The sequence below is a fragment of the Caballeronia eucalypticola genome (assembly GCF_047608185.1).
Lineage (GTDB): Bacteria > Pseudomonadota > Gammaproteobacteria > Burkholderiales > Burkholderiaceae > Caballeronia.
The window spans coordinates 1-115,343 of the sequence record NZ_JBLKRU010000009.1; the positions used below are offsets into that span (position 1 = coordinate 1).

The window sequence follows — 115,343 nt, forward strand, 5'->3', positions numbered from 1 at the left end:
TTGTTGCTCATGCTTTTGACTCGTCTGCTTAATGCCTGCCACCATTTCCCTGGCTTCGTCTACGGTACCGCGCGCTTGTGCATGCATAGCAATACTATCGAGATCGATGTGCGCCCGCGCAAAGGCTCCAGAGCGTGCTGCTCAGGATGCCATCAACCCGCCAGGGGCTACGACCAACTGCCCCAACGCCGCTTCGAGTTCATCCCGATCTGGGGCTTTGCGGTGTTTTTACTGTACAGCATGAGGCGCGTGGAATGCAGGCGATGTGGGGTCAAGGTAGAGGAGGTGCCCTGGGCAATGGGCAAGCACCAGTTGACCAGGGCGTACATGCTGTACTTGGCGCACTGGGCGCGCAAGCTTTCATGGAAGGACACGGCACAGTCCTTCCACACCAGTTGGGAGAAGGTCCAACAGGCCGTGGCCTATGTCGTGCAATGGGGTCTGGAGCATCGCGAGCTGGGGCATATCCGGGCCATCGGCGTGGACGAAATCGCCTACGGTCGTGGTCATGAGTATCTGACACTGGTCTACCAGATCGAGGCGGGCTGCACGCGCCTGCTCTGGGTGGGCGAGAAGCGCACCAAAGAAGCGTTCCAGAAGTTCTTCGATATGATCGGCACGGAACTGGCGCAGGGCATCGAGTTTGTGTGTTCGGACATGTGGAAACCCTATCTGGACATGATCAAACTGCATTGCACAGGGGCGCTGAACATTCTGGACCGCTTTCACATCGTCGCTAAACTCAATCTTGCCATCGACGAGGTCCGTGCGGGCGAAGCACGCCAACTGGTCAAGGACGGCTACGAGCCGGTGCTTAAGAAGTCGCGCTGGTGTCTGCTCAAGCGCCCGGGGAACCTGACCGACTCCCAGCGCATCAAGCTGCGTGAGGTGCTGCGCTATAACCTCAAGAGCGTACGGGCCTACCTCTTCAAAGAATACTTCCAGCAATTCTGGGACTACGAGTCACCCGCATGGGCAGGCAAATTCCTGGATCAGTGGTGCAGCGAGGTCATGCGCTCGCGCATCGACCCGCTCAAGAAATTCGCTCGCACAGTACGCACCCATCGAGAGCTGTTGCTCAACTATTTCCGGGCGCGAAAGGCGTTCTCCAGTGGCATCGTTGAGGGACTGAACAACAAAGCCAAAGTCACTATGAGAAAAGCCTATGGATATCGCACCTTCAAAATGACGGAACTCTCGCTATATCACGTACTTGGCAAACTTCCTGAGCCAGAACTCGCCCATAGATTTTACTGACGGACCCGATTTTTTATGCGCCTTCAACGTTCGATCGAGAATCGGCCAGGGCAAGAACACGCGGCATCTGTGTCGTGTTGATCTGATAACCGAAGCGGCTGACGGTTTCAAGACGCGCACCGAAGGTGTGCAACTCAAGCTTGCGGCGCAGCCGTGAGACCACCAGATTCACGCTCGACGGGTCTACGACGTCCTTGTCAGGCCACGCATATCGGATCAACTGGTCGCGCGCAACGGGGGCATCGGGCTGGCGCAGCAGCGACTCAATCAACAGGAACTCGCGCTTGGTCAGGGGGAAACGCTTGTCTCCTTCCACCAGCTCCCGCGTAAGCGGATCAAGCCTCAGCGAAAGGTCGAGTGTGGAGTCGCCCAAGCCTTGCACGGATGATCGATACAACGCCAGCATGCGTTCCTGCATTTCAATAAACGAATACGGCTGCACGAAGCATGCGTCCGCACCGGCGCGCAGCATGCGCGCTCTTTCTACAGGTGTCGCGCGTCCGAGGACGACCAGGATCGCGGGTGATCCCGGCAAACGTGCGAACTCGGATAAGAGCACAGCCAGGTTGCAGATGGACTCAGTATCGACAGCCACGATCAGGACCGCGTCAAAGGTATCTTGCGATGCAAGATGAAGCCCGTCGCGTAAGTCGTCGGTCATTTGCAGGCTGTGCGCGCTTTCACGTAAAGCCTTATGCAGATAAGCGCCCTCGGTGCAGACGGTGGAAATGAGCAGAACTCGCATAGGGGTGGCTCTTACTCGGTAATCAATTAATCGGTTAATCAGTTGATCAGGAATACTTGGCAATCAGAAAATGCATTATTGAAGCGCGTGGGGCCAGCACTCAACCGTCATCGTCGTACCGGGCGTGGTACCGGTGCCATTAGCGCCCACGCGAAGCGCGAAATCGTGCAGCCGCATCACGGCCGACACAATGCTGAGACCGAGTCCCGAGCCTGCCAGATGACGCGTCTGATCGGCTCTGTAGAAGCGTTGCAAAACTGCTTCCCGCTCCCGCTCCGGAATGCCTGGACCATTATCAGAAATGACCAGCAGCGCGCCCTGCGGATGATCCGTCAGCTCGATGCGCACGGCGCCGTTATCCGGCGCGAACTTGATGGCGTTATCGAGCAAGTTACTGAACGCTTCGAAGAGCAACGCCCGATCGCCATGCACCGCGGCAACCTGTTCGACCACCACCGCCCAGCTAATTCCCCGATCCTCGGCAAGCGGTTCATACAGTTCGCTTAATTCATGAACCAGCGTTGTGAGATCCACCGATGAAAAACCGCCGCGCCGCTTCAATGCGCCAATCTCCGAAATGCGGAGCATCGCGCCAAAACGATCCAGCAACATGTCGGCTTCCACGCGCGCACGGTCGAGCATTTGAGCGACGCCGTCGTCCTGGATCACGTGCATGCGTTCGGCCACATTGGCGAGCAAGGTGCGGATATGCGCGGCTGGCGTGCGCAGGTCATGCGCTATTCCGTCGCACGCACTCTTGACCTCCGTCATCAGCCGTTCAATTTCCTCGAGCATGTGATTCACCAGATGCGCAAGCATATCCAGCTCGTCGCGTCCGCCGATCGGTAAGCGGCGGTTCAGGTCACCCTCGGCTATCCGCAACGTTACGTTGCGAATATCACGGACTCGCCGCATTTGCCGAAGGTTGAGCAACAAGCCACTGGCTATGCTCACCAGCAGGCAGAACAAGCCGCCGCCAACCAACGCGTTGATCATCGTTTCGCGAATGTGCAGTACGTGCGTGAGATCGCGGGCGACCACGATCTGTTCGCCGCTGCGCCGCCGTACACCCATGGCTCGCACAACTGGCGACTTTGCCTGGTTGGCGACGATCAGGCTGTCGTTGAGTGTATGACCTTGACGGTCGAGCGGCAGGTTCGACGGCAGCACGCGGATATCGCCGGCGAGATGCGTGCCGTCGGCTGCGAACAACCCGAAGTAATTGGTATTCAGATGTTCGCCTTCCGTGCGCCTATAAATAGTCGCGGGAAGTTGCGGGTCATCAATGGACCCGAAATAGAAGAGCTGCCAATGCAGCACTGAGTCTGCGTCGAACTCCATGCGCGTGGTTGCCGACCAGCCAATAAATCCGATCAGCACCATGACCGACAGCGCAAAGATCACGGCGTAAACCGAAAGCCACCGGAAGGTCGTGTTGTGCCAGCGGCGCCCCATTTCTAAGGGATGCGTTCGATTCGTTGAGTCAGCCAAGGTGTTCTTATAGGAGATGGATCACGTCAGGATGTAACCCGAACCGCGCACGGTCTGAATAATTGCGGTAGCACCGGGGGGATCGATCTTCTTGCGCAAGCGGCCCATGTGAACGTCGATCAGGTTGGTGCCGGGATCGAAGTGATAACCCCACACCGCTTCGAACAGCATGGTGCGCGTGATGGTCTGCCCCGCGTGCCGCATCATGAACTCCAGAATCCGGTACTCGGTTGGCAGCAGCGGCACTTCAATGCCGTCGCGCGTCACCTTGCGCGAAATCAGGTCGATGAGAAGCGGCCCTGCGTTCAGCGTTGTTTCATTACGTGCGGGAGCCTCGCGCCGGCGTCGCAGCAATACTTCGAGACGTGCTGTGAGTTCGTCCGAATTAAACGGCTTGGTCAGGTAGTCGTCACCGCCCGCACGCAGGCCGCGAATGCGCTCGTCTACATCGCCAAGCGCACTTAGCATTAACACTGGCGCCTGCACGCCTACCGTTCTCAAGGTGGTGAGGATAGTCAGGCCGTCGAGTCCCGGAAGCATGCGGTCGAGCATGATCGCGTCATACTCGCCGCTCATTGCACGGGCGAGACCGTCGGGCCCGTTATCTACCCAATCCACTTCGAACCCACATTTTTCAAGCTCTGCCACGATCTCATTCGCTGCTAGCGGATCGTCCTCTACCGTAAGCACTCGTGTCGTCATTGTTCCCAATCCCAAGTCGGTATCGGCAGAAAACCGCGTACCGTCTGTACTTCCAGAGGGTAAATGATGCCACAACCGACCCGATGAGATCGGCGAATGAAGTTGACGGACAGGCATCAGAAAGCTACCTGAGCTTAGCGGGCACCGCGATAAACGACTGTATCGAGATAATTAAGCTGACCGTCTTTTTCAGCACGAACGAGCGAGCGCTCAACCTGCGCGCGGGTGAGCGTGGAGACGGGAGGTTTCCACGATTGGTCTTGCGCAGGTTTCGCTGGTGCCTGAGCAAATGCTGAAGAACATGCCGCGCATGAGAGAAGGCCTGCTGCGAAAAAAAGTTTTTTCATGTCGCTACTCCTGGAGAACCTGTGAATTAAGCGCCGCGGTCCGCGAATGGTTTTGGCACGGTGTTGACGGTGCTAAGACTACGCCGTGAGCCTTAACGGTCCGTCATCTGCTTCATGAAAAGATATTTACTGAAATGTGCTTAGGGCAAAGCCTCTAAGGGAGCATCGAAAATTTTGTGAACCATTATTTGGCACGTCGTGTCGAATTGACGGTTTGCTTCGTCCGCGGTTTTTTTCAGCCGCGGTCATCCGCGGCAATGCTCAGGGCTTAGTTCGCCGATGAACTGGCCGGGTTGCCTGCGACCTGCGCCTGCACGCAGTCACGACGGTATTCCTGATGCAGCTTGGATTCGGCGGTTTGCAGTTGGTCCGGATATTCGTTGTCGTCGGAAGTCGGCTGATACCCGACCGCTTCCAGTTCGCTTAACTCCTGCATCAGTTGTTTATGCGTGACGGTGTGCTTGAGCGGCGTGAACGGATAGTCGTGGCATTCGGCCTGCGTGAGACTCGGAGCGGCCAGGGCCGACGCGCTTGTAAGGGCGAGTGAAAGCGTAATCAATGCAGCGGAAAGTCGTTTCATGGATGTTCTCCGTAAAGACAGCGGTGTTGAGTAGTCGCCTGCGCCTACTGGTTTTGTTTATCGACGGGTGACGAGATTCAGGATAGCGAACTGATTGCAACGGAAAGTCCGCTGTAACATGAAGAGTAATTTAAGGTTCACTGAAGTAAGCGCCGAGTAAGCACTGTGGCTCCGACGCAAGGTCGAGGCGGCTGTATTTTTACGTCGTCCATTTTTTCTGCGCTTATGCGGATTCCGCGCAGCGTTCAAGCAAAGTCCCAATACATCAATTCACATTGTTTGGAAGTTGCGTGTATCTGATTCACGACACGCATCGTTCTTGCCCCTCTCTTCCGAAAGCCTCAAGCGTTGCGCCCTTGCCTAGCCAGTAAGCCGCTAAGGGCTTTAGCGCGTGCTCTTCCATCGTCTGAAAGTCAGAATTTCAGTTAGTCGCCGCAGCTATGAATAACGGCTCATTAACCTTCGTGGGCGCTTTCATGAAGTCTTAATTTCGTCGGCAAGTTCGCGCGGCAGGAAGCGAAATCAAGCGACGTCAAGCGACACACGCGCGTCTGAATCTACACATTGGGATTGGAAAACATGAAGAAAACCTTGCTAGCCGCCGCGATTCCGGCAATTTTCCTAAGCACCGTCGCGCACGCGCAAAGCAGCGTCACGCTCTATGGTTTGATCGACGAGGGATTTGACTTTACGAGCAACGGTCAAGGTCATCGCGGGTACGAAATGGTCAGCGGTGACACCGTAGGCAGCCGCTGGGGCTTGAAAGGCAGTGAGGACCTGGGCAACGGGTTGAAGGGAATTTTCCTCCTGGAAAATGGCTTCAACACGAACAACGGGCAACTCGGTCAAGGCGGCCTTGAATTTGGCCGCCAAGCTTACGTTGGCTTGTCGTCAGCCCAGTACGGCACGTTCACCATGGGTCGCCAGTACGATCCCACCGTCGACATGTGGAGCGGGTTCACCGCAGCGGGCAACACCATTGGCGATCTCGCGGCGCACCCATTCGACAACGACAACGCCGACTGGGATTATCGTATCCAGAACTCGGTCAAGTATGTGTCGCCGACGGTTAGCGGCTTTACTGGCGAAACCATGTACGGCTTCAGCAATCAGGCGGGAGGGTTCGCAACGAACCGCATGTACAGCGCCGCAGGCACCTACAAGATGGGGGGTTTTGCCGCAGCGCTCGCGTACATGAAAACCAATAGCGGCGGAGCCAACGCTTCGGGCGCGGTATCGAATGATACAACCGTCTTTACGGCCGACTCGCAGCAGAACATTGACGCGGGCGTCTCGTACACGTTCGCGAACAAGGCAATGTTAGCGTTCGCGTATTCGCATGTGGATGTCTACAATCCGACGAGCAACTTGTACTTTACGGATCAGCCGGTGGCCGGTACGCAGAACTCGTGGAAGTTTGACAACTTCGAAGTCAATGGGCAGTACTTCTTCAAGCCTGATTTCTGGATGGCGGCGTCTTACACTTATACGTTCGCGCACATTTCCGCTACCACTGGACGGTCGATGCCCAAGTACAATCAATTCGCCTTGATGCTTGACTACGACCTTAGCACGCGTACGTCGGTCTATATCCAGGGCGCTTATCAACACGTGAATGGCAACACGGGTACCCAATTCGACAATGCCGATATTCCAGGTTCGTCGGGCATCTCCTCAACCGGCAATCAGTTGATGGCCCGGTTGGCGATGACACACAGGTTCTGATTCTTTCGCATTGGAAGGACGACGCTCATCGTTTTTCCGCGTGCAGCGTGTTGTGCAAAGATCCAAACAACAAGCTGCACGCATTTTTTTATTGCCTCCTTTGCATCGCCAAGACCGATCAGAACTCCTGCGCAGTCGGACGCAGCACGATCTCGTTGATATCGACATCGCTTGGTTGCTCGATCGCGTAGGCAATGGCGCGAGCGACCGAGTCCGCAGGAATCGCCTGCTGGTAAAACTGCCCCACTACCTTCGCGCTCTCTTCATGGGAGCTGCCGAGCTTCAGTTCGGAGTCGACCGCGCCAGGCAGGATGATCGTCGTGCGGATCGAGGCGCCTACTTCGTGGCGCAAGCCTTCGGAAATCGCGCGCACGGCAAACTTCGTACCGCTATAGACCGTGCCGCCGGGACTAAAAACCTTGATGCCCGCCACCGACGAAATGTTGATGAAGTGGCCGCTGTCCTGCTTCTGGAATACCGGTAACGCGGCGGCGATGCCGTACAACACGCCCTTGATATTGATGTCGATCATGCGTTCCCATTCGTCGACCTTGAGTTCCGACACGGGCGCGATCGCCATGAACCCCGCGTTATTGACCACGACGTCCACGCGTCCGTAAGCGCTCACGGCCCGATCGACCAGCGCCTGGACATCGGCGCGGCGGGTGACATCGGCGGCCAGTACTTCGACCTTGCCGCCCGCTTCGCGCAACTCGGCGGCGATGCTCTCAAGCCGGTCCAGACGACGCGCGCCCAATACAAGCGAGGCCCCTTTCGCCGATAAATGACGCGCCGTGGCTTCACCCAGCCCGCTGCTCGCGCCAGTGATGACAACGACTTTGCCTTCGATTCCATTGCTGATAGTGCTGCTCATTGTTGACAGGCTCCTGTGTTCCTGAGAAGGCGAAGGCCCCCTCGACAGAAGACAGTATGGGAATCGCAAGTCAACCATTCAATGGAAATGATACGATTTCATAATTCCATTTTATGGAACAAAATATGAGAGCCCGTCATGCAAAATCGCCTTGAAATGTTGCGCATCTATTGTGCCGCCGTTGAAGCACAAAGCTTCAAGGAAGCCGCTACCCGGCTAGGCACTTCGCCTCAGGCAATCACGCGAGCCGTTCAGGAAGCAGAAGCGTTGGTGGGCGAAATCCTCTTCCACCGCAACACCCGGCGCGTGCGCGCCACGCAAGCAGGAGAAGCGTTTGCGCAGCGCGCACGTGAACTCGTGCAGCAGATGGACGATCTCTTGAGACCGAAAGACAGCGAGATCGACGCCGAGATTGCGGGCCTGGTCCGGTTGACCACGCCGAAGTCCATCGGCGAACGTTTTCTGATGCCCGCGCTTGTGCGTCTCGCCGAGAAGCATCCGCGAATCACCCTTGACCTGCGTCTGTCCGATGCAATCAGCGACCCGATTGCCGAGCAGATCGATATTGGCGTACGGATCGGCTTCATGCGAGACAGTCGTTTCGTGGTACGCCCTGCATCGCACGTGGGCTTCTCCGTCATTGCGAGTCCTAAGTTGATAGCACGCGTGGGCCGTCCTTCAGACCTCGCTGAACTTGCGCTGCTACCGGCAACTGGTTTTATCGACAGGAACACCGGGCGAGCGTGGCCCTGGCAGTTTTCCAACGGGCAGCAAATGACGCCGACCAACCTTGCGTTTCAGACCGACGATGGCGAGTGCGAGTGCCGCGCCGTGGTGGCGGGGCTGGGGTTTGGGCAGGTCGTGAGTTATCTCGCACTGCCCCTGCTGCGCGCGGGCAAGGTGATCAGCGTACTCGACGACATTGCGCCAGAGCCGTGGCCGGTCTACGTCTACAGGCCGCAGCGAGGACCGGTGCCCGCCCGCGTACGGCTTGTGTTCGACGCCGTGCTGGCCGCGCTGGAGAAATCGGAGCTGCAACATGGGCCTTATGTGTCGGGCTGATTTCATACCCGGGGCGATTATCTGCGGAGGCCAAAAAAAAGGCGTCGTGCGAACACGACGCCTGAAATTCTAGCTCCGAGGGGAGGGCTAGAACTGAGAGCCAGCTTACATCTCAACCTCCCCGGCGCATGTGCCGCTGAAGGTTCTACAAACTTGTCGCGACCACCGTTTTCGGCAGCGCGAGATGAACATTATGTTCAGTGCATCACACCGAAAAAAGCATGGACGGCATCGTCTGGCGTCAGGCCTACATCGAAGTAACCTTGAAGACGATCTGCTGTGGTTTCATCAAGAATGAACGGTGGGCTGATAAACCGCGCGGCGACCGCCTGGTCGTACCAGACGCTGATCCAGCCGGTAAGTTCACGCACATCCTCCTGCACCTGCAGCCCGAGTTCGCTGTCCATGGGATCTCCGCAAAAACACACCAGGGTCGACACGCTGCCACCCGGCCACGCTTTATCAAAGCCGTCCCAAACGACCGTTTACTTGCCAAGAGCCATTCAGATGAAAGAACACTAGAGAAGCCGGACCGCAAGCGAAAGATAGTGCCTAAGCATAATGGCAGTCGCTTCAACCCGCCTTGAAAACACCTTACAAACAGACTGGCGCTTGAACCGCGGCGGTCTCTGGCGACCACTATGATCCCTAGCGAAAGACTTGGGGTTTTGCCGGTGCCGGCGGATTCATCGAACGCTCCTCGCACCCTTTCGCATAACACCATGCTATCTGGTTCCGTTTCATTTTCCAGTCGGTACAAGCGGAATTTGATCTAGGGAAATCCTGCAACGACTATAAGGATTTCCTGACACGCAACCTGCTCAGTGTCGGGGGCCGCGTCGAGACTCAAATGTGCATTGAATCCTTCATTTTCTTACTTTCATGCGCTCACTCAGTCACCAGCCCGTGCCGGACCGCATAACGAATCACTTCAGAGTTGTTAGTGAGCCCGAGTTTCTGCATGAGCCGCATCTTGTGCGTGCTAATCGTCTTTGCACTGAGCGACAACACCTCGGCAATATCATTGATGCTGTTTCCGGCCGCCAGCATTTGCAGCACCTGGAACTCTCGGTCAGAGAGAATCTCATGCGGCGGGCCGTCGCTGGAAGGCGAATCGAAAACGATTGCATCGACCAGCTTCGGGTCAATGAAGCGCCCTCCCGCCGCCAGCTTGCGGATTGCGGCGAGCAGGACCTCAAGGTCGCTGTCCTTGGTCACATAGCCCGTTGCACCCGCGCGTAACGCCCGCGAGACCACTTGCCCCTCGTTGTGAATGCTCAGCACGAGGATCGGCAATGCGGGTTGCTCAGCCCGCACGCGCCGAATTAAATCCACACCGCTAATGCCGGGCATGGTCATATCGAGCAACAGCAGGTCCACGCGGCAAGCACGCAACTTGTCCACCACTTCAGACCCATGCGCGGCTTCCCCTACTACGGCAATATCAGTCGTCGTGGCTACGATCTGCTTCAGGCCGCTTCTCACGATTGCGTGGTCATCTGCTATAAAAATACTGATCATCTTTCCCGTCCGCTATCCAGCGGCAAATTGATTGAAACCATCGTTCCAGCACCTGGCGCACTGTCGACCTGAAGCGTCCCGCCTATCAGCCGCGCCCGCTCGCTCATGCCCAGCAAGCCATACGAATAGCCGCCTTGCGCGGAGTCCGGGTCAAAGCCCTGACCGTCGTCGCTGACTCGAAGATCGAGCGCCCGGTTCGTGCTGACGAGCGTCACCGCCACACGCGACGCGCCGGCATGCCGCGATACATTCGTGAGCGACTCCTGGACAATACGGAATACGGCGGTTGCATGGGCGTCCACAAGGCTCGGTTCACCGCCTCGCACGACCAGTTGACAAGGCATGCCATTGCGCCGGCTAAAGTCTTCAGAAAGCCACTCCAAGGCCGACACAATACCGAAGTTGAGCGCCGCCGGTCGCAAATGGCTCGCCACGTTGCGCACCATCCAGATGGTTTTTTCTACCAGCTCGCGGATATCGTCTATCTTCCGGGTCGCTTCAGCGTCCGCGACTACGCGCATCTTGAGCAGCGCAACATCCATTTTCAGCGCGGTGAGCAACTGACCCAGTTCGTCGTGAATCTCCAATGCTATACGGCGCCGCTCCTCTTCCCGGATTGCCTCCAGATACGCCGATAACTCACGCAATTGCTCGCGCGACGCCAGCAATTCCTCTTCTGTACGCTTGCGCTCGGTGATGTCTTGAACAGTGCCGACAATCCCCCACGACTGCCCCTCCCGGGTATCCACGCGTTCTGCCTGAAGCCGGACAATACGTGTGGTCCCATCGGGACTCGTGATGCGATGATCGATGCCAAAGGACTGTCCCTTGGCAAGCAGACCGCGCGCCACGCGCCTGACCATGGCCTGGTCGTCGGGATGAACCATCGAGAGATAAGCGCTATAACACGGCTTCGCGACCAGGCTCTCCAGTCCGAGGATGCGGTAGAGCCCGGTCGACCAGTGCGTGATCCCGCTATCGCGATCCCATGACCAGTCGCCGAGCCGAGCCAGGCGCTGGGCGTTGGCGAGACTCGCTTCGCTCGCGCGCAGTTTCTCGTCGGCATTCCTGCGCGCCGTGATGTCGTAAAGCCCTACATAAATGGCCGGAACGTCGCCATAAGTCGCGACCCGCGCATTGGCGACGGCCCAGAACGAAGTTCCGTCGGGTCGCCTGAAACTTAGCTCGGCATTACGCAGACATCCTTCGTCGCGAAGATGGCAGACCAGTTCGCCGCGCTCCTTGGGCAATGCATATAAGTCGATAATATTGCCAAGCGCCGCTTGCGTCGTATCGAGCCCGAAGAGTTCGCGCATCGGCTGGTTCATGTACAGGATGTCGCCTTGCGGCATGGACGTAATACACAGCGGCACCGGACTCGTCTCCACAATCGCGCGAAACCGCGCCTCGCTTTCCTTTAGCCGCGCCTCTACGTACCGGCGTTCGACAATCTCCAGGTTGAGGCTGCGGTTGGCCCGCGCCAGTTCTTCAGTGCGTTGCGCTACCCGCGCTTCGAGTTCGTCGCGGGCATCGCTTAGCGCTTTCTGCGTCTTTTCGCGTGCGGCAATTTCGTGCTGCAACTGCATGTTCCGCGTCACGAGTTGCTGCTGCAGCGTGCGCAATGCCAGATGCGTGCCAATACGCGCCACGACTTCGTCAACGCGGATTGGCTTGGTCACATAGTCCACGCCGCCCGCTGCCAGCCCTTCGATCACGTCCGCGCTCGCGGACATCGACGTCATGAAGATCACGGGGATGTCGCTGGTTTCACTATTCAATTTAAGCCGCCGGCAGGTCTCGTAGCCGTCTATGCCGGGCATCTTGACATCAAGCAGGATGAGATCCGGTTGCGAGAACGCCGCGCGCTCGAGCGCTTCCAGCCCATCCAGTGCGACCAGCACCCGAAAGCCCTGCCCTTCGAGACTCTCCACGACCACACTCAGGTTAGCGGGCATGTCGTCGACGATCAGGACTGAAGGCGGTTCCAACTCCGGGGGTGCAAGGTCGATAGCCGCATTATTCATGACGCTTGTCCCCCTTCAAGATGGCGCTCGACGAATTGCACGATCGCCTTGGTCCGATAGTTCTTCGCAAGCGAGCGCAACTCCGCAGCGAACGCGCTGTAACGCTCGTCGAGGGACGCGATGCGTTCGGCCCACAACACAATCTCGCGCATGTTGCCCTGGCGTGCAAGCCGGTGCAGGTCCTGCATTTCATGCGAGGGCACGGCCGGGCACGGCATCATTGCCGCGGGTTGGGGCAGCGGCTCGCCAAGTGGCGCATAAGTCCAGGAGAGCGCAAGCAGCGCGGCAATCTTTGCGAGCAGCGTGTCGAGATGAATGGGTTTCGCGACAAACGCGTCAGCGCCCGCGCTCAGGCTGCGCTTTTCGTCGCCGCCTGTCGGGCTTGCGGAGATCGCGATGACCGGCACGCCGGTAAAGTCCGGCAGCAGCCGCAAGCGGCGCATGGTTTCGAGTCCGTCCATTTCGCTCATCACGATATCGGTCAGGACTATTGATGGACGCTTCACCTGAGCTTTCTCCAGCGCTTCCTGACCGCTGGCTGCTTCAATCATGTCGAAGCCGATCTGTTCCAGCATGTCGACCACCACCGCGCGGTTAGTGGCCACGTCGTCGATAACCAGCACGCTCCTGCGCGCTCCCGTGTAGCCGGTGACCACCCATGCTGGATTGGTGGCGGCTGACGAGGATGGTGCAGGAACCGCTTCGAGGTCGAACCAGAAGGTGCTGCCCTCGCCTTTGCGGCTCTCGACCAGGATCTCGCTTCCCATCGAACGCACGAGTTGCCGGCTGATGCCAAGGCCAAGCCCGGCTCCTCCACGATGCCGTTGTTCATCGCCGGTTTGCTCGAAGGGTTCGAAGATCAGCTCGCGCTGCATGTCGCCAATGCCGATTCCGGTATCTTCCACCGCGAAGCGGACCCGGCCATTCTGCAAGAGCGCCACTCGCAAACTTACGTAGCCGCTGTCGGTGAATTTCACCGCGTTTGCCAGCAGGTTGAGCAGTACCTGGCGCAACCGGCGTTCATCGGCACGCACGGCGTTGGGGACGTCGCGCGCGGCTTCGCATATGAAGAAAAGCTGCTTTTGCTCAGCCTTCACGCGAATGATTTCCGCGACGTCTCCAAGCAACCCGGGGAGTGGCACGGCAACAATATCGAACGGCATTTTGCCGGCCTCTATCTTCGCGATATCGAGAATGTCGTTGATCAGCGCAAGCAAGTGTTCGCCGCTCCTTTGAATCACGCCGAGCCCGTCGCGCTGGCGCTCGCTGAGCGTCCGGTCCCGGCCAAGGACTTGCGCGTACCCGAGGATGCCGTTCAGCGGCGTGCGCAGTTCATGGCTCATGTTGGCGAGGAATTCGGATTTCGCGCGATTGGCCGCCTCGGCGGTGCGCCTCGCTTCACGGCCTTCGGCTGCTTCGCGTTCGTCTTTATACGCGCGGTGGAGGCGCGCGCACATGGAGTCGAACGCGGCCACTACCCGTTCGAGTTCATCTGGACGGCGCGGCCGGCGGCGCTGCAGCGTGAAGGCTTGCGGCGCCTGCCGGAAGTCGTAGCTTTCGACGCGCCGCGCCACCGTGGCGAGATGGCGCGTGACGAGCCGCGAGAAGATATAGATGGTGAATAGCGACACCAGAAAAGTATTGGCGCCCTGGCTCAGCAAGATCACCAATGCGGTCTTAAGCAGTTCGTTGTACAGGTTGTCGAGCGTTGCTTCCACACGCAGCGTGCCGATCGATTCCTCGTGACCCTGGATGCGATACACAATCGGAAAACTGCGCACCATGACCGGGCCGCGCGAACGAGTTCCGGCGGCAACCACCATGGAGCTGTCGCTGGCGATCACCTCGGTGACTTCGGCCAGCCGGATGTCCGGCAGATGGAGAATGCCGTCAAGTTGGAGTTCGAGTTGCGGACGGTCGAGCCGCCAGAGCGCTTCGCCCAGGCTACCGCGATAACTGCTATCGATTTCCGCAAGGCGGCTTTCGATGAGCGTGACCCCACGGTGATAATCGCGATAAAGCTGAAGCGCCGTAAGCGTTAGCGTGACCGTGCAACTGAACAGGAACACGGTAGCGAGCAGCCGCATCACGACACTGCTGCGATGACGGCCGACCAGGTCGCATAGTCCGCCGAATGTGTTGATCGCCATAGATTTCCTTGGGGCCGGCCTTGGTTCTTGACCCGCCTATTTTGCGCGCTCTGGCGGCGGTCTAACGATGGCATAACACGACAAATTCAAAGAAATGCAGGCGAATTTGCCTGCATTCATCGTTTAGGAGACGACCGTGCGCATTGTCATCATGGCACGACGAACTGCGCTTACGATGACCTGCGATGTATGCGCTCGGGACGGGCTGAATGGGCTGAAACCCCTAAAGTCGGAGGATTTCCCGGTCCGCTGCGCCCACGCGTTTGAACTGCTCACTGAAAAGTGCTGCGACGAACCATGTCGCAATGCAGGCCTTACGTCGAGCGGGTTTGTACGGACGACATCTCCGTTGCGCGCTCGCATCTGGAAGCGGCAAGGGGGCGGCGGATCAATGTCATGATCCGCGACGTGGGTCATAAAGAACCGGATGAACGCTCAAGAACCGTTCTTGCCCCGTGGGCAATTCATGGCCTCGAAGAGTTATTGTTGGATCCTGCAAAGCCGCAATCATGGCAGGGCTGGTCATTACCCCACGTTATGGGTACTCAAACAATTGCGGCATTGCCTCCTCAAAAATGGCCCCCTATATTTTTCCCATGTCAGCCGTGCGCGCCTTGCCTTGCATTGCAACAGGGGTCGCTTGAGCGTGTGAGTCCGGCTGAACCGCAAGGCAAGATGCAGACATTACATTGATCGCTTGGCAGACGTTGTATCAACAGGCAAGTCGCATGCGACTTCGCATGTTGATTCCTGCGCACGTTGCTTGGCGCGTTTCTTCGTTACCCGCAGCCGAACCACTCAACCATCAGGACCGCCGTCGATGAGAAACCTGTCGCTCCGCCCCATCGCACTGTCGCTGCTTATTGGTCTTGTTTCGACCGGACCCGTTTTCGCCGCGGGACAGATCACTTTCGTGTCACAAGGCGGCAGTTATCAGGAGGCCCAGGACCAAGGCCATTCTCGATCCCGCCGCGAAGCTGCTTGGGATTACGGTCAACCAGGACAGCATCCCTGACGCATGGCCGGCGATCAAGGCGCAAGGCGCGACCGGCAAACCGATATGGGATGTAGTGGATACCCCAACGTCGAATTGTTTGCGCGGCGGCCGCGAAGGCCTGCTGGAGAAGCTGGACTTTTGCAAACTGCCGAATGCGGCTGCCATGCCGGAGCAGTATCGAACGCCTTATTCGGTTGCCTACGAGTTCTATTCGACGGTGATTGGCTACAACAAGAAGGCGCTCAAGAAGGTCCCGCAGAGCTGGGCGGATTTTTGGAACATGAAGGCGTTTCCTGGCACTCGAGCGCTTCGCAATGATCCGCAAACGGTACTCGAAGCCGCGTTGCTCGCGGACGGCGTGCCGCGTGACAAGCTTTATCCGCTCGATGTAGACCGGACCTTCAAGAAGCTTCAGCAGATCAAGCCCGACATTACTGTGTGGTGGACGTCGGGCGACCAGTCGGCGCAATTGCTGCATGACGGCGAGGTAGACATGGAGATGATCTGGAATGGCCGCGCGAGTGCGGTGCAGAAGGACAATCCGGACGTGGCTTTTACTTACAACGATGGCATTTTGCGAAACACGCAGTTGTGCATATTGAAGAATGCGCCGAATCTGCCGACGGCGATCCAGTTTGTGAATGTGGCGGTGTCGCCGGAATTGCAGGCTAACCTGCCGCTTTATATTGACTATGGTCCGGGTAGTCCGGCTGCGTTCAAGACTGGCAAGATTACGGCTAAGCGGGCAAGCGAATTACCGAGTTCGCCGGAGAATGCGGCTAAGCAGGCGTTGATGTCGGAGGAATGGTGGGCATCGGAGCCTGGTGTTCAGGCCAAAGCGCGGTGGCTGAAGGTTATGCAATGACGGGGGGGTGTTCGTTCGCACTTGGGGTTGGGGGGGAGCGAGGTTGGTCGGTGAGGTTAGTGCCAGTTGCGAGGGTCTGGGGTTAGCGGTCTGGTTCAATGCCGGGTTGCACGGGTTCTGCGTTAGCGGTCGGGGGCTATGCCGGGTTGCTGCTTTCCAGGTCTTTGCGCGTTTTATGTTGGCTGATTTCTTTATCACTATTAGCCACTGCGCGTGGCGGCGCGTCATTTCTTTGTCCTTAGCGACAAAGAAACGAAGCAAAGAAAACGCTTTCAACTCTCTAAAAATTAAGTGTCCACAGCGTGCAGTTCCATTTCATGGGTACCCGAAAAGCACGGTGCTCGCAAGAGCTACGGATGTTTGAAACCCTCCTTCTCGCGAATCCTGACATTAACACGCTTCGCCCCGTACGCTCTCGGGCTAGCACCAGTGACTGAACCCGCCCAAGGAGCGCCCCGCGCTATCCGCGGAAAACCAACCTCAAAATTTGTATGCATACCGCACCATCTTTACAACCCATCGAGAAACGATGCTGCAAAATGTGTAAGGCCTAACCCCCGAAATAACAACGCGAACCGACCAGCTAACTCGCGAAGCACCACACCCATAAAAGTACGTGAGGCCGTGCGGGCCCGTGGGGCACTGGTGCTTGCCCGAGAGCGTACGGGGCGAAGCGTGTTAATGTCAGGATTCGCGAGAAGGAGGGTTTCACACCTCGGTGGTTCTGGCGAGCACCGTGCTCTTCGGGTACCCATGAATCAAAACTGCACGCTGTGGACACTTAATTTTTAGAGCGGTTAAAGCGCTTTCTTTGCTTCGTTTCTTTGTCGCTAAGGACCAGGAAATAACGCGCCGCCACGCGCAGTGGCTAATAGTGATAAAGAAAACAGCCAACACTAAACGCGCGAAGCCCTGGAAAGCACCAACCCGGCACTAACCCTGACCACTAACATCCCCCGAGCACGAACGATCAACTCCTGACCCATGAGATCAGCCGCTCCCCGCACGCAACGATTAACGGCGTTGGCCGTGGCAGTGTGCACGGCGCTCAGCAATATCAAAACGGCTAACCTTCACGGCTTGTCGCCGACACAGGCCACACCGACGACTGGCGAAGTTCATAGTCGTCGGACCCGTCCGCAGGCCACGCGAAAGGCTGCTTCAGCAATTGCTCCAACTCGAGTGGCGTCACCGGCTTGCTGTAGTGATAACCCTGAATTTCATGACAATCGTTGTCGCGCAGGAAATTGAGTTGCTTCTCAGTCTCGACGCCTTCGGCAATGACCTTGAGATTCAATTGGCGCCCAAGCGAAATAACGGCCCGCGCAATCGCGCGGTTATCCTCGCCGTCAGGTAACTCGCGCACAAACGACTGATCTATTTTCAGTCGCACGATCGGGAAATGTTTCAACGCACTCAAGCTGGAATAGCCAGTCCCAAAGTCATCGATAGACAGCCGCACGCCCATGCCCTGCAATTGGGTCATGATCACAATGGCGCCATCGAGATCCTGCATGATGAGACTTTCGGTGAGCTCAAGCTCGAGATACTGCGCATCGAGCCCGCTCACCGCCAGCGCATGCGCCACACGCGCCACCCAATCCTTCTGCAAAAATTGCCGCGCCGAGACGTTGACCGAAATGGTCATGGGCGCCATGCCCGCATCCTGCCAAGTCTTATTCTGGTGACAAGCCGTATGCAGCACCCAGTCACCTATAGGCACAATCAGCCCCGTTTCCTCTGCAAGCGGAATGAACGTGGTTGGAGAGACCAAGCCTTCTGTCGGGTGATCCCAACGTAACAGCGCTTCCACACCAAAGATCTTCTCGGTTCGCAAATCGACCTGGGGCTGATACACCAAACGAAATTCCTCGTTCGCAAGCGCGTGCCGCAACTGCTCCTGAAGCCGCAGTTTCTCGTGCACCTTGATGTTTATCTCGGACGTGTACAACTGGTAGTTGTTGCGGCCCATCTCTTTCGCGCGATACATCGCAGCGTCGGCGTTCATCAGCAGCGTATCAGCATCAAGGCCATCGTTAGGATAGCTAGCGAGTCCCATGCTGCACGTCACCTGGAAATTCTGATCGTTCAGCTTGACCGGCTCACGGATCGCATCGCGAATCTTTTCGATGGTCACCGTAATATCCGCTCCCTGCGGTGCCTGGTCAAAAAGAACAACCACAAACTCGTCACCGCCGAGCCGCACTACCGTGTCCGTGCGCCGCACGCACCGCACCATGCGGTCAGCCACGATTTTCAACAGGCCGTCGCCGGCGCGATGCCCGAGGCTGTCGTTGATCAACTTGAAATTATCGAGGTCGATGAACACCACGGTCACGCCACGCTGATAACGTTGTGCATGAAGCAAGACCTGATTAAGCCGGTCAGACAGCGCGGTACGGTTGGGAAGACCCGTTAGAGCATCGTGATTCGCCATGTGACGGATGCGTTGCTCTGCCTGACTGCGTTCGATCGCAATGCCGGCAATGCGCGTCGCCATGGCAATAGCCTGTCCCTCGCTCTCTTTCGGTTCATGTGGAAACCGAACGAATAGCGTAAGGACGCCAAGGGCGCTGCCGTCGTGGGACAGAATGGGCTGCGCCCAGCATGCGCCGTAGCCAAGCACGCCGCAGCTTTCCATCTGGTCAACCAGATGCGGATCCTGCCTGACGTCCGGGACGTACACCGCATGGCGATAGTGCACCGCTCGACCGCTTGGTCCCGCATCCTGGCCAATCAGCGAGCCGCGTACCTGCTTGCCATAACGCTCGGGCAAGCTGGGCGCAGCGCCTAATTTCAAGTGCCGGCCATCGTCGTCACACAGCAAGGCGGCACATACCGACCCTGCAATTTGTGACTCAAGCAGCTTGATCATGGAGGACAGAACGTCTGCGAGCGGTGTGCTGGTGGCGATCATTTCCAGCACGCGATTCTGCTCCGCGCGCCGGACCTCAGCGTGTTTCCGGGAACTGATGTCGCGCATCATTACGACTACGCCGTCTTCCACGCGTACGACTTGCCGATGCAACCACGTCGACGATGCGTCGGGCCGCTCGTGCAGCCACTCCCGCTCCTCGACCACGCCCGTCCTCGCGACGATCGCAAATTCGTCAAGCATGCCGTCGTGGCGAGATCGAGGAAACGCGACGTCGAGTGCCCGGCCGATCAAGCGGTCGCGCGGTAATCCAGATACGTCAGCGCCGCGCCGGTTGGTATCTTGCACCCTGAAGCCAACAATCTTGCCGTTCGTGTCGAGTTCGCTGCGAAGGACAAAAAATGCGTCGAGACTCGCTTCCGAGGCAGCGTAGTAAGTCTGTTGTGCCCGCCGTGCTCGCCGCCGGCTTGCCGCGAGCAGCCAGCTCGAGCGGCTAAGTGCACCTGCCAGCAGGATCAGCGCCACACTGCCGAAGCTCGCCCACAGCAGGTAAGCGCGCCGATGATTCCGGAACTGCGCGAGTTGTTCTTCCTGACCGAGACCGACTATGGCGGTCAGCGGGAAACCCTGCAACTGACGCAAGTTTGTATAGCGGCGCACACCGTGATCCCACGGCTGCACGGCAAGTAAATCGGAAGGCATTTCGGCGGCGTCCATAGCCATCTTCGGGAGAACCGCACCCCACAACGACTGCTTCCCTACCTGCTCGGCACGCATCACGCCATCGGTGCCGAGCAGCGCCATGACACCGTCGTTGCCCATGCGCGAGCGGTCGTAACTGCTCGTGAAATAGCTGGGGTTAACAGAAAGCATGACGATGCCACCAAATTCTCCGGCTGCATTCTTCAGCCGCCGGCTGAAGATAATTTCCGGGGTACCCGTGATCGCGTTGCGAGTCACCTGGCTGACAAACGGCGCCGGACTGTCATTCTTGCGATCGCGCTGCACGGTGAAATACGGCTCGTCCATGACGGTAGCAGGCGCTTGCACGCGGGTTGCGTCGCGCAGATGGCCGTCACTACCGACGATCGCTACCTTGAACCCGATCACGAATGGCAGCAGCCCCTGGTCCTGCAGCTCCGACAAGCGCACGCCGCCTCTCGTTTCGTACACGTACTTGACCGTCTTGAGCACCTGGTCTATGGCAACGAGATCACGCACCAACTGCGCTTCATAGGTATCGGCGAGTTCGTGGCTCAACTCTACAGCTGCGTCCCGTGCAACCGCGTGTTCAACCTTCACCAGATGAATGACGGCCGTCCACGCGAGCACGAGCAGCATTGCTGCAAATAGCGGGAACAGTACGTAGGCTTCGAGCAGACGCCGAAGCGCAGGGGGTACGTTCGCACCCAGCCGGCGCAGCCGAATAATCTGAGCAGTCACTACACCCGAAGCCATCAATGCGATGCCACTGTCCGCGCTATCCAGATTTCGTGAATTGAGACGCATGATGCCTGCTCCGGTTCTGCTTGGCTGTCGTTCTTTACTGTTCAAGTCGCTAGCGCGCGGGTCGTCGGAATCTTTCAACGCACGCGCCCCACTAGTGAACTCAGCATGACTTCGACGCTTTCAGCCGCCCCAAACTTCGTTGATATAGCCGGTTGAATCGAGCATTGAGTCGGGCGCGCTCTTCACTGCGACGAGTTCAGCACGTCGCGCGGCGCGGTGCCGCATCTCGTGAAAAACCGGTCCCGACTTGAACTCATTCAACCGGCGACGCTTATCCGCGTCTGTGTTTTGAAAATAAGTGCGACCCGCTGCATCGTCTTGAAGGGCGAGCACTCACGCGCTACCGCGACCGTGTCCGCTAGTTACGTGTCGACCAAGATGACGTTCGCGAACGGGTTTCTTTCAGCATTGAAAGCGGATTGCCGAGGCTACGATGACGTACTCGGTGATCGCCGCCCTGAGGCCAAACGCGTTGTGTAAAGTGCCAGTCGCACTAGACCCGATAGTGATCCCCACTCTAATAACGGCCTTTGCGGGGAAAAGTTTAATAACAGTGAAAAAATCCGGTCGTGGCAGGAAAGTTCGTAGTAGAAACAAACGATGCAAAAGGTCTCATTTGGCCTGCGGTAAACCCTCTGCAAAGCTAAGTATGGAATTCGCGGTAAAAAAATGCCGAATCTCCGCCATTCGATCGCATTTTTTAGCGCTCCGTACTATCCGCGGCGCCTAGCCTGCGCCTCGTGTTTCGATAGCCAGGAAAAACCGGTATTCGTAGGATGAAATACCTACTTCGTTTTCCCACAAGCCGCTCCAATAAACGGCAAATGTGAATCAGCACGGGACTTAGAGGGGTGCGAGCTATTTGTAAAGAGGAGGGGCTATAAATCGAATAGTCATTCTCAAGTCTTGCAAGACGAGCCCGCTGAGCACGGCTAACGGTCGATGCAGCGACGTTCGCGGTATCGACTCTCTAACAAAAATGCCGGTGATTTATCGGTCACTTCGTGACCGTCTTGAGGGTCCAGCTACAAGGGAGAGGGAAATGAAACATCTAAAGACTGTGACCCTCGCCGCATTTTCTTTAATTGCTTTCGCGCATGCTCAGAGCCCTGACGACTACGAAGAGGGGGTCGCGGCAGGACAGCTGGGCACGGCGTTGTATAACCTGGCGAACCCCAACAAACCGCTGCCGATGCCCGCTGCCGACGCATCGCAAGATTCCAAAGACGTGCAACGAGCAGCTTCAACGCCCAGTTCAAGCGCGTCCGTGATCAAGCCTGTCGCAAACACTGATCGTAAAAAGACCAAGCCCTACGCACAATAATTTCCGAATAAGTACTACAAGGCACACCGGCGAAAGCTTAAGCGCTGCGGTTGGGCAGCCCTTCCGCCGGCGATTCCAAGCGGGCAAATTCGTCCGCGACCGGTCGGCTTCAGTGGCTTCCCACTCCCACCCTGAAAACGCCCACCGCTTCGCGCAAGCTCCTGGCTTGATCGGCCATTGCCTGCGCTGCCGCCGTTGCTTGTTCGACCAACGCAGCGTTTTGTTGCGTCACCTCGTCCATCTGCCCGACAGCAACGCTGACCTGTTCAATGCCCGTGCTTTGCTCTGACGACGCCGCTGAGATTTCGCCCATGATGTCGGTCACCTGTTTAACCGAGCTCAACAATTCGCCCATGCTTTTGCCTGCCTCGGCTACCAGGCCCGAACCCGTATCGACGTGGTCGAGCGACTCACCAATCTGATCCTTCACTTGCTTGGCCGCGCTGGCACAGCGTTGGGCCAGCGTCCGCACTTCGCCTGCCACGACAGCGAAACCGCGCCCCTGCTCACCGGCGCGTGCCGCCTCAACAGCCGCGTTCAGCGCAAGGATATTGGTTTGAAATGCAATGCTCTCGATCAGGTTGATGATCTCTCCCACCTTCGACGAGCTAGCGGATATATCCCGCATCTTCGTCACCACGCGTTCAACCACCTGCCCACCTGCGGTGGCTGCGTCGGACGCAGTTTGGGCAAGCATGTTCGCCTGTTTTGCATTGTCGGTATTCTGCTTTACCGTAGACGTCAGCTCTTCCATGCTCGCCGCCGTCTGTTCAAGCGAAGCCGCTTGTTCCTCGGTGCGTTGCGATAAGTCGACATTACCCTGCGCCATTTCATTCGCCGCGACCGCGATCGAATCGGCCGATGTCTTGATCCCCGAGACTATGCTGCTCAATTGCGCGCGCATTGCCTCAAGCGATGCCATCAAACTCCCACTTGCACCCGGCGCAACTACTACGCGTACCGCAAGGTTTCCGTCCGCAATTTCGCTAGCAACGCGTTGCGCTTCGCCAGGCTCCGCGCCGAGTTGATTCAGGATGCTGCGCGTGATCAGTAACGCGGCTATCACGCCGACGATCAACGCGGCAAGCGCTGCGCTGATGGTGACGATTCTAAGCTGCGCGTAGCTGCTTTCGGCGCGGTTTGCCTTGTCGTGCATCGTCGTTTTCTCAAGCTCGATCAACGATCGAAGCGTGGTTCGCCATTGAGTTTGTTTTGGAACGACGTCTTGCAATAAGGCCTTTCCCGCCGACGCTTTGTCGTTGGAAACGATGAGCTGGGCGACGTTGGCCATGAGCGGCCGCGTGGAGGCTTCATCCGTTACCAGCCTGGCGAGCAGTGTTTGCTCTGTGTCGGTTATTAATCCGCTCGACACGAAGATGTCATTCAAGGCTCGCGACGCGTCCGCATAGATCCCCTCTTCGTGCTTTATTTTTTCCACGATGGCCTTCGTGTCGGCCTCGTTATCGACCAGCATCATGTCGCGGATCGCGATAGAACGTTGATCGAGAGACGAGCGCATTGTTTGGGCAAGCGTCATCTCTTCCGTGCTGCGGTCGACAATACTCGTCAGCGCCGCGTTAATCTTTGACATGCCGATCAAACCGACGACAGACACCACGCCGAGAAGAACAAGTAAGGCACCAAAAGCAGCCGAGAGGCGGGTCACAACTTTGAACTGGCTCATCAAAATGACCTTGTAGATTGGAATTTAAAACACACGTATTTCTGCTTTAGCGAGCCATTCGGCGATATGACTTTCTTTCAACTTACTGTCTTTCAAATTCCTTAAGCCGGTGCCGGGCAGACATGCGTGGCCTTGCCTCTGGCGTCATATCGTCGATCTTTAGAAGTCTTGCGTTGCAGTGGAAATGCGTTCGTGTGCGGATTGTGGATTGCAGTGCGGATTGGGGATGGGCAGCCGGGCTGTCCTTGACGGTTGGCGGAAAAAAGCAAACGTCACCAATTTATCGGCGGTTGGCGGGCAATCTTTAGCGGTTCTCACGAATCACCGCCTCTCACTTGCGCAAGGACGCAATCAAGACCGCGACCGGAATACTCAAAAAGACCTGCCGGGTAGTCGCCATACCGGTATAGGTAGCGGACTGGCTGCACCGCGACTCACGCCGTAAGATCCGGGTTGAAGCCGCTCGCTTGCTTGCTTTGCGCGAAGCGGTTGCTCCGGCCCTCAAGAGGTCGCAGGGCAAATGCAACTCCACGCCGACCTGGACAGAACGATGGACAAACAAACGGCAAGCGCACCTCAGGGCAGTCATGACACGCCTCCGGAGACGGAAGAGTTCACCCACTGGCGGCGCAATCTCATCGTCTGCGTATTTGGATCGTTCACGACCATCGTGGCCATGACGCTCATGCTGCCGTTCTTGCCGCTTTACGTGGAGCAGTTAGGCGTCAAGGACCACGCCGCGATCGTCCAGTGGTCGGGCGTCGCTTATGGGGCGACATTTTTTACCGCGGCATTGACCGCGCCGCTTTGGGGAAAGCTTGCCGATCTCTACGGCCGCAAGCCGATGCTGATCCGCGCCAGCCTCGGCATGGCCATCATCATGTCCCTGATGGGGATGGCGCATAACGTCTGGCAACTCGTCGGTCTCAGGCTGCTCGCGGGTTTGCTTGGCGGTTTTGCATCGGGTTCTACCGTGCTGGTCGCCACGCAGACACCGAAAGAGCGATGCGGCTGGGCGCTCGGGGTCCTGTCTTCCGGCATCATGGCCGGCAATCTGGTCGGCCCCCTTATTGGTGGATCGTTGCCGCCGCTGATCGGCATACGGTCGACCTTTCTCGCGTCCGGTGCACTTATTTTTATTACGTTCCTCGCGACCGTATTCTTCGTCAAGAACGAGCGTCATCCGGGCTTGAACAAGAAGGGGAAACAGCGCGGCAGTTGGGCCCAGATCGCAGACAAGCGGCCGACCGTTGCCATGCTGGTGACCGGCATGCTCCTGATGCTGGCAAACATGTCGATCGAGCCGATCATCACGGTCTACGTGGCGCAAGTAGTCGATGTCCGCCAGGTCACGTTTGTCGCGGGACTGGTGATGTCGGAGGCAGCATTGGGCAGCATTCTCTCGGCCTCGTACCTGGGTAAGCTCGCCGATCGCCTGGGGCATTGGACCGTCATTATCGGTTGCCTGGCGGTATCAGGCATTCTGCTGATCCCGCAAGCGTTTGTCACGCAAGGCTGGCAATTAGTGGGGCTGCGATTCCTGATGGGTCTGGCACTCGGCGGACTGTTGCCTTGCGTTGCCAGCGTGATCCGGCATAACGTGCCGGCGTCCGTTGCGGGCAATATGCTCGGTTATTCGACGTCCGCGCAATATACCGGGCAGGTTGTCGGACCGCTTGCCGGCGGTTTCGTCGGAGGACATTTCGGCATGCGCGAAGTGTTTTTTGGCACCTCGGCACTGATGATCGGGGGCGCAATTTACAACTGGATTCTCAGGACCAACATGGTCGATAGAGCGCCGGCCCCATCGCCCGGCGGTGCGGTTGAACAAGCCGCCAAGGATCGCTGATTGCATCGTTGATCAGGCTACTCGCTCAAAGCGCGCCCTGCGCCTCGAACGTGTCGATAATACCGTTGGGTCATTAACCGTCTGAGGTCTGCATGGAGCTGCGACAACCCCGCTATTTCATCGCGGTAGCCGAAGAAATGAAGCCGAAGAAATGAACATCACGCGCGCGGCCAGTCGTCTCCACATGACGCAGCCGCCGCTTAGCAGGCAGATACAGCAGATAGAAGAAATTGTCGGATTGGCGCTGTTCGAACATGGTTCGCGGCCTTTGCGTTTGACCGAAGCGGGCCGAGTTTTCTATACACAGGCAAAGCGCCTTGTCGATGAAAGCGACGAGCTCGTGCCGCTCACCTGCAGGCTCGCACAACAGGCGGAACGCATTGTGATCGGCTTCGTGCCGTCATTCTTTATGGCGCGCTGCCACAGGTCATCCGCGCATTTCGCGAGGCCGCTTCGCAGATCGAATTGTCGCTGATCGAGATGTTCACGCTTGAACAACTCGGTGCATTAAAGGGCGGACGAATCGATGTCGGCTTTGGACGACTGCGCTTTGACGACGTGCAACTGACGCGCGAAGTACTCGTCGAGGAACGGATGATTGCCGCGCTGCCGGAAGATTATCCGTTAGCCGATGCTTCGGTCGAGTTGACGCTGGAGGCGTTGGCACGCGAGACGCTGATTGTTTATCCGAGTTCACCGCGCCCGAGTTATGCGAACCAGCAGTTATCGGCACTGCGCGATCATGCGCTTGAACCGGCCTCCGTACACGAAGTGCGAGAGTTGCAGACAGCGCTTGGACTCGTTGCGGCGCGAGTGGGTGTGTCGCTTGTCCCTGAGAGTGTCGATGGTTTAAGGGTACATGGGGTGGTCTATCGGCACCTTCCAGAACCTGGTCCCACGTCGCCCATCATCATGAGCCGACGCCTTCAGGATGAAGGGCAGACCACGGCTCTTTTCTATTCCATCGCGCGACCTGTTCCGTGGTGGCGAGGAAGGACCCGCACGTTAAAAAAAGTCCCACCCAGGCGGGATGGGACTCAAGCACGACGAGGAGGAACTTCGTCGCGGGACACACCCTCAGAAGGGTGATCCCAGTGTCTCCGCATTCGCGCCGAAATGGAATATTTCAGGGGCCGATCTAACAACATTTAACGATCTGCACATCGGGAACGCGCGCACCGCCTGACGTGTCCTCCGTCGCATGACGTTACTCGGCGCGCGGTGCGTTGCCGGTCAACCCCTGCCGCCGGCCAGTGCGCCCGCGCTGTTAGCCCCGCCGAACAACGCAGTCAGATAGCTCGCATTGCTAGCCATATGCGCCATCAGCGTATTGAGCGCGGTGAACTGCGCGTTGTAGCTATTCGTCAGTTGCGTGGCGAATGCATCCAGCTTCGTGCCCTGGACCTTGATGTTGTCGAGGTCCTTGTTGAGCGCGTTTGTCCTGTTATCGATCAGGCCATCTTTCTTCAGAAAAGTCGTGAGGGTCTTGTTCATCTCCGCGCCGATGCCGGAGCCCGCGCTGAACAATGCGTTGATCGTGCCGGGCTTGGTGGTCAACGCTGCGTTCAACACGGTTTCGTCAATCTTCAACGTGCTGTCCTTTTGCAGCGTGATGCCGATTGACCCCAGGTTCGCCATTCCCTTGACGCCGCCCGCAGAAGTCGGGACGCCCTTGCTGATCACGGTGGCAAGCGCGTTCCTGACCGTGTTCATCATCGAGTCGCCGAGCAACGGGCCACCTTGCGAACCCTTGGGTTGCGACGCATCGAAGGAAGTCAGCGACGCAGCCATGCTGATGAAATTGTTATACGCCGTGACGAAAGCCTTGAGCGAGGTCTGCTGGGCGGTTGTGTCGGCGCTGATGCTCAGCGTCTGGGTCGTGCCGACGGACTCGGAAGTCAGGTTGATCGACAAGCCCACAATAGCCGATGTCACGCTGTTGGTCGGGCTGCTGACCTCGGTGCCGGCCACCGTCAGCAACGCGTCCCTGCCGGCCGCGGTTTGCTTCCAGTTCGCCGATGTCTCAATGGTCGTGTACGGCGCCACGGTCTTGGCCGGGTCCGTTGGGTCGACGGTCGATATGGACGAGCTGACGTTGAGCTTCGATAACCCCGTGTTGTCGCCCGAGCCGGTTGGCGTGACCTCCACCGAGATACCGCTTGCCTTGCCCGTCGTCGATGAGTGCAGCACGAGATGGGCGCCGTCCGTACCGGTGATCACCGTTGCGCTTACGCCCGGATTGCCGGAAGCCGAATTGATCGCGGCTGCAATGCCGCTGAGCGTGTTGTTCGACGAATCGATGTTGATCGAAACGTCCGAGCCGCCCACCGAGAGTTTCAGCGTGCCGGTTCCGAGCGTTTCCTTCGCGCCGAACGCACCCGAGGTAATACTTTGCGATGTCGCTATGTTAGTGACCTGGATCGCGTAGCTGCCCGTGGTCGCGCCCTTGCCTGCAGTGGCCGTCAGACCCTTGCCGTCGGCCTTGGCGATGACAGCGGACAACGCGCTGCCATCGGACAGGGACGCCAGCGAGCTTTGCAACAGCGACATGACCGATTTCAACGAACCCACGGCGGTCAGTTGCGAGGTACTGGTCTTCTGTTTTGCCACGTTAGCCGCGTTCAATCCGGCGACCCGCGCATTGACGATAGCCGCGACAAGCGCGGGGACGTCAGTGTTTTTGCCGGTCGAGCCGTTGATCAGAGATTGTCCCGCAGACTTGATTGCGTCAGACATAGAAACTGGAACTCCCTTGGTTAGCTCGTTGGGGTGATCGACACGCAGGCTTCACTCAGTTAAGTACCTGCGCCAATGTTGCGATCAATCACCTTAATATTACGGTAAGCCAACACAATACTTTAGTTAAGTTTTCATGTTATTTGCTAATAGATTACAAACTGGGGCACCCGGAGCAGTGCCAAGCCCGTTTACTCAACCCGAGTAGAAAACAAAAATTAGGCGACGGATTTTTCTGAAGCGCGCGTTTAAGCACTCGACAGACATCTGCATCGAGCGTCTTTTCAATCTCAGGGAACCGTTATGAAAGCACTAAAAGATCGGGCTTCATCCACGTTTGCAGTCAAGACCGCCTTGGCTCTCCTCACTGCCGTGGCCGCGCTGACCAGCGTGCCGGCATTCGCGCAAGCGGTCATCATTGCCCCGTCGGCGCCGCCGCCAATGCGCACGGAAGTCGTGCCCGTCGCGCGTCCCGGATATGTGTGGGACGGCGGCCACTGGCGGTGGGCCGGCCGCGGCTACGAATGGGTGCCGGGCCACTGGCGGCCGGTGCGGATCGGCGCACGCTGGGTGCCGGGTCACTGGGTGCAGCGCGGACCTAACTGGCGATGGATCGAAGGTCACTGGGCCCGCTAATCAGCGCTCAGCTACGGTCACCTACGTTCACCGTAGCTCCATCACCTTCCGAGCCAGGACAGACATCATGTTTAAAACGCTGGTCGTTATTGTGTTTGCCGCCGCGGCACTTTCCGCGTGTGTCGTTTATCCCGCGCGGCCGGCTTATTATCGGCCGGCGGTCGTCGTGTACTGAGCAGTCCTCGCGCCGGCGCACCGGGTCGCAATCCTTCCCGGCGCAGGCTGTTGAACATGTACTGCGAGACAAAAAACATTGAAAGAAGAAGATCCGGACGCGGAGTTGTTAGCGCGTATCGATGGCAGGGAACCCGGAGCGGTTCGCGAGATGGTCGCGCGCAAACTGCCGCGGCTGCTCGCGCTCGCGACCCGGATGCTGGGAGACCGTGACGAGGCAAGCGACGTGGCACAGGAAGCGTTCGTACGGATCTGGAGGCAGGCGTCGCGCTGGCAGCGCGGCCAGGCTCGCTTCGACACCTGGCTGCACCGCGTGGCGCTCAACCTGTGTTATGACCGCTTGCGTCGCCGTCAGGATGTCGTCGCGGAAGACGACGCGCCCGAACCCGTCGACCAGGCGCCGCTGCCGGAAGATCAACTCGACGAGACCGCGCGCAGCGAGCGCATTGCCGCCGCGCTCGCCGCGCTGCCGGCACGCCAGCGCGAGGCACTGGTATTGCAGTATTACCAGGAACTATCGAACGTCGAGGCTGCGGCTTTGATGGGCATCAGCGTGGAAGCGCTGGAAAGCCTGCTCTCGCGCGCACGCCGCACGTTGCGCAGCCGTCTTGCCGGCGAACGCGGCGAGCATGTCTTTGGAAAGGAACGCCGATGACCCCCGAACGTTTTCGCCGCCTCACCCAGGCTTATGGCGCCACGCCGGAACATTGGCCGGCCGCCGAACGCGCAGAAGCCGAAGCGCTGCTCGCTCAACGTGACCCTGCCGCTCTGGCCGCTCTGGCCGACGCCCAGGCGCTCGACCTTGTGCTCTCGAGGCACAGCGTTGCCGCGCCCGAATCCGAACTGGTCCGGCGCATCCTGGCGTCCGCACCGCCTGTACAGATCAAGCCGCCCCGTCAGCAAGCCGCGTGGAAACGGCCGCACTGGTGGATCTCGGGCGCGGGTCTCGTGGGCGCGGGGGTGGCCGGAATCGCTGCGGGCGTGCTGGCCATTTCGTTGACCGGGTCTATCTACAACACGCCGGCGAACCCGCCGAGCCTCTTCGATCAAACCGGTGAAAGCACCGTATTTAGCAGCGCAACGGCCGACTGGAGCGACCAATGACCATGGCGATAACCCGGCTCAAGACACTGCTGATCGTGTCACTGGTGCTCAACATTTTCCTGCTCGGCGCAATCGCGGGCGGGACGTATCGATGGGTGGCGAAGCAAAAGGCAGAGGTGCTGGCGCAGCAACGCGGCTTGCGTTTCGCCGCGGCTGAGCTCCCCCCGGAACGTCAGGACCAGTTGCGTGAAGCGCTGCGGCAGACGCGCCGTGAGAGCGTGCCCCTGATCATTAGCGCGCGCTCGGGCAGGTTAGATGTCGTGCAAGCGCTTGTTGCGCCGCAATTCGATCGCGCCGCGCTTGACACAGCGCTCGCCCGCACGCGTGAAGCGGACGTTGCGGTGCGTGCGCGGGTCGAGGCGACGGTGGCTGAATTCGCCAGCACACTGACGCCCGATGAACGGCTCAAACTCGTCGATGCGCTGGAGCGCCACGGCCCGCTGCATGTCGGACCGCCGCCTAAAAAATAAACTTGGGGCGCAGCGACGGATTCACGCAGCCCCACCGTTCAAGCACCATACCAACTTGATTCGTGGGAACAGCCATGGCTGATGTAACCCCTGCTGTAACCCCTGCTGCGATCGCGCTGAATCGCTTCGGACTCGGTGCCCGCGCGGGCGCCATCGCTCCGTCCGATCCAAAGGGCTGGCTCAAGAGCCAGCTCTCCGGCGCAAGCTATCAAGTAACGCCGCCAGCGTTAGGAGACCAACCATCAAGCAGCGCGCTCGCAGCCGAATTTGCCGAGCGCCAGAGCGCCATCCGCAACGCCGGCGCCGACAACAACCAGGCCGTGCGCAAGGCCTATAACGAAAAACTCCGCGATATCTACCGTTCAGCGGTCAACGCGCGATTCCTAAGCGCGCTGCAAACGTCCACGCCGTTTGTCGAGCGGCTGGTGGTTTTCTGGTCGAACCATTTTGCGGTATCGGTGGAAAAGCCACCCGTGGCCATGCTTGCCGGCTCGTTCGAAACTGAAGCTATCCGTCCGCATGTACTGGGCCGATTCGAAGACATGCTAGTCGCGGCCGAACGTCATCCGGCGATGCAGATCTTCCTCGATCAGGCGCGCTCAGTCGGCCCCGATAGCCCCGCGGCCGAGCGTGCCGCCATGAAGCATCCTGACCGCAAGCCCGGACTGAACGAGAACCTGGCCCGCGAGATCATGGAGTTGCATACGCTTGGCGTGCGCAGCGGCTACGACCAGAACGACGTGACCGAATTCGCCCGTGCGCTGACGGGCTGGAGCATCGGCGCAATGAGCGTGGGGACCCAGCGTAAGGACGCCGCCTCGCCCGGGCAATTCGTGTTTCGTGAGCCGCTGCATGAACCGGGAACACGGACCATCATGAACCGGCAATACGATCAGCCTGGCGAGCAGCAAGCGCTTGCGGTACTGCACGATCTGGCTGCCTCACCCGCGACCGCGCAGCACATTGCGGTCAAGCTCGCCCGGCATTTTGTCGCCGATACCCCGCCGCCCGCGCTAGTCGATCGCCTGGCCGGCGTGTTCAGCGCGACGAATGGCGACCTGTCCAGCGTGTACCAGGTGTTGATCGATTCGCCTGAAGCGTGGTCGCCGGTCGATGCCAAGTTCAAGACGCCTTGGGACTGGACGGTGTCGTCGCTACGAGGGCTGGGGCTCAACGATCTAGGCATCCTGCAGATTGCGCCTTTGCTGACCCAGCTCGGCCAGCCAGTGTGGCGGCCGGGGTCGCCTGCAGGCTACGACGACATAGCCGCAAGCTGGGCCGCCCCCGACGCGCTCGTGCGCCGGGTGGAACTGGCGCAGCGTTTTGCATCACGCGTTGGCGATACCCTCGATGCACGCACACTCGGCAACCAGTTGCTTGCCGGTTCATTAAGCGATGCTACGGCATCCGAACTATCTCGTGCGGAGAGTGCACCGACGGCACTTGCGTTGCTGCTTGTTTCGCCTGATTTCCAACGGAGATAACACGATGACCACGCGTCGGAATTTCTTGTGGTGCGCGGGTGCTGGCGCCGGCGCCATGCTGATTGGGTCGCGCATGGCATTCGCTTCGGTGGAGTCGGACCGGCGCTTTGTGTTCGTGATCCAGCGCGGCGCCGCCGATGGTCTCAACATCGTCGTGCCTTATGCCGATCCCGCATATGCACGTTTGCGCGGAGCGCTTGCGATTGATCCGTCGACCGCAACGAAGCTCGATGGCACGTTCGCGCTGCACCCTTCGCTTGTCGAGACGGCGAAGATGTACGCCGCGCAGCAAGCGCTGTTCGTGCATGCGATTGCATCGCCGTATCGCGACCGTTCGCACTTCGATGGTCAGAACGTACTCGAAACCGGTGGCACGTCGCCCTACCAGATAAAGGACGGCTGGCTGAACCGGCTGGTATCCATGCTGCCCGCTTCCAGAGCCAATGCAATCGCGCTCGCGCCTACCGTGCCGCTGGCGTTGCGCGGGCGTGCCGAGGTGACGTCGTACGCGCCGTCCGCGCTGCCGCAGGCGCCCGACGACCTGCTCGTGCGCGTCTCGCAACTCTATTCGGGCGACCCGCAGCTTCACGCGCTCTGGAGCTCGGCGATGGACGCTCGCGGGCTCGCCGCCGATGCCGGCGCGCGTCAGGACCCGGCGAGCCTTGGCAAGCTTGCCGCGAGTTTCCTCGGCCGTAGCGACGGCCCGCGCATTGCGATGATCGAAACCGGCGGATGGGATACGCACAGCGCGCAGAACCCGCGGCTGGGCGCGCAACTGAAGGCGCTCGACACCATGATGGCGTCCATCCGCGACGGCCTCGGCGAGCACTGGTCGAACACGACCGTCCTGGTTGCGACCGAGTTCGGACGCATGGCAACGGCGAATGGCACGGGCGGTACGGATCACGGCACGGCATCAGCCGCGATGTTGCTGGGCGGCGCCGTGCAAGGCGGCCGCATTCTGGCGGACTGGCCGGGGCTCGCACCGTCGGCGCTGTATCAGGGGCGGGATCTGCGCCCCACGCTCGGGCTCGACAGCCTGATTGCGGCGGCGGCAGGAGAAACCTTCGGTCTCGATCCGGCTCACGTCAGGGCGACTCTGTTCGCGCAGAAGACCGCTAGCCCGATGTCCGGCAGGTTGCTGCGGACTTAACGGTGCAACACGCGGGCGAGCAATCACGTTTTTAATTTCATCGAGGAAGGAATAATAATGAAACAGGGTTTAATCGTTGTACTCCTTAGCATTTTTCTGACAGCCTGCGTAGTGGAACCCGCCCGGCCGCCGCGTCCTGAGCCGGTTGTCGAAGTTGTCCCGGCGCAACCTGCGCCGGGTTATCGATGGGTGAAGGGACACTATAAATGGGAAGCCAATCAGTGGGTGTGGGTCCGCGGACATTGGGCGGCGTACTGATTTAGCTGGGGACGCCCCGGTGTGCTCGCGTAATGCACACCGCCGTCCCTGATCGGCGACTTAGCCGGCGAATTAACCGGCGAATCGCGGCTCGGGCAAGCCTTTTACGCCGAGCCCGGTGATTGCAAACAACCCGCCCTTGTCGCGCTCTTTCTGCGGAATGCCCCACATGGGCCGCCCCATCGTGGTGACGAACAGGATGTCCAGATTCGGACCGCCGAACATCACGCTCGTCAGGTTACGCACGGGGAACTCCACCACGCGATCAAGCTTGCCATCCGGCGCAAATCGCAAGATCCGTCCACCAAAAACGAGCGCCGACCAGATGTAACCCTCGGCATCGACTGTTGCGCCGTCGAACGTACCGGCCATGTCTTGCGCCGATGCAAACACCCGCCGGTTCACGACCGCTCCGGTCTCGATGTCGTAGTCGTATGCGAACATCTTTTTGCCGTAGCTATCGGCGAAATAGAGCGTGCGATTGTCCGGGCTCCAGCACGGCCCATTCGAACAACTGATGCCACCGTCCAGCCGCGTCACGGAGCCATCCGTGTCAAGCCTGTACAGCGCGCCGCTTCGGCTCGAGGGCCGGCCGCGATCTGCGTCATAACGGTCGAAGTCATAGGCCATCGTGCCCGCGATAAACCGCCCTCGCCGATCCACCTTGCCGTCGTTGAAACGCGTCTCGGGATCATCGCTTTCCGGGTCGGCAATGAGCTTGACCGTCTGCGCGTCGAAGTCATAGAAATGCAGGCCGTTCGCAAGCGCAACCACCGCACCGCCACGCTCGCGCAACGCCATCGAACCAATGTGGCGCGGGACGAAATAACGCCGGATGTCGCTGCCGTCGGCGCGGCAACTGCTGATCTCGGCAGCGGTGCTGTCAATCCAGTAAAGACGCTGTTCCTTCACGTCCCACAACGGTCCTTCACCAAGATGATTGTTGGCATCGACGATCAGACGGGTTTCGATCATTGCTGTCTCCGGTTATCAACTGTTGTCATCATCGGACTTCGATGTGGCGCGGCGATGTGCAAGCAACGCCATCAGGCGCCGGTCGCGCCAGCTGCTGCGGCTTTCTATTTCATCGAGCGGCAAGACATCGCGGCGCTCGGCATCGAGTCTTGCAATGCTGTCGGGCGACCAGTCGAATGGCACGCTGTCCTTAGCAAACGAGCGGTACATTGCGCCATAACGCGCGGCGTAATCGGTCACACCGCCGGGCGCATTCAGGTCGATAGTTTCAAACGGCCCCATGAACGACCAGCGCAATCCGAGGCCGTCGCGCATCACGGTGTCGAGATCGGCGGCGCTTGCGTAGCCGCGTGCGTATAGGCTCAATGCTTCGTCAAGCAGGACGCCTTGCAGGCGGTTCAGTAGAAAGCCCGGGATCTCGCGTGCAACGGTGACAGGCTGCTGGCCCGCCTCTTCGTACAACGCACGCGCACGGGTCAGCGTGTCCGGCGAGGTCCACGGCGCGCCGCATAGCTCGACCAGCGGCACCAGCGAAGGCGGATTCACCGGATGCGCGACCAAGCACCGGGCGCGGCCCTCCAGCGCCTCGGTGAACGTGGACGCGGGCAGGCCTGACGTTGAACTGGCCAGCAGCGTGTCGGGGCGCGTCAGCTTGTCCAGTTCGGCAAACAAGGTACGCTTGACCTCCACGATTTCCGCAATATTCTCCTGCACCAAGTCGACATCGCTCACCGCGTCCGCGAGTGTTTCACATGCCGTGACACGCGACACGATCCGCTCCTCCGGCTCGTCGGTCAGCCCGTACCCCGCCAGATCCGACACACTGCCGCGAATGGACGGAATCGCGCCGTCGAGCATCGTGCGATCCGCGTCATGAAGCCTGACCTCGAAACCCGCGCGCGCAAATACGATCGCCCACGCGCGGCCTATGCGTCCCGATCCAATCACTGCAATACGTTTGCTCAGTTTGCTCATCGTGCGGCTCCATGGGCAATCACGCTTTTTTATCGCGCAACGTGATCACGGCAGCCAGTACAACGAGGCCGTTGATGATGTCGCGCACGGCAGGCGGCACGGTCGTGCCGGCGAGTAGCGTGCCCAGCGCGGTCAATAGCAACGCGCCGCCGAATACACCAAGATAATGACCACGGCCGCCGGTGATCAACGCACCGCCCACGACCACCACGGCAATGGAAGGCAGCAGGTAGGGGTCGCCCATGCCGAGGAAAGCCTGGCTGCTGAAGCCGGCAAGCAACAGGCCCACCACGGCCGAACACAAACCTGAAAGACAATACACCGCGATCAAGGTTGCGCCCACACGCACGCCCGACAACTTCGCCGCCACCGGCGAATTGCCGACCGCATAAACGCGTCGCCCAAAGGCCGTGCGATGCAGCAACAGCAATGCCAAGACGAGGAACACCGGTACGCACCACGCAGCAAGCGACAAGGGACCCACGCGCCCGTTTGTGAAATTGCTGATCGCGGAAGGCGCCCACCCCTGCGGCGAGCCGTTGCAATAGATCAGCGTGATGCCCTGCAGCAAGCCGTTAGCGGCCAGCGTGACCACGATCGGCGGCAAGCCCAGCACGACGACCCCGACACCGTTGAACACGCCTACCAGCAAGCCGGCGCATAACACCAGCGGCACGGCCCACGCCGCCGCTTCGTTGACGCCATGCGTGAGTCCGGTGAGCAACACGCCCGACAGCGTGATAAGCCAGGGCACGGAAAGATCAAGTCCGCCGGTCAGGATCACGGCGCCTTGCCCGAGGCCCAACACGGCCAGGAACAAGGTCAGCGTCAGCAAGCTCGTATAGAAGTTGGCGCTTGCAAGAACACCCGGGCCATAGACCACGCCGGTGATCGCGATCACCGCGAAGAACAGCAGATACGCCGGCACGATGTACTTGACCCACTCACGATTGCGTTCGATCCAGTCGCCCAGAACACGCCCCTTGAGCTCCGTGTTTTCTATCGGACGGAAGTTTTCCACTTCGAACTTCACGCGCCGCGCGCCCGGGTCATTGCGCGCGCGTGTTCCGGTACGCCACGCCGTGAACCATCGTCCGGCGTAGCGCGCGCAATGATGCGCCGCCGACTGCTTGCCGACCGACGATCCGAGCACGGCCAGGATCAGGATCACGGCCTCCGCGATGGTCGTAAAGAACGCGGATACGTTGAGCACCAGCAGGATATTGACCGTGATCATCAGGGTCATTGCGGCGAAGACCGTGCCCACGCAACCGCCTCGTCCACCACCTAGCCACGTGCCGCCCAGCACGACAGCCGTGAACATGGAGAGCAGCAACGGCCGGCCCACCAGCGGGTCGGCGGAGCCGGTTTGAGCCGACACATACAATCCCGCCGCCGCGTAGAACATGCCGGCGAGTGCATAGGTCGCTATCCGATAACCCCTGACCGGCATGCCGTTCGCGTAAGCGCCGTCGGGATCGCTGCCAAGCGCATACAGGCCTACGCCGAAGCGCGTGCGTTTAACAAAGGTCCACACCAGCAGCGCAACGACCAGCACGGCCGCAGACATGGGGACTTTATCGGGCACGAGATCAGAGGTGATGAAAGCGCCAAACTGATCGCCAATGCTTCCACCCGGTTTGTTCTGGATCAACAGCGTCAAGCCCTGCACCATGAACATGGTGGCAAGCGTGACCACGATCGACTGCAACCGGAACCATGCGATCAACGCACCGTTGATCAGTCCAATGCCTCCGCCTATTGCCAGAATCAATGCAACGCCACCCCATTGTTCGATCGGCGTGCCCTGGACGAAGCGCACGGCAAGTACGTTGGACAGCGACACCACCGCGGAGGCCGACAGATCGAAACCGCCGCTCAGCACGACGATGGTCTGCCCGATCGCCGCCAGCGCGAGCGTCGCGCTGCTGGAGATCACCGAGCCGACGTCGTACAGCCCGACCGGCGTGGCGGACAACGACACCCACGCGATCATCATCGCGAGCAGCGCGCCGATCGCAATGATCAAGCCACGATAGTGATCCACTCGCGCCCGTAATCCGACGTGCGCGCCGGGTCGCACGACCTCGCTTTCCGGCGACGCTATTGCAATTTTCATAGTCGACCTCTGATTGCCTGAACTAGCTTCATACCGAGCTTCATACGCCCATCAACTTGAAAGCATCTTGCGCATCACGTTCTCTTCGGTGAGCGCGTCGCCGGCCAGTTCCGCAACATTGCGCCCGCGATAGACCACCGACACGCGATCGCACACGTTGACCAGTTCCGGCACGTCGGTGGAATAGAACAGCACGGCACCGCCGGCCGCCGCGAACGCGCGCATCAGCACGAAGATCTGGTGCTTGGTTCCCACGTCGATACCCCGCGTAGGGTCGAACATCAGCCACACGCGGCTTTGCGTCAGCAGCCATTTCGCCATGGCGATCTTCTGCTGATTGCCGCCCGAGAAAGACAGGCACGGCTTGTACAGCGCACGCGGATTGACTTCCATTTGCGCGAGCGCACGCTTGATCGCGGCCTGCTCGCGTTTCCTGTCGATCAGGCCAAAGCGCGAGAAGCGCTTGATGACCGGCAACGAGACGTTCTCGCCGCCGGGCAAACGCACGAACAAACCCTCGGTCTTGCGATCCTCCGGCAGGAAACTCGTCGATACCCCCGCCTTCAGCGAATCGGCGGTCGAGGTCAGCGTGACCTGCTTGCCATCGATCAGGATCTCGCCCGCATCAATAAACTCAGCGCCGAACAGTGCCTCGAAAATTTCGCGTTGCCCCATGCCTTGCAGCGCGGCAATGCCGTGCACTTCGCCTGCCTTGAGCGTGAGGTCGAAGTCGTTGACCACAGCATCCACCTTGATGCCGCGCCCCTCCATCGCGGGTGTTTGAAGCGTTGACGGCGTAGCAATCTTCGGCGGATATTTGGCGTCCATCGAACGGCCGATCACGAGGCGAATGACTTCGTCGTCCGAGATCGAATCGGTATCGAAGGCGCCTACATCACGGCCGTTTCTATACACCGTGAGGCTGTCACAGAACTCACGCACTTCCTGCATCCGGTGCGTGATGAACACAAAGGTCACGCCACGCGCCTTCAATTCATCAATTCGTCGCGACAACCACGCAACGTCACGTCCTGAGAGCGCGGACGTAGGTTCATCGAGCAGCAGCACTTCGGGCTGGCGGACCAGCGCCTTCGCAATCTCGATCTTCTGGCGCACCGGCAGCGCGAGATCGCGAATATAAGCACCCGGGCGGATATCGCCCAGTTCGAGCCGTTCGAGCCATTGCGCCGCTTGCTTCTGTGATTCGCGTTGCCGGATACGGCCGAACCAGCCAGTCGGTTCGTACGACATCAGCAGGTTCTGCGCGACCGTCAGGTCTCCTACCAGCGTCATCTCCTGGAATGCCGTCTGCACACCCGCACGATGCGCGTCCCTCGGACTTCGCATGTTGACGTCGCGACCCATGATCGAGATGCTGCCCGCATCCGGTTGCATGAGACCGGACAACAGCTTGACGGTCGTCGACTTGCCGGCGCCGTTCTCGCCGAGCAGCGCATGAACGGCGCCGCGCCGAACGCGGAACGACGCGTTGTCGAGCGCGACAGTGGCGCCGAACCGCTTGGTGACCTTCGAGAGATCGAGCGCCCACTCGTTGCTGCTTGTCTCCATAGTCATGGACTCTGCCCCTGCACTCGACATGGCGTACTCCTCTAGTCTTTAGTCCGGCTTGCCGGTCAGCGCCGCGTTGAAACCAACTTCAGTGGTCTCCGGCGAATAGATGTCCGCAAACCAGCCCGGCGGAACTTTGTCCGGCATGAACGCGGTGCAGCCAGCCTTCAGTTCATCGATAGAACCGGTCGTGCACAGTTTCGATTGCGACGTCTCCACCAGCGGCAATTTGAGCGTCACGTGCGCCGGAAAGTCCTTACCGTCAAGCTTGTCCACGGCCATCTTCAACGCCAGCGCGCCAGAGTAAGGCGGCGAGCCATACGAGATGGACCGGTAGCCAATCGAACGATAACTGCCGTCGCCCTTCACCGTGCCGGGCGGCAACATCTGCACGCGATGACCGTTGGACGATTCACCCGCGCACGGCTTGACCTTGTCGTCCGCTATGCCGGCTTCGAGCTGCATCGATGCCGCCGTGAAGCAGCCCACCTGCATCCACAGGCCGTCGATCTTGTCCCAGCTATTAGTGGCGAGGATCTTCGACAACTCCGTCTTGGCGGTTGCCTGGCTCCACATACCGGTGCCTTCCGCGACGATCTTGATCCCCGGATACTTCGCGAACACGGCCTTCGCCGCCTCAGTACGCGCACGATCCACGGAGGTACCCGGTACGCCGTTGATCAGCACGATATTGCCCTTGCCATTGATGGTCTTCGCGAGCCATTCAGCGGTGACGGTGCCCGCCTGCTTCTGGTCGATCGTCACGTTATGGGCGCACGGCTCGGTCACTTCGCCGTCATACGCTGCCACTACGACGCCCTTCGAACAGGCGTTCTTGATGGCACGATTCAACGCGGTCGGAGAAATTGGATAGATCACGATGGCCTTTGCGCCGGCCTGGACCATCGAGTTGATTTGCTGGATCTGCTTCTGTGCGTCGGTGCCGGCGACCTGCACTTCCAGGTCGACCTTGTCCTTGAGTCCCGGCGTGACGGCCATGGCCTTGACCATGTTCGCGGCTTCCGTTTGCCAGTCATTGCCGACATAACTCATCGACAGGAAAATCTTGTATTTACCCGCTGCCGAGGCTTGCCCCGAGACGGCCAGCGTCGCGAGAAGCGCGGCGCTCAGCGCGAAGCGCGTCCCTTGACGGATGATGTTCGTCAATGCGTTCATGTCTTCCTCCGATCCTTCGTATGGTTATGTTTTGGTACTTTTCAACGCCTCTTTAAAAACCAGCACTACTAATCTTCAACGTGCTTCAGACGCGCGCTGGCAGGCAGCTGAATGCCCGCCGATCCGGCCACCACATTCGGGTCGTGACCAGGAATAACGAAGTCAGCGAGCTGGCGAATACGCTTAAGCGATGCCAGTTCGGCCGCGGTCTCATGAACAATGCCCACCGGCACCAGATCCACGATGTTTTCCATGCAGCTTGCGCAATCGCCGGCAATCAGGACCACGCCATCGGCAGTATCCACCGCCACCGACTGGTGCCCCGGCGTATGTCCCGGAGTGGGCACAACGCGTACACCGGGTGCGATATCGGCTACACCGTGCACGAATTGCCAGCGAAAATACGCGAGCGGTTCGCGGCCGATCAGGAACTCCTGATAGAACGTCGACTGCGTCGGCAAGGGACGGCCGGCGTATTCCCACTCGCTTGCCTGGATCACGAAACGCGCGTTCTTGAAAAGCGTATTCCCACCGGAATGGTCGTAATGCAGATGGGTGTTGATGACAATATCCACGTCGTCCGCATTCCAGCCCACGTACTCCTTTAGCGCGCGTTCAAGCCGCTCTTCGGGCGCCTGCTCGCAAGGACAAACGAAGCTCGACACCCAGCCCGGATCGTGAATCCCGGTATCCACCACAATCTTCTTGTCGCCGCCCACGATTGCCGTGGACCACACCGGGACCTTGATCTGCTGGCCATAGTAGCGGCCATAGATCTGCGATGAACGGTCGACAGTCAGCCATCCCGTTGGCATTGCCACGACCTTGAGTTTCGACACAGCCACGATAGTCTCCATCGTCCAGGGTGGAAGGAGTTGCGCCCGCTCATGCACCTGCTCTGGCAGCCGCTCAAGCAGCCTTAGAAATTCGTGTTGGCCGCGCCCTTGAGCCCGAGCATCGCGCGCGCCTCGTCCGGGGTTGCGATATCCAGCGAGAGGCCTTCTATGACCTGGCGAATTTTCACGACCTGCGCTGCGCTCGATTCAGCCAGCTTGCCCGCTTCGATCCAAAGCGAATCCTCGAGTCCCACCCGCACGTTCGAGCCCTGCGCCACGCCCAGCGTAGCAAGCGGAATCTGATGACGTCCGGCACCGAGGATCGACCATACATAGTCGCTTCCGAACAAGCGGTCGGCCGTGCGGCGCATGTGCATGAGGTCTTCCGGATGCGGCCCGATACCGCCTAGCAGACCGAACACGCTCTGCACGAAGAACGGCGGCTTCGCGAGACCGCGGTCAACGAAATGCGCCAGGTTGTACAGGTGCGAGATGTCGTAGCATTCGTATTCAAAACGCGTACCGTTTGCGCCGCACGAAGTGAGGATGTATTCGATGTCCTTGAACGTGTTCTTGAAGATCAGGTCGCGGCTATTCGCCAGATGCTGGCGCTCCCAGTCGTGCTTGAACTCCTTGAAGCGGTCGAGCATGGGATAGAGCCCAAAATTCATCGATCCCATGTTCAGCGATGCCACTTCCGGCTTGAAGTGGTGAGCCGGTTTTAACCGCTCTTCCACCGTCATGTGCGGACTGCCCCCGCTCGTGATGTTGATCACGGCGTCGGTCTCCGCCTTGATACGCGGCAGGAACTGCTTGAACACGGCGGGGTCTTGCGTGGGCTTGCCGTCGTTGGGATCGCGTGCATGCAGGTGCAGGATCGCCGCGCCTTCTCGGGCAGCAGCGAGCGCTGCGTCGCCGATCTCTTGCGGTGTAACCGGCAAATACGGTGACATGGACGGAGTGTGAATCGCGCCCGTGGGAGCACAAGTAATAATGACTTTACGCTTGGTTGCCATGCTGTAAGCCCTCGTCGGATGAGAATAGCGTTCAGAGCACTTCTACGTTGCCGCACACCGAGATCGCCTGACCCGAGATACCGCTGCCTCCCGGCGAGCACAGGAACAGCGCGGTCGCCGCCACTTCTTCCGGCGTAGTCATGCGGCGCAGGGAAATTTTCGCGAGATACTCTTTTTCCATCTGCTCGTAGGAAAGCCCCAACTGTTGCGCGCGCGCGCCGATCACCTTTTCAATTCGCGGCCCCTTCACAATGCCCGGCTGGATGGCATTGACGCGGATGTTGTCCGGTCCCAATTCAATGGCGAGGCTTTTGGTGAGACCGACAACCGCCCACTTGGTCGCAGAATAAGGCGTGCGGTACGCGTATCCGAGGCGCCCCGCCACCGATGACAACGCGATGATCGCCCCGCCATCGCGCGCCTGGCGCAGCAGCGGCACCGCGCGACGTGCAAAGTAGAACTGAGCATTCAGATTCACGTCGATGGTCTGTTCCCACTCACCCGTGTCCATCTCGTCGATACCACCCGTGGGACCCGCAATTCCCGCGTTATTGATCAGCACATCGAGGCCGCCGAGCTGCGTGTTCACGTCGTCGAATACGCGGTCGACCGCCGCGCGATCCGACACGTCCGCGAGCGTCGTGGTAATCGCGTTCATCTCGGTGGTCCGTTCGGCTTCGTTGAGCGAGTCGATAGCTTGCTGGCTCGAGTCGCAGACATGCACGCGCGACCCGGCGTCGACAAAAGCACGCGCGATTACCAGACCGATCCCCGACGCGCCGCCCGTGACCAGCACGCGCAATCCCGCGTGCGGTTTCAACATTTGTAGAACCGACATGCTTTGTCTCCCTCGTTATTTTTGGCCCGGCTTTTTGGCCGAGGTCACAGGCCCATTCAACCGGCGGCCCGCGCTGCTTCCCTGCTCTGCAAGCGTTCCCGCAAATCTGCGGCCGCGCCGCCGATATCTTCCTCGATGCCCGCCCGCGCGCCTTCTCCGTCGCCCTTCCAGAGGGCATCGACAATCTTGCGGTGCGCCGCCATGGACAACCTCATGTGCGGGATATCGGGCGCCACGAGGTTCAGGAACGGGCCAATACGCATCCAGAGATTCTGGATCGTCGCGAGCGTCAGGTCGCTTGCGCCATGCGTATAGATTGCTATGTGGAATTCGAAATTGCTGCGCAAGTAGGCAGGTACATCGCCGGCTTCGACGTGCGCATCCATGGTGTCGAACACGGCTTGCAGCGCGTTCAAATGGTCCTTGGTCATGCGCGATGCCGCCCGCTTCGCGACGCAGCCTTCCAGCGCAATCCGTACGTCGCGCAGTTCTTCGAGCAGGTCGAGCGTCATGGGCGGCACCATCAGCGCGCGGCCTGGACCGTCGATCAACGCGCCTTCGGCTTGTAGCCGTGTGAGCGCCGCGCGCACCGGCATGGTCGATGACCCGACTGCCTCGGCCACCCCGCGCAAGCTCAACGCCTGACCGGGAGCAAACCGCCCTGTCATGATCGCCTCGCGCAACTGGGCGTAGACGCGGCCCGCCATGGTCTCGCGCGCCACCAGCTCGAGCGGCAGCGCGTCCGCGCTCGTTTCACGTGTTGTCAATTAAGCATCTCCTTACGAGATATGTGACCTGTGATCACACCTTGAGAAGAAGTTTGGTGCTGTTGGGCTTCTTAGTCAACCTTCAAGACGTAGGGGAAAACGCGACTTTGGTGGGCGCTTGGGCCAAACTGGTTAGCCAAGGATGTTGGGAGTCGACGACCGCCTATGATGCGTCGCGACAACTCGCACGCGACGGTCCGCGTTCGATCGAGGTCGTCACGCGAATGATTTGCATGCGCTCAGTGCAAGTTCAATCAGTCCGGCTGCTTAAAGCCCCACCGCAGCCGGATTCATTTCGATATGCAGAACAACCAGCCACAACTTCGGGCAATCGGGCGCGATCTTGAGTGCCGGGTTGGTCTTGTCCACGGGTGTGATACAGCCCTTCTCGCGCGCCAGCAAATACGCGCGTCTTGCGTCTGACTGCAACCATACGCTGACGAGACCACACGTCAGGAAACTAAAAATGGTCGTGAAGATAGTTGGCGCAGTCGGGTCCAGTTGCTGCACCGCGTACGCGAATGCCAGAGTCAGCACCTGGTTCGCCACGATAGCGACGCACACCACCTTCGCTATGCCCCGGATCCGCATGGCTGTATGAAGCTTTAACACGATTGGGTACTCTTTATTGGGCGCTGAAAATTGTTAGTTCGTCGCTTGATTACAGCAGGTCCAGTGTTAAACCTAAGCAGAGTTTCGGGCATGCCGTGTAAAAATTGTGTCAAGGCGATCTTGCAAGCGCGAGCTTGGCTGTATTGTCCGGCGGTGTCTGCAAGCTGGCCGAGAATCGCCTCATGCGAAACGCCACGCGTTGGGCATATCCCTTGCCACCGCCGCTGTATCGCTTGAGGGCGACGTCCAGGTCGCCGTTCGACGCGTCGAGATACTCACGCAGGATCGATGAACCTATCCGCACATTTTCAGCGGGCTCGGTCAGGTCGTTACCCGATGCAAATACCTGCGGATGAGCGGTCGGAAGGATCTGCATCAGCCCCTGCGCGCCGGCGACGCTAACGGCTTGCCGGTCGAATCCTGACTCGGTTGCAATGATCGCGAGCAAGAGCACGGGAGACACTGCATATTCGTTCGCCGCGCTGATCACCGCTTGTGCAATCAACGTGCCCTCATGCCGGGCTACCCGGAACTGCCGCCATAACATCGCGGCTACGTTTGCAACCTGCAGTGAGTCGCTGGGCGAGACTTCAACGCCTGCCGATATTTGCCCGTCCGGCACTAAGCGGTCATTGGCTGCGTCGGTTGCATCGGCTGCGTATACCGCGCTTGCGGTCACGAACAAAAACGCGCAGAGGGCAAGTTTCGCGCGCGATCGTCTTGGTTCTTTCGAATGATTCTCATGCATCACGGTCCCTTCTCGTTTGCGTTCGAGAAGGCTACGCCGTCCAGCATATCGACCGGGACGAAAGAGGACTGAACCGTATCAAGAACGCATCAAGACGCGGGATCTCAACGCCTACTGCGCACCCACAAGCCTGTAACCCACGCCGGTCTCCGTCACAATATGCACCGGCTGCGCCGGATCAATCTCCAGCTTGTGGCGAAGATGTCCCATATAGACACGCAGATAATGCTGGTTCTCCACATAAGCGGGGCCCCAGACTTCGCGCAGCAATTGCTGATGCGTGATCACTCGACCGGCATGACGTACCAGCGTAGTCAGCAGCCGGTATTCGATCGGTGTGAGATGGATCAGGTCGCCGTCACGCGTAACACGCCTCTCCGACAGATCCACCGACACCAACCCAAACCTGACCTGCGGCGTCTCCTGCTGACCGCCTCGGTTACGCCGTCTTAGCTGCGCACGAATTCGCGCGAGCAACTCCGACACACCAAAGGGCTTGGTCAGATAGTCGTCCGCTCCCGCATCGAGTGCAGCCACCTTCGCGTCTTCGTGAGTGCGTGCCGAGAGCACGATCAATGGTTGTTCGGTCCAGGTGCGCAGTTCACGAATCACATCGATTCCGTCCGTGTCCGGCAAGCCAAGATCAATGACGATAAGATCCGGCAACCGAAACGCCGCTTCACGCAAACCCTGCTGTCCCGTTTCAGCTTCGAACACGGTCATGCCCTGTGCTTCAAGCGTACTTCTTACGAAACGGCGAATCTGCTTGTCGTCTTCTATGACGACAATGGTCAACGTAGGCTCGCTCATGGAGTATCCGGATGCACGGCGGAGTCCGGTCCTTCGCCACCTTCCTCAGGAAGCGCCTCGAAGGGCGGCGTTTGATCGGCCGGCAATGTGAACCAGAACCTCGCGCCCAACACTTTCCCTTCACCATCCAACCTGTTCTCGGCGCCGATCTTTCCGCCATGCGCCTCGACAATCGCCCGGCAAATTGCGAGGCCCAGACCGATCCCCGGCTTGGCAGATTCCCTTTCTCCACGCGTGAATTTATCGAAGAGCGTTTGTTGTATGCCCGGCGCAAGACCTGGGCCGTTATCGTCGACGCAGACTCTCACGTAGCGCTCGCCCGACTGCTGTTCAACCGCTGCGTGAATAGATAGCGACGAATCGCGCGGCGTGTATTTCGCTGCGTTCTCAAACAGGTTGGCGAGCAGCCGTTCCATTAGTACTGCGTCCAGTTGTATCAGCGGCAGGTCCGCTGGGACGCGGACCTGCACCGGGTGTCCGGCGAGCGTGCGGCGGCATACAGCGAGCGCCGCGCCCACCACCTCTTCCAGCATCAACCACTGCCGGTTCAAGCGGATGCTGCCCGCCTGGAGACGGGCCATGTCGAGCAGATTCGTCACGAGCCCGCTCATGCGCAGTGCTTCCTCGTGAATTGCATGAACGAGTTCACGGGCGCTGTCAGCCGAGCCGTTGTGAACGCGCTGCTGCTGCTCAAGCACAGAAGCGAATCCGACGATCGACGTCAACGGCGTGCGCAAGTCGTGCGAAATAGCCGACAGCAAGGAGTTGCGCATGCGCTCCGATTCCATGTTGACCAGCGCATCCTGCGCGATCTCAACGTAGTGCACACGTTCTAACGCGAGCGCGATCTGAGAAGCGAACGTATCGATCATGCGTTGTTGTTCAGGTACCGCAAGCTCGGCTGCATGGGCGGTGATAAGCGCCAAGACCCCGCGTGTGCGCATTGGCGCCTTGAGCGGCAGATACAACGCATTGCTGGCCGGCAGCGTGTCCGTGCCGCGTCCCGCAGGTTTTTGTTGGTCATAAACCCACTGGCCGATATCAAGATCGAGATCAACGGCATCTAGCGTGAATTGCGGATTAGGATCATCGACTTTCTGGCGAACCTTTTCCGCACTATCGGGCAGCAAAATAGCGACCTTCGCCTGAAATATTTCCCCCACATGGCGGGTCCCAATTTCGATGATCTGTTCAGTCATCAACGCGCCGCCCAGTTCACGCGTCATCGCGTACATGGCGCCCGTGCGGCGCTCACGCAACGATGCTACCCGCGCCTGACGTCGAAGATTCGAAGTCAGGTGACTGATCGTGAGTGAGGTCAGCAGCATCACGAAAAAGGTAAGCAGGTACTGCGTATCTGAAACGGAGAAGGAAAGCTGTGGTGGTACAAAGAAAAAATCAAACGCAGCGACGCTCACAAACGAAAGCAGTACGCCGGGGCCGCGTCCGAGCCGGACCGCGGCAAACACGACGCCGAGCAAATACAACATCACGAGGTTCGTGAGGTCGATATGGCGCGACAGCAAGCTCGCCAATGCCGTAATCGCAACGCCAATTGCGGCCGCGTAAAAATAGGCATTCGGCGAGGAGCGGGCTTCGCTACGGACAGCGGCAAACACCGGGTTACTTGCATCGCGCTCGCGGCTTTCCTTGGCCGCTTTTACGCCGACCAGCGTCACATCAATATCGTGTGCATGATCCACCAGCGCTTCGGCAACGGGTCGATCGAAGATACGCCGCCAGCCCGGTGCGTCCGACGCCCCGGCCACGATCTTGGATACATTGCGCATGCGCGCGTACGCGACCAGCGTGGCGGCCGCGTCGGCGCCGTCAAGGGTCACGGTCTCCGCGCCTAGTTCGGACGCGAGCTTGAGGGCATCGAGCGTGCGTTTGCGCCATACGTCAGGCAGCCGCTGCAGCTTCGGTGTCTCGACATAAACCGCGAGCCAGTCCGCCTTGAGGCTAGCCGCAAGACGCGCGGCCGAGCGCACCAGCGTCGCGCTCTCAGGCCCGGGCCCGATGCAAGCAATCAGCCGCTCACGGGCCTGCCAGATCCGGCTAATGGATTGATCGGCGCGATACTCACGCATCTGCGCGTCCACGCGGTCAGCGGTCCGACGCAGCGCCAGTTCGCGCAACGCGATCAGGTTGCCCTTGCGGAAAAAATTCTTCACCGCGTTTGCCGCTTGCTGCGGCATATAGACTTTTCCGTCCCTCAACCGGTCGAGCAACTCTTCGGCTGGCAGGTCCACGAGCGTGACTTCATCGGCGAGATCGAACACGCGGTCCGGCACGGTTTCCCATACGCGAATGCCCGTGATCTGCCCGACGATATCGTTCAGGCTCTCAAGATGCTGGACGTTGACGGTGGTGTAGACATCGATACCGGCGTCGAGCAACTCGTACACGTCCTGCCACCGTTTAAGATGTCGCGCGCCCTGCACGTTCGAATGCGCGAGTTCATCGACGAGAATCAGTTGCGGCTTGCGTGCAAGCGCTGCGTCAAGATCGAATTCTGGCAGCTTGCGGCCGCGATATTCGTACAGCGTCAGCGGTACGGCATCCAGCCCCTCCACCAGCGCAAGCGTCTCCTTGCGGCCGTGGGTCTCGACAATCCCGACGACCGTATCGACCCCTTCCTCACGGCGACGGTGGCCGGCCTGCAACATGGCATAAGTCTTCCCGACACCAGCCGATGCACCGAAGAAAATCTTCAGCCTGCCACGCTGCTTTTTCTCTTCGTCACGCTGGATCTTGTCGAGCAGCTCGTCGGGATCGGGCCGGTCCATATCAGCTTGCGGGCTTCATTTCGTCAAGCGCCAGGTTCAGCTTCAGCACGTTCACGCGTGCCTCGCCAAGAATGCCGAACTGACGGCCGCTAGTCGCACGCTGAACCAGTGCGTCGACATCGTTGTGCGACAGCTTGCGTGCCTTGGCAACACGATCGATCTGATACGCGGCGGCTGCCGGGCTGATCTCGGGATCGAGGCCACTACCCGACGATGTCACGAGGTCAACGGGAATAGGCGCCGTGTTCGTCGGGTCCGCATCGTGCAACGCGCTGATGCGTCCTTTCACTTCGTCGGCCAGTGCCGGGTTCGTTGGTCCAAGGTTCGACGCACTCGAACCTTGCGGGTTATACGGGTTCGGCGATGTGGCCGACAGACGGCCCCAGAAATAGTTGGGTGCATCGAATTGCTGGCCCAGCAGGGCCGAGCCGACCAGCTTGCCGTTCCTCTCGATCAGGCTGCCATTTGCCTGACTTGCAAAGGCGGCGTGGGAGACCGCGGTGACCACGACCGGATAGACCAGCCCCGTCACGACGGTCAATGCCGCGAACAAAACGAGCACGGGTCGAAGGATATTTTTCATGATGATTCAATCCAGTTAGATTGTTAGGAGACCGATAAAGGCAGGCGTGCGCCAGATTCGCGCACACCTGCATCACGATCAGGCCCAGCCGCACGCCGTCAAAATCATGTCAATGATCTTGATGAACGGGAACGGCAGCAAGATCCCACCGAGGCCGTACACCAGCAGATTGCGGCGCAACAGTGCAGCAGCACCCAGCGGCCGGTACTTCACGCCCTTCAACGCCAGCGGGATCAGGAACACGATAATCAGCGCGTTAAAGATCACAGCGGACAAGATGGCGGACGACGGTGACGTCAGGTGCATGACGTCGAGCACGCGCAATTGCGGGTACGTCGATGCAAACGCGGCCGGGATGATGGCGAAGTACTTGGCTACGTCGTTGGCAATAGAGAACGTCGTCAGCGAGCCGCGCGTCATCAGCATCTGCTTGCCGATCTCGACAATCTCGATCAGCTTGGTTGGATTCGAATCGAGGTCGACCATGTTGCCGGCTTCCTTCGCCGCCTGCGTGCCGGTGTTCATTGCCACGGCAACGTCGGCCTGCGCGAGCGCCGGTGCGTCGTTGGTGCCGTCGCCGGTCATCGCCACCAGCCGCCCTTCCGCCTGATATCCACGAATGGTCGCCAGCTTCGCTTCAGGCGTGGCTTCCGCGAGGAAGTCGTCAACACCCGCTTCAGCCGCAATCGCTGCAGCCGTCAGACGGTTATCGCCCGTCACCATCACGGTCTTGATACCCATCTTGCGCAGCTCGGCAAAGCGCTCCTTGATGCCGCCCTTGACGATGTCCTTCAGTTCGATCACGCCCAGGACGCGTGCACCTTCTTCTTCGCGCCGGTCAGCGACGACCAACGGCGTGCTGCCGCGACGTGCTATTTCATCCACCGCATTCGACACTTCCTGCGGATAACGTCCGCCGTGACGTTCAACGTAGGACTTGACCGCATCGGCCGCGCCCTTGCGAATCTCGCGATCCGGCAAGTCGACACCGCTCATGCGCGTCTGTGCGGTGAAGCCCAGGAACGTTGCGTGGAGCGTTGCCATCTCGCGTTGACGAATGTTGAAGCGCTGCTTGGCGAGCACGACAATACTGCGTCCTTCAGGCGTTTCGTCAGCCAGCGACGACAGTTGCGCCGCGTCGGCCAAGTCCTGCTCCGAGAGACCCGGAGCCGGCACGAAGCTGGATGCCTGACGGTTGCCCAGCGTGATCGTGCCGGTCTTGTCGAGCAACAGCACGTCGACGTCACCCGCGGCTTCCACTGCGCGGCCGGAAGTCGCGATCACGTTTGCCTGCATCATGCGGCTCATACCGGCCACACCGATGGCAGACAACAGTCCGCCGATGGTCGTCGGGATCAGGCAGACCAGCAACGCGGCCAGCGCGGTAATCGTCACCACGTGTCCGGCCTTTACTGCGCTGACCGAGAACATCGAGAACGGCAGCAGCGTGGCGGTTGCGAACAACAGCACCAGGCTCAGTGCCACGAGCAAGATGGTCAACGCGATTTCGTTAGGCGTTTTTTGACGCTTGGCGCCTTCTACCATCGCGATCATGCGGTCGAGGAATGCCTCGCCCGGATTGACCGTCACGCGCACCACGATCCAGTCCGACAGCACGCGAGTACCGCCCGTCACCGCCGTAAAGTCGCCGCCCGATTCGCGGATCACCGGCGCGGATTCGCCCGTGATCGCGGACTCATCGACTGAAGCCACGCCGTCGATTACTTCGCCGTCCGCCGGGATGACATCACCCGTTTCGATCAGCACGATATCGCCCTTGCGCAATTCCGTTGCCGTCGTAATGCGCAACGACGACTTCGGATTTGCCGACTCCAGCTTCTTCGCCATCACGTCGCGCTTGGCGCTGCGCAGCGACGCCGCCTGTGCTTTCGAACGGCCCTCGGCCAGTGCTTCGGCGAAGTTCGCGAACAGCACCGTGAACCACAGCCACAGCGAGACCGCGAGGATAAATCCTGCCGGTGCTTCAGCCTGGCCCAGGAGAGCCGCGACCCACAACACCGTGGTCAGGATACTGCCGATGTACACGCAGAACATCACCGGGTTACGCAACTGCGTACGCGGCCCCAGCTTCCTGAACGAATCCGCGATCGCCGGCATGACGATGGCGGGGTCGAACATCGAACGTGCTGCCGAGCGAGAGTTGCCGCCTGAGCTACCCGGCTCCGGTGTTTTCTCCGGCGCCTTGTTCGGTGTCTTCACTGGCGGTTTGACAATTGTGTTCATACTTTCCTCTGTATCAGTGACCGCTTATTTGCCCGAGAGCATCATCAGATGCTCGACCACGGGACCCAGCGCAAGCGCGGGAACGTAGGTCAGTGCACCGACTAGCACGACTGTGCCGAGCAACAACACGACAAACAACGGACCATGTGTCGGCAAGCTGCCTGCGGTTGTCGCAATGCGCTTTTTAGCGGCAAGCGCACCGGCGATAGCCAGCACTGGGATGATCGAACCGAAGCGGCCGAACCACATGGCAATGCCGGTCGAGATGTTGTAGAACGGCGTGCTGACCGTGAGACCCGCAAAGGCGCTGCCGTTGTTGTTGGCCGCCGAGCTATACGCGTAAAGAATCTCGGAGAAACCGTGCGGCCCGGGGTTGGATATGCCCGCTGTGCCCGCGGCCGTCAGCACGCCGATCGACGCACCAAGCAGCACCAGGAACGGTGTCAGCAACACGACAATAGCCACCATCTTCATCTCGTACGACTCGATCTTCTTGCCAATATATTCAGGCGTGCGACCGATCATCAGGCCGGCCACGAACACCGCGAGCATGGCGAAGACCAGCATCCCGTATAAGCCCGAACCCACACCGCCGAAGATCACCTCACCCAGCTGGATCAGCAACAGTGGTACGAAGCCGCCCATGGGTGTCAGCGAGTCATGTGCGTTGTTCACAGCACCGCACGACGCAGCCGTAGTGGCGACCGTGAAGATGCCCGACTGCGCTATACCAAAGCGTGTTTCCTTGCCCTCGGTGTTCCCGCCTGACTGCATCGCGGAAGCGCTTTGGTCCACATGAAGCGACGCGAACAGCGGATTGCCGGCCTGCTCGAATGAGATTTCACCCCAGCATGCAATGGCAAACGCGATCGTCATTGCAGCGAGGATTGCGTAACCCTGCCGCTTGTCGCCCACCATGCGTCCGAACACCACGCACAACGCCGCCGGAATGGTCAGCATCGAGAGCATCTGGACGAAGTTGGAGAACGGTGTCGGGTTTTCGAACGGATGCGCGGAGTTGGCGTTAAAGAAGCCGCCGCCATTCGTGCCGAGCATCTTGATCGCTTCTTGCGAGGCAACCGGGCCCATCGCGATCGTCTGCTTCTCGACCTTGTTGTCCACCATCACCGGATTGCCCTTGGCGTCCTTGACGGCATTACCCTGCGCGTCGGTCTTCGGCGTCTGGTAGGTCGTCGTCTGAAGCGTGGCGACATCCTGGTACGACTCGAAGTTCTGGATCACGCCCTGACTCACGAACACGAGCGCAATGACCGTTGCCAGCGGCGCAAGGATGTACAGCGTGATGCGCGTCAGGTCGACCCAGAAGTTGCCGATGGTCGTGGCGGTGTGACGTGCGAAGCCCCGAATCAGCGCAACAACAACCGCAATGCCGGTCGCAGCCGACAAGAAGTTCTGCACCGTCAGGCCGACCATTTGCGACAGGTAGCTCGCGGTCGATTCGGGTGTGTAGTCTTGCCAGTTCGTGTTGGTCACGAAGCTGACCGCGGTGTTGAACGCGCCGTCCGGTGTCATCGGACCAAAGCCTTGCGGATTGGACGGCAGCCAGTGCTGCAAGCGCATGAAGCCGAACACGACGAGCACGCCGAGTGCGTTGAAGGCGAGCACAGCGAATGCATAGTGCTTCCACGACATTTCCGACTTGTCGTCGACGCCTGCGAGCTTGTACAGCAGTGTTTCTATTGGCCGGCCGACGCGTCGAACAACGACAGATGAACCATCGAGCACGGAGGCCATATACCGGCCGAGCGGAATCGCGAGCGCGATCAGCACGACGATAAAAAGGCCTGTTTGAAATACGGTATTGGCGTTCATTCCAGATCCTCCGCACGCAATAGTGCGTACACGAGGTACACGAACAAGAGCAGAGTCGAAGCACCTGCCAGGAACAGCATCCAGGTGGTCATGGACGACCTCCCGGAGCGCGACGCAGTTTGTCGCAACCGATGATCAGGGCCGCGCACACTGCCCAGAAGGCGATGATGCCGGCGATATATAGCAGGTCCATTGTTTTGATCTCCCGTAGCGGATTTGGACGTGCTGAAGGTTAGTTGATCGGGCGTAAACGACTGGAAAAGAGAACCGCCGGGGATATAAAGAAAGTGTAAAAACGCGAAGGGGATGTCGGGGGATGGGATGGGCGGGGTAGCTGCTGGTGTTAGCGGTCGGGGTCTATGCCGGGGTGCTGCTTTCAAGGTCTTCGCGGGTTATATGTTGGCTGTACTTTTTCGCTCTACTAAAGAAATTAGCTAACGTATAACCCGCGAATGCCTGGAAAGCAGCAACCCGGCAATGACTCAGACCGCTAACGCCAGAACCTAGCAACCCGGCATTGACCCCACCCAACGCCCAACCCGTACATTCAACCAGACCCCGTACTACGGGCGCAGCCGCCGCGCAATTCGCCCAAACGCGTGCCACTGCTGCGCCAACACGCCATGCCCATAGTTGCGTCCCAAACCTTCCGGCGCGGGCAACTGGTCGCGAATCCCAGTGGGCTCAGTCGAACGATTCCACGCCGCTGTCTTGAACAACACATCCCACCACGGAAACAAAACACCGAAGTTGCATCCATAACGCGTGCCTTCATGACCGTAACCAATCGCGTGATGCCGCCGATGAAACGTAGGACTCACGAGTAAGCGATCAAGGTACGGTACGACCGGCAGGTGCGCATTCACATGCTGAATACTTTGCAGCACATTGCCAACCGCGACCAGTACTACAAACTGCGATGGCTGCACGCCGATAAAAAGCGAAATAGCGGCGAAGAATGCTGCCTGGATGATGTCATCGAGGAAATGATTGCGGTCGTCCGCCCACAGCGACATCTGCTGTTGACTGTGATGAACCGCGTGCAGCTCCCACCACACGCCAAAGCGATGTTGCCAACGGTGATACCAGTAGCCGGCAAAATCCAGGATCACGAGATAGATCAGGAACGACACGACCGGTTGATCGGTCACGCCGGGCCAGACGTTATCGATGTCAACATTCGGTATGTCGTAGATCGCAATCAGGCTTTGCCAATGATTGAACAAAGGCTGCAACAGGAAGAAGAACGTGAGATTGATGATGCCCAGCTTGGCGATCCACGTGTAGATCACATCAGCACGCACCGCCTTCCTGTCCTGCCATGTTTCGATCGGCCGCAATGCTTCCAGCGGCCGCAGAATGGCAAATGTCAGCAGGATCTCCAGCGCGCCGACGATCACCCAATAGAGCGCGTCGTAGGTGTCCTCGTCGTAGCCCATCAAACCGACCTTGAAGAAGATCGGCTGGACCACGTCGACGTATAAGAGCGTCTGCAGCGTAGAGACCGCATTGTCCAGCTGCGCGACGATTTCCGTAATCATGGGGTCCCTTTAGCGCCACCAATAAATCAGGCCAAATAAAAACGCTGCGCGTGATCAGTCCGGATTCGGTGCATACACAGGCGCCCGGTCCGCAAAATAAAGTCCATGCGGAGAACGTCCGACTGCAATGGTGTCAATCAGCTTGCGGCTGTTGAGATCGATCACACCAACGTGTCGCGCAAAGCGGAACGTCACCCAAAGCGTCTTGCGATCGGCGGACAATTCCATGTCGTCGGGTCCGGGCAATAAGCCACTTATATCCCCAACCTTCTGCAGCGTCGTGTAGTCCAGGATGCTGATCGTGCTGGCCACACGATTCGTCACAGCAACATGTTTGCCGTCGTCGAGATTACGGAAGTTGTGCGCGCCTTTGCCCGTCTGAATGCGTTTGACGACTTGCTGCTTACGCCAGTCGACAACGGCGACATCGTCTTCACCCGTCATGCCCACCAGCAAGTCCCGGTCACCCGGCGTCATCCATAGACCTGCCGGCGTATTTCCAACGGGCATTTTCCACTTGACCGTTTGCGTGGCCAGATCGATTGCGGCAAGCTCACCCGAATCTTGTAACGTCACGAATACCGTGCTCGCATCCGACGAAAACGTCATGTGGCTAGGCGTTTTAGCGAGCGGAATACGCTTGGCGATCGTGAGGTCGTGACCGTCGTATTTGTAGATATCGACGCGGTCCAGTCTCAGGCCAGCAGTAACGAACCATTTGTGATCGGGAGAAAAACCTAACTGGTACGGATCTTCTATGCCCTCCACCCGCTTTTGTACCTTGCCGCTGTGCGGATCGACAAAGATCAGATCATTCGATACCGAGTCGGCCACGATAAGCGAGTTACCGTCTGGCGTCACCATCAGGTGATGCGGCTCCTTGCCTGTCGGCGCGGTTCCCACCACCTTGCGGTTCGCTTCGTCGATTAACGTGAGTTGCGCTTCGCCGGAATCAAGCACGATGACTTTGGAACTGGCCGGCGTATCCGCTAGCGCGAAGTTATGGAAAAGCAAGGTAACGACTGCCGTTACCGAAAGGTTTCTGATTGCAGTGCTAAGCATATTGAAAGGAATTGATGACGAGAACGCCCAAAAGGGCTAAAACTGTGCTCTGATTGCTTAACGCGCTCGCTGACCGCCGACTAAGCGCGGACCAGGGGACAAACAAGCAACAAACGCATAAAGCAATTAATGCACTGCACGTGACACCGCCATGATGACCGCAATCCGGTCCGCATAAAGCGGCCCATTATCTCTAACGTATTGAGTCAAGCAATGGATGACCGCGTCCGCCCTGAATCCAGCCGATCGATGAGCGATAGTACAACTCTCGCCATGCGTGATGTGCTGGAAGGCCGCCGCACGGGCTGGTCCGTGCTTCTGCCATTCGCCGGACCCGCAATCGTGGTCTCCGTTGCTTATATGGATCCGGGTAATTTCGCCACGAATATTCAAGCCGGTGCGCGATACGGATACGGATTATTGTGGGTTGTGCTGCTGGCAAACATCATTGCCATGTTATTCCAGTCACTTTCCGCAAAACTCGGCATTGTCACCGGGCGCAATCTTGCGGAGCTATGCCGGGATCATTTACCCAAGCCGCTAGTTTATGCCATGTGGGGAGTCAGCGAAGTCGCCGCCATGGCCACCGACCTTGCCGAATTCCTCGGTGGTGCGATCGGCCTGAGTTTGCTTTTTCACATGCCTTTGTTGATCGGCATGACCGTCACGGCGATCGTGACGTACGGCTTGCTGTTCTTCGAGAAAGCAGGATACCGGCCCCTGGAACTGATCATTGGCGCGTTGGTCGGCATCATCGGCTTGTCTTATCTTGCGGAGCTCTTCATTGCGCCGGTAGCGTGGGGCCAGGTCGGGCTGCATCTGTTCAAACCGGACTTGCCCGATGCGCAAGCCGTGACCATCGCGGTGGGCATTGTCGGGGCAACGGTCATGCCGCACGCACTCTTTCTTCATTCGGGACTCACGCAAGGCCGCCATCCCCCCAAGACCGAGGGCGAACGCAAAAGGTTGCTCACGTTCTCCAACCTGGAAGTGATCATCGCGCTGACCATTGCCGGCATGATCAACATGGCAATGGTCATCATGGCATCCGGCGCGTTTCACTCCGGTCATCCGGAAGTGGCCGAAATTGAAACCGCTTATCACACGCTCGCGCCGCTCTTGGGCATTGCGGCTGCGGGCATTTTCCTGCTCTCGTTGATCGCGTCCGGCATTTCCAGTTCGGTGGTCGGAACCATGGCCGGTCAAATGATCATGCAGGGGTTTGTCGGTTTCCGCATTCCGCTATGGCTGCGCCGCGCGATCACCATGGTGCCGAGTTTCGTCGTGGTCTGGCTGGGCGTGAACGCTACGCAAGCGCTCGTCATGAGTCAGGTCGTGCTCAGTCTTGCGCTGCCGTTCCCCATGGCGGCACTCGTATGGTTCACGTGCCGCCAGGATGTCATGGGTGCATACAAGAACCGGACGCTGATAAAAATCACAGCGATTGTCGCGGCATGCGCGGTGTTGTCGCTCAATGTGATCCTCTTGTTGCAGGCATTCGGCGTCGAGATTCCTGGCTTGCCAGGCGTCTGAGTGACTGACGTCTTGCATTAGGTTCGATGAAGCGCACGCTGCGTGAATTACGCACGAACGATCGCTTCATGCCGCTTGTTGACGCATGAAGATTAATGCGTTTTGAAGGGATTAACGCGTGGCATAATCGGCGCCATATTGTCGACCGTCCGGTGTTGATCACAGCATGTTCCGCCGTCGCTTAATGAAGATCGGAAGCATCCTGGGATTGCTTGCAATCCTGATGACTTCGATCGCGCCGACGGTCTCGCACGCACTAGCCTCGCATGACCGGCTACGCCAGGCGCTCAGCACGTATTGCTCGGCTGACCCGGCCTTTAGCGAAGCGGGTAACAACGACTCCCCCAACGACTCCCCCAACGATTCCTCCAACTCCTCCTCGCACTCCGGTGCACTGCATTGGCAGGCTTGCGGTTATTGCGGCCTGCTCGCTCACTTCCCCATCCTGACCGGTTCGACAGTGGCCTTCGTCGCCGCTGTGCCGGCGACCGTTGCTCCGCTTCCTGTAGTACGCGCTACCGTTCGCGCGTTGCCGCTTTTCATTGCCGCCCAGCCGCGCGCGCCGCCCGTCGCTTCCTGACCCTTCCGTATCTTTTCGACTCGCTTGCTCGCGCCGATAACATCGGCGTGAGCAATAGCCCGTTCACCAGGATTAATACAAAGGACTCAAGATGCGTACGCTTTTAAAGCGGCACGCGGCGCCTGCGCGCGCCGCTCTTATTTGGGCGGCCGGCGCCGCCTGCCTTGCAGGATCCACGCTTGTCTCGGCACACGCGGTGGTCGGCGACCGGGTCTTCCCGGCGACGATGGCCGTGGACGACCCAGGTGTAGGCGATGAATTCGACTTCCAGTACGGCCACATCAAAAGCCCGACCGACGACGGTGACAACATGAATGTCAACACGGCCTCGTTCGAATGGGACAAGCTGATTACGTCGAATCTGGCGTTCAGCATGGGGAGTGCCTATGTCACGCAGAACGCACCCAACGGCGGCTCCGCGAGGGGCTTTGACAACGTCACGCTCGGCCTGAAATATCTGGCTTACTCCAACCCTCGCCATGAGTTCATGGCATCGATCGGCGTGAACGCGGAACTGGGCGGCACGGGTGCTCGCGCGATTGGCGATCCGTCTTCCACCATCACGCCGACGGTGTATTTCGGCAAGGGCTTCGGCGACCTTCCATCGAGCCTCGGCTTCCTGAAGCCATTCGCGATCACGGGCGAAATCGGACCTAATCTGACAACCTCGCGATCATCGCCGAACTCGCTCGACTGGGGTACAACGATCCAGTACAGCATTCCGTATTTGCAGCAGCAGGTGAAGGACCTTGGCTTGCCGCAGCCGATCGCCAATCTCATTCCGGTGGTTGAGTTCCCGATGAACACCTGCACCGCGGGTCCGTGTTCCGGCCATACGACCGGGACGATCAACCCCGGTTTCATCTGGCTCAATCGTTATGGTCAACTAGGTATCGAAGCGCAGATTCCGGTCAATCGCGCGACGGGCAACCACGTTGGCATCCTGCTTCAGGCGCATCTGTATTTCGACGATATCTTCCCTAACTCTGTCGGCAAGCCGCTCTTCTGATCATGAAAAAAGCTCTTTTAAACTCTGCCACTGTGCGTACGTTAATCGCTGCCGCCACGCTTGCGAATGCGCAACTCGCTCACGCCCATGCTTATCCGCAACATCAGGAACCGGGCGCTGGATCCACCGTGTCGACTTCGCAAAAGGAAGTGGCGATCGAGTTCGACGATGGACTTGAACCTGCATTCAGTTCGATCGCCGTGACCGATGCACAGGGCAAGCCTGTCACCAGCGCAAAGTCAGTGGTCGATTCGGCAGACAAGAAACATATGTCTGTTGCGCTGAATGCGTTAACGCCAGGGGTTTATTCGGTCGCCTGGGTTGCCGTCGCCGACGACGGGCATCGGACCCAGGGGCACTACAGTTTCACGGTTAAATAGGTAAAGACCGATCGCCGTCGCGAGTCACGCAAGCGCTTGACTCGCGACCGCCAATTCCCTTAAAAAAACGTGTAGCAAAACACGCCATCGTCTTGCGTGGTCCGATGCAAATCCTTGATACCGCGATCGAAATCTTCCGCCGTGATCAAGCCTTCCAATATAGCCGACGCACGCACGCCCTCGATCATCGCGGTGAAGGTCTTCCGCGTGAATCCGTCCACCAGATCGGGACGGCTTGCGTCCGCGTAGACCATGCGCGGCGATACGCTAATCTGATCGAAACCCGCCGCGCTCATCAGCGGATATAACTGCCTGCCGATAAGCGCATTCCCACCCGCTTGCTGTTGCAACGTGATCTGACACTGGATGGCCGCACGCGCCGCCAAGCTATCCGGATGAAAATAGGTCGAACCGTGATCCCCTTCAATGACCGTGACGGTACCGCCCGGCTTGAGCAAACGCTTGAGCCGCGTGAGGGCTTCCATCGGCTGCGCGAGATGCTCCAGCACGAAACAGACAAAAACGTGATCGAAAGACTCGGGCTCGAACGGCAGGGAAAAGATATCGGCTTGCTGGAACGTGACGTTCGTCAATCCAGCTGCAAGCGTCTTTTGTTGCGCTGCATCGATCGACTGAGAATTGATATCGATAGACGTAAAGCATGCGGACGGACTACGCGCGGCCAGCGTAACCGTCTGCGCACCGACGCCGCATCCGGCTTCCAGCACGGTGTGACCGGCGGGATAAACGGTGTCGAAGTGCAGCAAGTCAGTGAGCGTTCGTGCCTGGTTTTGCAGGCGCTCGTTCTCATTCTGTTGATAGCCGTGTACATACGCATCCATGGAACCGGACCTCCTTCAAGTAGATGGTCCAGTGTCACGATTTACGCCGGCGCTCGTCTTGAACGTTATTGCAACGCGCGCACAGAAACCTTCTGCCACGCACCGGGGGTGAATCCAAAATGACGGATAAATTGCCGCGTCATGTGGCTTTGATCCGCGAAGCCACAAGCCGCGGCGGCATGCGCGAGACTTAGTCCATTTCGAATCAGACCTCGCGCGCGCTCGGTGCGCTGTTGCAGCAGCCACGCATGGGGCGGCAGACCATAAGTCTTTTCGAAGCGGCGCAGCACCTGGTATTTACTCAGGCCGGACATGGCGGCTAGTTCAGTAAGCGTTGGCGGATTAAGCAGGTCATCGCCTAGCCGCTCGCGAACCCTTCTTAGGTCACCTCCTATTTCCTGAACACGCGACGTTGTCGAATGAAAGTGCAACAAGAGCCCGCAGGTCTCGACCAACGATTCCTCGCACGCAAGGACGTGCGTGTTGGACGACGGCTGGCCGCCGGTCTCCACACGTCGAAAAAATTCCTGCAATGCAGCACGAAGTCGGTCATCTGCTATCACTGGACGCGCGAGTTCGACATCCGTTGCAGCGCAGGATTGAGGATCGCCCAACATGGAACCGATCACGCGCGGCTCCAGATAGACCATGCGCCAGCGACGCGAGACGCCACCCATCGGGCGCCCGTCATGCACCTCGCCCGGGTTGGTCGTGATCAGATTTCCCGCCCGCGCCTCGACCTGTCCCCGACCGCTAGCGGAGCTCTGCGCACCGCTCTCCAACAGCCCAAGGCCGAATGTTGCGTGCCAGTGTTTACCGTAGTGGCGAGCGCTATCAATGTCTGTGCAATAGACGTCCGCCCAAGGCGAACCGAAAACCCGGCAGGTGTGATCTGGATTGATCTTCATGCGCTAAAGACTATCGCAAGTTAAGCGGAAAGCTGAACAGCGCGTTAACCCCAAAACACCATAATCGGCCGCTAACAACATGGAATCAATTTCAAGCCGGGTTTACCAGAAACGAAATAATAGTTACATCGAAAGATACGATCATCACATTTAAACGACCTTCAACTGGCAAAAATGCCCGTAAATGTTATTGACTCGCCATTTGCGTGATGCGAAGATCACAACATTGTTTTGCGATCAAACATCAAAAAATCGCAGAAATCATAAAAGAATTTCGTCATGCAGACGAAGGAGACAAGCGAGATGAGTGAGCCGGTTGCGGCCGCATCATCGCCTCAGGTTCCGTTGATCCGTGTTGCGGGTGTTACCAAGCGGTTTGGCGGCGTGCAAGCGCTTCGCGGGGTCAACCTCGAAGTACTTCCCGGAGAAGTCCATGCGTTACTGGGCGAAAACGGAGCCGGGAAGTCAACGCTGATCAAGATCCTGAGCGGTGTCCATGCTTACGATGAAGGGTCCATCGAAATCGCTGGCGAGAGAGTCGCGTTCGAGTCCCCGGCGCAATCACGCGCGGCCGGTGTGGCCGTCGTCTACCAGGACCTGAGCCTGGTCGAGTCCTTGTCGGTCGGTGCAAACCTGATGCTGGGACGAGAGCCGCGCACGCGCCTGGGCTTCGTGAAAAAACGCGAGCTCATGACCATGGTCAACGACTTTCTGCGTACCCACGGCATCCCGCTCGACGCACGAACACCGGTGGGTTCCCTCCCCTTCGCCTATCGCCAGATGACGGAGATCTGCAAGGCGCTGATGGGCGACGTACGCGTACTGATCCTTGACGAACCCACTTCGGCGCTGACCGGCGGCGAGGAACAAATTCTCTTCGATGCTATTCGCACGGTGACCAGCCGCGGCGTGGGTGTCATCTATGTCACGCATCGGTTGAACGAGGTGTTTCGTATTTCCCAGCGTGTCACGGTGTTCCGTGACGGGTCGAATGTCGGGATGTTCCCAACGGCGGACACCGACATGAAACAACTGGTGGCGGCAATCATCGGCCCCGGCCACGCGGCCCTGCATGCGCGGGAAAGGACCGCTGCGGGCTCGGCAAGCGATCTGCCTATCCAAGAGAAGACGGATGCCGCCGAAGCCGTCCAGCCGGTTCTTACGTTGTCCAAAGTAGGCAACGACCGGATTCGCGACGTTGACCTCGTCGTCGGCAAGGGCGAAGTCCACGGACTCGCGGGATTGATCGGCAGCGGCCGTACCGAGATCCTTGAAACCATCTTCGGACTCAGGTCAGTCGATACCGGCAGCATTGTGATCGACGATCAGGCGATGTCACGAATAACGCCGGCTCTCGCCATCAAACTCGGCGTTGCGCTCGTGCCGGAGGACCGCCATGTGCAGGGGCTCGTCCTCGATCATTCCATCGAACGAAACCTGACTTTGCCGCGCTTGCCGCGCTTTTCCCGTTGGGGTTGGCTGCGGAGCCAGGCCGCCGTGCAACAGGCGCAAAGCTCGATGAAAAAGCTCGCCGTCAAAGCACCCGGAGCATCCACGTACGTCAAGTTCCTGTCTGGCGGCAATCAGCAGAAAGTGGTCTTTGCGAAGTGGGATAACCCGCGGCCCAAGCTGCTTTTACTCGATGAACCCACGGTCGGCGTCGACGTCGGTGCGCGCGAGGAAATATACGGCGTGATCCAGGACGCCGCTCGTGCCGGCACGGGTGTCCTCGTCGTGTCGTCGGATCTCGATGAGCTTCTGCGCCTGTGCGACCGGATCTCGATTGTCGTCGATGGCCGCATCGTCAATACCCTGGATCGTGCGCATCTCGGCAACGCCGAAGCGCTGCATCATTTGATTCAGCTTTCCCGTTCTTCCATCGAGCTCGCAACATGAACGACTCTGTCTCGACGCCCGCGACCGACGGGCAAGCCGCCCAACCGCAACGTAGCCGCAAGTGGCAATTGTTAAAGCTCCTTTTGCAGGGCGACCGGCCTTATGCGCTCTATTTCGCGTTTGCCATCCTGCTGGTGGTGTTCAGTTTCGCGTCGCCATGGTTTCTTTCCATCGATAACTTCCTGAACATCGGCCGCCAGACCGCGCTTGTTTCCATCATCGCAATCGGCATGACGTTCGTGATCATCGCGCGGCAAATCGACTTGTCCGTCGGGTCCGCACTGGCGCTGTCCGGCATGTCCGCTGCACTCGCGATGTCGCACATTGGCGACAACTGGATCATCGGCGCGATTGCGGGCATTGGGACCGGTGCAATCGTGGGCGCAATCAACGGGATCGTCGTCACGCGCCTGAACATTCCGTCGTTCCTCGTCACGCTGGGGACGCTTAGCGCGGCGCGCGGGCTAGCACTGCTGGTCACCACCACGCGGCCGGTCATCATCACCAACGACTCCTTTGTCTCGATCTTTGGCGAGGGCGATATCTTCGGCGTGCCGGTGCCGATCATCTGGACCTTGCTCGCGGTGATTGCCGGCATCTTGCTGCTTCACTACAGCGTCTTCGGCCGGCAGATCTATGCAGCCGGCGGCAACCCGACCGCAGCGCTTTATTCGGGGATCAACATCAGGCGCGTGACCACGCTTGCGTTCATTCTCACCGGTGCGCTTGCCGGGCTCGCGGCCCTCGTTCTCTCCGCGCGATCTCATGCGGCCCGGCCCGATGTCGTGCAAGGACTCGAACTCGATGTGATCGCCTCCGTGACGCTGGGCGGTTGCAGCCTGTTCGGCGGCAGGGGCTTTGTACTTGGCACGTTGCTGGGCAGCCTGATTATCGGAACACTCAACAACGGTCTTGTTTTGCTGGGCGTCAGTTCTTCGCTTCAGCTTGTCATTAAGGGGGCGATCATTGTCGCGGCGGTCGCCTTTACAAAGAAGTGACGGGGGGATGCCGATCACTCGCGATGCAGTGGGCAGGGGACGCAGTACATCAAAACCAACGGAGGAGAATCATGAAACATCGTCGTGGCTCAAGAATGGTTTTAGCCGGCATGATGGCAGCGGCAGGCGTTGCGGCCCTGTCCTCTTTCGATGCCAGCGCGCAATGCGTGACCGGATTACAGGTTGCATCGATAGGACCGTCAACAATTGTCGGGCAAGGACCGAATGGCGAAAAGGCGGCGTCGGTGGATACGGTGAAACTGAGCGATGCTGACGTGGCGAAGATCAAGGCCGGCAAGTTCAAGGTTGGCATTTCGATGCAGACCATGAATCTCGACTGGTCGCAACTGCAGGTGCAGGGCATTACCGACACGCTGAAGAAATACGGCGTGGAAGTCATTGGCACGGCGTCGGCCGAGTATCAGGTCGACAAGCAGATTGCGGATATCGAGAACACTATTCAGCGCCACCCTGACGGCATCATTTCCATTCCTGTCGATGGGACTGCGACCGCGGCAACCTACAAGAAGGTGTCGCAGGCCGGCATCAAGCTGGTGTTCATGGATAACGTCCCGACGGGCTTGAAGCATCCGGAACAATATTCGTCGATGATCTCAGCTGACAGCGAAGGCAATGGCCAGATCGCAGCCAAGGTTCTTGCGTCGTGCGTGCCCAAAGGATCGACCATTGGGCTGGTCAATTTCGGCGTGGATTACTTCAGTACGAAGGAGCGCACTAAAGCGGTCAACGACTGGATGAAGAAGAATCGGCCCGACCTCAAGATCAAGCAAGTGGACTTCACTGATCCGTCGAAAGTTGGGCAGATCGCGGGTGACTTCTTGACGGGCAACCCGGACGTCAAGGGATTGTTTGCTGTGTGGGATCAACCGGCGTTGGACACGCTGACATCGATGCGCGCTCAGGGGGTGAACATTCCGGTCACCACGGTCGATCTTGGTCTTGAATCCGCTATCGAGATTGCCAAGGGTGGACCGCTGAAGGCAACGGGTTCGCAGCGGCCTTATGACCAGGGCGTGGCTGAGGCAATGGCCATGATGAAGGCGCTCATTGGACAGACGCCACCGGCGTGGATTGGCGTGCAGTCATTGGCGGTTGTGCAGTCGAACGTGCTCGAATCGTATAAAACCGTCTTTAAGAAAGATCCTCCGGCGCAGTTGGCGGATGCTTGCACGAAGGCTAAGCCGGCTTGTGGTTGATCGGCGCTTTGCTTTGCTTTGCTTTGCTTTGGTGATTCTTAGGTGATGCTGGCGAAGCATTTGGATTGGATGCTTCGCCAGAGGTTTCGCTTGCAGCTGGTTCGTTCGCACTCGGGGGGGGGTTCTGAGGCTAACGGTCTGGTTCATTGCCGGGTTGCACGGGTTCTGCGTTAGCGGTCAGAGTCAGTGCCCAGTTGCTAGGTTCTGGTGTCAGCGGTCTGATTAATTGCCGGGTTGCTGCTTTCCATGTCTTCGCGCGTTATATGTTGGCTTATTTCTTTATCACTATTAGCCACTGTGCGTGGCGGCACGTCATTTCTTTGTCCAAAGCGACAAAGAAACGAAGCAAAGAAAACGCTTTCACCTCTCTAAAAATTAAGTGTCCACAGCGTGCGGTTTTCATTCATTGGTACCCGAAGAGCACGGTGCTCGCCAGAACGAAGGATGTTTGAACCCCTCCTTCTCGCGAATCCTGACAGTAAAACGCTTCGCCCCGTACGCTCTCGGGCAAGCACCCGTGCCCCACAGACCCGCACGGCCTCACGCGCTTTTATGGGTGTGGCTCTTCGCGGGTTAGCTGCCCGGGTTACGCCGTTAATTTCGGGCTTAGGCCTCACCAATCGGCTCCCTCATTTCTGAGGGGTTGGCAAAGTGGTTCGGTATGCGTACAAATTCGGTGGAAGGTTTTCCGCGGATAGCGCGGGGTGTCCCTTGGGCAGGTTCAGTCACTGGTGGCGAAGCGTGGGGTATCCGTGTTCGGAGAAAGAGGGGTTCACACATCCGTGGCTCTGGCGAGCACCGTGCTTTTCGGGTACCAATGAATGAAAACCGCACGCTGTGGACACTTAATTTTTAGAGAGGTGAAAGCGTTTTCTTTGCTTCGTTTCTTTGTCGCTTTGGACAAAGAAATGACGCGCCGCCACGCGCAGTGGCTAATAGTGATAAAGAAATAAGCCAACATAAAACCCGCGAAGGCCTAAGAAGCAGCAACCCGGCATTGACCCCGACCACTAACCCCTAACGCCCCCGCCCACCCCACCCATCCCCCGAGTGCGAACGAAACCCTAAAGCGCGCGTGAAAGCCGCGTCAGCGTATCAACAGGGTGCCAACCAGCCTTCTCCCAAAAAGCCTTGGCGACCTCGTTATCAACAACAACATCCAGATGCACCCATCCCAAGTGATGCTCCCGCAGTCTCTCGATACAAAAATCAATCATCGCCTTGGCAAGGCCCTGCCCGCGCAATGCGGGTACAACCACGACGTGCTGAAGAAACCCTCGGCGGCCATCATGGCTAGCAAGCGCGCAACCGACGAGCTCATCGCCACTAACCGCAACAACGCTCAAGCCCGGATTTCGCGCAAGCAAACGCTCAATCCCGTCGCGACTATCCGTAACCGGACGAATGTCGACACCCGGTGTGCTCTTCCACAATGCAACAACTGCGTCATAGTCAGCTAATACCATTTCTCGAATCCGTACGTCCATCATCCATCCTGTCAAGATCTGTTGTCTAACGTCAGGTCCTGCGGCTTACGCTTAGCCCCAGAAAATCCAGGCAATCACACCAATCACACCAATCACACCAATCGCCAAAACGCGGAATTTTGGCAGCGTTACCCTTCTGCTCGGGTAACTGCTTACCAACAACATTCTATCTATCTGCCTTACGGTTTTTCAACCGCCCTCAATGGAATAAACCGGCCCGTGCATGTGTTGTCAGTGCGTACGACCCACTCCTTGCATCGCTCCGCGGTTTTCCACTCATCCACGCCTCCAATGAAATTTAGCAACCTTTCCTCTCCCGCCTTCTTCGAGAACCCCTACCCCTTCTACGAGCAACTTCGCGCAGAAGGCGCGCTGGTTCCCCTCGCACCCAATGTCGTGATCACCGGCCACTATGCAGTGGTTGACGCGCTGCTGCGCGACCGCCGAGTCGGAAAGACATATATGCCAAGCGTCGTGGCGCGCTACGGCGAAAGCGGCCCCGAACAGCCCGTGTTCCAAGCGCTCAGCCGCATGTTCCTCATGATGAACCCGCCCGTGCAAACGCGCCTGCGCAGTCTGCTGATGACGGCTTTCAATGCCCGTCAGATCGACCTGCTTCGCGACGTAACGCAAGACACGGCAGATACCTTGATCGATACCTTCGCATCAGGCGCGGAATTCGACCTGGTCAGCGACTACGCATTGCCGCTACCAGTGAATGTCATCTGCCGGTTGCTCGATGTGCCCGCGGAAGATGGCGTCAAACTCGGCTCCGCGGCAAGCCACTTCGGCAACGCGCTGGAAGCAGCGCCCATGGACGCCGCACACCTTGCCGCATCGAATGAAGCAACCCAAACACTGGAGCGCTATTTCAAAGGCGTGGTCGAGGAGCGGCGCACTAAACCTGGCAACGACCTCGTGTCCGCGCTGCTTCGCGCAGAGGAAGCGGGCGAATCCCTGACCGATGACGAGATCATCTCGAACGTGCTGCTGCTGTTCGTGGCCGGGCATGAGACGACATCGAACATGCTGGGCAATGCGCTGGTTGCACTGCATCGCCACCCTGAGCAACTTGCACGGCTCAAAGGGGACGCGTCGTTGCTGCCCAGGGCAATCGGCGAGTGCTTGCGGTATGACAGCTCGGTGCAAATGATCGTGCGCACGGCATTTGAAGACATCGAGGCGGCTGACCATTCGATAGCGCGCGGCACGATGGTGTTCATGATGCTCGGTTCGGCGAATCGCGATCCGGCGCAGTTCGAAAAACCTGACGAACTGGATATCGGACGCCCGGCGCCAAACCGCATGCTTTCATTCGGCGCCGGCATTCATCATTGCCTGGGTGCGCGGCTCGCGACGCTCGAACTCGAAACGGGGCTAGGCAGGCTCATCTCGCGGCTACCCGATCTGCGCATCACCAATAGCGACGCGCTGCAGTGGCGGCAACGCAATACCCTGCGCGGGGTGGAATCGTTAAAAGCGCTGCGTTAGGAACCTGGAAAATCCCGATCCTCATGGAATGCGCCCTTTCCACGAGGATCAAGTGCGAGGCTCCATCGTCAGCTCGTCTGCTCTCGACAGAAACAGCTTCAGGACAGGAGAGGTATTTGACCTGCTATAGCCAATAACAAGGTCGACCGTCGGTGTCTCACCTTCAAGCGGGCGGCTGACGACCGACCAGGGCAGCAAGTTCTTCGCATACTCGGGCATCAGAGCAAGCCCACGCGTGGATGCTACGAGCGACATGGCCATCGCGAGATTATCGACGCCATGTTCAGGCGTAATGTTGACTCCGTTCCGTTGCAGATACTGCTCGATTACCGCGTGCAGCACTTTTGCCTTGTTTGAAGCCAAGATGAAAGTCTCGCCCACGAAGTCCTCCGGACGGATCGATTTTCGTTCGGTAAGCGAATGATCGCTGGGCATCAGCACAATCAGCTTTTCCCGGGTGACCACCCGATAGTCCAGATCGAACCCCGGTTCAGCGCGCAAGAACGCGAGATCGAGCTTGCCGCGCGCGAGCGCATCGGCGAGGTCGGGCGAATAGTGGCTCGATACCGTCACGTCAATGTTCGGCAGCTCATCGCGAAGCACCTGCATCGCGCGTGGTAGCCACGTCATTTCCTGACCCGTCAGGAAGCCAAGCGCGAAGACCTGTTTCCTGGGTTGCGCGGCGCGGCGAGTGGCCTCGATCGCGGCATCGACTTGGGTGAGCGCCAAGCGCGCATGGTCAAGAAACGCCTTGCCCGCCGCCGTTAGTTCAACACCGCGCGCGCTCCGGTTGAACAGTTCTGCACCAACCTCGTCTTCCAGATCGCGAATCTGCCGGCTCAGCGACGGTTGCGACGTATGCAGGCGGCGCTCAGCTGCAACGGTCAGGCTGCCGGTCTCCGCGACGGCCACGAAATACCTCAAATGTCGAAGCTCCATACGCTCCCCTCAATTTAGCCATGCTTTTCAGGCATGCCCGTCAGCCTACAAAGTCTTTTTACTTTCCGCAAGGCCCGGCTAGATTACGCATCAGGCAGCGACGAAACGGCAACAACGTGTTCATCGCAACGAATCGGAACTGATCTCGCTCCATGCCTTTCATCTATATCGGAGAATTGTCATGACCAGTCATACGCACCAAACCGCCCCGACGCAATTCGTAGATGCAAACGGTATCCGCTTCGCTTACCGGCGCTTCGGCAAGACGGGCGGCGTCCCGCTCGTATTAAACATCCACTTCACCGGCACGATGGACCACTGGGATCCCGCAGTCACCAACGGGCTCGCGCAGGGTCGCGAAGTGATCCTGTTTAACAACGCCGGGATCTCCAGCACGTCCGGTGAAGTACCGCAGTCGATTGAAGAAATGGCTGCCAACGCCGCGGTCTTTATCAAAGCACTCGGACTCACGCAAGTCGACGTGCTCGGCTTCTCGATGGGCGGCCTGATCGCACAGCAATTGGCGCTGGCCGAGTCGCAACTCGTACGCCGCCTGATCCTGGTTGGCACGGGTCCCCGCAGCGGCGAAGGCATGGCATCGCTCACGCCCGAAGCGCAGGAAATTTTCGGCGCGACTTACGAGGAGCCGGATCACTTGTGGCTTCGCGTGCACTTCTCGCCGTCCGATGCAAGCCAGGCAGCCGGCCGCAAGTTCTTGCAGCGCTTGGGTCAACGCACCGAAGGCCGGGACCCCGAAGCCAACGACAAGGTCGCACCGGCGCAACTCGCCGCGCTCGCCAAGTGGGGTGCGCCCCGCGAGAATCCTTTCGATTATCTGTCGGCGCTCGCGCAACCCACGCTCGTAATCAACGGGGACAACGACGTCATCATCTACTCGATCAACTCGTGGATCCTGCAGCAGAACATTCCGAACGCGCAGTTGATCATTTACCCGGACGCCAACCACGGCTCGCTGTACCAGTACCCCGAACGCTTCGTAACGCATGTGGCGCAGTTCCTGTCCGAAAGCGACGAACGCGCCTAAGGCAACTAAGGCAACGTTCATAGTCATCTAACTTGAAGGAGTCTGATCATGACCAACCTCACCGGAAAGACCGCGCTCGTCACGGGCGCTTCACGCGGCATCGGCCGGGCTAGTGCGCTTGCGCTGGCCAAGCAAGGCGCACAAGTGCTGGTTCACTACAGCAGCGGTGAAAAGGAAGCGGATGCGGTCGTCGCCGAAATTCGTGCGGCCGGCGGCAACGCTCAAAAGGTCGCCGCGAATCTGCGCGATGCAGACGGTCCACATACGCTTGCAAAACAGGTACGCGCGGTGGTGGGCCATCGACTGGACATCCTGGTGGCGAACGCCGGCGTTTCAAAAGCGGCGAGCATCGAGGAAACGACTGTCGAAGATTTCGACAACCTGTTTGCCGTGAATGTGCGCGCACCTTATTTCCTCGTGCAGCAATTACTGCCGGTGATGTGCAAAGGCAGCAGCGTCGTCCTGCTCTCGTCACTCGCGGCGCATGCCGCAGTGGGCACGCTCCCGGCCTATGCGGCAACCAAAGGCGCAGTCGATACGCTCGTCAAGCATTTCGCTTCAGCACTCGGCGCACGCGGTATTCGCGTCAATGCGGTAGCGCCCGGCGTGGTCGAAACAGACATGTCGAGCTTCACGAAGACTGACGCGGGACGCGAGGCAACGCTCACTATGCAAGCGCTAAAACGGGTCGCGCAACCGGACGATATTGGCGGCGCGGTCGCTTTTCTGGCATCGGATGCGGCGCGCTGGATTACCGGCGAAACGTTGCGTGTGGACGGCGGCTCGAAACTCTAACCCGAACGGATTCAACCTATTTCAAGTGTGCGTTAAAAAATACCAATTGATTAGGTATCCAGATTTAAACGAAACGACCAAGGATGATTGAAATGACACTCTCTACACCCGTACTGTACGAATCGAAAGGCTCGCCGAATGCACGCCGCGTGCGCATCTTTATCGCGGAGAAGGGAATCGATATCCCCATGCAACCGGTCGACCTGGGCGCCAAGGAACAGTTCTCCGACGCTTACCGCGCAATCAATCCGCGCAACCAGGTGCCGGCGCTCGCGTTGCCCAATGGCACCGTGATTGCGGAAGTGCTCGCCATCTGGCGTTATCTGGAGGAAGCGTACCGCCAATCTCCGTTGCTGGGGACAACGCCGGAATCAAAGGCGCTGGTCACCATGTGGGAACGCCGCGCAGAACTGGACGGCTTCGCGCCGGTCATGGAAGGCGTGCGAAACGCAGTTGCCGGACTGAAAGGCCGTGCGCTCTCCGGTCCACATGCCTATGAGCAGATTCCTGAACTGGTCGAGCGCAGCAAACAACGCGTGGCGAATTTTTTCTCCGACTTTAACGAGCGGCTCGAGACAGTCCGGTTCGTCGCCGGCGATGAATTCTCGGCGGCGGACATCACCACGCTGGTCACCGTCGACTTCGCCGCCAACGCGCTGAAGATGTCGATTCCAGCAGAACACACCGCATTTCGCCGATGGTACGACGAGGTCTCTGCCCGGCCGAACGCCCCGCATAAAACCCGGGCGCCGGTCCTTTGTGAGACCGCCGCCATCAGAAACTCATTGTGAATCACCTGTTAAAAGGAAAGATCATGGCTCACTTGTTCGTTCAGAAGAAAGTTGGCGCCTATACCCTCTCGCATCGCGTTGTCCTTGCGCCAATGACCCGCCTGCGCACCATCCAGCCCGGCGACATTCCCAGCCCGATGATGGCGGACTTCTATGGCCAGCGCGCGTCGAATGGCGGACTCGAAATCATCGAAGGCGTCAGCATCTCGGTCCTCGCCCGCTCGTACCTGGGCGCCGCCAGCTTCTATCACGACGGTCAGGTGGAAGGCTGGAAGGCCGTCGCCAATGCCGTTCACGCCAAGGGTGGACGCGTCTTCATGCAGCTCATCCACGGCGGCCGTCAAAGTCACGTCGAGATGACCGGTGGGCTTGACCCGGTCGCGCCTTCGGTCGTCCCGTTCGATGGCGTCGCGCTGACCAGGGACGGTTTCGTGCCGGCTTCGCCGCATCGGGCACTCGGCATTGAAGAGATCCCGGGCATTGTCGAAGAGTTTCGCATCGCGGCAAAACGCGCGCTGGATGCAGGTTTCGACGGCGTCGAGCTACACGGTGCGAACGGCTACCTGGTGGATCAGTTCATCCAGGACGGGACCAACAAGCGCACCGACGCTTACGGCGGCCCGGTCGAAAACCGCGTCCGCTTCCTGCGCGAAATCGTGGAAGCCCTCATCTCCGTGTGGGGCGCGGACCGGGTCGGCGTGCGCATCTCGCCCTCCGGCGAATGGGGCGGCATCTCCGACAGCAATCCCGAAGCGACCTTCAGCTACGTCGCGAAGGTCCTCGACGAATACAAGATTGCGTATCTGCATGTGATCGAACCGCGCATCAAAGGCGATGACACGCTACACGAAGGGCAAGCGCCAGTTGCAACGAAATATCTCCGCCCGTACTTCTCCGGTCCGATCATTGCGGCCGGCGGTTTCGACGGCGACAGTGCCGAAGCGATCGTGGCATCCGGCGATGCAGATCTGGTCGCGTTTGGCCGGCATTTCTCATCGAATCCGGATTTGCCGTATCGTCTGGAGCACAAGCTGCCGCTTACACCGTATGTGCGCGCCGCATTTTGGGGCGGCGACGAAAAGCATTACTCCGATTTTCCCGCTTATTCGGCTGCTCCTTTGGCCGCCGCAGAAGCCGCAGAAATCGGTTGAACTGAAAGGCGCTTCGGCGCCTTGCCTGAACCCAGCTTGAATCCACCTATTCTGGAGAGCCTCATGTCACGTACCATTAAATTTTCCAAAGCCGGCGGTCCCGAAGTCCTCGAATTCGTCGAGACGGAAGTCCCCGCTCCCGGTCCCACCGAAGTTCGTATCGCAGTGAAGGCGATAGGCATCAATCGCGCCGAAGCGATGTGGCGCGCGGACGCGTACATCGAACCGGTCAAGTTCCCGGCCGGCCTCGGATACGAAGCAGCGGGTATCGTCGACGCCGTCGGAAGTGAGGTCACCGGCTTCGCGCCGGGCGACAAGGTCAACACGATTCCGTCGTTCTCGATGAACCAGTACTACACATACGGCGAAGTCATCATCGCGCCGGAGCACGCGGTCGTTAAGCACCCGGAATCGCTTTCGTATGCCGAGGCTGCATCGGTCTGGATGATGTACGTGACGGCTTACGGCGCGCTTATCGAAGATGCAAAAGTGAGCAAGGGCGATTTTGTGATCATCCCGGCCGCGTCCAGCAGCGTCGGACTCGCAGCAATCCAGATCGCAAACTACGCCGGCGCGACGTCGGTCGCAACAACACGCACCGCCGACAAGAAGCAGCAGTTGCTCGACGCGGGCGCGGCGCACGTGATCGTCACGGAAGAGACCGACCTGGTCGAAGAAATCATGCGGATCACGGGTGGCCAGGGCGCGCGCGTCGTGTTCGATCCTGTCGGCGGTCCGAACTTCGCGAAGCTTATTTCGGCGCTTTCGTTCCAGGGCACTGCATACATCTATGGCGCGCTCAGCGCGGACGTGACAACGCTGCCCGTGCTGGACATGATCGCCAAGATGACCACCGTCAAGGCTCACAACATCTGGCTGACGAGCGGAGACGCAACGCGTCGAAAGGCTGCGGTGGAGTACGTGCTCAAGGGACTCGAGAGCGGCGCGCTCAAACCGGTGATCGATCGCACCTTCACGTTCGACGAAATGGTCGAGGTGCATCGTTATCTGGAAACCAACGGTCAGTTCGGCAAGATCGTCGTGACTGTATAAGCGAAAGCGCCGGCGCCTGATCCAGGGCGCCGGCATCCAATGCATGGCAGCAAGATACACCCGTGCACTGATCGATCAAGGGGCAAAGTAAATGTCTGACCATTCCGTTGTACTTATCACTGGCGCGTTGACCGGCATTGGCCGCGCTGCCGCGTTTGCATTCGCGCGCGAAAATGCGCGTGTCGTTGTGTCGGGGCGTCGCATTGAAGAAGGCCGGAAACTCGCTGCAGAACTGAATGCGTTCGGCGCAGAAGCTGAATTTATTCAGGCCGATGTCCGTTTTGAAGACGATGTCCGCAATCTCGTCGACGGCACCGTAGCCCGCTTCGGACGGCTCGACGTGGCGGTCAACGCCGCGGGCTCCGAAGGCGAGTCTGCGCCCGTGACCGAGCAGACGCCCGAGCGTTACGCCGCCGTCTTCGACACCAATGTGCTCGGCACGCTGCTGTCCATGAAACACGAACTACGCGTGATGATCGCGCAAGGCAGCGGCAGCATCGTCAACCTGTCGTCGACAATGGGTGCGCGTGGGGCGGCAGGCGCGTCCCTCTACGTGGCGAGCAAACACGCGGTCGAGGGTCTGACGAAATCTGCGGCGCTTGAGGCCGCCGCGTTCGGTGTACGGGTCAATGCGGTCGCCCCGGGTCCGGTGGAGACTGCGATGCTGAACAGGCTGCTCGCCGATACGGACCGCAAGGCGGCTTTCCTCGCGGCCGTCCCGCTCAAACGCGCCGGCACGCCTGAAGAAATCGCCGACGCTATTGTGTTCGTATCGTCTGGCAAATCGAGTTTCATGACCGGCGAAGTGCTCAGGGTCAATGGCGGACGGACCGCCTCGTAGCGCCGCTGTAATCACTCGATCAACCATCTATCAACCACCGCAACGGTGAACCATGTCGACTCCGCTTTTCGATGATCTCCCCGCGCCGCTCCAGAGCGTGCAAATCCGCCCTTTGTTCGTGATGCGGCTCGACGTCAAGCCGATTGTGATCGTCGGCGAAACACCAGGGGCGTTTCGCCGCGTGGGGATTGTGCCGTCCGGAACGTTCGCCGGCGAGCGGCTGTCAGGCAAGGTGCTGGACGGCGGTGCCGACTGGCAAACCGTGCGCCGCGACGCAAGCACGACGCTCGACGTGCGCCTGATCCTGCAAACCGACGACGGCGTGAACATTACGATGGCGTATCGCGGCGTACGCCACGGACCCGCTGATGTCATTGCGCGACTGGAAAAAGGCGAGGAAGTCGACCCGGCAAGCTACTACTTCCGGATCAACCCCATGTTCGAAGCACCAGCAGGAAAGTATGAGTGGCTGAACCGGATGATCGCCGTGGGTACGGGACACCGGTTCGCCTATGGACCGGTCTACAGCGTGTTTGAGGTGTTGTAAACGCTTGTACGCTCTTGTAAAGCGGCAGGCTCGAAAGACGCCGCCGCTCTACGAGACCAGCAATGCTAGCCGGCGTTCGGCCATAGCGTGCGGCCGAAAAAGGTCAGCGTCCGGTCCCACGCCAACTGCGACCAGACCGGATCGAACTGGGTCCTGGCAATACGACCCGGCCCGACCGCGGTCTCGTTGGCAAACGCATGATGCGCAAGGTAGCGATGGAACTCCACATCGACCTTGGCCTCGGTCAGCTTGCTCTCCAGTGCCTCGACCGTTTCAGCCGGAAAGAACTCATCCTGCGTCGCCCAATGACCGAGCACGGGCGCGGTGATCTTCGATGCATCGATATATTCAAGCGGCGGGAAGCCGTACCACACCACGCCTGCAGATATGCCGGGGACATGGCTCAGCGCCAGCAGTGTCAGCGCGCCGCCCATGCAATAGCCGGTCACGCCGACCCGCTCCGAGCGTGTCTTGAGGTACTGCACGGCGCCGGCGACGTCCTGACCGGCGGCGTCGGCAAAATCGAGCGCGCCTAGCAGGTGATTTGCCTCTGCTTCCTCGACGGTGGTCTTCCCTCGAAAGAGATCGGGGACCAGCACCAGATAACCGGATTGTGCGAAGCGGTCTGCCACGCCACGAATCTGGTCGTTCAAGCCCCACCATTCCTGAATCACGACGATGGCGGGCGCACCTTCCAGTTTCTGCGGTGTCGCCAAATATCCCTGGACGTCTTTCCCGTCAGGGCGTTTGTAAGTGATCGTGGATCCTGGTGACTGTTTCATGACATGGTCCTCGGTTGAGCGGAACCGGTAGCATAGCGCCAGCGGCGCGTGCGTGCTTGTCGGCCCACCGGATCAGCATTTTTATATACATAGGATTCCTTCTTTCTACGCTGGCATCCCCGCTGGAGCTGACTAGAATCGAAAGGTCGATCGAGCCTTTATTTCATCCGTGCCTTGATGAAATCGATGAACAGGCGGGTCCTTGCCGGCAAGAGCCGCGTATCGGTAATCGCATAGACCGGGACAGGCGTAAGGCTCCAGTCAGGCAATATCCTCCGCAAGCGGCCCGACGCCACCTCGTCACGGGCGAGTTCCGAATCGAGCACGGCAATACCCACCCCCGAGACCGCCAGTGCACGGCTCAGCCCGACGCTGTTCATCCGAAAGCGCGATGCGATCATCACATCGACCCCCTCTTCTCCGCGATGGAAAGTCCTTGAGGCTGCCTCCTGGCTCGTATCTCCTTGTCCGATGCACAACACGTGCTTCGTCAGGTCGCTGGGATGAGCGAGCGGCGCAGCGGCCTTGAGATAGCCGGGCGATGCATAGAGATAACGCGGCAACAGAGCGATCTGCCGAGCGACGAGCGTTGATGGAGTCGTGGGCGGCGGTCCAATGCGAACGGCGAGATCGAACGAATCGCTCTGCAGGTCCACGCGCCGCGGCGTTACGTCGAATTCAAAACTGATCAGCGGATAAGCGTTGGCGAAGTCGCGCAGGATTGGCGTGAGATGACCGGTCGCGAGATCGACTGGCATCGATACCCGCAGCGTGCCGCTGGGCCGCTCCACCACATCGAGCAAGGATTCATGCGCAATCCGCGCTTCGTCGACAATGCTCTGGCACCGCTTGAAATACACCTCGCCCGCAGCGGTGAGTTCAACCTTGCGCGTCGAGCGATGCAGCAGTTGCAGGCCGATCGTCTTCTCCAACTCCGAGATATGGCGCGACAAGGTTGAGTTGGGCATGCCGAGCGCTTCGGCCGCGCCCCTGAAGCTTTTGGTCCGCGCGACTTCCACGAACAAACGCATACAGCTCAACAGTTCCACGACGATTGCTCCACTGGTGGATCACTGTTTTCAATTATAGCTATTTATCCCTTATGTGGATCAATGCACCATGTCTACACACCTCCTCAACCAAGGAACCGACATGGACCCGCTCTTCAGCAACACTCGTATTGGCCGCCATACGTTGCGCAACCGCATCGTCATGGCGCCGATGACCCGCTCACGCGCCGACGACATCACGGGCGTGCCCTCACCCTTGACGGTGGAGTACTACGGCCAGCGCGCCGGATCCGGCCTGATCATCACGGAAGGCACCTTTCCTGCGCCGATGGGCAAAGGCTACGTGCGCACGCCGGGCATCCATTCCGAAGCGCAAATTGACGCCTGGAAGCATGTCACCGACGCAGTGCACGCCAAGGGCGGCCTTATATTCCTGCAACTCATGCACACGGGTCGCATCTCTCATCCGAGCCTCTTGCCGAACGGCGCAACGCCGGTTGCGCCTTCGGCGGTCAGGGCCGCCGGCACGGTATTCACCGCAACGGGACCGCAGGAGTTTGTGCAACCGCGCGCCCTTGAAACCGATGAGATCGCGGAAATCGTTCGGTCATATCGGCTTGCGACGCGCAACGCGTTGGCGGCCGGTTTCGATGGCGTTGAACTGCATGCAGCCTCGGGATATCTGCCCGAGCAGTTCTTGTCATCGGGGACAAATCAGCGGACCGATCTTTACGGCGGCTCGCTTGCGAATCGCGCCCGATTCATCCTGGAAGTACTGAGCGCGATGTCTCAGGAAGCGGGCAGCGACCGCGTGGGTATCAAGATCGCGCCTGAAATGGGCTTCAACGATGTGACCGATGAAAACCCGAAGGATACCTATCGATATCTCGTCGAGCAACTCGCGCCGCTCAAGCTGGCGTATCTGCATGTGGTGAAGACCGGCAGTGAATTCGATTACCGCACGTTCCTTCAACCGTTGTTCAACGGGCCGTATCTGGCAGGCGGCGGATTGACCAACGAGACAGCGCAAGCTCTAATCGAACAGGGCCACGCCGACGCAACCGTATTCGGCAGTCTGTATCTCGCCAATCCGGATTTGCCGCAGCGCTTTCTTGGCCGCGCGCCCCTCAACACCCCTGATCGCGACACGTTTTATTCGCCCGGCGCGAAGGGGTATATCGACTATCCCGCGCTGGGAGAAAGCGCAATGAATCGCGCCCTCCGACTCCACGCGTATGGCGAGCCCGACGCCCTGAAGATCGATAGCATCGCGATGCCGTCCGCCGCGTCAGGCCAGGTCGTCGTCCATGTCAGGGCTGCGGGAATCAACAGTCTCGACTGGAAGATTCGCGATGGCTTCTTGCAGAATGATTTCCCGCTGCCCCTCCCTGCCACGCTCGGCGTTGAACTCGCTGGCGAGGTGGTTGAAGTCGGCGCCGATGTGAGCGGGTTCGCTGTCGGCAATCGCGTCATGGGTCCCGTGGCCGGTCTTGGCGCCTATGCGGATTTTGTGGCCATCGCTTCGAACACGCTGGTCAGGGCACCCGCCAGCATGAGCGACGAACGTGCCGCGGCCATTCCGGTTGGCGCGTTGACCGCGTGGCAAGCTCTGTTCGAAGCGGGAGAACTGAAACGCGGCCAGACCGTATTGATTCATGGTGCGGCCGGTGGCGTGGGAAGCTTCGCCGTTCAGTTCGCGCGGCGTGCAGGGGCGCGAGTCGTCACGACCGCCCAGGGCATCAACGCGGGATATCTGCGCGGGCTCGGTGCGGATGAGGTCATCGATTACCGGACTTCCTCTTTCTGGGAGCTGATAAAGGACATCGATCTGGTGCTTGATCTCGTGGGTGGTGAAGCGCTTGCCAACTCGTGGCAGGTGCTCGCGGACGCGGGAAGAATCGTCAGCACGGCCGCACCGGATATCGCAGCGCAGACTCCGTCGGGCAAGCGCGGTATCTGGTTCCAGATGCGGCCCGATGCAGCGCTGCTTGCGGAAATTGTGGAGATGGCCGATCAGGGCGCGGTGAAGGTGGAAGTGTCGGAAGTCGCCAGGTTGAGCGACGCGACCGCTGCGATCGAGCGTAACAAGACAGGACATGGTCCGGGTAAAGCGGTGATCGTGTTCTGAAAATGACTTCGCCGCGGGAAACCGCGGCGAAGTTGTCGTTCATGCTCAAAGTGACCGGCAAGACCATGCCAGATCATTGAGCCCCGAATTCACGTAGCCGGTTCCAGTTTTCATCGGCACGGCCTTCCGGGCTTCCCTCCTGTTGCCAGAGCGCATACGCACGCTCGCGCAAGTGCTGATGCGACGCCTGCTGCCAATAGTCGTCGGACCGGCCCTCAGGGCAACCATCCTGTTCCCACAGACGATAAGCACGCTTGCGGATGTCCTGCTCCAGCGCTTGTTTCGTTTCCGAACGGCCGTCAATGTCGTCGCCATAAGACGCGAGTTGACCACCTCGCGCCACATGAACCCGCGCACTGAGGCTCGGCAGTTCGGCATCGGGCACCAGTCGCCCGTGGGCGGCCGCCTCCAGCGCCTTTGCTATATATGCCAAATCGTCGGCGTGGTCCTCGTTCGGCCCAAGCGTGACCGGGTAGGTATGAATGACCGTTCCACTGCCGTCCAACACATCAATCAAGCGCTGCGCCATTGCCGTGCTCCCCAAGGGTGTTTGCCGATTCATCGCTTTGAAAGAGCAAGACTACCCGGGCATAAATACCGCGTAGCTCTAGCTCAGTGCTGCTCGCCAATCACATCGGCTTCATCCCTCGATGGCCCGATGTTCGCGCGCCTCACACACAGATGACTGCGCAAGGATCGATCCACGGGAACGAAGTTCAGCATCAACCACTCGGCGACCCCGGCTGAACATGCTTCACTTGTCCGAGTTCGCCAACCGGGTTCGGTCCCCGCTTACTTGGCAGCCACCGCCAGCACTGGAGCATCGGCCGGCAGAGCCCAATTACTGCGGCGCACGTGATGGATGATCAGCGGCACGCCGCCAAACACCACAATGCCAAGCGTCACCAATCCGATGTACATGGCGGGCGATCCCACCGGCAATTGATCGGGCGGAAAAAACGACACCACGAAGCTGAACACTACGCCTGCCAGGCCGACGCCCGCGAATATCCACATACCCACGATCCCACCGGGTACCGTGAACGGACGCTTGAGATCGGGCGCGGAATAGCGCAGTTTTATGGCTGCTGCATACATGAGCATGTAAGCGATCAAATACAGCGCAATCGTCATTGCCGAGATCAAAAAGAACGCGACTGATACATCCTTGATGACGAAGTAGAAGCAAGACATCAAGGTAACAATCACGCCTTGCACCAGCAGGATATGCGTAGGCATTCCCTTTTTGTTCTTGGCCTGCAGCACCGGCGGCAGCTCACCCTCATGCGCTGTTTCAAGCAAACCGCGAGAAGGGCTGCCAAGCCACGCCAACACGCCGCTTATCGCACCCACGCCTACCAGCAACGAGAGCACCGACACCAGCCACTGCATATGCCAGATGTCCGTTATGACTGCGGCGAAGGTATCGAATACGCCCGACTGCAGGGAGATTTTTTCGTACGGAAGAATGCCTGCGATCGGCAGCGCGCCAAGTGCAAAAATCAGGAGCGATATAACGGCGCCCAAAGCGATTGCGGCTGGGTAACCCCGGCTCGGGCTGCGCATGTCCATCACGTGCACGGCTTGCGCCTCCACGCCGGCGAACAGCAGCACAATGCCTGCCAGAAACGCGATGGTGCCAAAGCCATGGATCGCGGGCCAATAACGCGCATGACCCGCTTCCGACAGCGCCGGGTCTTTAATATGCTGCCAGCCGAGTGCGTGCCCGGTATAGATCCAGTACGCCAGCAATGCGAGCAACACGAATCCGGGAACGATCGTGCCGATAATAAAGGTCCAATTGGCGATCCGCGCAAACACTTCGACGCCTTGCAGCACCACCCATGTAGCAAGCCAATAGGCAACGATACAAAACACGCCGACATATACGCCGTTGGTCGCGAGCTCCGGACGCCCGATCGTATAAGCGATAGCCGCCGCGCCGAACGTCAGCGCAACCGGATACCACACCACGTTCTGGATCCATTGCAGCCAGATCGCGAGGAAGCCCCATCGGTTGCCGAATGCCTGACCCACCCACGTATATATTCCGCCGCGCCGGTCGGCGAAAGCACCGCCCAGTTCAGCGGAGATCAGTGACGCCGGGATCAGGTAGAAGATCACGGTGAACGCGAGGTAGACGAACATCGTCATCTCTTCTTTCGCGAGCAGCGGCAAGCCGCGCAAGCTGGTCACCACAGCGGCCGCTGTCATCAAGCCGATTGAAGTGGCACTCAGGTAAGTGCCTTTCTTTGCTGTCGCAGTCATGCCAAACCTCTGGTCGTTAAGCCGTCAATGTCAGTCATGGTGAAACCCCGGTCCCGCCTTTGAATTGGGTATTGGGTTCTCAAGCAGATGGGCGATTGCAGTCTTGATGTCGTTTAGCAGGAGTACCGCCATGTCGCGCGTGATGCCACGGCGGATCAGGATGCGCTGGACGATTGTTTCCTCGCGGTCAGCGGGAAGCTTGTATGAGGCGATTTGCCAGCCCCGCATGCGAACACGATCCGATAAATCGAAAAGCGAAAAGCCGGCGGTATCGGGGTGGCGCAGCTTGTAGCAAACCGCTGGTAGCGCGCCGCGGCCGTCGTACACCATTTCTATCGCGCTAAGCTTGGCGAGACCGTCCGCCAGGAATTGCGCCGTGTCGGCACATTCCTGCTGGATGCGCCTGTAGCCTTCGTGGCCTAGCCTGAGCAGCAAGTAATACTGCGCGATGATCTGTCCCGCCGGCCGCGAAAAATTAAGCGCGAACGTGGGCATGTTGCCGCCAAGGTAGTCGACCATGAAGATCAGGTCGTCAGGCAGATCCTTCACGCTGCGCCATACGACCCAACCTACTCCGAGCGGCGCGAGACCATATTTATGGCCCGAGGTGTTGATGGATTTCACTCGTTCAATGGCGAAGTCCCATTCCAGATCCGGCTGAATGAAAGGCGCGACAAATCCGCCGCTCGCTGCATCCACGTGAATGGGGATGTCCAGGCCGACATCGCGTTGCAAGGCATCGAGGGCGCCTGCGAGCGCCTTGACGGGTTCATAAACGCAGGTGAAGGTAATGCCAAGCGTAGCGACCACGCCGATGGTGTTTTCATCGCAATAGGCGGCGAGCTGTTCCGGTTGCAGGCCGAGGGAGTCACCGCTTAGGGGAACCTGGCGAAGCTCGACGTCGAAATAACGCGCGAACTTGTCCCAGCACACTTGCACCGGGCCGACCACAATATTGGGTTTGTCGACCGATTTTCCTTCGGCCAGCCGGCGCTTCTTCCATTGCCATTTGAGCGCGAGTCCACCGAGCATGCAGGCTTCGCTCGAACCGGTGGTCGAGCATCCCGTGGTCTCCCACGAACGCGGCGCATGCCACAGGTCGGCAAGCATATGAACGCAGCGTTTTTCAATCTCGGCGGTCTGCGGATATTCGTCCTTATCGATCATGTTCTTGTCGATCGATAAATCCATCAAGCGGCGGACTTCATCGTCTGCATAGGTGGTGCAGAACGTGGCTACGTTCTGGCGCGAATTGCCGTCCATGAAAAGTTCGTCGCGCACCAGATCGAACACTGAATGGGGTTCTGATGGGAGTTTAGGAATACGATATTTCGGCAGTGACGCACCGGAGATAGTTGTCGCATACTCGTCATTGTTCGCTTCAGCGCTGCTGAGCGCGGGCTTAAGAAATGTCATTGACTATTCCGGTGGGAAGATTGAGCGGAGATGCCAAGCGTGGTGTGCTTAAGCGAAATGGCTTCGCATGGCCTGATACCGTTATATCCCGCGGATCGGAACGATCATTGACCTGGGTCATGCTCGCGACGAGCAGGTCTTTTAATTTTCTAATAGCTGAAGCTGGTTTTATTGGTAATTACATGTGGCTTTCATATTTTCTTAGTTTTAAATGTCTAAAGGTCAGTGGGAAAATGGTTTTCGTTCGTGCCGGTGCAGGGGCGGGGCTGCTAGGTTCTGATGTCAGCGGCCGGGGTCAGTGCCGGGTTGCACGGGTTTTGCGTTAGCGGTTCTGGTTCATTGCCGGGTTGCTGCTTTTTAGGTTTTTGCGCGTTTTATGTTGGCTTATTTCTCTATCACTATTAGCCACTGCGCGTGGCGGCGCGTCATTTCTTTGTCCAAAGCGACAAAGAAACGAAGCAAAGAAAACGCTTTCACCTCTCTGAAAATTAAGTGTCCACAGCGTGCGGTTTTGATTCATTGGTACCCGAAAAGCACGGTGCTCGCCAGAGCCACGGATGTGTGAACCCCTCTTTCTCGCGAATCCTGACAGTAAAACGCTTCGCCCCATACGCTCTCGGGCTAGCACCCGTGCCAAGGAAACCCGCACGGCCTCACGCGTATTTGCCGCAGTGGTACTTCGCGAGTTAGCTATCAGTTTGCATTGCTATTTGCCGGGTTAGGCCTCACGCATTCTGCAGATCCATTTCTCGGCGGTTTAAAAAATGGTTCGGCATGCGTACAAATTCGGTGGAAGGTTTTCCGCGGATAGCGCGGGGCGCTCCTCGGGCAGGTTCAGTCGCTAGTGCTTGCCCGAGAGCGTACGGGGCGAAGCGTGTTAATGTCAGGATTCGCGAGAAGGAGGGGTTCACACATCCGTGGCTCTTGCGAGCACCGTTCTTTTGGGGCACCCATGAATGAAAACTGCACGCTGTGGACACTTAGGGTAGAGCGGTGAAAGCGTTTTCTTTGCTTCGTTTCTTTGTCGCTTTGGACAAAGAAATGACGCGCCGCCACGCGCAGTGGCTAATAGTGATAAAGAAAACATCCAACATAAAACCCGCGAAGGCCTAAGAAGCAGCAACCCGGCATTGAACCAGACCGCTAACGCAAAACCCGTGCAACCCGGCATTGAACCCGACCGCTAACGCAAAACCCGTACATCCCAGCCCCCCTATCGCCGCAACTCCCCAGGCCCCTTCCCCGTCCATCGCTTCAACGCCCGACGAAAATTAGCGGAGTCACTAAACCCGAGCAACATCGCAATATCGTCAGTGCTCATCTTGGTAGTCTTCAAGTACTCGGTCGCAAGCGAACACCTCACATCATCGACAATTGAAACGAACGAGGTACCTTCCCCCTCAAGGCGCCGCCGCAAAGTCCGGCTGGTCATCCTCAACGCGTCCGCGACCACCTCCATGCTCGGAAACTCACCGGGCTTGCGCATCAACACCTGATAAACCTCACCCGACACGCCGACCGATGTCTTAGCCTGACCAATGAGGCGGTCGCACGTTTCCTGCAAAAGCGTTGCCGTGTGCCGATGCGCCAGTTGAGGTTTTTGTTCCAGAATACCGCTGTCGTAATGAAGCTCACATTGCGGCTGGTCGAAGTAGCAAGGACAACCGAGGTACTCAGGATAAATATCGCCGTGCGCAGGCTCGGGATACGAAAAACAAGCCTTCGTAGGCGGGCAAGTGTGGCCGGCAACGTCCTGAAGATGCGTCACATGCTGCGTGAATTGCTGCTCGATCAGGAACTCTCGCAGCTCTCGCGACGGACTGGAGATAAACGCATCGGGAAACGTCCAGATACCCTCATCGGGATACTCGGTCCATTCAATGGTGAGCGTAGGCGTCGCAAGCTGGTGATACTTCACGCCAAGCCGAAAATAATCCCGCAGCGACAAGCAGGACATCAACGCGTATCCATACATTCCGTAAGCGGACAAATGCAGCCGCGAACCGACAATAAAAGGCGTCGCAGGACTGCACGACAGCAGGATCGCGTTCCTGCAAACCGCTGCGTATTGCCGGACCGAGGTCAACGCCGACGCATCGTAGATCTTATCGACGTCAACGCCGCTGCCTTTCAGGCTGTCTTCCGGCGCAATGCCCTGCTCGCTTAACACCTCGACCAACGCAGCGATCTTGTAGGGCGCGTAAATGCGCTCATTCAGCAATGGCAATTTCGATGACACCGCGTCCCCTTCAGAATGTCCCATGACAACATCGCGTTGTCCGAAAATGACCTTAAGAGGGAAATCGTATCTCACTAGTATCCATATCACAACAGGGCGGTCCGTCGATGGACAAGCCGGAGACTCGAATACTCAGGAGACACGCTTGACCAATCGCAAAGTCATTATTTCGTGCGCGATCACTGGCGCGACGCACACGCCGTCGATGTCGGAATACTTGCCGCTTACGCCGGCGCAAATCGCGACGCAATCGATCGAAGCCGCGCAAGCGGGCGCTGCGATCATCCACTTGCACGCACGCAACCCGTCGAATGGCCGCCCTACTCCATCGCCCGATATCTTCAGGGAATTTGTTCCCGCGATCGCCGCAGCGACCGATGCGGTCATCAACATCACGACCGGCGGCAGCACGGGCATGACGCTCGCGGATCGGCTGGCCTATCCACGCGTTGCCAAGCCGGAAATGTGTTCGTTGAACATGGGCTCGATGAACTTCTCGATCCATCCGATCGCCGCGAAGATATCGTCGTGGCGCTACGACTGGGAGAAGGACTTCATAGAAGGAATGGAAGACACGATCTTCCGTAATACCTTCAAGGACATCAAGAACATCATGCTCGAACTGGGCGCTAACGGCACCCGCTTCGAGTTCGAATGCTACGACGTCGGGCACCTCTACAACCTCGCGCATTTCGTCGATCAGGGGCTGATCAAGCCACCGTTCTTTATCCAGTCGGTGTTCGGGATTCTTGGCGGTCTAGGCGCCGAACCGGAGAACATGTCAGTCATGCGCACGACTGCGGACCGTCTCTTTGGCCGCGAAAACTATCACTTCTCAATCGTGGGCGCAGGCCGCCATCAAATGGCGTTCGTGACCATGGGCGCCATCATGGGCGGCAACGTTCGGGTCGGTCTGGAAGACAGCGTGTTCTTGTCGAAGGGCGTGAAGGCCGAAACGAACGCACAGCAAGTGCGCAAGATTCGACACATCCTGGAAGAGCTTTCGTTCGAGATCGCGACGCCCGCGGAAGCGCGGCAAATGCTCGGTCTCAAAGGCGCCGATAAAGTCAGCTTCTAAGTGCAGTTCTTGAAGCATCGAATGAACTCAGCCTGACACCGGCGTCGGCAATAACACCGGCCGATCAGAGCCAACAAAAACAACAACGTGCAACCTTTGGCGGAGACATCATGACAACCCGAACCAACATCGACAGCAGTAGCGAACTACACCGCATTGCAACGCGCAAGGCAATGCTGCGGCTCATCCCGCTCATGTGCGCGATTTATTTCATGTCGTACCTTGATCGAACGAATGTATCGCTCGCCAAGGCACGGCTTGCCACCGACCTGGGCATCAGCGCTGCGGCGTATGGGCTGGGCGCGGGTATTTTTTTCCTGGGTTATGCACTGCTCGAAGTGCCGAGCAATCTTGCTGCGCACCGCTTCGGGCCGCGTCGCTGGATTGCGAGAATCGCGGTCACCTGGGGTGCGCTTTCGGCCGCGATGATGTTCGTCCAGGGCGAGTGGTCGTTCTACACAATCCGGGTTCTGCTTGGCGTCGCTGAAGCGGGTCTCTTTCCCGCATTGATGTACATGGTGACCCTCTGGTTTGCGCCGAAAGACCGCTCGGTCGCGGTCGGCTGGATCTATACCGCACCGGCTCTTGCATTGGTGATCGGCAATCCGCTCGGCGGCGCATTCATGCAGATGGACGGCTTCGCAGGCTTGCATGGATGGCAATGGCTGTTCCTGCTAGAAGGATTGCCGACCGTTGTCGTTGGCGTGATCCTGTGGTTCAAGCTGCCGGAAAGACCCTCCGGCGCGCACTGGTTATCCAACGACGAGGCACGCGTACTTGAAGCGCGCGCAGTGCCGGATGCCGCGCACGCCAGCATCTTCTCGGAGGACTGGGTCGCTGCGTTGAAGCGCCCAGCCATTGTGCTTATCGGGCTGATCTATTTCCTGAATCAGGTCGCGTTGGTCGGGCTCGTCTTCTTCACGCCCGCGATGATCCAGCAGATGCACGTCAAGTCGCCGCTAATGATCGGTGTGCTGTCAAGCAGCGTCGGCATTGGCTTCCTGATCGGTGTGCTGGTGTTGCCGTGGATTCATCGCCGGGTGACCAGCGACTGCATCTATCTCGGTGTGCTGACCGCGGGCCTTGTGGTCAGCGCGCTCTTGTTCATCTCGTCCACGCTCATGGAGGTCCAGCTCGCGCTCTTTGTGGTCACCGCGTTCTTTGCAGGCGGCGTGCTGCCTCTCTACTGGGCGATTGCAATGAAGCGGCTGCACGGCATTCAGGCCGCGGCTGGACTGGCATTCATCAATACGATCGGACTGATCGGCGGGTTCGTGGGGCCTTATCTTTTCGGCTTGGCCGAGACCGCGTCAGGCAGAAGCGCATCGGGGTTTTCAATTGTCGTCGGCGCATCGCTCCTGGGACTCATCCTCGTCCCGCTATTGGCTAAGGCGATTCAATCTGAAGACCGGGCGGCAGGCCTTGACGAACCGGTGCTGAAATTCAAGTCATGACACAGCGAGGCGCTTTTTAAGGCTCTCTTCCCCTAAGAACGAGTGGAAACAAACAATGAGATTGAATGGAAAGGTAGCCATTATCACGGGCGCGGGCCAGGGCATCGGCGAAGCAACGGCGCTTAAATTCGCTGGCGAAGGCGCGATCGTCGCCGTGTGCGATCTGAACCATGAGGCGGTATCAAGCGTTGTTGCCGCGTGTCGCGAGGCGGGTGCGGACGCGATCGGTTTTACGCTCGACGTCGCGAATCGCGACGCGGTGGACGACATGGTCGCGGACGTCCTGGAACGTTACCGGAAGATCGATGTGCTCGTGAACAACGCCGGAATCACACGCGATGCGCGTCTTCAGAAGATGACACTGAAACAGTTCGACGACGTGATCGATGTCAACTTGCGAGGCGTGTTCCATGCGTCGCAGGCGGTTGTCGACAAGATGATCGAGCAAGGCTCGGGTGTCATCCTGAATGCGAGTTCGGTTGTCGGTATCTATGGGAATTTCGGCCAGACCAACTATGCGGCCGCTAAGTTTGGCGTGATCGGTTTTACGAAGACCTGGAGCCGCGAGCTGGGACCCAAGGGAATACGCGTCAACGCAGTGGCGCCGGGGTTCATCGACACACCCATCCTGTCGACTATTCCAGACGATGTGCTCGCAAAGATGCGCGAACAGGTTCCGCTAGGCAGGCTGGGCAAGCCTGAAGAAGTCGCGAACCTCTACGCTTTTCTTGCCAGCGACGAAGCGAGTTATATCAACGGCGCCGTGATCGAAGTGTCCGGCGGGATGACGCTGTAACGCCGTCGTTATCCATGTGGCAAATCAAGGAATGGTATGAAGACTATTGACCTGCTCAGGCCCGCGCCCGGATTGCGCGTATTGATTTCGGGTGCAGCCACGGGCATTGGCGCTGTGATCGCACAGGCATTTCTGGACGTCGAAGCGGACGTCTACATTTGCGACGTCGATTCCAATGCTGTCGATAAAGCAAAAATCGACAAGCCACGTCTACACGTGGGCATTGCCGACGTCGCGAACCGTGAGCAAGTGGACCGCGTGATCGACGACGCCCGCGCCAAGCTCGGCGGCCTCGATATTCTCATCAACAATGCGGGCATTGCAGGCCCGACGGGCGCGGTAGAAGACATTGATCCCGACCAGTGGGAAAGCACCGTTTCGACCAACCTCAACAGCCAGTTTTATCTCCTGAGGAAGGCGGTGCCGGTGCTGAAGGAGACCTCGCTCAATCCGTGCATCATCGCGATGGCTTCGGTAGCGGGACGACTAGGCTACCCGTATCGCACGCCTTATGCCGCGACCAAATGGGCCATCGTGGGCCTGGTTAAATCGCTGGCGGTGGAACTCGGACCGAGCAACGTTCGCGTCAATGCGATCCTGCCGGGCGCCGTCGAGGGTGAGCGCATGGACCGGGTGATCTCCGCGCGCGCGGACGCGCTGGGAATTAGCTTCGACGAGATGAAGGACGACTATCTGCAAAAGATTTCTCTCAGGAGAATGGTCACCGTCCAAGATGTAGCAGCGCTGACGCTATTCCTTGCGTCTCCAGCGGGCCGGAACATCTCCGGCCAGGCGATCAGCGTCGACGGTAACGTCGAGTACCTGTAACGCCTCGCTGCTAACGACCGCTGCTAACGACAACACTTACATCGCGGGGATCATCATGGGAGCGTCGGTATGGTCTTCCACGCCCTTGACGCCCGGCACCTTTTCCGCGGCAATGCACATGGCGCGCGCCTGCTCGGAAGAGGTAACCACGCCCCACAGATGAACCGTGCCGTCATTCACGATAATGTTTTCTGAGGCCACGGCCCAACGGTGACCGTCAAGTTCCCGGATGACCGCCTCGCGCAACGTCTGGTCGGCGTTCAGCATGGTCACGCCCGTGTCCTTCGGAACGCTGGCCAATGCCTTCACCAGATTCGCCCGGCTAACAATGCCCATCAGCTCGCCGTCGTACAACACCGGAACGCGCTTGATACGATGCCGCTCCAGGAGATCGGCTATTTCACTCACCGGCGTGGTCTCCTTGACGGTAATCACCTTGGGCGTCATGACGTCCTTGACCAGGCGCGCGTTCTCCTTGATATACGTTGCGGCCAGATTTTGTGTCGATGCAAAGAATTCAAGCCACCATGAACGTCGCCGCGCTTGCGTGCCGATCTCGGCTCTATGGATGAGATCGCCCTCGGTGAGCATGCCAAGCAAGCGGCCCTCATCGTCCACCACCGGCGCACCGCTGATGTGATTGTCGGCAAACAGGCGCGCGGCATCTCGCACGGTCGTGCCGGGTCCCACGGTAATGACCTTCCTGGTCATGACATCAACTGCTCGCATGGTATTTCCCCTCAATGTAATCGGGCGAGTGCCTGACAAGGTTGAACCAACCTTACGAAAACTCGCCATCGTTAAGAATGCTAGTGAAGGATCGCGCGGCGGACATGATTCAGATCAACCGTGCCGCCGTTAAAAATGCATGCCGACGCCAACGCCAACTACGAGCGGGTCGATCTTGAGCGACCCAAGCGAGGCGCCATCCGCTGACGCGCTGGTGCGCATCCAGATCTTCTTGACGTCGAAATTGACGAACAGATTGCGGGCGACCTGCACATCGACACCCGCTTGCAGCGCGGGGCCGAAACTCGAGTTCTTGATCGATACCGGCGTATCGCCGGCGTGCAGGCCGTTGTTATAAAACAGCGTGTAGTTCACGCCCGCGCCAACGTAAGGGCGAATCTTGCCGGCCGCGTTGAAATAGTACTGAAGCAAGAGCGTGGGCGGCAGGACGTTCACGCCGCCGAGCGCCCCGGCATTCGACGTGACCTGATGACGCGACGTGGCAAGGATCAACTCGATGCCAATGCTCGGACGCACCATATAAACAAAGTCGAGCTCGGGAACAATGCTGTTGTTGACGCCCGTCCCGATGCTTCCCAATGTGCCGCCTGCGGAAACACTGGGCTGGATGCTGATTGCCCTGACGCGCGCAAGAATGTCGCCCTGATCGGCGTGTGCCGGCATGCATACCGCCGATAACGCCGCGCCCATCAGCGCCGCCGCAAATAGTGAATGCTTTCCCACGGTTTTCCCCTTGTTGTTCCCGTCGCGAATGCGTTTTTCCGTAAGGGGATTTTCCGAATGGAGCGGTTACTGCGCCATGATGTGGATCAGCAAACCGGTATAACGAGGGTGCGGTTTATTGCGGCACAGCACGCCATATACAATTGATCCTGGTAAATACGCTCTCCGCCAGCCTTACGCTTAGCGCGGCGCCTATAGGTTAAACGAGCGACACGAGCAATTCGAGCCGGAGAACCACGTGCCAAGCGATCGCCCCTCTTCACCCGCAAACGACGAGCTCGCCAGCAACGTATTTCCTCACGCCTTGGGCGATATCCACTTCAGGATGCTTGTCGACGCAGTTCAGGATTACGCCATCTTCATGCTTGATCCGGATGGGCGCGTCGCGAGCTGGAACCGTGGCGCGCAAAACATCAAGGGCTACGCGGCCCAGGACATCATCGGGCAGCACTTTTCGGTTTTCTATACGCCTGATGATGTTGCAGCGGAAAAACCGCGCATGGAACTGACGCTGGCTGCGTCTGAAGGCCGCGCTGAGGATGAAGGCTGGCGCGTGCGCAAGGACGGTTCGCGTTTCTGGGCAAACGTAACCATCACGGCGATTCGCGAATCCGACGGCACGCTGCGCGGTTTCGCCAAGGTTACGCGGGACATGACGGACCGGCTGCGGCTGGTGGAGCTTCAGCATGCCAGTGCGTTGTCTTTACATGTTCAGACCGCGCGCGAGGAAGAAAGAAGCCGGATAGCACGCGAGCTTCACGACGACCTCGGCCAGCAACTGGTCGCACTCAAGATGGATGTCGCCTTGCTCAATCAATCCGTCACGGAAGACGGCAAATCGGCGCACCACACCATTAAGCAGACCATTGCGTTGCAAGCGCATATTGATTCGATCATCGCCTCAGCGCGGCGTATTGCAGGCGGGCTGCGCCCCCCCATGCTCGACGACCTGGGCCTGGGTGCGGCACTCGAATGGCTCGCGGAGGAATTTCGCAATCGCTACCGGCTTGCTGTCACCGTACGAAACGAGGTGGAGAAACTGGCGTTATCGCCGACGGCTGCAACCGCTATTTTTCGCATCGTGCAAGAAGCGTTGACCAACGTTACCCGTCACGCCGAAGCTACCCGGGTGCACGTGGAAATGCACGTCGAGCATGACGACTTCCGCATGCACATTGAAGATAACGGCAAAGGGACAATGCTCGATGGCAACCGGAACAAGGAAAACTTCGGATTACTGGGTATGCGGGAACGAGTACGCCAGTTAAAGGGACGAGCAACATTCGACAGCGCGCCGGGCGATGGATTTCGAATTGACATCTCATTGCCCGTCGACGCCGTCAAAGCGGACTCCGACGGCAACTAAGGCACCGCCGATCCGCTCTACAGATGAATCGTTTCAGAACGCTTCAGGCCGATCCACACCACGCCCTCGCGCAAGCCATCGAGCACGGCCTCCGACTCGCGGGCGAAGATTTTCGAGTGCCGGAACTGATGCTTGAACTCACCCGCCGGCACGCTGTGCGCGACGTGCACTTCACAGCAAAAGCTGTCGCCGACTGGAATGCCTTGCGTGAAAACACTCCAGTCGTCACCGGTCACCTGACCCGTCAGCGCCATGTCATATCTCCTCGGACGACGACCCGCGGCCGCTTCGTGTTCGTGCCGCCGAACATCAGCGGCGCCGCATTCATGCCAATCTCCGCAGGACTTACGCTTCAATAATCACCTTGAGCGCGTGTGTATCGGCGGCTTGAGAGAACGTCTCATACGCTTTCAGAACATCTTCCAGCGCAAAGCGGTGCGTGATGAGCTTGCCCGCTTCCAGACGCCCTGACCCAACGGTCTTCAGCAGCATGGGCGTGCTGACGGTATCCACCAGTCGCGTCGTGATCGTGATGTTGCGGTCCCACAGGCATTCCATATGCAGGTCGACCTTCACGCCGTGAACGCCCACATTGGCTATGGTTCCACCCGGTGCAATGATCGATTCGCATAGCTCGAAGCTGGCCGGCATGCCCACTGCTTCGATCGCGCAATCCACGCCAATGCCGCCCGTCAGCGCCATGATTTCCGGCACCGGGTTGCCACTTGCATTGTTCACGCATGCGGTCGCGCCAAAGGTTCGCGCGACTTCCAGCCGGTTTGCATCGCGGTCAATCATGATGATCTGAGCCGGCGCGTAGAACTGAGCCGTGAGCAATGCAGCCAAGCCAATTGGACCCGAGCCGACAATGGCAACCGTGCTGCCCGGCTGCACCTTTCCGTTCAGCACGCCGCACTCGAAACCGGTCGGGAGGATGTCCGAGAGCATGACCAGCGCTTCTTCATCGGCGCCGGCGGGAATGGGGTACAAGCTCGTTTCCGCATGCGGGATGCGCACGTATTCGGCTTGCGTGCCGTCGATCTTGTTGCCGAGAATCCAGCCGCCTGTCGTGCAATGCGAGTACATGCCGCGGCGGCAATAATCGCATTTTCCACACGACGTGATGCAAGAAATCAGGACGTGATCACCCGGCCTGAAGGTTGACACCGCAGCGCCAACCGCCTCGATTACCCCCACGCCTTCATGTCCCAGGATGCGGCCCGGTTCGCAGGTCGCCACATCACCTTTCAAAATATGCAGGTCCGTTCCGCAAATGGTCGTACGCGTGACCTTGACGATTGCATCCGTCGCCGAAAGGAGCTTCGGCATTGGGCGGTCGTCGAGGGATTTATTGCCGGGTCCGTGATACACGAGTGCCTTCATCGTCAATCTCCTTTTGCCTGCACATGCCTGGAAACGGGGTTTCCCTGACGAAACTTTAGGCCCGGCCGGCACGGGCACGGTTGACCTGTATCAATCGATAAGACATGGATGCGCAACGTTTCACCCACGCCCATGACAGCGCTCGCAAGGCCACTTCATTACGCGCCGGGACGCGGCTCCTTGATCTGCGTCAACGGAAAAAAAGCGCGAACTCATAGACTTTTTGTAAGCGCCAGGCGATCTGGGCCGGTTCTAAGGCGAATCAGCTGCAACACCCCGCGCTCACTGCGTCACCGACGCCAACGACCCACTAACGGAGCATTTGCGATGAGCTACAAAAGCATCGTCGTTCAACTCGACGCGAGCGCACGCGCCCATCCGCGCCTCGAATATGCGCTGCGTCTCGCTACCCAATTCGACGCCCACCTGACGGGTGTGTTCTCGGCGTTCGCTCCTGATCCGCGTACTTTCTACGTCATGGCCGGCACGGCGGACTACTACGAAGAGCATCGAAAAGTCCTTCAGGAACGCCACGGTGCGCTCGAACGGATATTTCATGCGGAACTGCTTCGAGCAGGCGTACGAGGGCAATGGGTCGACTACCCTGACTACGCGGGCGAAGCGGTCCCTCGCTATGCGCGTTACGCGGACCTGGTCGTGGCGGGGCAAGACGACCCCGACGATCCGGAAGCATTCGTCGCCGATCATTTCCCCGAAACGCTCGTGATGACCTCGGGCCGCCCCGTGCTGTTCATCCCCTACAACGGCGTGTTTCCGACGCTCGGCGCCAACATCATGGTTGCGTGGAACGGCAGCCGCGAGTCGGCCCGCGCGGTTCAAGACGCGATGCCGTTATTGCAGCGCGCGGAAACGGTCACCGTCGTCAGGCTTAACGAATCGAAAGAAGATCCGGGCGCGAATCCCGTCAACCGCCTTCCAGCCGCCGACATTGCCCTTCAGCTTGCGCGGCACGGCGTCAAGGTCGAAGTGGCGGCACTCGATGGTGTCAAAGACGTCTCCATGGGCGACATGCTGATTTCACGCGCGTCGGATCTGGGTGCGGACCTGATCGTCATGGGCGCGTATGGCCACTCGCGCTGGCAGGAACTCGTCATGGGCGGCGCGACGCGCACCATGCTGGAATCCATGCCCATACCCGTATTGATGTCGCACTGATGTTGCTTTTGGACTAAGGAGATTCTTCATGTACAGCCGCATTCTCGTTCCTATCGACGGCAGCGAAACGTCAGCGCACGCCCTTGACGCCGCGCTGCAACTTGCTCGCGAGCACGACGCGGAAGTCAAGGCCGTTTATGTGGTGGATGTGCCGCAATTGATGTATTCGGGGCCGGCCTGTGACCCGTCGCTCGTACGTGAAGCCTTCGTCAAAGAGGGAGCGCTGGTACTCGCCGACGCTGCCGCCAAGATGCTGCGTGGGGGCGTCAAAGGCTCAACGCTCGTGGTCGAGGTGGATCCGTTGGGTGATGACATCGCTCAACGGATCACGGCCGCCGCGAAAGATTTCAGCGCCGATCTCGTGGTCATGGGCACGCATGGCCGGCGCGGCTGGCGAAGGCTCGTGCTGGGCAGCGTGGCCGAGCGTTTCTTGCGGATCTCGACCCGGCCGGTGCTGCTGGTACCGCTGCATTCCGCGAAAACAAATGGACCGCGCATAGTCAGCACGCTGGACGTCGCGGGCGCATCAACGTAAATGGCGCGGTCTTGCCGACGCCGGTCGAGCCTTTAGGGAATGCACTACAGCGGAAGTGCCGCGTCATGTTCATCGTCGCGAACGGTGAGGACAGGAACATGACTCGACCGCAGAATCGTTTCCGCGACACTGCCAATCAAATGCCGGCGCACACCACGCGGACCATGCGACCCCATCACGATAAGATCCGCTTCGAATGCGAGAGCCGCCTGCATGAGGGCGCCCGGGATGCTCGCGCCGTGTGCATCAACGATCTGGGTAGTGCAGCGTATGCCGCTGCTTGCACCGCTTTTTACACCGCTTTTTACAACACTCCGCTCGCACAACTCGAGTGCATGATCGAGTTGCCAGTGCATGCCGGCATCGCCTCCCACTTCCTCTCCGATAGCGCCGTCCGCAAGATTGCGGACGTCGTGCGAGATAACGTACGTCACCATCAACATCGCATCGGCGGGCTGCGCCAGCCTGAGCGCCTCTTCAAGCGCGAGGTTCGCGCTGAGGCTGCCGTCGAGCGCCACCAGAATTCGTTTGTACATGACTGTCCCCTGGATGTCCTTCATCTTTCAGTGTCCGCGTGCAGGCCTGCTGGTCGCTTGATCCACATCAATTCATGCGGCCGGGCGGTACACCGCTCAAATCACGTTCGCAGCGGCACGGTATGATCCGCACACCTTCAGCAGCACGCTTTTCCCCTATTCCCGGAGACCCCATGTCCGCGACACGGCGTAACACGGCATCGCAACACGGCGCCGGTCGAGCGCCCCGCGTAACGGGCGTGGCTGGCATGGCCGCCGCCCTCCTGCTCACTGCGGGCGCGGCCTTCATGGCGCTCAGGCACAAGAGTACGAATGCCCCTAAAGCCCCGGAACCCGTCCCAACGCGGCTTGATGAAGCGCGGCTGCTTGGCATCATCCGGTCGTCGACGGAAGCAATCATTACCATCGACGAAAACCAGCGGATCATCATGTTCAATCCGATGGCGGAACGTCTGTTCGACTGTCCTGCAGCCGACGCGCTGGGCACTTCTCTCTCCCGCTTCGTTCCCGAGCGTTTTCGCGCCGGTCACGAAGGGCATGTGCGCCAGTTCGGCGTGACTGGCGTGTCAGACCGGCAAATGGGCGGGCGGCGCATACTGTACGGTCTGCGCGCGACTGGGAGTGAGTTCCCGTTCGAAGCATCGATCTCCCAGTTCGGCGATGAAACCGGCAAGCTCTACACGGTGATGCTGCGCGACATCAGCGCGCAAATCGATGCCGAACGTTCGTTGCAGCGCTCGCACGAGGAACTGCGGGAGCTCTCCGCGAATCTTCTGAGTATCCGCGAGGAAGAGAAGTCCCGTATTGCAAGGGAATTGCACGACGACCTGGGCCAGCAATTGACCGCGTTGAAAATGGATATATCGTCACTCGAACTCGACGCCGGAACCAACGCCGACGCGCGTGCGCGATTGCGCGGCATGCAGCGCCTGATCGACGCAACCGTCGCCTCGATGCGCCGGATCGCCGCCGATCTACGCCCCGTGATGCTCGACGACCTGGGCCTGGTTCCGGCTATCGACTGGCTGGCGATCGACTTTACGAACCGCTACGGTATTGACGTCGAGCGGCAGATCGACGCGCGCCACACCATTTTCAGCCGCGACGGCGCGACTGCCGTGTTCCGGATCGTGCAGGAAGCGCTGACCAATGTGGCGCGCCACGCGCAAGCTACCCGTGTCGACCTGGCGTTGTACCTGGAAGGCGACCGCTGCATCCTGCGCATTGCCGACGACGGCATCGGCGCGCATGAGCGTGTCGACGCCGGGCGCAAGTCGTTTGGTCTTATCGGCATTCGCGAGCGGGCGCACGGGCTGGACGGGTCGGTGTCGATCGAATCGGGCATCGGACGCGGGTTCGCCGTGACCGTGACGTTCCCGCTGGCGACCTTGCAACAGGACGAGCCTTTCTCCGACAATCCGGAAAACACCGAGGAAGAACCGCTGCAATGACCCGAGTATTGATCGCCGATGACCACGCGCTCGTGCGCGACGGCCTGCGCCATATCCTGCGCAGCGCGAGCGGCCTGGAAGTCGCTGGCGAAGCCAGCGATGGCACCACCACCATGGCAATGATCCGCGCCACGCCCGCGGACGTGCTGGTCCTCGACTTGTCGATGCCCGGCAGGAACGGCGTCGAATTGCTCAAGCAGATCAAGGACGAGAAACCGGCGCTGCGTATTTTGGTCCTGACCATGCACGCCGAACAGCAGTACGCGGTGCGCGCGTTCAAGGCGGGGGCGTCGGGTTATTTGACCAAGGAAAGCGCGAGCGCCGAGCTGGTCACGGCCGTGAGCAAGGTCGCGGCGGGCGGTGTGTACGTCAGCCTCGCGATGGCCGAGCGGCTCGCGCAAAGCCTGAATGAACCCGCAGACGACTTGCCGCACCGGCGGCTTTCCGACCGCGAATTCGAGGTGTTCCGGCGCATCGCAGCCGGTGAAACGATCACGCAGATCGCTCAGGCGCTGTCGGTGAGCGCCAAGACGGTCAGCACGTACAAGACCCGCATCCTCGAAAAAATGCAGATGCCGCACGACACCGCGCTGGTCCGCTACGCCATGCGCCACAAGCTGTTCGACGACGACTGCGACGACTGATACGCCGAATACCTCTGGGTCTTCACGCTCGCAAAAGGCGTGTAGTCCAATCCCTACAGCCCTTCCCAAACCCCTACGTCATGTCTGGCCGCTTGCCGATTTTATTTTGAGATAGCCCCGACCATACTTCGAGGCATGAACTCAAACGGTTGCGCGCCATGCTGAAGATCTTCCTTATCGATGACTCCGGCCTTGTGCGCCGCCGCCTCTCTGCGCTGATCGACGCGCTGGCTGGCGTGGTGGTCGTGGGCGAGTCCGAAGAAGCGGATACAGCGCTCGGGTGTATCCGCATGACGCGCGCGGATCTGGTGATCGTCGACCCGCATCTGGCCGCGGGCAACGGCATGGCGATCGTTGCGGCGCTGGGGCGTGCCGAGCCGCCTGTTGTGACCATTGTGTTGACCAATCATTCGGGGCCGGCGTTTCGTGCTGCATGCCAGCGCGCCGGCGCGAGCTATTTCTTCGACAAGACCAGCGAGTACGAACTCGCCCGCGACACCATCGTGCGACTGGCCAACGAGCACCGTCCCGAGCCGACGCCCTGCGAGCCGGCATGACTGTCTTCTACTCGCCTCGACTGCAATCCTCGCATCTTGTCCGTTCATCTATTCAGTGATCGTCCGACTCTTCTGGAGACAGGCATGACCTCAGCTACCGCTTATGCGTCCACTTACGCGCCCGCTGCTTCAACGGCTGCGATTCCCCTTGCTTATCTGGCGCGCTCCGCCATCACGAGCCCGCCACCACCGGCCACGCGTGCGGACACGAACTGCTCCGCGTGTTCGTTGCATTCCATCTGCATGCCGGCTCACCTGAGCGCGACGGAGCTGGCGCGGCTCGATGCCATTGTGTGCTCCACGCGGGTCGTACGGCGTGGCGAGACGCTCTACCGTGCCGGCGATAAATTCAAAAGCATCTACGCCGTGCGTGTCGGATGTTTCAAGACGGTCATTACGCATCGCGATGGCCACGAGCAAGTCACGGGCTTTCATATCGCAGGCGAGCCGCTTGGACTTGATGGCGTTTGCTCCGATGAACAGAATTGTGATGCGATCGCGCTCGAAGACAGCAAGGTGTGTGTGATTCCGTTCGACTTGCTCGAGGATCTTTGCCACGACGTGAAGGCCATGCAGCAGCATGTGCATCGGATGATGAGCGGCGAGATCGTGCGTGAATCCGGTCTCATGATGATGCTTGGCACCATGACTGCGCAGCAGCGTGTGGCTGCGTTCCTGCTCAATCTGTCGTCGAGGATGAAGACGCGGGGTTACTCTTCCGCCGAATTCAATTTGCGGATGACGCGTGAAGAGATTGGCAGCTATCTCGGGTTGAAACTTGAGACCGTCAGCCGGATGTTTTCGAAGCTGCAGCATGCCGGGGTTATCGATACGAACGGCAAGCAGGTGCACATTCTCGACAGCGAGAAGCTTGCGGGTGTTTGACTGAGGCCCAAGCGAAGCGAACGGACATGCCTATTGAGTATCTGCGAGGTTTCACGCGGCCGCAGCGCACCGATCAAAATAACCGGCGCCTTGGGCGCTGGCTGGCGTTTATTGCGGGCGCGGCCAATGCGGGCGGTTTCCTTGCTGTTGGTCAGTACACCTCGCATATGTCGGGGATCGTATCGGCACTCGCCGATAACCTCGCGGCAAGCGACTTCGGCCTGATTGTTGCGGGATTGAGTTCACTCGCGGCGTTCATGACGGGCGCGGCGACCTCCGCGATCATGATCAATTGGGGCCGGCGCCGGCGGGCGCAAAGCGAATACGCATTGCCGTTGATGCTGGAAGCCGTGCTGCTGCTTGTGTTTGGGCTGCTTGGCTCGAACCTGGAAAACAACCGGTTTCTGTTCGTGCCCGCCACTGTAGGGTTGTTGTGCTACGTGATGGGGTTGCAGAATGCAATCATTACGAAGATATCCAAAGCCGAGATCCGCACTACGCATATGACCGGCATTGTCACGGATATTGGCATTGAGATTGGCAAGCTTTTTTACTGGAATGTGTCGGAGGCCGGGCCTGGTGTTAATGCAGTCAGGGCGGATCGGTCCAGGCTGCGGTTGCTGGCTTCGCTGCTTGGCATGTTCTTTATTGGCGGTCTTGCTGGCGCGTTGGGTTTCAAGTATGTGGGGTTTATATCGACGCTGCCGTTGTCGGCGATGCTGGTTGTGTTGGCTGTCGTGCCGTTGGTGGATGATTTAGTCGGGCAGAGGAGGTGAAATCGTGGCGCGGATTTGATCGCTTGAATGGGTATAGGGAGTTGGTGGGTGGGGTAGGTTCTGGCGTTAGCGGTCTGAGTCATTGCCGGGTTGCTGCTTTCCAGGTCTTCGCGGGTTATACGTTAGCTGATTTCTTTATCACTATTAGCCACTGCGCGTGGCGGCGCGTCATTTCTTTGTCCAAAGCGACAAAGAAACGAAGCAAAGAAAACGCTTTCACCGCTCTACCCTAAGTGTCCACAGCGTGCAGTCCCATTCATGGGTGCCCCAAAAGCACGGTGCTCGCCAGAGCTTAGGATGTTTGAAACCCTCCTTCTCGCGAATCCTGACAGTAAAACGCTTCGCCCCGTACGCTCTCGGGCAAGCACTAACGACTGAACCCGCCCAAGGAGCGCCCCGCGCTATCCGCGGAAAACCAACCTCCAAACTTATATGCATGCCGAACCATCTTTTAAACCACCAAGAAATGGATCTGCAGAATGCATAAAGCATAACCCGGCAAATAACATTGCAAACTGATAGATAACCCGCGAAGCACCACAGCGGCAAATAAGGGTGGGGCGGTGCGGGTTTCTATGGCGAGGGGGCTTGCCCGAGAGCGTACGGGGCGAAGCGTTTTACTGTCAGGATTCGCGAGAAGGAGGGTTTCACACATCCGTGGCTCTGGCGAGCACCGTGCTTTTGGGGTACCCATGAAATGGAACTGCACGCTGTGGACACTTAATTTTTAGAGAGGTGAAAGCGTTTTCTTTGCTTCGTTTCTTTGTCGCTTTGGACAAAGAAATGACGCGCCGCCACGCGCAGTGGCTAATAGTGATAAAGAGATCAGCTAGCACATAACCCGCGAAGACCTGGAAAGCAGCAACCCGGCAATGCACCCGACCGCTAACGCAGAACCCGCGCAACCTGGCACTGCCCCTGACCGCTATCGCCCCTCTTCCCTTGATACAGATCAATCATCCGATTGCCCCTCCCGATACAGTTGACTCTCGCCATCACTATTGATCGCGCACGGCGGCCCGACCCGCGAACAACGCGATACACGCCTTTCAGTTGCAAGAAAGAACACCCCCTCCAAAGGCAAGCAAATTGAACACTCGACCCGCGGTCGCATCCACCGAAAACCATCCCTTGACGGATGGCGTGGAGAACGCGAGTCCGAGTGAACGCGCCCAAGGCCGCGTAGTCGCAGTACGAGGCGCAATCGTGGATGTCGCGTTCGACCACACCGCGTTACCGCTCATCGAAGAATCTCTGTCCATCTTCACGGATCGCGGACCACCGATCATCGCTGAAGTACAAGCTCACCTCGACGAACACACAGTCCGCGCACTCGCGCTCCAATCCACCGACGGGCTGAATCGCGGCACAGCCGTGCGTGCCTCCGGCGGGCCGATCCTCGTGCCGGTAGGTGAAGCCATGCTAGGTCGTCTGATCGATGTCACCGGCACGCCGGGAGACCGCGGCGCCCCCTTCGCCGACGACGTCCCGCGCCGCCCGATTCATCGCGCCCCACCGCCGTTTGCATCGCAGAGCGCAGCCACCGAGATCTTCTGGACCGGGATCAAGGTCATCGACTTACTGACCCCGCTTGCACAAGGCGGCAAGGCCGCCACCTTCGGCGGCGCCGGCGTCGGCAAGACCGTGCTCGTGATGGAGCTCATCCACGCAATGGTCGAACGCTACAAAGGCATCTCGGTCTTCGCCGGGGTCGGCGAACGGTCGAGGGAAGGCCACGAGATGCTGCTCGACATGCGCAACTCCGGCGTGCTGCCGCGGACGGTATTGGTCTACGGCCAGATGAACGAACCGCCGGGCGCACGCTGGCGAGTGCCGCTGACGGCGCTCACCGTCGCGGAATATTTTCGCGACGAACGCCACCAGAACGTGCTCCTGCTAATGGACAACGTCTTCCGGTTTGTCCAGGCAGGTGCCGAGGTCTCTGGCCTGCTTGGACGGCTGCCCTCGCGGGTCGGCTATCAGCCAACGCTCGCAAGCGAAGTGGCCGCGCTGCAGGAGCGCATTGTGTCGGTCGGCGGTGTATCGGTGACCGCGATCGAGGCTGTCTATGTTCCGGCAGATGACTTCACCGACCCCGCCGTGACGACCATCGCGGCGCATGTGGACAGCATGATCGTCCTGTCGCGTTCGATGGCCGCCGAGGGCATGTATCCCGCCATCGATCCCATCGCTTCGTCGTCCATCCTGCTCGATCCGGCCTTCGTCGGCGACGAGCACGCAGCGGTTGCCATTGAGGTACGCAAGACCATCGAACATTATCGGGAACTGCAGGACGTCATCTCGCTGCTCGGAGTCGAGGAACTGGGCGTGGACGATCGCCGCATCGTTGGACGGGCTCGCCGGCTGCAGCGCTTCCTGAGCCAGCCGTTCACCGTCACGGAGGCGTTCACGGGCGTGCCCGGCCGCTCAGTGGCGGTCGCCGATACGATCGCCGGCTGCAAGGCAATCCTCACCGGCGATTGCGACAACTGGCAGGAAAGCTCGCTCTACATGATCGGCACACTCGATGAAGCCCGTGCTCGCGAAGCGGCCTCGGCAACGGCAACGGCGGCCAAGACCGGGCCTGTTGCGGAACAGGTCGAATCATGAGCGCGCTCCTGCACCTGGTCATCGCCACGCCGTCGCGCGTGCTGTTCGACAGCATGGAGGTCGCAGCGCTGCGTGCCGAAGACGCCACGGGCAGCTTCGGCATTTTGCCGGGCCACGCGGCGTTCCTGACCGTGCTCGCGCCGTCCGTTCTCCGATGGCACGCCGCCGACGGCATCGAACAATTTTGCGCGGTAAAGGAAGGCGTGCTGCGCGTATCGGGCGGACACGAAGTATCGATTGCATGCCGTGAAGGTGTGATGGGCACGAGCGGCGTGTCGCTCGAAGTACTCGAGGCGCAAGTCCATGCCGCGCGCGCAGCGCAGCTCGACGCAGTGCGTCGTGCGCGCGTGGATGAAACCCGTCTTCATGCGCAAGCCGTTCGCCAGTTGCTCCGATATCTGCGCCCAAGCGCCGGATCGGCCGATGGAGCAGGGCCGTGACTCAAGCCTCACCTGGCGATATCGACCCAAAGCGCAACGACGACAGCATGGCGCATGCCGCGCGGCAAGCCGTGCAACGCGAACGCGAGTTGCGGGAAGAGCCGGAACCATCGCTTGGCGTGCGTCTCGGCCAGATCGGCATTCTTGGCTGGACCATCGTCGTGCCAACGCTGCTTGGGCTTGTCATCGGCCATTGGCTCGATCGGCACTTCAACACCGGCGTGTTTTTCTCGGCGCCGCTACTCATGGCAGGCGCAGCCGTTGGATTATGGTCCGCATGGAAATGGATGCATCGGCAAACCCGGAGAGATCGGCAATGACTTATCACTTACCGCTCGCAGCCCAGATCGCAATTGGTGTGAGCGTCGGGCTTGCGGCTGGCGCAATCCACTTCTCGACCCTGCGCTGGAACGTCCGGCTGCTGATCTCCGGCACGCCGGCCAAGGCTATCGGCCTGCAACTCCTACGTCTCGCGGGCGTGGTCGTTCTCTTCGGTGTCCTGGCTAAACTTGGCGTGTGGCCACTGTTATGCGGCGCGGCCGGTTTGCTGTTGGCGCGCAGCGTCATCTTGCGACGCGTACAGGTCAGCACGCCATGATCGCCTCGCCTCTCGTCACTGCCACGCTGTTCCATATCGGGCCCATCGATGTATCGTCACCGGTAGTAGCAACATGGGTCATCATGGCCCTGCTAGCCGGGGGCGCCGCCTGGTACACGCGCCGCTTGTCGCTCACGCCATCGAAAATGCAGACGGTGCTCGAGCTGGTGGTCAGCACCATGGACGACCAGATTCGCGACACCATGCAAGCCGAGCCCGAGCGATATCGTTCATTGGTCGGCACGCTCTTCCTGTTCATCCTGGTCAGCAACTGGTCTTCCCTGCTGCCCGGTGTCGAACCGCCGACCGCGCACGTGGAAACCGACGCCGCGCTGGCCCTCATCGTGTTCTTCGCAACCATTTTCTACGGCATTCGCACGCGCGGTCTGGGCCGTTATCTCGCCACGTTTGCCGAACCCACCTGGATCATGATCCCGCTCAACGTGGTCGAGCAGATCACGCGAACGTTCTCGCTGGTCGTGCGTCTGTTTGGGAACGTGATGAGCGGGGTCTTCGTGGTGGGCATCGTGCTATCGCTCGCCGGACTGCTCGTCCCCATTCCGCTGATGGCGCTCGACCTGCTTACCGGCGCAGTGCAGGCGTATATCTTCACGGTTCTCGCGATGGTCTTCATAGGCGCCGCGCTAGCCGAAACTTCCACAAAGACTTCCAGCAAAGAGGCAGGCCAGCAATGAACAATCTGATCCAGGTAGTGAGCATTCTCGCCGCAGCGCTCGCGGTCTCGTTCGGTGCAATCGGGCCCGCGCTTGGCGAAGGCCGCGCGGTCGCCGCCGCCATGGACGCGCTCGCGCGGCAGCCGGAATCGGCCGGCACGATCTCGCGCACGCTGTTCGTCGGCCTGGCGATGATCGAGACCATGGCGATCTACTGTCTGGTCATCGCCCTGCTCGTGCTGTTCGCCAATCCGTTCGTGAAGTGAGTGCGCACTGATCATGCATATCGACTGGTGGACCCTCCTGCTGCAGACCGTCAACGCGCTGGTGCTCGTGTGGCTGCTGGCGCGCTTTCTGTTCCGGCCGGTGGCGAAAATCGTGGCGGAGCGCCAGCATGCAGCCGCAGCGCTCATGGCCGATGCCGCCGCAGCCAAAGCTGCGGCCATCGTTGAACAGCAGAAGGCCACCGCTGAGTGTGCTGAACTTGCCGCGCAACGCACGCATCTGCTGGAAGCGGCGACGGCCGAAGCCGCGCAGCTCAAGACGTCGCTTGCGAACGCGGCCCGCTCCGAGGCGGACCAGATGCGCACGGCCGCGCAAACCGCCATCGATGCCAGCCGGCGCGAGGCCGCGTCAGCCGACTCCGATCGCGCATCGCAATTCGCACTCGATATCACCGCGCGGCTACTCGACCGCCTGCCCGCCGAGGCGCGGATCGCGGGATTCATCGATGGACTGGCGCGCGAGCTCGCTGCGCTGCCCGAGGCTACCCGCGCACAACTGACCGGCAACGATGATCCGGTCCATCTGATCGTGCCTCGCACCCTCAGCGGCGATGAACTGGCGGCATGTCAGACCGCGTTCACGAAGGCGCTCGGTCATCCGTTGCAGGTTCAGATCACAGTCGATCCCGCCGTGATTGCAGGGCTCGAACTGGAAGCGCCGCACGCACTCGTACGCAACAGTTTTCGCCACGATCTCGCCGGCCTTAAAGCGGAGCTCCTCAGCGCATGACACTCGACCGGCCTGACCCCGCCACGGCAGACAACGACTGGCTCGCCAGCAGCCGCGCCGCCCTCGCCCGCACTCAGTTTGCGCCGCAGGCGGAAACTGTCGGGCGCGTTGAACACGTGTCCGACGGCATTGCTTCCGTCTCAGGCCTGCCCGATGTGCGCCTGAACGAACTGCTGTGCTTCGAGGGCGGCCGGTTCGGCTTTGCGCTGACGCTGGACGCCGATGCTATTGGCGCGGTCCTGCTCGACGACGGCGATGCGATTTCCGCCGGCTCACGCGTCACCGGAACGGGCCGAGTGGTGGAAGTGCCGGTCGGTCCCGGACTGCTCGGGCGAGTGGTCGATCCGCTCGGCCGGCCACTCGACAACGACGAGCCCGTATCGGCTGAAACGCATTTGCCGATCGAGCGGCCGGCGCCTTCCATCATCGACCGGGATCTGGTCGCGCAACCGGTCGCCACAGGCATCCTCTTAATCGGTGCGCTGTTTGCAATCGGTCGCGGGCAGCGCGAACTGATCATCGGCGACCGGGCGACCGGCAAGACCTCGATTGCGATCGACACCATCGTGAATCAGAAGGACACCGACATGATCTGCGTCTATGTCGCGATCGGTCAGCGTGCGACCGCCGTGCAGCGCGTCATCGATGCCGTGCGCCGCCACGGCGCGCCCGAGCGATGCGTGTTCGTGGTCGCGTCGGCGGCAGCGTCGCCGGGATTGCAATGGATCGCCCCGTTCAGCGGTATGTCCATCGCCGAATATTTTCGCGACCGCGGGCAACACGCGCTCATCGTGATCGACGACCTGAGCAAGCATGCCGCGACGCATCGCGAACTCGCGTTGCTTACCCGCGAGCCGCCCGGCCGCGAGGCCTACCCCGGCGATATCTTCTACCTGCACGCCCGGCTGTTGGAGCGCGCTGCGAAATTGTCCAAGGAACTTGGCGGTGGATCGCTCACTGCATTGCCCATTGCGGAGACCGATGCCGGTAATCTGTCGGCTTACATTCCGACCAACCTGATCTCGATTACCGATGGGCAGATCATGCTCGACGCCGCGCTGTTCGCGGCCAACCAGCGCCCCGCCGTCGATGTCGGCCTGAGCGTGAGCCGGGTCGGCGGCAAGGCGCAATTGCCCGCATTGCGCAAGGTATCGGGGCGTTTGCGGCTCGACTACTCGCAGTTCCTGGAACTCGAGATGTTCACGCGTTTTGGCGGCGCGATGGAGCCAAGGGTCAAGGCACAAGTAGATCGTGGCCAGCGGATTCGCGCGTTGATTACACAGCCGCGTTTTGCGGCGCTGCGTCCTGTCGATGAAATCGCGCTCCTGGCCGCGCTCGCCGATGGCGTGTTCGATGAAGCGCCGGTCAGCTGCATTGCGACGGTTCGCGGGAGACTTGCGGCACATCTGGACGTGCACGGTGCGCCTGCCGCGAGCGCTGAGCTGGTTGCAACGGGGACGCTCGGCGAGGCCACGTTGACCGCACTGATAGCCGCCGTACGCGATCTTGCAGTGCAAGTTAGCGCCGCGCCTGAAGCCGGGCACACGAACGAAACCAAACCCGAAGCCGCTTCAACATGAGCAATAAACTCAGCGAAGTTCAGGCGCGGATGAATGGCGTGCACGGGCTCGAATCGGTGGTCGGCGCAATGCGCGGTATTGCTGCGGCGCGCTCGCGTGAAGCGCGCAGCCGGCTGGATGGCATCCGGGCCTGCGCGCGGATTGTCGGCGCGGCAATTGGCGATGCGCTACTTCTGATCGACGATCACGCGTCGCGGGAAACCACAAGCGCGGACGCGCAGCATGACACGGCCATGGTGATCGTCCTGTGCGCGGAACAGGGTTTTGTCGGCACGTACAACGAACATGTGATCGATGCAGCGCTTGCACCAGCTGCTGCAAATGCTCAGTCTTCATCGACGGAATACCTGCTGCTCGGTGACCGCGGGATCGTGGCGGCAACAGAACGCGGGTTGAACATCGGCTGGTCTGCACCCATGGTCACTCATGCCGGCGAAGTGCCCGCACTCGCCGATCGCCTCACCCATATTCTGTTCCAGCGACTGGTCGCCGGGCAGACCACTCGCGTGAGTGTGATTCACGCTACACCGAACCCAACCGCCTCCGTCCAGACCGTCGAGCAGACCCTGCTGCCGTTCGATTACGGGCGCTTTTCGGCTAATTCATCGGCACCGTCTCCCACAAGCGCGCGCCGCAACCCACCGCTTATCAACCTCGCGCCAAAGCAGTTGTTATCGCAACTCGCGGAAGAATACATCTTCGCGCAGCTTTGCGAAGCCATCATGCTGTCGTTCGCCGCCGAAAACGAAGCGCGCATGCGGGCGATGATCGCTGCACGCACGAACGTCCATGACAAGCTCGACGCATTGACCGGCGATTATCGCCGGCTGCGACAAGAGGAGATCACGTCGGAGATCGTGGAGCTTTCTGCAGGAAGCGTCGCCGCCGGCAGACCGTCAAAAAGACCGCGCCCGCGCACTGTGCCGGACACCCCCCCTTCCTTCTGATACCACCACGCCATCATGGACGAGCCTTCCCAGGAATACGATGCAGAGGGCCGCGATCCGGTGATCGGCCCCACCAAACCGCATTTGCTCGGCGTGCTGGGCCCCGGCCTGATCACAGGCGCCTCCGACGACGATCCCAGCGGCATCGCGACCTATAGCCAGGTGGGCGCGGCCTTCGGGTATGGACTGTCGTGGACGCTGTTGTTCAGCTACCCGCTCATGGTCGCCATCCAGATGATCAGCGCCCGCATCGGGCGCACGACGGGACACGGCATAGCCGGGGTGTTGCGCCTGCACTATTCAACGTGGCTGCTGCAGTGGGTCGTCGCGCTTCTGCTGATCGCGAATATAGTCAATCTGGGCGCGGACCTGGGAGCCATGGCCGATGCCCTCGCGCTGTTGCTGCCCGGTCCCAAGTGGCTCTACGTGCTGCTGTTCTCGGTGATCTGCGTTGCCATGCAACTGCTGCTGCAATACACGCGTTATGTGGCAGTGCTGAAGTGGTTCACGTTGTCGCTGTTTGCGTATTTCGCCGTGCTGGCAGTGGCGCACGTCAACTGGGGCCAACTCGCGAGCAACATGGTCCTGCCAAGGCCCGTGTGGACATCGGCATATCTCACTGCCGTCGTGGCGGTGTTTGGCACCACGATCAGCCCGTACCTGTTCTTCTGGCAATCCGACGAAGAAGTCGAGGACATGCACGTACATCCCCGTCGACTCGATCTATTCGATGCCCCCGAACAGGGTCCCAAGGCGCTGCGCCGTATCGAGGTCGACACGCTCGCGGGCATGGGACTGTCCAACCTGGTCGCGCTTGCCATCCTCGCAACGACGGCGGCGACGCTCCACGCGGGCGGTATCGTTGACATCGAAACGTCGGCGCAAGCGGCGCAAGCGTTGCGGCCCATTGCAGGCCCGTTCGCCGCGCTGTTCTTCACGGTCGGGCTGATTGGAACCGGTTTGCTGGCCGTGCCTGTTCTTGCGGGATCGGCGGCCTATGCGATTGGTGAAGCGCGGAACTGGCCGGTGGGCTTCACGCGCAAAATGCAGGAAGCGAAGGCTTTTTACGTGACTATCGCAGTGGCTACGCTGATCGGCATGATCATCAACTTCACGTCGATCAACCCGATCAAGGCCCTCTACTGGAGCGCCGTGCTCAACGGCGTCGTCGCCGTGCCGGTCATGTTCGTGATGATGAAAATAGTGTCGCGTCCGGACATCATGGGGAAGTTTGCGGCCAAGGGGTGGTTGCGAGCGCTGGGCTGGATGGCAACGGCGGTCATGCTGGTGATCTCGGTGGCCATGGTGGTGACGTCGATCTGAAGTGGTGCTCTCGCGGCTCCGCGGGTGCGCGAATTGCTATTGAGCGCGTGTTTCCTGGCCACTTCCCGCACCGCGCCGCCTTGTCTTACACTCTTCTATCGACGTGATTGATCGAGGTCATTACCCGCCACAACGAGTTAGCCACGCAATGCAAACGGGGAAACGCGATACCCGCCGTCGCGGCGTCTTAGCTCAGACGAAAACTCCTTCCACTTTTATTTTGGGTCTCAAATGAAATTCAAGGACTATTACGAAGCCTTGGGAGTCGAGCGCACCGCGACACTCGCGGACATCAAGAAAGCCTACCGCAAGCTCGCTCACAAATATCATCCCGACGTCTCGGCCGAACCGGACAGCGAAGCGAAGTTCAAGGAGGTCGCCGAAGCCTATGCCACGCTGAAAGACCCGGAAAAACGCGAAGCCTACGACAACCTCGGCAAACACCCGGCCGGCGAGTCCTTCACGCCGCCACCGGACTGGCAGCAACATTTCCATACAGGCGATGCCGGTCTCGACGATGTCGACCTCGCCGATCTATTCGCAGCCTTTGGCCGTGGCGGCGGCAGCGGCGGCGCTCATCGCAGACAAAGCTTTCCAGTGCTCGGGCAGGACTATGAAATCGCCGCGCCGGTGTCGCTTGAGCAGATCCATCGCGGCGACGAGATCGAGCTGAGTGCCGGACTTCCCGAGTTCGACGCCAACGGGCTCGCGCATCACGTGCCGCGGACTTTTCGGATCACCATTCCCAAGTCAGCGGCCAACGGCCAGCGCCTGCGACTAGCCGGCAAGGGCGGCCCGGGCTTTAATGGGGGGCGCCCCGGCGACTTGTATGTGTCGCTTCAATTGCAGCCTCACCCGCTCTATCGGCCCGATGGCCGCGACCTCTACATCGATCTGCCGCTCGCGCCCTGGGAAGCCGTCTTGGGGGCCAGCGTACACGTCCCGACCCTGGCGGGAACGGTAGAACTCAGCGTGAAACCGGGCACGACCGCAGGCCAGAAATTGCGGCTCGCCAAACGCGGGCTGGCATCGGCCGATGGCAACGTCGGCGCGCTCTACGCCGTTGTCAGGATAGAAGTGCCGAAGACGGTAAGCGCTCGTGAACACGAGCTGCTGGAACAACTGGCGGCGGCATCGACCTTCAACCCGCGCGCACATTTCGCGTAAGGAGAAAAGCCATGAGCACACCATTGAGCGAGTCGGTCTGGCTTAACGACGTGGACGTTTGCCAGGTTGAATATCTGGCGGAGGCATCGGGTTTATCGATTGAGGAAATTGAAGACCTCGTCGATACCGGCATCATCAAGCCCGCTGAGACCGGCACTTCCGCCCGCATGTTCCAGTTGCGTTATGTCGTGACGGTGAAGACCGCAAGGCGGCTGCGCGACGACTTCGAACTCGATCAGCGAGGGCTTGCGCTGGCGTTATCGTTGTTGCAACGCATAGAGGAACTGCAAGCTGAAATACACGCAACGAAGGCACGGCTAGGGCATCCGCGATAATCGCTTAGCGTTCGGTACATGGCTAACTGCGGACGCTCCTAGCCATGTACCGGTGCAACGTAACCCGAAGGAACCCTCGCGCGCCTGCCGCGTCAGGACAATTCTTTCGAATTGCCTGCGGCCATCGGCCGATCATCTTGCGCAACGTCGACGACAACCACCGGCGGAGGTTCGCTCATCCACGCTTCCAGTAGTGTCGATGCCACCGCCAGGATGACCGGGCCAACGAACAAACCGACGATCCCGAACGCGAACATGCCGCCCAACACGCCGGCCAGGATCAACAGCATCGAAAGATTGACGCCGCGCCTGATCAGAATGGGCCGCAGCAGACTGTCGAGCATGGCGACCGCGACCGACCAGACCAGCAGCAAGATGGCGGCGACGGTTGAGTCGTGCATGAAAAGCCATGCGACACCGCCGAGCAGGGGCAGCAACGGCCCGATCTGCGCGAGGCACAACATGAGCATGACCGCGGTCAATATTCCGGCGGCAGGAACGCCTGCTATCCACAAACCGATCCCGCCCAGCGCCGACTGCGCCACCGCTGTCACGACAATCCCGAGCGCGACCGCGCGAATTGCCAGCCCCGCCAGCTTGACCGCTGCCGCGCCGCGTTGCGCAGCAAGCCGGGTGGCGAAACGGGTTACGAAACGACCCGCTGCTTCGCCCTGGCTATAGAGAATGCCCGCGATAATAATGGTGACGAACATGTGAATCACGAACACGCCTACAGCGGCTGCATGACCGAGCATCCAGCGCGCAACAATCGTCAGATACGGTTCGAGTTTCGCAAGAATGCCGCCCGGCCCGGCGTCCGACAACGTCTGCCACTCATGCGCGGCGCGCTGCCCGGCTAGCGGAATATCGCCGACCCAGCCAGGCGGAGGCGGCAGTGCGTAGGTGGGCAGAAGCTTGATGGTCCCCATTATGTCGGCCGCGTGTATGGCCAGTGTCGAAATGGCTTCGTAGAGCGGCAGTGCAATCACGACCAGCAGGATGAGCAACATGATTCCCGTTGCAATCCATCGGCGATTGCCGACGCGGCGCTGTATGGCGAGCATCACGGGCCAGGTCGCAACAACAATAGTTGTCGCCCAAATAAGCCCCGGAATAAACGGCCGCAAGATATAAAGACTGCCAATCGTCAACGCCGACAGGATGACGATCACGAACAGAATGCGGGCAATATCGATGGGGGGACGCGGGGTCGTTTCATTCATTTCGTGCTCCTGACAAGGATATTCTGGCTGTGCCTGAACGCGCGTTCCAAACCGCGAAAGGTTGCCACAGGTGCGCGGAGGAGCGACTTTGACAGGGTTCGCGCCGGATGTCCATAAACCTCTGCGGACGAACGCGGCGATGTTCCAGGGCCGCGCCCGGACGCGTCAGGCCTCGGCAGTCGACACCTTGTTCCGGCCGGTCGCCTTCGCGTTATACAAGGCTTCATCGGCGGCCTTGATTACGGTTGTCAGGTCGTCGTCCATCTGCGGTTCACGGCTGACCGCGCCAATACTGGCCGTCACGCAACCATACTCGCTCCCCACGTGCTCGATATGACAAGCGCAAATTGCGGAGCGGATCTTCTCTGCAATCAACGAAGCGCCTAGCGCCGAGGTATCGGGAAGCACAACAATAAACTCCTCGCCCCCATAGCGCGCGGCGCTGTCGGCCGGACGCCGGATGTTGGCCGCAATACAGCGTGCGACCGCCGCGAGGGTATCGTCGCCGGCTTGATGACCGTAGGTGTCGTTATAAGCCTTGAATCGATCGATATCGACAAACAGCAGCGACAGCACACTCTGCGAACGTTTCGCGCGACGCCACTCGAGATCAAGTATCTCGCCAAGGCTGCGGCGGTTGTTCAATCCAGTCAGACCGTCCGTCCTCGCGAGCAATTCCAGCGCGGACTCAGCCCGCATGCGCCGCCGCAACTGCATCCCGAGCAGAATGGAAAGCGCGATGAACGCCGCGCCGAACACGCCCATCAACGACCCGATTGTGAGTGCCCGGCGCCGCCATGAAGCGTAAATATCTTCCTCCGACGCCGCCGCCATGATGATGAGCGGCGCCCGTGGAAAGTTGGCAAACCAGTACAGCCGGCGAGTGCCATCGATAGACGATTTTTCGCTGAAGCTGCCGTCACGCGCTAATAAAAACTGCTTGAACGTGGCGGCATCCTTGATGTTCCGCCCGATAACCTTGGGGTCGTAAGGCTGGCGCATGAGCATTGCGCCGTCGCGTCCGATCAGCGAAAGCGAGCCGTGCGGGCCGAGCGCCAACCCGGCGAACAGGTCGTGAAAGTACGCAATATTCACCGCCAGAAGCACGATTCCCGCAAACGATCCGTCCGGGTTGGAAAGCCGCCTGCTCAGGCCGATACTCGGCGTGCCGTTGCGCAAGCGAGACAGGTACGGATCGCTTATGTAGAGACCTGCATGGGGGTTGTCGCGTTGAATCGTGAAATATGACCGGTCACTGAAATTACCGGCTCTTGGTATGTCGCCGCCTGAATCGATGACGACGTTGCCGGCCGCATCCATTACCAGCATCGAGCCAAGATATTTCGCGCTGGCTGCGCGGTCGAAGAGGACTTCCCGGCGCATGTGAGGCGGGAGGGCCATGACGTCGGATTGTTGAAGCCCGTCGACCACGGCTTGCAGCGACAGTTCGTAGAGTTCGAGATTGCGTTCTATGTCGCGCTGTGCAATGACGGCGATGTCGCGCAAAGTGTCGCGGGTGTGCTCCAGCGCATCCTGACGGCTTTGATACAGGACCAACGCGCATAGGCCCACCATGACAATTGCAACAAAAATGCCGCACGAAGCGACAGCAGCGGATGTCGACAACCCGCGCTTGATGCGGCTCACCAGGCTGACGCAGCTTGCTTGCTCTGCTTTTATCATTGTGGTTGCGGTCTTTCCAACTTGATAGAGGGGACCGTATTCGTCCCTGGTCCCGCGGATCAACCTCGACGCATCCGCGGATCTCACGTTCAACTAATGTCTGACCGACATCCCGCCAGCGAACCTCCACTCCAGGGGAATCATTACCCGGTCACATCTCGCGTCACTATTGCCACTATCAGTATTACTACTAGTTCCCGGCCGGCCGGTTCATTTGCCATGCCGTTATGCACACGCCATTATTGGCGGACGGGTTTCCAACGGAGAATGTGCAACCGGACAACTCACCGGCTGTTTCACCCCGTGTTTCCCGTGTTATGGATCATATTCCATCAACCCTGTGCCCGGTGTGTTCGTGAAAAACCAGGCTCATAAGGAGGCGTCGATGTTTCAACGGCTATATCAATTCCATGACGAGTCGCAAGACACTCAAGAAGTGGCGAGTGCCGGCAAGATTGCGGCGATTGTCGCAGCACTGACTATTCCCACCATTGCACGTTCGGAGCTTGATTACCACACCTTGCCCGTCGACCTGGAAGCAAAACTCGTTGGTTATCTCCACGGATTTTGCGTGCCGATCTGCGCGGCGTGGCAAATCGATAACGCCGACGTGCAACTCGCCGCCACCGGCCTCGTGATCAATTTGATTTTTCCCAATAGTCAGGCTTCGCTCAGCTATTGCGTCGACAGCGCGATCCTGCGCTCGGAGGCCTTCAGCAAAGGCGTGGAGGCAGGCCATAGCGATGCCGAACTTTATCGCGCCACGGGACATAAAGGCACCGCGTTACTGCAGATCCTGGCAAGCGATTTCCGGGGGTTTTGCGACTATTCCAAAGTGGCTGCAGGCGTGCCCGCGTAAGTCGATGTAAGCCTCTGCGGTTATGTGGCTGGCACTCGGGGAATCGAAGCGAAACGACGCTTCGAGGGATGAGTGCTGCCCGTCGTTTGAAGTTGATCGCCGGCCGGGCATTTAGTACGTGCATCCTGAAGACTCGTTGCCATCGCGGTATTTGATCGTCTGCACGCCGGCCGGATTCGATGACTTCGTCGCCGCTTGCGCCGACGCGCAGGCAGGTCCGGTCACGCCCGCTCCGCCGCTACCGGAGGATATTGGCCGCATGCGTGAAGCCGCGCCGCGGTTTGGGATTACGTTGTTGCCGGATGGTGGGCGGGGGTAGTACGCGGGGGTAGTACGCGCGGTTGGTGACGATTGGGGGTTCACCGAGCAAGGCGCATAAACACCATCCGCTAACGTGTGAGATTTGGGCGCGTAAGCGCATGGCCCAGCACCGCAAACCCCAGAACTGCACGTAATCCGGCACAAACCCCGGCACGCTTATAATCGTGCGCGGCAATGGGCTGGGTACAGCGCTTCG

102 protein-coding genes and 3 pseudogenes are annotated in these 115,343 nt (G+C 59.4%); 56 read left to right on the forward strand and 49 right to left on the reverse strand.

Annotated features, from left to right (window positions below):
* Positions 1–1,257 (forward strand): ISL3 family transposase (locus ACMX25_RS12715; RefSeq protein ID WP_414950301.1); only part of this gene is annotated, 1,257 nt, incomplete at its 5' end.
* A gap of 13 nt (positions 1,258–1,270) precedes the next feature.
* Here ACMX25_RS12715 and ACMX25_RS12720 read toward each other — a convergent pair.
* The 5 genes from ACMX25_RS12720 to ACMX25_RS12740 form a co-directional block, all read right to left on the reverse strand.
* Positions 1,271–2,002, reverse strand: coding sequence for a response regulator transcription factor (locus tag ACMX25_RS12720; RefSeq protein ID WP_414950302.1), 732 nt, complete (start codon positions 2,000–2,002; stop codon positions 1,271–1,273).
* A gap of 75 nt (positions 2,003–2,077) precedes the next feature.
* Complete coding sequence (locus ACMX25_RS12725) at positions 2,078–3,457, reverse strand: sensor histidine kinase (RefSeq protein ID WP_414950303.1); 1,380 nt, start codon at positions 3,455–3,457, stop codon at positions 2,078–2,080.
* A 57-nt stretch (positions 3,458–3,514) separates the two neighbouring features.
* Positions 3,515–4,195, reverse strand: a complete 681-nt coding sequence (locus tag ACMX25_RS12730; protein WP_414950304.1) for a response regulator transcription factor — start codon at positions 4,193–4,195, stop codon at positions 3,515–3,517.
* A 134-nt stretch (positions 4,196–4,329) separates the two neighbouring features.
* Complete coding sequence (locus tag ACMX25_RS12735) at positions 4,330–4,542, reverse strand: DUF4148 domain-containing protein (protein ID WP_414950305.1); 213 nt, start codon at positions 4,540–4,542, stop codon at positions 4,330–4,332.
* Between the two features lie 268 nt (positions 4,543–4,810).
* Positions 4,811–5,122, reverse strand: coding sequence for a DUF4148 domain-containing protein (locus ACMX25_RS12740; RefSeq protein WP_414950306.1), 312 nt, complete (start codon positions 5,120–5,122; stop codon positions 4,811–4,813).
* Between the two features lie 579 nt (positions 5,123–5,701).
* On the opposite strand from ACMX25_RS12740, the gene ACMX25_RS12745 reads away from it, so the two are divergent.
* Positions 5,702–6,847, forward strand: a complete 1,146-nt coding sequence (locus ACMX25_RS12745; RefSeq protein ID WP_414950307.1) for a porin — start codon at positions 5,702–5,704, stop codon at positions 6,845–6,847.
* 118 nt (positions 6,848–6,965) lie between these two features.
* Here the strand turns inward: ACMX25_RS12745 and ACMX25_RS12750 are convergent, their stop codons facing one another.
* A complete protein-coding gene (locus ACMX25_RS12750) occupies positions 6,966–7,721 on the reverse strand; it encodes an SDR family oxidoreductase (protein ID WP_414950308.1) in 756 nt (251 codons plus the stop codon).
* Between the two features lie 138 nt (positions 7,722–7,859).
* Here ACMX25_RS12750 and ACMX25_RS12755 point away from each other — a divergent pair, with 138 nt between their 5' ends.
* On the forward strand, positions 7,860–8,783 hold the full coding sequence (locus tag ACMX25_RS12755; protein ID WP_414950309.1) for a LysR family transcriptional regulator: 924 nt from the start codon (positions 7,860–7,862) through the stop codon (positions 8,781–8,783).
* Between the two features lie 197 nt (positions 8,784–8,980).
* Here ACMX25_RS12755 and ACMX25_RS12760 read toward each other — a convergent pair whose 3' ends face one another.
* From ACMX25_RS12760 to ACMX25_RS12775, 4 genes are all read right to left on the reverse strand, one after another.
* Positions 8,981–9,190: a hypothetical protein gene (locus ACMX25_RS12760; RefSeq protein ID WP_414950310.1), complete on the reverse strand. Its 210-nt coding sequence runs from the start codon at positions 9,188–9,190 to the stop codon at positions 8,981–8,983.
* A gap of 481 nt (positions 9,191–9,671) precedes the next feature.
* Positions 9,672–10,304, reverse strand: a complete 633-nt coding sequence (locus ACMX25_RS12765; protein WP_414950311.1) for a response regulator — start codon at positions 10,302–10,304, stop codon at positions 9,672–9,674.
* Positions 10,301–12,328, reverse strand: a complete 2,028-nt coding sequence (locus tag ACMX25_RS12770) for a hybrid sensor histidine kinase/response regulator (RefSeq protein WP_414950312.1) — start codon at positions 12,326–12,328, stop codon at positions 10,301–10,303. Before ACMX25_RS12770 ends, ACMX25_RS12765 begins: the two co-directional genes overlap by 4 nt.
* Positions 12,325–14,478, reverse strand: a complete 2,154-nt coding sequence (locus ACMX25_RS12775) for an ATP-binding protein (protein WP_414950313.1) — start codon at positions 14,476–14,478, stop codon at positions 12,325–12,327. Before ACMX25_RS12775 ends, ACMX25_RS12770 begins: the two co-directional genes overlap by 4 nt.
* Before the next feature lie 820 nt (positions 14,479–15,298).
* Here ACMX25_RS12775 and ACMX25_RS12780 point away from each other — a divergent pair.
* Positions 15,299–16,340, forward strand: a pseudogene (locus ACMX25_RS12780) (ABC transporter substrate-binding protein).
* Positions 16,341–17,406: 1,066 nt separating this feature from the next.
* Here the strand turns inward: ACMX25_RS12780 and ACMX25_RS12785 are convergent.
* Positions 17,407–20,724 (reverse strand): bifunctional diguanylate cyclase/phosphodiesterase, encoded by a 3,318-nt coding sequence (locus ACMX25_RS12785; RefSeq protein WP_414950314.1) that lies wholly within the window; start codon positions 20,722–20,724, stop codon positions 17,407–17,409.
* 1,042 nt (positions 20,725–21,766) lie between these two features.
* Between ACMX25_RS12785 and ACMX25_RS12790 the strand changes: the two genes are divergently transcribed.
* Positions 21,767–22,048: a hypothetical protein gene (locus ACMX25_RS12790; RefSeq protein ID WP_414950315.1), complete on the forward strand. Its 282-nt coding sequence runs from the start codon at positions 21,767–21,769 to the stop codon at positions 22,046–22,048.
* Positions 22,049–22,157: 109 nt separating this feature from the next.
* Here ACMX25_RS12790 and ACMX25_RS12795 read toward each other — a convergent pair whose 3' ends face one another.
* On the reverse strand, positions 22,158–23,732 hold the full coding sequence (locus ACMX25_RS12795; RefSeq protein WP_414950316.1) for a methyl-accepting chemotaxis protein: 1,575 nt from the start codon (positions 23,730–23,732) through the stop codon (positions 22,158–22,160).
* Between the two features lie 550 nt (positions 23,733–24,282).
* On the opposite strand from ACMX25_RS12795, the gene ACMX25_RS12800 reads away from it, so the two are divergent.
* Positions 24,283–25,581 (forward strand): MFS transporter, encoded by a 1,299-nt coding sequence (locus ACMX25_RS12800; RefSeq protein ID WP_414950317.1) that lies wholly within the window; start codon positions 24,283–24,285, stop codon positions 25,579–25,581.
* 92 nt (positions 25,582–25,673) lie between these two features.
* Positions 25,674–26,553, forward strand: a pseudogene (locus ACMX25_RS12805) (LysR family transcriptional regulator); the annotation flags it as partial.
* Positions 26,554–26,814: 261 nt separating this feature from the next.
* Here ACMX25_RS12805 and fliD read toward each other — a convergent pair.
* Positions 26,815–28,317 carry a flagellar filament capping protein FliD gene (gene fliD, locus ACMX25_RS12810; RefSeq protein WP_414950318.1) on the reverse strand — a complete coding sequence of 501 codons (1,503 nt, stop codon included), beginning with the start codon at positions 28,315–28,317 and terminating at the stop codon, positions 26,815–26,817.
* A gap of 303 nt (positions 28,318–28,620) precedes the next feature.
* On the opposite strand from fliD, the gene ACMX25_RS12815 reads away from it, so the two are divergent.
* From ACMX25_RS12815 to ACMX25_RS12845, 7 genes are all read left to right on the forward strand, one after another.
* Positions 28,621–28,953, forward strand: coding sequence for a YXWGXW repeat-containing protein (locus tag ACMX25_RS12815; protein ID WP_414950319.1), 333 nt, complete (start codon positions 28,621–28,623; stop codon positions 28,951–28,953).
* Positions 28,954–29,206: 253 nt separating this feature from the next.
* A complete protein-coding gene (locus ACMX25_RS12820; protein ID WP_414950320.1) occupies positions 29,207–29,782 on the forward strand; it encodes an RNA polymerase sigma factor in 576 nt (191 codons plus the stop codon).
* Complete coding sequence (locus ACMX25_RS12825; RefSeq protein WP_414950321.1) at positions 29,779–30,231, forward strand: hypothetical protein; 453 nt, start codon at positions 29,779–29,781, stop codon at positions 30,229–30,231. The genes ACMX25_RS12820 and ACMX25_RS12825 overlap by 4 nt, the downstream gene beginning before the upstream one ends.
* Positions 30,228–30,701, forward strand: coding sequence for a periplasmic heavy metal sensor (locus ACMX25_RS12830; protein WP_414950322.1), 474 nt, complete (start codon positions 30,228–30,230; stop codon positions 30,699–30,701). Before ACMX25_RS12825 ends, ACMX25_RS12830 begins: the two co-directional genes overlap by 4 nt.
* A 74-nt stretch (positions 30,702–30,775) precedes the next feature.
* The gene (locus ACMX25_RS12835; RefSeq protein ID WP_414950323.1) at positions 30,776–32,185 is read left to right on the forward strand and encodes a DUF1800 domain-containing protein; all 1,410 of its coding nucleotides are present in this window, start codon (positions 30,776–30,778) and stop codon (positions 32,183–32,185) included.
* A gap of 4 nt (positions 32,186–32,189) precedes the next feature.
* Positions 32,190–33,338, forward strand: coding sequence for a DUF1501 domain-containing protein (locus ACMX25_RS12840; RefSeq protein ID WP_414950324.1), 1,149 nt, complete (start codon positions 32,190–32,192; stop codon positions 33,336–33,338).
* Positions 33,339–33,395: 57 nt separating this feature from the next.
* The gene (locus ACMX25_RS12845) at positions 33,396–33,596 is read left to right on the forward strand and encodes a YXWGXW repeat-containing protein (protein ID WP_414950325.1); all 201 of its coding nucleotides are present in this window, start codon (positions 33,396–33,398) and stop codon (positions 33,594–33,596) included.
* Between the two features lie 72 nt (positions 33,597–33,668).
* Here the strand turns inward: ACMX25_RS12845 and ACMX25_RS12850 are convergent, their stop codons facing one another.
* From ACMX25_RS12850 to ACMX25_RS12940, 19 genes are all read right to left on the reverse strand, one after another.
* Positions 33,669–34,571, reverse strand: a complete 903-nt coding sequence (locus ACMX25_RS12850) for an SMP-30/gluconolactonase/LRE family protein (protein ID WP_414950326.1) — start codon at positions 34,569–34,571, stop codon at positions 33,669–33,671.
* Between the two features lie 15 nt (positions 34,572–34,586).
* Positions 34,587–35,546 (reverse strand): 3-hydroxyacyl-CoA dehydrogenase, encoded by a 960-nt coding sequence (locus tag ACMX25_RS12855; RefSeq protein WP_414950327.1) that lies wholly within the window; start codon positions 35,544–35,546, stop codon positions 34,587–34,589.
* Between the two features lie 19 nt (positions 35,547–35,565).
* Complete coding sequence (locus ACMX25_RS12860) at positions 35,566–37,665, reverse strand: ABC transporter permease subunit (protein ID WP_414950328.1); 2,100 nt, start codon at positions 37,663–37,665, stop codon at positions 35,566–35,568.
* Positions 37,666–37,716: 51 nt separating this feature from the next.
* Positions 37,717–39,264, reverse strand: a complete 1,548-nt coding sequence (locus ACMX25_RS12865; protein ID WP_414950329.1) for a sugar ABC transporter ATP-binding protein — start codon at positions 39,262–39,264, stop codon at positions 37,717–37,719.
* Positions 39,265–39,282: 18 nt separating this feature from the next.
* Positions 39,283–40,410: a sugar ABC transporter substrate-binding protein gene (locus ACMX25_RS12870; protein WP_414950330.1), complete on the reverse strand. Its 1,128-nt coding sequence runs from the start codon at positions 40,408–40,410 to the stop codon at positions 39,283–39,285.
* A gap of 68 nt (positions 40,411–40,478) precedes the next feature.
* Positions 40,479–41,225: an N-acyl homoserine lactonase family protein gene (locus ACMX25_RS12875; RefSeq protein ID WP_414950477.1), complete on the reverse strand. Its 747-nt coding sequence runs from the start codon at positions 41,223–41,225 to the stop codon at positions 40,479–40,481.
* Between the two features lie 104 nt (positions 41,226–41,329).
* The gene (kce, locus tag ACMX25_RS12880; RefSeq protein ID WP_414950331.1) at positions 41,330–42,262 is read right to left on the reverse strand and encodes a 3,5-dioxohexanoate:acetyl-CoA acetone transferase; all 933 of its coding nucleotides are present in this window, start codon (positions 42,260–42,262) and stop codon (positions 41,330–41,332) included.
* Positions 42,263–42,293: 31 nt separating this feature from the next.
* Complete coding sequence (locus ACMX25_RS12885) at positions 42,294–43,100, reverse strand: SDR family oxidoreductase (RefSeq protein WP_414950332.1); 807 nt, start codon at positions 43,098–43,100, stop codon at positions 42,294–42,296.
* A gap of 56 nt (positions 43,101–43,156) precedes the next feature.
* On the reverse strand, positions 43,157–43,807 hold the full coding sequence (locus ACMX25_RS12890; RefSeq protein WP_414950478.1) for a GntR family transcriptional regulator: 651 nt from the start codon (positions 43,805–43,807) through the stop codon (positions 43,157–43,159).
* A gap of 327 nt (positions 43,808–44,134) precedes the next feature.
* Positions 44,135–44,479: a hypothetical protein gene (locus ACMX25_RS12895; protein ID WP_414950333.1), complete on the reverse strand. Its 345-nt coding sequence runs from the start codon at positions 44,477–44,479 to the stop codon at positions 44,135–44,137.
* Between the two features lie 109 nt (positions 44,480–44,588).
* Positions 44,589–45,227, reverse strand: coding sequence for a transglycosylase SLT domain-containing protein (locus tag ACMX25_RS12900; protein ID WP_414950334.1), 639 nt, complete (start codon positions 45,225–45,227; stop codon positions 44,589–44,591).
* A gap of 111 nt (positions 45,228–45,338) precedes the next feature.
* Positions 45,339–46,037: a two-component system response regulator KdpE gene (gene kdpE, locus ACMX25_RS12905; RefSeq protein ID WP_414950335.1), complete on the reverse strand. Its 699-nt coding sequence runs from the start codon at positions 46,035–46,037 to the stop codon at positions 45,339–45,341.
* Positions 46,034–48,826 (reverse strand): DUF4118 domain-containing protein, encoded by a 2,793-nt coding sequence (locus ACMX25_RS12910; protein WP_414950336.1) that lies wholly within the window; start codon positions 48,824–48,826, stop codon positions 46,034–46,036. Before ACMX25_RS12910 ends, kdpE begins: the two co-directional genes overlap by 4 nt.
* Position 48,827: 1 nt before the next feature.
* A complete protein-coding gene (gene kdpC, locus ACMX25_RS12915) occupies positions 48,828–49,409 on the reverse strand; it encodes a potassium-transporting ATPase subunit KdpC (RefSeq protein ID WP_414950337.1) in 582 nt (193 codons plus the stop codon).
* Positions 49,410–49,487: 78 nt separating this feature from the next.
* Complete coding sequence (gene kdpB, locus ACMX25_RS12920) at positions 49,488–51,548, reverse strand: potassium-transporting ATPase subunit KdpB (RefSeq protein WP_414950479.1); 2,061 nt, start codon at positions 51,546–51,548, stop codon at positions 49,488–49,490.
* A gap of 129 nt (positions 51,549–51,677) precedes the next feature.
* Entirely contained in the window at positions 51,678–53,486 is a 1,809-nt protein-coding gene (gene kdpA, locus ACMX25_RS12925; RefSeq protein ID WP_414950338.1) for a potassium-transporting ATPase subunit KdpA, read from the reverse strand.
* Positions 53,483–53,578 (reverse strand): potassium-transporting ATPase subunit F, encoded by a 96-nt coding sequence (locus tag ACMX25_RS12930; protein ID WP_299717650.1) that lies wholly within the window; start codon positions 53,576–53,578, stop codon positions 53,483–53,485. The genes kdpA and ACMX25_RS12930 overlap by 4 nt, the downstream gene beginning before the upstream one ends.
* Positions 53,579–54,049: 471 nt before the next feature.
* Entirely contained in the window at positions 54,050–55,027 is a 978-nt protein-coding gene (locus ACMX25_RS12935; protein ID WP_414950339.1) for a sterol desaturase family protein, read from the reverse strand.
* Between the two features lie 54 nt (positions 55,028–55,081).
* A complete protein-coding gene (locus tag ACMX25_RS12940; protein WP_414950340.1) occupies positions 55,082–56,089 on the reverse strand; it encodes a YVTN family beta-propeller repeat protein in 1,008 nt (335 codons plus the stop codon).
* Positions 56,090–56,302: 213 nt separating this feature from the next.
* Between ACMX25_RS12940 and ACMX25_RS12945 the strand changes: the two genes are divergently transcribed.
* From ACMX25_RS12945 to ACMX25_RS12960, 4 genes are all read left to right on the forward strand, one after another.
* Entirely contained in the window at positions 56,303–57,622 is a 1,320-nt protein-coding gene (locus tag ACMX25_RS12945; protein ID WP_414950341.1) for an Nramp family divalent metal transporter, read from the forward strand.
* 184 nt (positions 57,623–57,806) lie between these two features.
* Entirely contained in the window at positions 57,807–58,202 is a 396-nt protein-coding gene (locus ACMX25_RS12950) for a DUF2946 domain-containing protein (RefSeq protein ID WP_414950342.1), read from the forward strand.
* Positions 58,203–58,293: 91 nt separating this feature from the next.
* Positions 58,294–59,211, forward strand: coding sequence for a hypothetical protein (locus ACMX25_RS12955; protein ID WP_414950343.1), 918 nt, complete (start codon positions 58,294–58,296; stop codon positions 59,209–59,211).
* Between the two features lie 2 nt (positions 59,212–59,213).
* Positions 59,214–59,591: a copper resistance CopC family protein gene (locus tag ACMX25_RS12960; protein ID WP_414950344.1), complete on the forward strand. Its 378-nt coding sequence runs from the start codon at positions 59,214–59,216 to the stop codon at positions 59,589–59,591.
* A gap of 59 nt (positions 59,592–59,650) precedes the next feature.
* Here the strand turns inward: ACMX25_RS12960 and ACMX25_RS12965 are convergent, their stop codons facing one another.
* Positions 59,651–60,433, reverse strand: coding sequence for a methyltransferase domain-containing protein (locus ACMX25_RS12965; protein ID WP_414950345.1), 783 nt, complete (start codon positions 60,431–60,433; stop codon positions 59,651–59,653).
* Positions 60,434–60,498: 65 nt separating this feature from the next.
* The gene (locus ACMX25_RS12970) at positions 60,499–61,341 is read right to left on the reverse strand and encodes an AraC family transcriptional regulator (protein WP_414950346.1); all 843 of its coding nucleotides are present in this window, start codon (positions 61,339–61,341) and stop codon (positions 60,499–60,501) included.
* A 303-nt stretch (positions 61,342–61,644) separates the two neighbouring features.
* Here ACMX25_RS12970 and ACMX25_RS12975 point away from each other — a divergent pair, with 303 nt between their 5' ends.
* The 3 genes from ACMX25_RS12975 (at position 61,645) to ACMX25_RS12985 (ending at position 65,452) form a co-directional block, all read left to right on the forward strand.
* Positions 61,645–63,237, forward strand: a complete 1,593-nt coding sequence (locus ACMX25_RS12975) for a sugar ABC transporter ATP-binding protein (protein WP_414950347.1) — start codon at positions 61,645–61,647, stop codon at positions 63,235–63,237.
* The gene (locus tag ACMX25_RS12980) at positions 63,234–64,235 is read left to right on the forward strand and encodes an ABC transporter permease (RefSeq protein WP_414950348.1); all 1,002 of its coding nucleotides are present in this window, start codon (positions 63,234–63,236) and stop codon (positions 64,233–64,235) included. Before ACMX25_RS12975 ends, ACMX25_RS12980 begins: the two co-directional genes overlap by 4 nt.
* A 71-nt stretch (positions 64,236–64,306) precedes the next feature.
* Positions 64,307–65,452, forward strand: a complete 1,146-nt coding sequence (locus ACMX25_RS12985) for a substrate-binding domain-containing protein (protein WP_414950349.1) — start codon at positions 64,307–64,309, stop codon at positions 65,450–65,452.
* 1,064 nt (positions 65,453–66,516) lie between these two features.
* Here ACMX25_RS12985 and ACMX25_RS12990 read toward each other — a convergent pair.
* Positions 66,517–66,918: a GNAT family N-acetyltransferase gene (locus ACMX25_RS12990; RefSeq protein WP_414950350.1), complete on the reverse strand. Its 402-nt coding sequence runs from the start codon at positions 66,916–66,918 to the stop codon at positions 66,517–66,519.
* Positions 66,919–67,230: 312 nt separating this feature from the next.
* Between ACMX25_RS12990 and ACMX25_RS12995 the strand changes: the two genes are divergently transcribed.
* Entirely contained in the window at positions 67,231–68,430 is a 1,200-nt protein-coding gene (locus ACMX25_RS12995; protein WP_414950351.1) for a cytochrome P450, read from the forward strand.
* 48 nt (positions 68,431–68,478) lie between these two features.
* On the opposite strand, the gene ACMX25_RS13000 is transcribed toward ACMX25_RS12995, so the two are convergent.
* Positions 68,479–69,369: a LysR substrate-binding domain-containing protein gene (locus ACMX25_RS13000; protein ID WP_414950352.1), complete on the reverse strand. Its 891-nt coding sequence runs from the start codon at positions 69,367–69,369 to the stop codon at positions 68,479–68,481.
* Positions 69,370–69,550: 181 nt separating this feature from the next.
* On the opposite strand from ACMX25_RS13000, the gene ACMX25_RS13005 reads away from it, so the two are divergent.
* The 7 genes from ACMX25_RS13005 to ACMX25_RS13035 all read left to right on the forward strand — a co-directional run bounded on the left by ACMX25_RS13005 (position 69,551) and on the right by ACMX25_RS13035 (position 75,592).
* Positions 69,551–70,414: an alpha/beta fold hydrolase gene (locus tag ACMX25_RS13005; protein ID WP_414950353.1), complete on the forward strand. Its 864-nt coding sequence runs from the start codon at positions 69,551–69,553 to the stop codon at positions 70,412–70,414.
* 48 nt (positions 70,415–70,462) lie between these two features.
* Positions 70,463–71,209 carry an SDR family NAD(P)-dependent oxidoreductase gene (locus tag ACMX25_RS13010; protein WP_414950354.1) on the forward strand — a complete coding sequence of 249 codons (747 nt, stop codon included), beginning with the start codon at positions 70,463–70,465 and terminating at the stop codon, positions 71,207–71,209.
* Positions 71,210–71,301: 92 nt separating this feature from the next.
* Positions 71,302–72,000: a glutathione S-transferase gene (locus ACMX25_RS13015; protein WP_414950355.1), complete on the forward strand. Its 699-nt coding sequence runs from the start codon at positions 71,302–71,304 to the stop codon at positions 71,998–72,000.
* A 23-nt stretch (positions 72,001–72,023) separates the two neighbouring features.
* Positions 72,024–73,151, forward strand: a complete 1,128-nt coding sequence (locus ACMX25_RS13020) for an alkene reductase (protein ID WP_414950356.1) — start codon at positions 72,024–72,026, stop codon at positions 73,149–73,151.
* A gap of 63 nt (positions 73,152–73,214) precedes the next feature.
* Positions 73,215–74,204 carry a zinc-dependent alcohol dehydrogenase family protein gene (locus ACMX25_RS13025; RefSeq protein ID WP_414950357.1) on the forward strand — a complete coding sequence of 330 codons (990 nt, stop codon included), beginning with the start codon at positions 73,215–73,217 and terminating at the stop codon, positions 74,202–74,204.
* Positions 74,205–74,295: 91 nt separating this feature from the next.
* Positions 74,296–75,045: an SDR family NAD(P)-dependent oxidoreductase gene (locus tag ACMX25_RS13030; RefSeq protein WP_414950358.1), complete on the forward strand. Its 750-nt coding sequence runs from the start codon at positions 74,296–74,298 to the stop codon at positions 75,043–75,045.
* A 52-nt stretch (positions 75,046–75,097) separates the two neighbouring features.
* The gene (locus ACMX25_RS13035) at positions 75,098–75,592 is read left to right on the forward strand and encodes a DUF3237 domain-containing protein (RefSeq protein WP_414950359.1); all 495 of its coding nucleotides are present in this window, start codon (positions 75,098–75,100) and stop codon (positions 75,590–75,592) included.
* A gap of 65 nt (positions 75,593–75,657) precedes the next feature.
* Here the strand turns inward: ACMX25_RS13035 and ACMX25_RS13040 are convergent, their stop codons facing one another.
* Positions 75,658–76,374: a dienelactone hydrolase family protein gene (locus ACMX25_RS13040; RefSeq protein ID WP_414950360.1), complete on the reverse strand. Its 717-nt coding sequence runs from the start codon at positions 76,372–76,374 to the stop codon at positions 75,658–75,660.
* A 158-nt stretch (positions 76,375–76,532) separates the two neighbouring features.
* The gene (locus ACMX25_RS13045) at positions 76,533–77,423 is read right to left on the reverse strand and encodes a LysR family transcriptional regulator (RefSeq protein ID WP_414950361.1); all 891 of its coding nucleotides are present in this window, start codon (positions 77,421–77,423) and stop codon (positions 76,533–76,535) included.
* A 70-nt stretch (positions 77,424–77,493) separates the two neighbouring features.
* On the opposite strand from ACMX25_RS13045, the gene ACMX25_RS13050 reads away from it, so the two are divergent.
* The gene (locus ACMX25_RS13050; RefSeq protein WP_414950362.1) at positions 77,494–79,512 is read left to right on the forward strand and encodes an oxidoreductase; all 2,019 of its coding nucleotides are present in this window, start codon (positions 77,494–77,496) and stop codon (positions 79,510–79,512) included.
* Positions 79,513–79,585: 73 nt separating this feature from the next.
* On the opposite strand, the gene ACMX25_RS13055 is transcribed toward ACMX25_RS13050, so the two are convergent.
* The 4 genes from ACMX25_RS13055 to ACMX25_RS13070 all read right to left on the reverse strand — a co-directional run bounded on the left by ACMX25_RS13055 (position 79,586) and on the right by ACMX25_RS13070 (position 85,435).
* Entirely contained in the window at positions 79,586–80,041 is a 456-nt protein-coding gene (locus ACMX25_RS13055; RefSeq protein WP_414950363.1) for a DUF2934 domain-containing protein, read from the reverse strand.
* A 263-nt stretch (positions 80,042–80,304) separates the two neighbouring features.
* Entirely contained in the window at positions 80,305–81,780 is a 1,476-nt protein-coding gene (locus ACMX25_RS13060) for an amino acid permease (RefSeq protein ID WP_414950364.1), read from the reverse strand.
* Between the two features lie 30 nt (positions 81,781–81,810).
* Positions 81,811–83,196 (reverse strand): glutamate decarboxylase, encoded by a 1,386-nt coding sequence (locus tag ACMX25_RS13065; protein WP_414950365.1) that lies wholly within the window; start codon positions 83,194–83,196, stop codon positions 81,811–81,813.
* A gap of 1,213 nt (positions 83,197–84,409) precedes the next feature.
* Positions 84,410–85,435 (reverse strand): AraC family transcriptional regulator, encoded by a 1,026-nt coding sequence (locus tag ACMX25_RS13070; RefSeq protein WP_414950480.1) that lies wholly within the window; start codon positions 85,433–85,435, stop codon positions 84,410–84,412.
* 145 nt (positions 85,436–85,580) lie between these two features.
* On the opposite strand from ACMX25_RS13070, the gene kce (ACMX25_RS13075) reads away from it, so the two are divergent.
* From kce (ACMX25_RS13075) to ACMX25_RS13090, 4 genes are all read left to right on the forward strand, one after another.
* Entirely contained in the window at positions 85,581–86,513 is a 933-nt protein-coding gene (gene kce, locus ACMX25_RS13075; protein WP_414950366.1) for a 3,5-dioxohexanoate:acetyl-CoA acetone transferase, read from the forward strand.
* Between the two features lie 110 nt (positions 86,514–86,623).
* Positions 86,624–87,967 carry an MFS transporter gene (locus ACMX25_RS13080; RefSeq protein WP_414950367.1) on the forward strand — a complete coding sequence of 448 codons (1,344 nt, stop codon included), beginning with the start codon at positions 86,624–86,626 and terminating at the stop codon, positions 87,965–87,967.
* Between the two features lie 55 nt (positions 87,968–88,022).
* Positions 88,023–88,763 carry a 3-oxoacyl-[acyl-carrier-protein] reductase gene (fabG, locus tag ACMX25_RS13085; RefSeq protein WP_414950368.1) on the forward strand — a complete coding sequence of 247 codons (741 nt, stop codon included), beginning with the start codon at positions 88,023–88,025 and terminating at the stop codon, positions 88,761–88,763.
* 36 nt (positions 88,764–88,799) lie between these two features.
* Complete coding sequence (locus ACMX25_RS13090) at positions 88,800–89,591, forward strand: SDR family oxidoreductase (RefSeq protein WP_414950369.1); 792 nt, start codon at positions 88,800–88,802, stop codon at positions 89,589–89,591.
* Between the two features lie 36 nt (positions 89,592–89,627).
* Here ACMX25_RS13090 and ACMX25_RS13095 read toward each other — a convergent pair whose 3' ends face one another.
* Both ACMX25_RS13095 and ACMX25_RS13100 read right to left on the reverse strand, forming a co-directional pair.
* Positions 89,628–90,320, reverse strand: coding sequence for a CBS domain-containing protein (locus ACMX25_RS13095; protein ID WP_414950370.1), 693 nt, complete (start codon positions 90,318–90,320; stop codon positions 89,628–89,630).
* A 129-nt stretch (positions 90,321–90,449) separates the two neighbouring features.
* Positions 90,450–91,031: an OmpW/AlkL family protein gene (locus ACMX25_RS13100; RefSeq protein WP_414950481.1), complete on the reverse strand. Its 582-nt coding sequence runs from the start codon at positions 91,029–91,031 to the stop codon at positions 90,450–90,452.
* A 271-nt stretch (positions 91,032–91,302) separates the two neighbouring features.
* Here ACMX25_RS13100 and ACMX25_RS13105 point away from each other — a divergent pair, with 271 nt between their 5' ends.
* A complete protein-coding gene (locus ACMX25_RS13105; protein ID WP_414950371.1) occupies positions 91,303–92,430 on the forward strand; it encodes a PAS domain-containing sensor histidine kinase in 1,128 nt (375 codons plus the stop codon).
* A 17-nt stretch (positions 92,431–92,447) separates the two neighbouring features.
* On the opposite strand, the gene ACMX25_RS13110 is transcribed toward ACMX25_RS13105, so the two are convergent.
* Together ACMX25_RS13110 and ACMX25_RS13115 are read right to left on the reverse strand one after the other, a co-directional pair.
* Complete coding sequence (locus ACMX25_RS13110) at positions 92,448–92,684, reverse strand: UDP-glucose 4-epimerase (protein WP_414950372.1); 237 nt, start codon at positions 92,682–92,684, stop codon at positions 92,448–92,450.
* Between the two features lie 91 nt (positions 92,685–92,775).
* The gene (locus tag ACMX25_RS13115) at positions 92,776–93,813 is read right to left on the reverse strand and encodes a zinc-dependent alcohol dehydrogenase family protein (protein ID WP_414950373.1); all 1,038 of its coding nucleotides are present in this window, start codon (positions 93,811–93,813) and stop codon (positions 92,776–92,778) included.
* A gap of 327 nt (positions 93,814–94,140) precedes the next feature.
* Between ACMX25_RS13115 and ACMX25_RS13120 the strand changes: the two genes are divergently transcribed.
* Positions 94,141–94,989, forward strand: coding sequence for a universal stress protein (locus ACMX25_RS13120; RefSeq protein ID WP_414950374.1), 849 nt, complete (start codon positions 94,141–94,143; stop codon positions 94,987–94,989).
* 28 nt (positions 94,990–95,017) lie between these two features.
* On the forward strand, positions 95,018–95,524 hold the full coding sequence (locus tag ACMX25_RS13125) for a universal stress protein (protein ID WP_414950375.1): 507 nt from the start codon (positions 95,018–95,020) through the stop codon (positions 95,522–95,524).
* 44 nt (positions 95,525–95,568) lie between these two features.
* Here the strand turns inward: ACMX25_RS13125 and ACMX25_RS13130 are convergent, their stop codons facing one another.
* Complete coding sequence (locus ACMX25_RS13130) at positions 95,569–96,060, reverse strand: universal stress protein (protein ID WP_414950376.1); 492 nt, start codon at positions 96,058–96,060, stop codon at positions 95,569–95,571.
* A gap of 206 nt (positions 96,061–96,266) precedes the next feature.
* On the opposite strand from ACMX25_RS13130, the pseudogene ACMX25_RS13135 reads away from it, so the two are divergent.
* The 17 genes and pseudogenes from ACMX25_RS13135 to ACMX25_RS13215 all read left to right on the forward strand — a co-directional run.
* Positions 96,267–97,511 (forward strand): annotated as a pseudogene (locus tag ACMX25_RS13135) (PAS domain-containing sensor histidine kinase); the annotation flags it as partial.
* Positions 97,508–98,155 (forward strand): response regulator, encoded by a 648-nt coding sequence (locus ACMX25_RS13140; protein WP_414950377.1) that lies wholly within the window; start codon positions 97,508–97,510, stop codon positions 98,153–98,155. The pseudogene ACMX25_RS13135 and the gene ACMX25_RS13140, both read left to right, overlap by 4 nt.
* 158 nt (positions 98,156–98,313) lie before the next feature.
* Complete coding sequence (locus ACMX25_RS13145) at positions 98,314–98,712, forward strand: response regulator (protein WP_414950378.1); 399 nt, start codon at positions 98,314–98,316, stop codon at positions 98,710–98,712.
* 84 nt (positions 98,713–98,796) lie between these two features.
* Entirely contained in the window at positions 98,797–99,597 is an 801-nt protein-coding gene (gene fnr, locus ACMX25_RS13150) for a fumarate/nitrate reduction transcriptional regulator Fnr (RefSeq protein WP_414950379.1), read from the forward strand.
* A gap of 26 nt (positions 99,598–99,623) precedes the next feature.
* Positions 99,624–100,373 (forward strand): YoaK family protein, encoded by a 750-nt coding sequence (locus tag ACMX25_RS13155; protein WP_414950380.1) that lies wholly within the window; start codon positions 99,624–99,626, stop codon positions 100,371–100,373.
* Positions 100,374–101,504: 1,131 nt separating this feature from the next.
* Positions 101,505–102,983, forward strand: a complete 1,479-nt coding sequence (atpD, locus tag ACMX25_RS13160; RefSeq protein WP_414950482.1) for a F0F1 ATP synthase subunit beta — start codon at positions 101,505–101,507, stop codon at positions 102,981–102,983.
* Positions 102,980–103,423: a F0F1 ATP synthase subunit epsilon gene (locus ACMX25_RS13165; RefSeq protein ID WP_414950381.1), complete on the forward strand. Its 444-nt coding sequence runs from the start codon at positions 102,980–102,982 to the stop codon at positions 103,421–103,423. Before atpD ends, ACMX25_RS13165 begins: the two co-directional genes overlap by 4 nt.
* Positions 103,420–103,743 (forward strand): AtpZ/AtpI family protein, encoded by a 324-nt coding sequence (locus ACMX25_RS13170; protein ID WP_414950382.1) that lies wholly within the window; start codon positions 103,420–103,422, stop codon positions 103,741–103,743. The genes ACMX25_RS13165 and ACMX25_RS13170 overlap by 4 nt, the downstream gene beginning before the upstream one ends.
* Positions 103,740–104,021 (forward strand): N-ATPase subunit AtpR, encoded by a 282-nt coding sequence (locus ACMX25_RS13175; RefSeq protein ID WP_414950383.1) that lies wholly within the window; start codon positions 103,740–103,742, stop codon positions 104,019–104,021. Before ACMX25_RS13170 ends, ACMX25_RS13175 begins: the two co-directional genes overlap by 4 nt.
* Positions 104,018–104,716, forward strand: a complete 699-nt coding sequence (locus ACMX25_RS13180; protein ID WP_414950384.1) for a F0F1 ATP synthase subunit A — start codon at positions 104,018–104,020, stop codon at positions 104,714–104,716. Before ACMX25_RS13175 ends, ACMX25_RS13180 begins: the two co-directional genes overlap by 4 nt.
* A complete protein-coding gene (locus ACMX25_RS13185) occupies positions 104,713–104,961 on the forward strand; it encodes a F0F1 ATP synthase subunit C (protein WP_031359402.1) in 249 nt (82 codons plus the stop codon). The genes ACMX25_RS13180 and ACMX25_RS13185 overlap by 4 nt, the downstream gene beginning before the upstream one ends.
* A 13-nt stretch (positions 104,962–104,974) precedes the next feature.
* Positions 104,975–105,709, forward strand: a complete 735-nt coding sequence (locus ACMX25_RS13190) for a F0F1 ATP synthase subunit B family protein (RefSeq protein WP_414950385.1) — start codon at positions 104,975–104,977, stop codon at positions 105,707–105,709.
* Complete coding sequence (locus tag ACMX25_RS13195) at positions 105,706–107,289, forward strand: F0F1 ATP synthase subunit alpha (RefSeq protein WP_414950386.1); 1,584 nt, start codon at positions 105,706–105,708, stop codon at positions 107,287–107,289. Before ACMX25_RS13190 ends, ACMX25_RS13195 begins: the two co-directional genes overlap by 4 nt.
* Positions 107,286–108,236 (forward strand): F0F1 ATP synthase subunit gamma, encoded by a 951-nt coding sequence (locus ACMX25_RS13200; protein ID WP_414950387.1) that lies wholly within the window; start codon positions 107,286–107,288, stop codon positions 108,234–108,236. The genes ACMX25_RS13195 and ACMX25_RS13200 overlap by 4 nt, the downstream gene beginning before the upstream one ends.
* A gap of 15 nt (positions 108,237–108,251) precedes the next feature.
* The gene (locus ACMX25_RS13205; protein WP_414950388.1) at positions 108,252–109,559 is read left to right on the forward strand and encodes an NRAMP family divalent metal transporter; all 1,308 of its coding nucleotides are present in this window, start codon (positions 108,252–108,254) and stop codon (positions 109,557–109,559) included.
* A gap of 231 nt (positions 109,560–109,790) precedes the next feature.
* Positions 109,791–110,726 (forward strand): DnaJ C-terminal domain-containing protein, encoded by a 936-nt coding sequence (locus tag ACMX25_RS13210; RefSeq protein WP_414950389.1) that lies wholly within the window; start codon positions 109,791–109,793, stop codon positions 110,724–110,726.
* A gap of 11 nt (positions 110,727–110,737) precedes the next feature.
* A complete protein-coding gene (locus tag ACMX25_RS13215; protein ID WP_414950390.1) occupies positions 110,738–111,061 on the forward strand; it encodes a chaperone modulator CbpM in 324 nt (107 codons plus the stop codon).
* Positions 111,062–111,153: 92 nt separating this feature from the next.
* Here the strand turns inward: ACMX25_RS13215 and ydiK are convergent, their stop codons facing one another.
* Positions 111,154–112,284 (reverse strand): AI-2E family transporter YdiK, encoded by a 1,131-nt coding sequence (ydiK, locus tag ACMX25_RS13220; protein ID WP_414950391.1) that lies wholly within the window; start codon positions 112,282–112,284, stop codon positions 111,154–111,156.
* A gap of 165 nt (positions 112,285–112,449) precedes the next feature.
* Positions 112,450–113,967 (reverse strand): sensor domain-containing diguanylate cyclase, encoded by a 1,518-nt coding sequence (locus ACMX25_RS13225; protein WP_414950392.1) that lies wholly within the window; start codon positions 113,965–113,967, stop codon positions 112,450–112,452.
* 385 nt (positions 113,968–114,352) lie between these two features.
* Here ACMX25_RS13225 and ACMX25_RS13230 point away from each other — a divergent pair, with 385 nt between their 5' ends.
* Both ACMX25_RS13230 and ACMX25_RS13235 read left to right on the forward strand, forming a co-directional pair.
* Positions 114,353–114,826, forward strand: coding sequence for a hypothetical protein (locus ACMX25_RS13230; RefSeq protein ID WP_414950393.1), 474 nt, complete (start codon positions 114,353–114,355; stop codon positions 114,824–114,826).
* A gap of 118 nt (positions 114,827–114,944) precedes the next feature.
* Positions 114,945–115,145: a hypothetical protein gene (locus ACMX25_RS13235; RefSeq protein WP_414950394.1), complete on the forward strand. Its 201-nt coding sequence runs from the start codon at positions 114,945–114,947 to the stop codon at positions 115,143–115,145.
* Positions 115,146–115,343: the final 198 nt, after the last annotated feature.

Coding starts and splice junctions, on each gene's coding strand:
- ACMX25_RS12720 (WP_414950302.1), bottom strand. CDS start 2,002: ATGCGAGTTCTGCTCATTTCCACCGTCTGCACCGAGGGCGCTTATCTG.
- ACMX25_RS12725 (WP_414950303.1), bottom strand. CDS start 3,457: ATGGGGCGCCGCTGGCACAACACGACCTTCCGGTGGCTTTCGGTTTAC.
- ACMX25_RS12730 (WP_414950304.1), bottom strand. CDS start 4,195: ATGACGACACGAGTGCTTACGGTAGAGGACGATCCGCTAGCAGCGAAT.
- ACMX25_RS12735 (WP_414950305.1), bottom strand. CDS start 4,542: ATGAAAAAACTTTTTTTCGCAGCAGGCCTTCTCTCATGCGCGGCATGT.
- ACMX25_RS12740 (WP_414950306.1), bottom strand. CDS start 5,122: ATGAAACGACTTTCCGCTGCATTGATTACGCTTTCACTCGCCCTTACA.
- ACMX25_RS12745 (WP_414950307.1), top strand. CDS start 5,702: ATGAAGAAAACCTTGCTAGCCGCCGCGATTCCGGCAATTTTCCTAAGC.
- ACMX25_RS12750 (WP_414950308.1), bottom strand. CDS start 7,721: ATGAGCAGCACTATCAGCAATGGAATCGAAGGCAAAGTCGTTGTCATC.
- ACMX25_RS12755 (WP_414950309.1), top strand. CDS start 7,860: ATGCAAAATCGCCTTGAAATGTTGCGCATCTATTGTGCCGCCGTTGAA.
- ACMX25_RS12760 (WP_414950310.1), bottom strand. CDS start 9,190: ATGGACAGCGAACTCGGGCTGCAGGTGCAGGAGGATGTGCGTGAACTT.
- ACMX25_RS12765 (WP_414950311.1), bottom strand. CDS start 10,304: ATGATCAGTATTTTTATAGCAGATGACCACGCAATCGTGAGAAGCGGC.
- ACMX25_RS12770 (WP_414950312.1), bottom strand. CDS start 12,328: ATGAATAATGCGGCTATCGACCTTGCACCCCCGGAGTTGGAACCGCCT.
- ACMX25_RS12775 (WP_414950313.1), bottom strand. CDS start 14,478: ATGGCGATCAACACATTCGGCGGACTATGCGACCTGGTCGGCCGTCAT.
- ACMX25_RS12785 (WP_414950314.1), bottom strand. CDS start 20,724: ATGCGTCTCAATTCACGAAATCTGGATAGCGCGGACAGTGGCATCGCA.
- ACMX25_RS12790 (WP_414950315.1), top strand. CDS start 21,767: ATGAAACATCTAAAGACTGTGACCCTCGCCGCATTTTCTTTAATTGCT.
- ACMX25_RS12795 (WP_414950316.1), bottom strand. CDS start 23,732: ATGAGCCAGTTCAAAGTTGTGACCCGCCTCTCGGCTGCTTTTGGTGCC.
- ACMX25_RS12800 (WP_414950317.1), top strand. CDS start 24,283: ATGGACAAACAAACGGCAAGCGCACCTCAGGGCAGTCATGACACGCCT.
- fliD (WP_414950318.1), bottom strand. CDS start 28,317: ATGTCTGACGCAATCAAGTCTGCGGGACAATCTCTGATCAACGGCTCG.
- ACMX25_RS12815 (WP_414950319.1), top strand. CDS start 28,621: ATGAAAGCACTAAAAGATCGGGCTTCATCCACGTTTGCAGTCAAGACC.
- ACMX25_RS12825 (WP_414950321.1), top strand. CDS start 29,779: ATGACCCCCGAACGTTTTCGCCGCCTCACCCAGGCTTATGGCGCCACG.
- ACMX25_RS12830 (WP_414950322.1), top strand. CDS start 30,228: ATGACCATGGCGATAACCCGGCTCAAGACACTGCTGATCGTGTCACTG.
- ACMX25_RS12835 (WP_414950323.1), top strand. CDS start 30,776: ATGGCTGATGTAACCCCTGCTGTAACCCCTGCTGCGATCGCGCTGAAT.
- ACMX25_RS12840 (WP_414950324.1), top strand. CDS start 32,190: ATGACCACGCGTCGGAATTTCTTGTGGTGCGCGGGTGCTGGCGCCGGC.
- ACMX25_RS12845 (WP_414950325.1), top strand. CDS start 33,396: ATGAAACAGGGTTTAATCGTTGTACTCCTTAGCATTTTTCTGACAGCC.
- ACMX25_RS12850 (WP_414950326.1), bottom strand. CDS start 34,571: ATGATCGAAACCCGTCTGATCGTCGATGCCAACAATCATCTTGGTGAA.
- ACMX25_RS12855 (WP_414950327.1), bottom strand. CDS start 35,546: ATGAGCAAACTGAGCAAACGTATTGCAGTGATTGGATCGGGACGCATA.
- ACMX25_RS12860 (WP_414950328.1), bottom strand. CDS start 37,665: ATGAAAATTGCAATAGCGTCGCCGGAAAGCGAGGTCGTGCGACCCGGC.
- ACMX25_RS12865 (WP_414950329.1), bottom strand. CDS start 39,264: ATGTCGAGTGCAGGGGCAGAGTCCATGACTATGGAGACAAGCAGCAAC.
- ACMX25_RS12870 (WP_414950330.1), bottom strand. CDS start 40,410: ATGAACGCATTGACGAACATCATCCGTCAAGGGACGCGCTTCGCGCTG.
- ACMX25_RS12875 (WP_414950477.1), bottom strand. CDS start 41,225: ATGCCAACGGGATGGCTGACTGTCGACCGTTCATCGCAGATCTATGGC.
- kce (WP_414950331.1), bottom strand. CDS start 42,262: ATGGCAACCAAGCGTAAAGTCATTATTACTTGTGCTCCCACGGGCGCG.
- ACMX25_RS12885 (WP_414950332.1), bottom strand. CDS start 43,100: ATGTCGGTTCTACAAATGTTGAAACCGCACGCGGGATTGCGCGTGCTG.
- ACMX25_RS12890 (WP_414950478.1), bottom strand. CDS start 43,807: ATGGCGGGCCGCGTCTACGCCCAGTTGCGCGAGGCGATCATGACAGGG.
- ACMX25_RS12900 (WP_414950334.1), bottom strand. CDS start 45,227: ATGCATGAGAATCATTCGAAAGAACCAAGACGATCGCGCGCGAAACTT.
- kdpE (WP_414950335.1), bottom strand. CDS start 46,037: ATGAGCGAGCCTACGTTGACCATTGTCGTCATAGAAGACGACAAGCAG.
- ACMX25_RS12910 (WP_414950336.1), bottom strand. CDS start 48,826: ATGGACCGGCCCGATCCCGACGAGCTGCTCGACAAGATCCAGCGTGAC.
- kdpC (WP_414950337.1), bottom strand. CDS start 49,409: ATGAAAAATATCCTTCGACCCGTGCTCGTTTTGTTCGCGGCATTGACC.
- kdpB (WP_414950479.1), bottom strand. CDS start 51,548: ATGTTCGACCCCGCCATCGTCATGCCGGCGATCGCGGATTCGTTCAGG.
- kdpA (WP_414950338.1), bottom strand. CDS start 53,486: ATGAACGCCAATACCGTATTTCAAACAGGCCTTTTTATCGTCGTGCTG.
- ACMX25_RS12930 (WP_299717650.1), bottom strand. CDS start 53,578: ATGACCACCTGGATGCTGTTCCTGGCAGGTGCTTCGACTCTGCTCTTG.
- ACMX25_RS12935 (WP_414950339.1), bottom strand. CDS start 55,027: ATGATTACGGAAATCGTCGCGCAGCTGGACAATGCGGTCTCTACGCTG.
- ACMX25_RS12940 (WP_414950340.1), bottom strand. CDS start 56,089: ATGCTTAGCACTGCAATCAGAAACCTTTCGGTAACGGCAGTCGTTACC.
- ACMX25_RS12945 (WP_414950341.1), top strand. CDS start 56,303: ATGGATGACCGCGTCCGCCCTGAATCCAGCCGATCGATGAGCGATAGT.
- ACMX25_RS12950 (WP_414950342.1), top strand. CDS start 57,807: ATGAAGATCGGAAGCATCCTGGGATTGCTTGCAATCCTGATGACTTCG.
- ACMX25_RS12955 (WP_414950343.1), top strand. CDS start 58,294: ATGCGTACGCTTTTAAAGCGGCACGCGGCGCCTGCGCGCGCCGCTCTT.
- ACMX25_RS12960 (WP_414950344.1), top strand. CDS start 59,214: ATGAAAAAAGCTCTTTTAAACTCTGCCACTGTGCGTACGTTAATCGCT.
- ACMX25_RS12965 (WP_414950345.1), bottom strand. CDS start 60,433: ATGGATGCGTATGTACACGGCTATCAACAGAATGAGAACGAGCGCCTG.
- ACMX25_RS12970 (WP_414950346.1), bottom strand. CDS start 61,341: ATGAAGATCAATCCAGATCACACCTGCCGGGTTTTCGGTTCGCCTTGG.
- ACMX25_RS12975 (WP_414950347.1), top strand. CDS start 61,645: ATGAGTGAGCCGGTTGCGGCCGCATCATCGCCTCAGGTTCCGTTGATC.
- ACMX25_RS12980 (WP_414950348.1), top strand. CDS start 63,234: ATGAACGACTCTGTCTCGACGCCCGCGACCGACGGGCAAGCCGCCCAA.
- ACMX25_RS12985 (WP_414950349.1), top strand. CDS start 64,307: ATGAAACATCGTCGTGGCTCAAGAATGGTTTTAGCCGGCATGATGGCA.
- ACMX25_RS12990 (WP_414950350.1), bottom strand. CDS start 66,918: ATGGTATTAGCTGACTATGACGCAGTTGTTGCATTGTGGAAGAGCACA.
- ACMX25_RS12995 (WP_414950351.1), top strand. CDS start 67,231: ATGAAATTTAGCAACCTTTCCTCTCCCGCCTTCTTCGAGAACCCCTAC.
- ACMX25_RS13000 (WP_414950352.1), bottom strand. CDS start 69,369: ATGGAGCTTCGACATTTGAGGTATTTCGTGGCCGTCGCGGAGACCGGC.
- ACMX25_RS13005 (WP_414950353.1), top strand. CDS start 69,551: ATGACCAGTCATACGCACCAAACCGCCCCGACGCAATTCGTAGATGCA.
- ACMX25_RS13010 (WP_414950354.1), top strand. CDS start 70,463: ATGACCAACCTCACCGGAAAGACCGCGCTCGTCACGGGCGCTTCACGC.
- ACMX25_RS13015 (WP_414950355.1), top strand. CDS start 71,302: ATGACACTCTCTACACCCGTACTGTACGAATCGAAAGGCTCGCCGAAT.
- ACMX25_RS13020 (WP_414950356.1), top strand. CDS start 72,024: ATGGCTCACTTGTTCGTTCAGAAGAAAGTTGGCGCCTATACCCTCTCG.
- ACMX25_RS13025 (WP_414950357.1), top strand. CDS start 73,215: ATGTCACGTACCATTAAATTTTCCAAAGCCGGCGGTCCCGAAGTCCTC.
- ACMX25_RS13030 (WP_414950358.1), top strand. CDS start 74,296: ATGTCTGACCATTCCGTTGTACTTATCACTGGCGCGTTGACCGGCATT.
- ACMX25_RS13035 (WP_414950359.1), top strand. CDS start 75,098: ATGTCGACTCCGCTTTTCGATGATCTCCCCGCGCCGCTCCAGAGCGTG.
- ACMX25_RS13040 (WP_414950360.1), bottom strand. CDS start 76,374: ATGAAACAGTCACCAGGATCCACGATCACTTACAAACGCCCTGACGGG.
- ACMX25_RS13050 (WP_414950362.1), top strand. CDS start 77,494: ATGTCTACACACCTCCTCAACCAAGGAACCGACATGGACCCGCTCTTC.
- ACMX25_RS13055 (WP_414950363.1), bottom strand. CDS start 80,041: ATGGCGCAGCGCTTGATTGATGTGTTGGACGGCAGTGGAACGGTCATT.
- ACMX25_RS13060 (WP_414950364.1), bottom strand. CDS start 81,780: ATGACTGCGACAGCAAAGAAAGGCACTTACCTGAGTGCCACTTCAATC.
- ACMX25_RS13065 (WP_414950365.1), bottom strand. CDS start 83,196: ATGACATTTCTTAAGCCCGCGCTCAGCAGCGCTGAAGCGAACAATGAC.
- ACMX25_RS13080 (WP_414950367.1), top strand. CDS start 86,624: ATGACAACCCGAACCAACATCGACAGCAGTAGCGAACTACACCGCATT.
- fabG (WP_414950368.1), top strand. CDS start 88,023: ATGAGATTGAATGGAAAGGTAGCCATTATCACGGGCGCGGGCCAGGGC.
- ACMX25_RS13090 (WP_414950369.1), top strand. CDS start 88,800: ATGAAGACTATTGACCTGCTCAGGCCCGCGCCCGGATTGCGCGTATTG.
- ACMX25_RS13095 (WP_414950370.1), bottom strand. CDS start 90,320: ATGCGAGCAGTTGATGTCATGACCAGGAAGGTCATTACCGTGGGACCC.
- ACMX25_RS13100 (WP_414950481.1), bottom strand. CDS start 91,031: ATGGGCGCGGCGTTATCGGCGGTATGCATGCCGGCACACGCCGATCAG.
- ACMX25_RS13110 (WP_414950372.1), bottom strand. CDS start 92,684: ATGGCGCTGACGGGTCAGGTGACCGGTGACGACTGGAGTGTTTTCACG.
- ACMX25_RS13115 (WP_414950373.1), bottom strand. CDS start 93,813: ATGAAGGCACTCGTGTATCACGGACCCGGCAATAAATCCCTCGACGAC.
- ACMX25_RS13120 (WP_414950374.1), top strand. CDS start 94,141: ATGAGCTACAAAAGCATCGTCGTTCAACTCGACGCGAGCGCACGCGCC.
- ACMX25_RS13125 (WP_414950375.1), top strand. CDS start 95,018: ATGTACAGCCGCATTCTCGTTCCTATCGACGGCAGCGAAACGTCAGCG.
- ACMX25_RS13130 (WP_414950376.1), bottom strand. CDS start 96,060: ATGTACAAACGAATTCTGGTGGCGCTCGACGGCAGCCTCAGCGCGAAC.
- ACMX25_RS13140 (WP_414950377.1), top strand. CDS start 97,508: ATGACCCGAGTATTGATCGCCGATGACCACGCGCTCGTGCGCGACGGC.
- ACMX25_RS13145 (WP_414950378.1), top strand. CDS start 98,314: ATGCTGAAGATCTTCCTTATCGATGACTCCGGCCTTGTGCGCCGCCGC.
- fnr (WP_414950379.1), top strand. CDS start 98,797: ATGACCTCAGCTACCGCTTATGCGTCCACTTACGCGCCCGCTGCTTCA.
- ACMX25_RS13155 (WP_414950380.1), top strand. CDS start 99,624: ATGCCTATTGAGTATCTGCGAGGTTTCACGCGGCCGCAGCGCACCGAT.
- ACMX25_RS13165 (WP_414950381.1), top strand. CDS start 102,980: ATGAGCGCGCTCCTGCACCTGGTCATCGCCACGCCGTCGCGCGTGCTG.
- ACMX25_RS13175 (WP_414950383.1), top strand. CDS start 103,740: ATGACTTATCACTTACCGCTCGCAGCCCAGATCGCAATTGGTGTGAGC.
- ACMX25_RS13180 (WP_414950384.1), top strand. CDS start 104,018: ATGATCGCCTCGCCTCTCGTCACTGCCACGCTGTTCCATATCGGGCCC.
- ACMX25_RS13185 (WP_031359402.1), top strand. CDS start 104,713: ATGAACAATCTGATCCAGGTAGTGAGCATTCTCGCCGCAGCGCTCGCG.
- ACMX25_RS13190 (WP_414950385.1), top strand. CDS start 104,975: ATGCATATCGACTGGTGGACCCTCCTGCTGCAGACCGTCAACGCGCTG.
- ACMX25_RS13195 (WP_414950386.1), top strand. CDS start 105,706: ATGACACTCGACCGGCCTGACCCCGCCACGGCAGACAACGACTGGCTC.
- ACMX25_RS13200 (WP_414950387.1), top strand. CDS start 107,286: ATGAGCAATAAACTCAGCGAAGTTCAGGCGCGGATGAATGGCGTGCAC.
- ACMX25_RS13205 (WP_414950388.1), top strand. CDS start 108,252: ATGGACGAGCCTTCCCAGGAATACGATGCAGAGGGCCGCGATCCGGTG.
- ACMX25_RS13210 (WP_414950389.1), top strand. CDS start 109,791: ATGAAATTCAAGGACTATTACGAAGCCTTGGGAGTCGAGCGCACCGCG.
- ACMX25_RS13215 (WP_414950390.1), top strand. CDS start 110,738: ATGAGCACACCATTGAGCGAGTCGGTCTGGCTTAACGACGTGGACGTT.
- ydiK (WP_414950391.1), bottom strand. CDS start 112,284: ATGAATGAAACGACCCCGCGTCCCCCCATCGATATTGCCCGCATTCTG.
- ACMX25_RS13225 (WP_414950392.1), bottom strand. CDS start 113,967: ATGATAAAAGCAGAGCAAGCAAGCTGCGTCAGCCTGGTGAGCCGCATC.
- ACMX25_RS13230 (WP_414950393.1), top strand. CDS start 114,353: ATGTTTCAACGGCTATATCAATTCCATGACGAGTCGCAAGACACTCAA.